The organism is Pseudomonas yangonensis, from assembly GCF_009932725.1.
Taxonomy (GTDB): Bacteria; Pseudomonadota; Gammaproteobacteria; order Pseudomonadales; family Pseudomonadaceae; genus Aquipseudomonas; species Aquipseudomonas yangonensis.
Map to the genome: position 1 here is coordinate 280375 of NZ_BLJU01000003.1, position 115343 is coordinate 395717.

Consider the following 115343-nt stretch of genomic DNA (forward strand, 5'->3'; position numbering starts at 1 on the left):
ATGCACACGTCCCATCTTCAGCGGGAAACAACGCGCCGCTTCTTCGCACAATGCGCGTGCTTTATCGAGGCTGCTGGCGTCGAAGTAGACGTGGGCGTGGTAGCCCCGGATCCTGGGTAGCGCGTGCTCTTCCATCACTCTGTCCTCAAGCCAGCAATTGACGGCGCAGTTCGGTCAGCACGGGTGCCGTATCCGGCCGCACAGCGCGCCACAGCTGAAACGCTTCGGCGGCCTGCTCGACCAGCATGCCCAGACCATCCAGGCAGCGTGCGGCGCCCTGTTCGGCAGCCCAGCGATTAAACGCCGTTGGCTCCTTAGCGTACATCATGTCGTAGCAGACCGTATGCCCGGGCTGGATCAGGCCCGGCGCAATCGGCGGCAACTCACCGCCAAGGCTGGCCGAGGTGCCGTTGACGATCAGATCCACCGGCGCGTCGATCCAGTCGAAACCGGCGGCCACCAGTGGGCCGAGATCGGCGAATTCGCGCACCAGTTGTTCGGCCTTGGCCACGGTGCGGTTGGCGATCACCAGCACGGCCGGCTTCTGCGCCAGGAAGGGTTCCAGCACGCCGCGCACGGCACCGCCGGCGCCGAGGACGAGAACGCGCTTGCCGGCCAGGCTGAAGCCGGCGTTGTCCTGCAGATCGCGGGTCAAGCCGGCGCCATCGGTGTTGTCGCCGAGCAGACGGCCGTCTGCCAGTTTTTTCAGGGTATTCACTGCACCGGCGCGGCGCGCGCGCTCGGTCAGCTCGTCGGCCAGGCGAAAGGCCTCTTCCTTGAACGGCACGGTCACGTTGCCGCCCAGGCCCTCGGTAAAGAAGGCGCGGGCATTGCCGGCGAAGTCATCCAGCGGCGCCAGGCGCGCCTCGTAGGTAAGCGCCTGACCGGTCTGCTCGGCGAACAGGCGATGGATCAGCGGCGATTTGCTGTGGCCGATGGGGTTGCCGAAGACGCAGTAGCGGTCCATGGAAAGTCCTGTTTGTGTAGGCGCCAATTCGTAGCCCGGATGACATCCGGGAGCGGTCGCTGATTTGCCCCGGATTGCATCCGGGCTACGCGAAAAAGCTCATGCCAGCCAATCTCGATCGGTGAGGAAGTATTCGGTCAGGCGAGCTTCCTCGCTACCCGGCTCCGGCTTCCAGTCGTAGCCCCAACGCACGTGCGGCGGCAGCGACATGAGAATCGACTCGGTACGCCCACCGGACTGCAGGCCGAACAGGGTGCCACGGTCGAATACCAGGTTGAACTCGACGTAGCGGCCGCGACGGAAGGCCTGGAACTCACGCTCACGCGCACCGAAGGGCATAGACTTGCGCCGCTGAACGATCGGCAGATAGGCCTGAATGTAGGCGTCGCCGATGGCGCGGATAAAGGCGAAGCAGGTGTCGAAATCCCAGTCGTTGAGATCGTCGAAGAACAGCCCGCCGATTCCACGCGGCTCACCGCGGTGCTTGAGGTGGAAATAGCGATCGCACCAGGCCTTGAACTTGGGATAGACCTCGGCACCGAAGGGCGCGCAGGCGTCATGCGCGACCTGGTGCCAGTGCACGCAGTCCTCTTCATTGGCGTAGTAGGGCGTCAGGTCGAAACCGCCGCCGAACCACCACACCGGTTCCTCGCCTTCCTTCTCGGCGCTGAAGAAGCGCACGTTGGCGTGCGAGGTCGGCACGTAGGGGTTTTCCGGGTGGATCACCAGCGATACGCCGAGCGCCTGAAAACCGCGTCCGGCCAACTCGGGACGATGGGCGCTGGCCGACGGCGGCAGACTGTCGCCGAATACATGGGAGAAATTCACCCCGCCCTTTTCGATCAGTGCGCCGTTCTCGATCACCCGCGTACGACCGCCACCGCCGGCCGGACGCTGCCAGGCGTCCTCGACGAAAACGGCCTGGCCGTCTTCGGCTTGCAGGGCGGAACAGATGCGATCTTGCAGGTCGAGCAGGTAGGCCTTCACGGCCTCGGTACGGTCAGTCACGGCGGCACCTTGAACAGAGAACAGGGCGGAATCGGCGGGCAGCATAGCATTCACCCAGGCACATCCGCAGTTGACGTCGGTCAATCGGGGCGATTGGATAGGCCCTTTCGCCGCGCGGCGATTCAAGCCAGACAAGGAATCCAAGATGGCCAAGCGTATTCAGTTCAGCCAGCACGGTGGCAGCGACGTGCTGGAATATCGTGACTATCAGCCGGCAACGCCAGGCCCACGCGAAGTACGGGTGGCCAACCGGGCCATCGGCCTGAACTTCATCGACACCTACTTTCGCAGCGGCCTGTACCAGCCGCCGGCGCTGCCTTCGAGCCTGGGCACCGAGGGTGCGGGGGTGGTCGAGGCAGTCGGCAGCGAGGTCGACGGCTTTGCCGTGGGTGATCGCGTGGCCTATGCCACCGGCCCGCTCGGCGCCTATAGCGAACTGCACGTGCTGCCAGCCGACAAGCTGGTGAAACTGCCGGACAGCATCAGCTTCGAGCAGGCCGCCGCGGTGATGCTCAAGGGCCTGACCGTGCAGTACCTGCTGCGCCAGACCTATGAACTCAAGGGCGGTGAGACCATCCTGTTCCACGCGGCCGCCGGCGGCGTCGGCTCCTTCGCCTGCCAGTGGGCGAGAGCGCTGGGCGTCAAGCTGATCGGCACCGTCAGCTCGGCGGAAAAAGCCGCACGCGCCAAGGAGCAGGGCGCCTGGGCAACCATCGATTACAGCCACGAGAACGTGGTGCAACGCGTGCTGGAGCTGACCGATGGGGCCAAGTGCCCGGTAGTCTATGACGGCGTCGGCAAGGACACCTGGGAAACCTCGCTGGACTGCGTGGCTCCGCGCGGTCTGCTGGTCAGTTTCGGCAATGCCTCCGGCGCGGTCACCGGGGTCAATCTGGGCATCCTCGCGCAGAAGGGTTCGCTGTTCGTCACCCGCCCGACCCTGGCCGGCTACGCCACCAGCGCGCAGCGCCTGCAGGCCATGGCCGACGAGCTGTTCGGCATGATCGCCAGCGGCCAGCTGCAGGTGGAAATCAGCAACCGCTATGCGCTGAAGGACGCCGCCGCCGCCCAGGACGCGCTGAGCTCGAGGCAGACCACCGGCTCGACCATCTTGCTGCCGTAAAACAGTCGCGGCTAAAGCCCCTCCCACAGCCGCCACGATCTTGGGAGGGGCTTAGCCGCGAGCTTTTAAGCGCCTCAGGACGGGCGAATCACATCGCCCGTACGCAGGTCGCGAATCAGACTGGGGTTCTTGCGCCCACCCAGCGCACCGCCCAGCACCTTGTCCAGCTCGCCGGGGAAATACTGCTCGACACGTAGACGCGAACGCGCCGAAGGACGTCCGGCCGGGTTGGCCGAGGTGGAGATCAGCGGGCCGGTGTAGCGGCATAGCGCGCGTACCAGCGGATGATCACTGACGCGCAGGGCAACGGTATCGTGCATGCCCGTGACCCACTCTGGCAGACGGTTCTGATGCGGCACCAGCCAGGTATTGGGGCCTGGCCAGCTGCCGACCAGGCGCTCCTGCCAGACCTGGGGCAGGTCATCGAGGAGGAAGTCGAACTGCTCGATGTCGTCGGCGACCACGATCAGCCCCTTGTGCATCGGGCGTTCCTTGAGCGCCAGCAGCCTGTCCACCGCCTCTTCGTTCCACGGGTCGCAGCCCAGGCCCCAGACCGCCTCGGTCGGATAGGCGATCACGCCCCCCTCACGTACCACACGCGCCGTTTGCTGTATCTGCCAGTTGCTGGCCATCGACTGTCTCCACTGAAGCGATGGCTGGAAGTCTATCCAAGACGGCGCTGCGACTGTAGCCCGGATGCGATTCGGGAAAATTACCGAGCCCGCCCCGGATTGCATCCGGGCTACGCAGCTGGGGTGAACATGATCCTGTGGGAAAGGCTAATGGCCTTGATGCGCCGAGCGGGTAGGAGCGGCGCCCCGCCGCGAACCGACATGACGCGGAATCCAAGCGCTTCGCCCCGGGGCGGGCCTCCTACGGAAAGCGGCTTGGGGCCTTATCTGATCAGCATTACGCAAAAGGCCCAGTTAAGGCCGGCGCGCCAGCCAGCGGCCGGCTTCATTGCACACCAGGCCATCGAGCTCCAACTCGGTCAGCGCCGCCAGCACCTGCGCCAGGGGCCAGCCGCTGGCCTGCACCAGCGCCTCGGTGTTGTGCGGTGCGGCATGCAGCAAGGCCAGCAGCGGGTGTTCGATGCTGGCGCTTGGCTGCGGTGATTGCGGCGCGTCGGCCGACGTCTGCCACCCACGCAGCGCTTCGAGAATATGTTCGATGCTTTCCACCAACGTGGCCCCATCGCGGATCAGTTGGTGACAGCCACGAGCGCCTGGGTGATGAATCGAACCGGGGATGGCGTAAACCTCACGCCCCTGCTCCGCGGCCAGTCGTGCAGTGATCAGTGAACCACTCGAAGGGCTCGCCTCGACCACCAGCACGCCCAGCGCAAGCCCACTGATGATCCTGTTGCGCCGGGGGAAGTTGCTCGCCTGCGGCGGACAGTCCAGCGGCAGCTCGGAGACCAGCGCGCCGCCCTGCTCGATGATCCGCGCGGCAAGCCGCTCATGTCGCCGCGGATACAGGCACTGCAGGCCAGTGCCCAGCACGGCTACCGTTTGGCCGTCACCTTCCAGCGCGCCCTGATGCGCGGCGCCATCGATACCCAACGCCAGTCCGCTGGTGATGACGAACCCACCGCCGGCCAGGCTGCGGGCGAAAGCCCGCGCATTATCCAGGCCGGGCTGCGAGGCACGCCGGCTGCCGACCATGGCCAGTTGTGGCGCCTCCAACACGCTCGGCTCACCCGCCACGAACAACAGCGGCGGCGCATCGGCCAGTTCGGCCAGCAACGCCGGGTAGCGCGGATCGTCCCACATCAGCACATGCTGATCAGGCTCCTGCAGCCACTGCAACGCAGCACGCGCCCGCTCGCGGATGTCCTCACTGCGCCGAGGCTCGGCGCAGGCGGCCGGCAGCCCCAACGCACGCCAGGCACTGGCAGGCGCACTCAGCGCAGCCGAGGCGCTGTCGAACGCACTCAACAGTTTGCGAAAACGTCGCGGTCCCAGTTCCGGCAACAGGTGCAGGCGCAGACGGGCTTCAAGCTCGGCAGGAGAAACGGCGGGGCAAAGCGAGGAGGATATAGACATGAGGTTCTTCCCTGATCAGTGACACCGCCATCCTGGCGATCAGAAAGCACGAGCCCCGCATTCGCGGGGCTCGTCGGGCATTACGGGTTGCGGACCTTGTCCATCACCGCTAGCTGGCGGCTGGCCTGCAGAATCAGACCGTAGCTGAGCTTGTCGTAGGTGCGGAACACCATCAGCAGGCCGGAGCGCTCGTCCGGGATCTTCACGCTCTCGCCAGTGACGCGGTCGCGCACGGTTTCGCCGGTCTTGTACACCGCCAGCACGTTGCCAATCTCCAGGCCGTCGCGGGCGCCCTTGTTCAGGGTGACCACGTCAAACTGGCCGATCTGGCTTACGCCACGCGGCACATCGAGGATCAGGCCCTTGATCTCGCCAGACGGCTCGCTGGGCATGAAGGTGGAGTTGATCGCACGCTCCTCGGTAGGAAACAGACGGTCACCCAGACGAACCTCCTGAGTCGAGCGGCTGAGCAACAGGGTACCGATATCGCCTTCCTCGGCGACGATCTCGCCGGTGCCGATATCGTCGGCGTTGATACCGAGGAACTCCTTGGTTTCAGGGTCGGTGTACGTCTTGCCCTGGCGGAATACGCCGTAGATCGGATGCTGCTCATCGAACTGGCCGCGGGCGTAGATGCGATCGCCGGCACCACTGACCACGCGCTCGGCGTTGCCGGCTACGACATAGGGCTTGCCGTTGAATTCTTCCGGGGTGTCGACGATACGGTTGCTCAGCAGGAAGCTATTGATCGCCTCCAGCGGGATGGTCGGGATCGCCTCGGCCATCGGCGTGCTGCGCACCTTAGGCGACAGCTTGATGGTGCCGCGTGACTCACCGCGGTTGAGCATCAGACGCGGCTGACCATCGACATAGACCAGATTGAGGGTGTCACCGGGGTAGATCAGGTGCGGGTTGGCCACCTGCGGGTTGGCGTGCCAGATCTCCGGCCATTTCCACGGCTGGCTGAGGAACTTACCGGAAATATCCCAGAGCGTATCGCCCTTGACCACGGTGTAACGGTCCGGATGACCGTCCTTGAGTTGCACTGCGGCCTGAGCCAAGCAGGTCAGGGCCAATCCGCCGGCTGCCAGGAGCAGGGCGAGTAGTGATTTCCTCATACGGTGAATCCCTTTATTATGTGTCTTCACGTGAAGCGCCCTAGCGCCGCGTGCCAAACCCGCTGAATACGCGGCGTGAAGCCGTTTTTCAATGCTGTTCATCATCTTAGCAGCGGATTTTGACTTTATTCCACAAGTGCATCACAAACGCATATGGCGATCCTGAATATCCTCGAATTTCCTGATCCACGCCTGCGTACCATCGCCAAACCGGTGGACGTCGTGGACGACTCCATCCGTCAGCTGGTCGACGACATGTTCGAGACCATGTATGACGCTCCGGGTATCGGCCTGGCCGCGACGCAGGTCAACGTGCACAAGCGCGTGGTGGTCATGGACCTGTCCGAGGACAAGTCCGAACCGCGGGTTTTCATCAACCCCGAGTTCGAACCGCTGACCGACGAGATGGACCAGTACCAGGAAGGCTGCCTGTCGGTGCCCGGCTTCTACGAGAACGTCGACCGCCCGCAGAAGGTCAAGATCAAGGCCCTGGATCGCGATGGCCAGCCTTATGAACTGATCGCCGAAGGCCTGCTCGCCGTGTGCATCCAGCACGAGTGCGATCACCTCAACGGCAAGCTGTTCGTCGACTATCTGTCCAACCTCAAGCGCGACCGCATCAAGAAGAAGCTGGAAAAACAGCATCGCCAGCGCGCCTGACCTCCGATTACCCGAAAGGCTTGCCACGGCAAGCCTTTTTCTTTGGTGACTGCCCCATGCGTATCGTCTTTGCCGGCACCCCGGAATTCGCCGCCGCACACCTCAAGGCCCTGCTGGACAGCCAGCACGAGATCGTGGCCGTCTACACCCAGCCGGATCGCCCGGCGGGACGTGGCCAGAAGCTGATGCCGAGCCCGGTCAAGCAGCTCGCCGTCGAGCACGCTATACCCGTCTACCAGCCGGCCAGCCTGCGCAATGAAGAGGCCCAGGCCGAACTGGCGGCGCTCAAGCCGGACCTGATGGTGGTGGTCGCCTACGGCCTGATCCTGCCGCAGGTGGTGCTCGACACGCCGCGCCTGGGCTGCATCAACAGCCACGCTTCCCTGCTGCCACGCTGGCGCGGCGCGGCGCCGATTCAGCGCGCGGTGCAGGCCGGCGACCTTGAGTCCGGCGTCACCGTGATGCAGATGGAAGCGGGCCTGGACACCGGACCGATGCTGCTCAAGGTCAGCACGCCCATCTCGGCAGAAGACACAGGTGGCAGTCTGCACGACCGCCTCGCCCAGCTCGGCCCGCAGGCAGTACTACAGGCCATCGCAGGCCTGGCTGCCGGCACGCTGAAGGGCGAGGTGCAGGACGACACCCTGGCCAATTACGCGCACAAGCTGAACAAGGAAGAAGCGCTTCTGGACTTCGGCCGCCCGGCCGTGGAGCTGGAACGCCTGATTCGCGCCTTTCACCCCTGGCCGATCTGCCACACCACGCTCAGCGGTGATGCGCTGAAAGTGCATGCCGCCGAGATCGGGGAGGGCAAGGGCGCTCCCGGCACCATCCTCGCCGCCGACAAGCATGGCCTGACCGTGGCCTGTGGCGAGGATGCGCTGCGCCTGACCCGCCTGCAGCTGCCCGGCGGCAAGCCGCTGGCCTTCGCCGACCTCTATAACAGCCGCCGCGAGCAGTTCGCGCCCGGCCTGGTGCTCGGTCAATGAACCCACGCCTGGCTGCTGCACGTGCCCTGACCGCCGTACTCTCCGGCAAGGCTTCGCTGGGCAGCAGCCTGCCGCCGCAGCTGGACAAGGTCGAACACCACGACCGCGCCCTGGCGCAGGACCTGGCCTTCGGCGCCGCCCGCTGGCAGCCACGCCTGCAACTATTAGCCGAGAAACTGCTGGAAAAGCCGTTCAAGGCCGCCGACAAGGATGTCGAGGCGCTGCTGCTGATCGGTCTCTATCAGTTGCTGCACAGCCGCATCCCCGAGCACGCCGCCATCGGCGAGACGGTCGGCTGCGCCGGCGCGCTGAAGAAGCCCTGGGCCAAGGGCCTGCTCAATGCCGTGTTGCGCCGCGCCCAGCGTGAGCACGAAACCCTTTTCGCTGAGCTGGACCGCGACCCGGTGCTGCACACCGCGCATCCACGCTGGCTACAGAAGGCGCTCAAGGCGCACTGGCCCGAGCACTGGCAAGCCATCTGCGCCGCCAATAACGCGCACCCACCGCTGATTCTGCGGGTCAGTCGCCGCCATGGCAGCCGCGACGCCTACCTTGAGGAACTGCGTGGTGCCGCCTTTGCCGCCGAACCCTGCCGCTTCAGCCACGACGGCGTGCGCCTGCTGCAGCCCTGCGACGTGACCGCGCTGCCCGGCTTCCGGGAAGGCCGCGTCAGCGTGCAGGACGAAGCCGCGCAACTGGCCGCCGACCTGCTCGAGCTGGCGCCCGGCCAACGCGTGCTGGATGCCTGCGCCGCACCGGGCGGCAAGACCTGTCACCTACTGGAGGTCGAGCCAGGCTTGAGTGAAGTGGTCGCCGTGGATCTGGAGGCCAAGCGCCTGGCACGCGTGCGCGAGAACCTCGAGCGCCTGCAGCTGGAGGCCACGCTGATCGCCGCCGACGGCCGCGATACCGGCGCCTGGTGGGACGGCCAGGCGTTCCAGCGCATCCTCCTCGACGCGCCCTGCTCGGCCACTGGCGTGATCCGCCGTCACCCGGACATCAAGTTGACCCGCAAAGCCGAGGACATTCCCGCCCTGGCGCAGCTTCAAGGCGAACTGCTCGATGCCCTGTGGCCGACCCTCGCGCCCGGCGGCATCCTGCTCTACGCCACCTGCTCGGTGCTGCCGACGGAGAACAGCGACACCATCGCCGCCTTCCTCTCTCGCACCCCGGACGCGCAGGAGGTCGCCATCGACGGCGACTTCGGCCTGCAACCGGCGCACGGTCGCCAGCTGCTGCCGCAGCTGGACGGCCATGACGGCTTCTACTATGCCAAGCTGATAAAGACCGCTGTGACCAGCCACAGCTAACGGAGCGATCAGTGAAAATCATCATTCTCGGCGCCGGCCAGGTGGGCGGCACTCTGGCGGAACACCTGGCCAGCGAGGCCAACGACATCACCGTGGTCGACACCGATGGTGATCGCCTGCGCGATCTGGGCGACCGCCTGGATATCCGCACCGTGCAGGGCAAGGGCTCCTTCCCCACCGTGCTGCGCCAGGCCGGCGCCGACGACGCCGACATGCTGGTGGCGGTGACCAACAGCGATGAAGTCAACATGATCGCCTGCCAGGTGGCTTACACCCTGTTCCACACGCCGACCAAGATCGCCCGTGTGCGCGAGGCGGCCTATCTGACCCGCGAGGCCTTGTTCGACAACGAAGCGATCCCGGTCGACGTGCTGATCAGCCCCGAGCAGGTGGTGACCAACTACATCAAGCGCCTGATCGAATATCCGGGCGCCCTGCAGGTGATCGACTTCGCCGAAGGCAAGGCCCAGTTGGTGGCGGTCAAGGCCTACTACGGCGGCCCGCTGGTGGGCCAGCAACTGCGCCAGCTGCGCCAGCACATGCCCAACGTCGACACCCGCGTGGCAGCCATCTTCCGCCGCAACCGGCCGATCATGCCCAAGGGCGATACCGTCATCGAGGCCGATGACGAAGTGTTCTTCATCGCCGCCAAGGCGCACATCCGCGCAGTGATGAGCGAGATGCGCCGCCTGGAAGACAGCTACAAGCGCGTGGTGATCGCCGGTGGCGGCAACATCGGCGAACGCCTGGCCGAGGCCATCGAAAGCCGCTATCAGGTGAAGATCATCGAGATGAACCCGGCGCGCTGCCGCTACCTCTCGGAAAGCCTCGACAGCACCATCGTGCTGCAGGGCAGCGCCTCCGACCGCGACCTGCTGGTGGAGGAGAACATCAACGACGCCGACATCTTCCTTGCCCTGACCAACGACGACGAGGCCAACATCATGTCGTCCTTGCTGGCCAAGCGTCTCGGCGCGCGCAAGGTGATGACCATCATCAACAACCCGGCCTACGTCGACCTGGTGCAGGGTGGCGAGATCGACATCGCCATCAGCCCGCAGCTGGCCACCATCGGCACCCTGCTGACCCACGTGCGCCGTGGCGATATCGAAAGCGTGCACAGCCTGCGCCGCGGCGCGGCCGAAGCACTGGAAGTGATCGCCCATGGCGACGCCAAATCGAGCAAGGTCATCGGCCGCGCCATCGAGGACATCGCCCTGCCGCCGAGCACCACCATCGGCGCCATCATCCGCGACGAACAGGTACTGATCGCCCACGACGACACGGTGATCGAGTCCGGCGACCACGTGATTCTGTTCCTGGTCGACAAGAAGTACATTCGCGACGTCGAGCGCCTGTTCCAGGCGGGTCTGACGTTCTTCTAAGCCGGAGAAGACAAATCTCGTAGGAGCGAGCTCTGCTCGCGAAGCTTTTCGCGCGTCTGAGATTCGCGAGCAGAGCTCGCTCCTACAATCGACACGAGCGTGGCGACGAAGGAGACCTCATGAGTACCGAGGCACTGGAAAAGATGCTGGCCAAGGGCATGGACAACGCCCTGCTGCGTTTCGGCCTGGGCAAGGCCCATCTGGATGGCGGCGACGCAGCACAGGCCGCCGAGCACCTGCAGCGCTGCGTCGAGTTCGACCCAGGCTACTCGGCGGCGTGGAAGCTGCTGGGCAAGGCGCTGCAGGCCGAAGGCGACACCGAGGCAGCACGCCGGGCCTGGCAGCAGGGGGTCTCAGCCGCCCAGGCCAAGGGCGACAAGCAGGCCGAAAAGGAAATGTCGGTGTTTCTGCGCAAGCTGGACAAGCAGGGGAGCAATCGCGGCTAAAGCCCCTCCCACAAGTTCAGTGGGAGGCGCTTCAGCGGCGAGCTTTGCGGCCGACTCAGGCGGTGGCAGTACGCTGCGGCAAGGCCCGCACGATGGCACTGAGCAGCATCCCGTACAGCGGCACGAAGAGGATCAGACTGATGGCCAGCTTGATCACGTAGTCCACTGTGGCGATCTCCACCCAGTTGGCCGCCATGAACGGGTCGTCGCTGTGCCAGAAGGCCACCGAGAAGAACAGGAAGGTATCGAGCAGGTTGCCGAAGATGGTCGAAGCCGTCGGCGCGACCCACCACTGACGCATCTTGCGCAGGCGGTCGAACACCTGGATATCCAGCAACTGGCCGAAGGCGTAGGCGAGGAAGCTGGCCACGGCGATGCGGAAGACGAACAGGTTGAAGTCACCCAGCGTCGCCAGACCGCCGAAAACCCCTTCATGGAACAGCACCGACACCACGTAGGAGGCCACCAGCGCCGGCAGCATGACCCGGGCAATGACCACGCGCGCGGCATGCTTGCCGATCAGACGCACGGTGAGGTCGGTGGCCAGGAAGATGAACGGGAAGCTGAACGCGCCCCAGGTGGTATGCCAGCCGAACAGGGTGATCGGCAGCTGCACCAGATAGTTGCTGGCGATGATGATGAGAATATGGAAGGCGATCAGGCCGGCCAGCACGGGCCGACTGACCGACGCGGGAATCAGGGTCATGTCTGTGTCCTTTTTCGTAGAGCGGGGTGAGGGAACCCACTGCCGCAGCCGACATGGCCGCGAGCGGCGCGCATTTTAGCCTGTTGTTGACTTGCGGGATAGGTTTTCCGACGAAGCTGATCCCTGGCCTGGACGAGCAAGGCAGACATCGCCGCGCAGATGATCGCCACAGCAACCTGGCCTAGCGCTCATTGCGCAGACGCCAGGCCCGCCGCAGGACCTGCACCGCCTCGACGATCTGCGCTTCTGGCACCGCAGCGAAGCCCAGCACCAGGCCGGCGCGGGCATCGCCAGGCTCGTTGCTGTCCTCCAGCCAGTAATCACTGAGCGCATTCATCTCCACCCCGGCAGCCCGCGCGGCACAGACCAGTTCGCGCTCGCGGGCCAGGCTGTCGACACGCACGCACAGGTGCAGCCCGGCTTCCACACACGGCAGCGGCGCGCAGCCTGGTATCGCCTGTGGCCAAGCCCGCACTAGGGCATCGCGACGCTGCCGCGCCGCCTGGCGCATGCGTCGTACATGACGCTGAAAATGTCCGGCAGCGATGAACTCGGCCATCACCGCCTGGTTGCCGATCTCCGAGTGGCGCATCTCCACCGCCTGGCGCTGGGCGAAAGCCTCCGCCAGGGCGGGCGGCAGCACCAGATAACCCAGGCGCAGTGCCGGGAAAGCGATCTTGCAGAAGGTGCCGACGTACAGCACGCGGCCCTGTCGATCCAGCGCGGCCAAAGGCGCCAGCGGCGTACCGCTGTAGCGATACTCGCCATCGTAGTCGTCCTCGACGATCCAGCCGTCCTGGCGCTCGGCCCATTCCAGCAGCTCCAGACGGCGCGCCAGCGACAGGGTCACGCCGGTCGGGTACTGGTGCGACGGCGTCACGTAGGCCAGGCGACAGCCCTCGATGGCAGACAGCGCTCTGGTATCCATGCCCTCGCCATCGAGCGCTACGCCACGCAGATCAGCCCCGGCGGCGGCAAAGGCATGGGCAGCGGCGCGATAGCCGGGGTTTTCCACCGCCACCCGCTCACCGGACCGCACCAGCAACTGCGCGCAGAGGCTGATGGCCTGTTGGGCGCCGCAGGTGATGACGATCTGCCGCGGGTCACAGGCCAGCCCCCGGCCATTACGCAGGTAGGCGGCGACCAGTTCGCGCAATGTGCGGTCGCCGGCCGGGTCACCATAGCCCAGCCGGGCCGGTGACGGCCGGCGCCAGAAGCGCGCCTGCAAGCGTGCCCAGGTCTCGAAGGGAAACAGATCGAAAGCCGGCACGCCGATGCGAAAGGCTCGCGGCGCACCCGCCACCGGCATGGGCAAAGCCTGTCGCGGCAGCGCTGCGCCCAGAGCCGGAGCGCAATGAGGTGCTGGCGTTGCCGGGCGCGCCAGCGCCAGGTCGGCCACGTAGGTGCCATCGCCCACGCGACCTTCGATATAGCCCTCGGCGTAGAGCTGGTCGAAGGCGCGGGTCACGGTATTGCGCGAGATCGCCAGCAGACTTGCCAGATCGCGGCTGGCCGGCAGACGCGTATTGCCTGGCAGGCGACCATCGAGAATACGCTCGCGCAGCGCCTGGTAGAGCTGGCGCGCCAGGCCGGCGGCAGGGTCGAGGCGAATGCCGGAAAGGTCGACTGGCAAAGGGGGCGTAGCGGGCATGATTGGCTCCATGAAACTGCCTGTAAATGGATCTTACAGGGAACCAATATCCTGCCTAGCATGAGCCCATCACGCCAGGAGACGCACCATGTACCGCCCCGCTGCCTTCCGCCAGGACGACCTGGCCACCCTGCATGCACAGATCGATGCCAGTGGCCTGGCCGTACTGACCAGCGCAGGCGAACAGGGCCTGCAAGCCAGCCACCTGCCACTGTTGCTGGAGCCGGGCGAAGGTGAATTCGGCACGCTGTACGGCCACTTCGCCCGTGCCAACCCGCACTGGCGCGACCTCGCCAGCGGCGCCGAGGCGCTGGTGGTGTTCAGCGGCCCGGACGCCTACATCCACCCGGGCTGGTACCCGGCCAAGGCCGAGCACGGCAAGGTGGTGCCAACCTGGAACTACATCGCCGTGCACGCCTGGGGCCAGGCCGAGGTGTTCGATGACCCCGAACGCCTGTTGCAACTGGTCAGCCGCCTCAGCGATCGCCATGAACGCCAGCAGGCGCGGCCCTGGGCGACAAGCGATGCTCCCGGCGAGTATCTCGAGGCCATGCTGCGTGCCATCGTCGGCTTCGCTCTGCCGATTCGCCGACTGGAAGGCAAATGGAAGCTCGGCCAGAACCGTTCGGCCGCCGATCAGGCTGGCGTACGCGCAGCGCTGAGCGCCTCGCCCGATGCACGCAATCAAGAACTGGCCGCCCGCATGCTCACCCTCGACTGACAGGAACACCGCCATGCTCGAAATCCGCCCGATCACCGCCGACGACCACGCCGCCTGGCTGCCGCTGTGGCACGGCTACCAGCGCTTCTACCAGGCCGAAATTGCCAACGCGACCAGCGTACTGACCTGGCAGCGTTTCCTCGACCCGACCGAACCCATGCATGCCGCGCTTGCCTGGGCCGATGGCGCAGCCGTCGGCCTGGTGCACTTCATCTACCACCGTAGTTGCTGGACCGAGGGCGACTACTGCTACCTGCAGGACCTGTACGTCGCCGAAAACATTCGTGGCACCGGCATCGGTCGGGCGTTGATCGAACATGTCTATGCACAGGCGCGGGCAGCCGGCGCCAGCCGCGTACACTGGCTCACTCAGGAAACCAACTACCGCGGTCGCCAGCTCTACGACCGCATCGCCGACCGCACCGGCTTCATCCAGTACAGGAAGCTGTTTTGATGACCCAGGATCTCAGCCACTGGCAATCTCGCCCGACCCCGGATCAGCGCACGCTGCCGGGCCGTTTCGTACGCCTGGAGGCGCTCGATGCCACACGCCACGGTGATGACCTGTGGGCCGCCCTGCAGGGACCGGACCCGGCACTGTGGGACTATCTGCCCTACGGCCCGTTCAACGAGCGCGGCGCATTCGATGCCTGGCTCACCGCTAATGCCGGCAGTCGCGATCCGCTGTTCTACAGCGTGCTGGAGCAGGGCTCGGGTCGCGCCCTGGGACTGTTCAGTTACCTGCGCATCACCCCGCAGGACGGTAGCATCGAGATCGGTCACGTGGTGTTCGGTGCGTCGATGCAGCGCACACCAGGCGCTACCGAGGCGGTGTACCTGCTGGCCCGCCACGCCTTCGACGATCTCGGCTATCGCCGCCTGGAATGGAAGTGCGACAACGCCAACGCGCGTTCCAGGCGCGCCGCCGAGCGCTTCGGCTTCGTCCACGAAGGGCTCTTTCGTCAGCACATGGTGCGCAAGGGCAGAAACCGCGACACCGCCTGGTTCGCCATCATCGACGGCGAATGGCCCGCGCGCCGGAAGGCCTTCGAGCGCTGGCTGGCAGCAGACAACTTCGCCGCAGACGGCCAGCAGAAACAGCGCCTGGAAGCCTTCAGAGCCTGATCAGGCGGTCGGCACCACGCGCTTGGCCGACTGGAAATGACGCTGCCAGTAGGCATTGTTGAGGCGGTCGATGCGCACCTTGGTGCCACGACGTGGCGCGTGGACGAAGCGACCTTCACCGATGTAGATGGCTACGTGATCCACCGAGCGGCTGCGGATACGGAAGAACAACAGATCGCCCGGCTGCAGATCGCTGCGTTTCACCGTGGGCGCATCCAGGCGCGACAGGTCTCGGGAAGTACGCGGCAGCTCGAGGTCATCCTGGGTCTTGAAGGCGTACTGCACCAGACCGCTGCAGTCAAAGCCGTGGCGCGGGCTGGTGCCTCCCCAGCGGTAGGGCGTACCCAGCGCACCGAGAGCGCGGTCGATCACTTCCCGAGCGGGTTTGGGCTTGGCCACTTGCTCAGTGGCGGGAACGGTGTAGACGCGAAAGGTGGCGGAGGCTTGGGTACAAATTCCCAGTAAAAGAGCGCCTCCCAGGCAAAATGACATGAAAAACTTATTCAAACCCAGAGACCCTGGTACCGGCCTTTGTGCGGAAGCCCTTCCGAATCAAGGCATTGCATCGGAAACGAGCCTCCTACCCGTCCCGGTGACGGACCGGCTGGAGAAGACTTTGGTTCATTTCGATGCACGACGAGTCGACGAACGGTTTGCCTCTGATCACAACGGACAGGCACCAGATAGCCTCCGCTTGCGCTCAGAACACTGCTCAGATAGCTCCTTGCGCCGGAGCCGCCCTCATACCTCGCCGCTCAACTGGCTGGCATGGCCTCCGCGTCCCGTTTCGTAGGAGCGGCTTTAGCCGCGATCTTTCGCGCATGAATCCGCTCCTACAGAATCGCGGCAATCCATTGGAATCGTCAGCGAGACTAACGCGGCTGCCGTGCCTTGATCGCCGCCAGCATCTTCTGCGCCAGCGCGGCGTAATCACCGTCGAAGTGATGACCACCCTCGATCATCAGGTGCTCCCCCGGGGCACCGGCTTCGGTGCAGCCGCTTTCGGCCGCCTCCTCGCTGCCGTAGATGCAGTACACCTTGGCCGCCGGCACCTTGCGCAGTTCCGGTCCGGTCGGCGCCTCCGCGCCATACTTGCCAAGCCAGCCACTGACGGCGATCTCGAAACTGCCGCTGCGGGCAAAGGCCAGCAGCAACATCGCATCGACCTGCTGCTGATCACTGGCCGGCAGGCGGTTGTAGATCGCCGGCAACACGTCGGCGCCGAAGGAGTAGCCGGCGAGCACGAAGCGTTTCACATGCCACGTCTCGCGGTACTGCTGCATCAGCCGCGACAGATCGGCGGCGCTCTGCTCCGGGCTCTTGTGCTGCCAGTAGTAGCGCAGGGTGTCGATGCCCACCACCGGATAGCCGGCAGCGGCCATGTGCTCGGCCGAGGCGCGGTCGAGATCGCGCCAACCGCCATCGCCGGAATAGAACAGCGTCAGGGTTTCGGCCGGTTGCGCCGAGGGATGTTCTATCACCGGCATCGCCGCACCCTGGCCGGCAAGCAGGTGCTGCAGCTGATCGGCCAGCAGCGTTGACAGCGGCGTGCCCAACGCACCGATGCGCGGCTCGCCGTTTTGCTGCTCACGCAGGAAGCGGGCGTTGTCGTCACCCGGGTTGTCGTTCCACAGGGCGATCCAGTGACCGTGCTCTGCCTTTTGCGGCAGGGGCTCGGCGCAGTCCGGTGTTGCCAGGTCGAAACCGACCGAAAGTGCCCGTGCCTGATCATCCTGCTGCGACGCCAGCCAGCGCCAGGCCGAGGTGGCTGCCGGGCCGATGCCGGCGACCAGGGTCGGCGCGCCGCCCAGCTTCTCGCGGGCCTGGCTGATCAGTTGCCGTTGCGCCTTGCAGTCGCCAGGCGAGAAGGGCAGTTGCAACAGGCGCAGATCGCCGGCTTCGGCGAGACGGTGCAGCGTGGCTTCATCCAGCGCCTGCTCGGTCGGTGCGATCAGCAGCACACGCTGACGCGCCTCGCCCTGGCTGAGCAACTGCGCCGATTTACCCTGGATCTGCACCCTCTGCAGATGCACGGCCGCGCGCATCGACCACCACCAGCCCGCCGCCCCCGCGGCCAGTGCCACGACCAGCAACAGCGCACCCAGCCGCCTTGTCATCCTGCTCATCTCAGCGCCTCACCAGTCCACCCAGGCCGCCGGCGATCAGCGCGGCGGTATCGGCCAATGCCACCCAGGGATCGAGCCCGGCCGGCACGGCCAGGTAGCGCGGCTCCCACTGCGGCAGGAACTTGTCCTTGAAGCGGCGCAGGCCCTGGAAGTTGTAGAAATTCTCGCCGCGGTCGAACACCAGTGCACCGAGGCGCAGGGGCAGAGGCGCCCCCTTGCGCGTCTGCAGACCGGCCAGGGGCACCATGCCGAGGCTGAAGCGCGCGTATCCCTCACCCTGGAACTGCTGAATCAGGCCGAGCATGAGGAACTCCATGGTCGACTTCGGCGCATCCGGCAGCACGCGCATCAGGTCGAGGCTGGCCACAGCGCGCGTCTCACATTCCAGCAGGTTGGCGAAGGCCACCGCACGACCTTCGAAACGCACCACCACGACGCGGAAGTGCGCCAGGTATTCAGGACTGAAACGGCCCAGGGAAAAGCCCTTCTCGCGTACGTTCTTGCCCTGCAGCCAGGCATCGGAAATCGCCTGCAGCTCTTCCATCGGCCCCTGGCCAGGGGCATGGAATTCCAGGCTCAGGCCGTCGCGCTGGCCACGATTCCAGGTGTAGCGCAGCGCCTTCATCTCCTTGCCGTTGCTGGCCAGGTCGAAGGTTTTCAGGTCCACCAGCGCCTCTTCGCCGAGCTTCAGCGCGGTCAGGCCGATGTCGATATAGCCGGGCAGATTCTCCGCGCGCACCTGATAGAACACCGGCCGCGCATGGTGGCGGTCGCACAGGTCGCGAAACTGCCAGATCAGCTCGACACGAGCAGTCGCCGGGCCGATGGGGTCGAACAGTGCCACCAGGCTGCGCCCGCGGCGGGCGTACATGAGGAAGGCTTCACCATCAGGGTGGAACAGCAGCGCCTTGTCGCCACTCAGCGCCAGGCCGCCCTCAGGCTGACGCGAGGCCAGGACGATGGCCCGCGCGCGCAGCAACGCGTCCTGGTCCGGCAGGCTGATGTTCGGCGGTGTGGCACGCAGCAGCCAGGTCAGGCCGACCGCCAGCAGCACCAGCGCGCTGCCCAGCGCCGCTCGCAGGCCACGCGGGGCGTTGGCGTCCAGTTCGAACTGCCACCACAGCTGATGGCTGTAGGCGACATCCTGATAGGCGAACAGCAGCAGCCACACCGATGCCGCGATCACACCCGCCGTGGCCGCCAGCACCAGCCCCGAGGCCGGTACGTCCATCAGCCGGCTACGTCGGTAGAACTCGCGGCGAAACAGCGCCAGCAAGCCGGCGATGGCTGCCAGGGCCAATGCCTCCGGCCAGTCGAAGCCTTTGAGCAGTGACAGCACCACCCCCAGGCAAAGCAGCACCAGAGTCAGTGCCCAGGCCGCCGACAGACGCCGGCGCAGCCCTTGCGCCAGCAGCAGACAGAGCGTGCCCACCAGGCTGGCCGCCAGGTGCGAGGCGGCGATCAGTTGCGGCGGCATGAGAAAGCCCAGGGCCTCGAGATGCTCATCCACAGTGGGGGTCACCCCGGAGAACAGCAGCACCGCGCCGGCGCAGAACACCAACAGCGCCAGCAGCGGCACCGCCATGCCGCTGGCCACGCGCGCCACCTGCCGTGGAAACCACAAGCGGCGCGCCTCGGCAGCCAGCAGCAGGAGCCCGGCCGCCACCAGCGGTAGCACCACATAGAGCAGCCGATAGAGCAGCATCGCCGCGACCAGCCCGGCCGGGTCGATACGCGTGGAAAAGGCCGCCAGCAACACCGCCTCGAACACCCCGACGCCACCCGGCACATGGCTCAGCACGCCAGCGGCCAGGGCCAGCATGTAGATCAGCACGAAGGAGGAGAAAGGCGGCGCCTCGGGCAGCAGCAGGTACAGCACGCTGGCGGCGATCAGCACGTCGAGGCTGCTGATCAGCAGTTGCGTCAGGCTCATGCGCAGGCCGGGCAGACGCAGGCAGAAGCGCCCCAGATCGACCTGCCAGCAGCCGGGCGCGGGGCGCTCGGCCAGACGCTTGCGGCTGACCAGCAGCGCCAGGGTCAGCGCCGTGGCCAACACGGCAACGGCCAGCCCTGCCAGCACGGGTTCGGACAAACGCAGCGCGGCCGAGGCATCTTCCAGATCGAACAGGGCTGCCAGGGCCGCGAGAATCGGCAGGCTGACGCCCAGCGACAGACTGGCGAACAGGCTCATGCGCGCCACATCGCCCGCACCTAGACCGTTGCGCCCATACAGCCGATAGCGCACCGAACCGCCGGACAGCGCCGACAGACCCACGGCATTGCCGATGGCGAACGCACAGAAGCCGCCCAGCGCCAGGGTCGGCGGCGGCAGCTGGACATTGGCGTAGCGACTGGCCGACCACTCGTAGGCGAGCATCACCGCAAAGCCCAGCACAGTGGCCAGCAGGGCGCCGAGCAGCGCCTGCGACGACACCGCCGCCAGGGATTCACGGACCTGATCCGGGTTGATCTCGCGCACCAGGTGCCAGCAGGCGACCAGCGCCAGGCCGAACAACAGCAGCGAAAGACCGAGGCCGATCAGGTGGCGATTGCGTTGCAGCCAGCCAGGTTGAGAGGAAGAAAGCAGATCAGGCGCATCAGCGCCCTTGGCGGGAAGTTCGGGTACCACTCGACTCATGTCGAAAACGCCTCTGACGGACGCCACCTCGGGGTGAGGTCATGATCAGAGTGCAGATGTAACAAAATGTTCCATGGACCCGAAACATTTATTGGCGGGGGCTAAACCGAGGCGAATCGCTCAGGCCTCGCCGAGAAACCGCAGACCAGCCCCTTCGGCGTCCACACGCATCACTTCCATCTTCAATACCGGCGCGGGGAAGGGCAGATCCTGTACCTGGCCGGTGACCTCGGTGCCGACCGCCAGGGCGGTCATGTCCGGGTGCTTCACATAGACGCCGCTATCGGACAGGTCACGGGTCTGCGCCAGCAGTTCACCGAAACTCGGATGACTGATCTTGATCCGGCACTTCATCGGGGTACGCACCTGCTGACGCTGGTTGGACATGACGGCTCCATGATTGGACGGGCGATGCCGCCTTTAATAGCGCATTAGCGCGCAGGCGCCCAGCAGGCGGCGGAAAAAAGGCGCCATCCAGGCGCCTTCCTTAATGATGCTCAGAGCGTCAGTACCACTTGGCCTCGCCGTCCGGGCGCTTCTTGAAGCGCTTCATGCTCCACATGTACTGGCTCGGGTAGTTGCGCACGTAGCGCGACACCACTGCGCTCATGGCCGCCACGCCTTCTTCGACGTTCTCGCTGTACATGCCTTCCGGCGCCGCCTCGAGGATCACCTTGTAGCCGCTGCCGTCCGGCAGACGCAGCGCATGCAGGAACACACCGACCGCCTTGCCACCGGAGAGCATGCCGGGGACGAATTTGCTGGTCAGCGCGGTGGTACCGAGGAAGGGAACGAACACACCTGATGAACGGCTCGGTTCCGGGTCGGCCGGAATACCCACCGCGCCGCCCTTGCGCACTTCCTTGATGACGCTGAGGATGCCTTCCTTGGTCGACGGCGCAACGCGGTTGCCCATCTGTACGCGCTGCTGCTGCAGCAGCTCGTCGACCGCCTTGAGCTTGGGCGGGCGGTAGAAAATGATCGGTTTGCACTGGTTGCAGTAGAAGTGGTTGAGCACTTCCCAGTTGCCCAGATGGCTGGTGATGCCGACCACACCCTTGCCCGAGGCCAGCGCCTGTTGCAGCACTTCCAGGCCTTCCACTTCGCGGACCAGAGCGAGCGACTTCTGCGCCGGCCAGATCCAGGCGCAGGCGCTTTCGGTGAGGGTCTTGCCGATGTCCTTGAGGCTCTGCCCGACGAGCCTGTCCAACTCGGCCTGGTTAAGTTCGGGGAAGCACTTGCTCAGGTTGATGCGCACCACCTCGCGCGAGCCGTTCGGCAGCTTCCACATCAGCCAGCCGATGGTATTGCCCACGGCCTGCACGGCGCGCCAGGGCAGCAATGCGAACAGGCGCAGGAAACCGACCACCAGGGCGCCCTTGAGTTTTTCCACGACAGACTCCGACCACTCACAAAAGCGCCAATTGTACCGTTGGGCGACCGTGCAGTCAGTAAAGGCTCGTCCGAAGCCGCTGCTGCAGGTCACGCTCGTAGGCTTCGACATCGAACTCGTCGTAGATGTGGCGAAAAATATCGCCGGCACTCGGCAGGCTGGCGCGTTCCACCTGACGCGAGACATCCCACAGCCCGGAGCGCACCGCCGCCTTGGAGCACTGGAAGTAGCAGGTCTCTATATGGATACGCAGCGCGCTGCGCGGCAGCTTGCCCTGGGCACGGCCCAGCTCCAGCAACTCGGGATCGAGGGTGATTTCCGCCCGGCCGTTGACTCGCAGGCTTTCGCCGACGCCCGGGATCAGGAACAGCAGCGCCACCTGCGGGTTCAGCACTATGTTGCGCAGGCTGTCGATGCGGTTGTTGCCGGGGCGATCCGGCAACAACAGGGTCTGGTCGTCGAGGATGTGCACGAAGCCCGGCGCATCGCCTCGCGGTGAACAATCCAGGCCATCCGGGCCGGCGCTGGCCAGTACCACGAAGGGCGAGGCCTGGATCAGCGCACGGTAGGGTTCGATCAGCCGCGGCAGTTCCTTGCGCCGCGAGCGCTCGTGGCTGTCGCCGTAAACAGCCTGCAGTTCGTCCAGGGTGGTGATGGTGGTCATGAGCCCTTCAGTTGCGCGTAGCGGTCGCAGTCGGTGGTGTGGTCCATCACCATACCTGTGGCCTGCATGAAGGCATAGCAGATGGTCGGCCCGACGAAGTTGAAGCCAGCCTTGCGCAACGCCTTGCTCATCGCCTCGGCCTCCGGCGTCACCGCCGGCATCTGGCTGCGGTCGCTGAAATGATTGATTTTCGGCGCGCCACCGACGAACGACCAGAGCCAGACTACCGGATCCTCCAGTTTCAGCCAGGCCTGGGCGTTCTGCCGCACGGCCTTGAGCTTGAGGCGGTTGCGGATGATGCCGGGGTCCTGCATCAGCACTTCGATCTCTTCGTCGGAGAGCCGCGCCAGGCGCTCGGGGTCAAAACCATGCAGCACCTGACGATAGCGCTCGCGCTTCTTCAGCACGGTGATCCATGACAGGCCGGCCTGAGCGCCTTCGAGCAGGAGCATTTCGAACAGCTGGCCGGCATCGCGCTGCGGCACGCCCCATTCCTCGTCATGGTAGGCCTGGTAAAGCGGATCATCGGTACACCAGAAGCAGCGGGGCATGGTTGAAAGCCTCGGTCAGGATGGAAGGGGGACTATAATCATAGCTGTATATAAATACAGCCCTAGCAAATATCGCTTTAATCCCTGCAGGCGCGAATTCATTCGCGATTCTGGACGGTGCGGCGCTATCCACCGCGAATAACCCGCTCCTGCCTCAGCCGCGCTCTGTGCCAGCCGTACCCTGCGGCTTGCGCCGAGTTTCGATATACTCCCCGGCTTTCCCTCGCAAGCCTCCACAGGTGATTTCTTCGTGAGCCAGAACAAGCCTGCCGTGCGCACCTTCCAGGACCTGATCCTGGCCCTGCAGAACTACTGGGCCGAACAGGGCTGCGTAGTGCTGCAACCCTACGACATGGAAGTGGGCGCCGGCACCTTCCACACCGCCACTTTCCTGCGCGCCGTCGGCCCGGAAACCTGGAACGCCGCCTACGTGCAGCCTTCACGTCGCCCGACCGATGGCCGTTACGGCGAAAACCCCAACCGCCTGCAGCACTATTACCAGTTCCAGGTGGTACTCAAGCCCAACCCGGAAAACTTCCAGGAGCTGTACCTGGGTTCGCTCAAGGCCATCGGCCTCGACCCGGAAGTGCATGATGTGCGCTTCGTCGAAGACAACTGGGAATCGCCGACCCTCGGCGCCTGGGGCCTGGGCTGGGAAATCTGGCTCAACGGCATGGAGGTCACCCAGTTCACCTACTTCCAGCAGGCCGGTGGCATCGAGTGCTACCCGGTGACCGGCGAGATCACCTATGGCCTGGAGCGCCTGGCCATGTACCTGCAGGGCGTCGACTCGGTCTACGACCTGATCTGGACCGACGGCCCGTTCGGCACCGTGACCTACGGCGACGTGTTCCACCAGAACGAGGTGGAACAGTCCACCTACAACTTCGAGCACGCCAACGTCGAGAAGCTGTTCGAGCTGTTCGATTTCTACGAGAGCGAGGCCAACCGCCTGATCGCCCTCGACCTGCCGCTACCGACCTACGAGATGGTGCTCAAGGCCTCGCACACCTTCAACCTGCTCGACGCGCGCCGCGCCATCTCGGTGACCGCTCGCCAGCAGTACATCCTGCGTGTGCGCACCCTGGCCCGCGACGTGGCGCATAGCTACCTGAAGGCGCGTGCGCGTCTTGGCTTCCCCATGGCCACGCCCGAGCTGCGTGACGAAGTGCTGACCAAGCTCAAGGAGTCGGGTCTGCTGCAAGACGATGGGCAAGGCAACAACGCGGAGGCACAAGCATGAGTGCGCACGACTTTCTGGTTGAACTGGGCACCGAAGAGCTGCCACCGAAAGCCCTGAAAACCCTTGGCGATGCCTTCCTCGCGGGCGTGGAAAAAGGTCTCAAGGCTGCCGGCCTGAACTACGCCAGCGCCCGCGCCTACGCTGCGCCACGCCGCCTGGCGGTGCTGGTCGAGCAGCTCGAAGCGCAGCAGGCCGACCGCAGCATGAACCTCGACGGTCCACCCATCCAGGCCGCCTTCGACGCTGACGGCAAGCCGACCCAGGCCGCTCTGGGCTTCGCCCGCAAATGCGGCGTGGATATCGCCGAGATCGACCGCAGCGGGCCGAAGCTGCGTTTCGCCCAGCACATTCCCGGCCAGCCGGCGGTGAACCTGCTGCCGACCATCGTGGCCGACTCGCTTAACGACCTGCCGATCCCCAAACGCATGCGCTGGGCCGCGCGCCGCGACGAATTCGTGCGTCCGACCCAATGGCTGGTAATGCTCTTCGGTGACGAAGTCATCGACTGCGAGATCCTCACCCAGAAAGCCGGTCGCGTGTCCCGCGGCCACCGCTTCCACGCCAACCGCGACGTGCGCATCAGCAGCCCCAAGGCTTACGCCGAAGACCTGCGCAGCGCCTACGTGCTGGCCGACTTCGCCGAGCGCCGCGAAATCATCAGCCGCCGCGTCGACGAGCTGGCTGCCGCCGAGCAGGGCACGGCCATCGTGCCGCCGGCGCTGCTGGATGAAGTCACCGCCCTGGTCGAATGGCCGGTGCCGCTGGTCTGCTCGTTTGAGGAGCGCTTCCTCGAGGTGCCGCAGGAAGCGCTGATCACCACCATGCAGGACAACCAGAAGTATTTCTGCCTGCTCGATGCGGGCGGCAAGCTGTTGCCGCGCTTCATCACCGTGGCCAATGTCGAGTCCAAGGACCCGGCGCAGATCGTCCTGGGCAACGAGAAAGTGGTGCGCCCGCGCCTCACCGACGCCGAGTTCTTCTTCAAGCAGGACAAGAAGCAGAAGCTGGAGAACTTCAACCAGCGCCTGGCCAATGTGGTGTTCCAGGCCCAGCTCGGTTCGGTATTCGACAAGGCTCAACGGGTATCGGCGCTCGCCGGCTTCATCGCCCGCGAAGTCGGTGGCGATGCCCAGCGCGCCGCCCGCGCCGGCCTGCTGTGCAAATGCGACCTGGCCACCGAGATGGTTGGCGAGTTCCCCGAGATGCAGGGCATCGCCGGTTACTACTACGCGCTCAACGATGGTGAGCCGGAAGACGTCGCCCTGGCCCTGAACGAGCAGTACATGCCGCGTGGTGCCGGCGCCGAACTGCCAAGCACCCTGACCGGTGCCGCCGTGGCCGTGGCCGACAAGCTCGACACCCTGGTTGGCATCTTCGGCATCGGCATGCTGCCGACCGGTTCCAAGGACCCCTACGCCCTGCGTCGCGCCGCCCTCGGCGTGCTGCGCATCCTGATCGAGAAGGGCCTGGATCTGGATCTGGCTGCTGCGGTGGACTTCGCCGTTGTCCAGTACGCCGGCAAGGTCAAGGCCGACGGCCTGGCCGCCCAGGTGCTGGAGTTCATCTTCGACCGCCTGCGCGCGCGCTACGAAGACGAAGGCATCGACGTGGCCGTGTACCAGGCGGTGCGCGCTGTCAATCCGACCTCGCCGCTGGACTTCGACCAACGTGTGCAGGCGGTACAGGCCTTCCGCAAGCTGCCGCAGGCCGAAGCCCTGGCCGCCGCCAACAAGCGCGTGTCGAACCTGCTGAGCAAGGCCGAAGGTGGCGTCGCTGCCCAGGTGGAGGCGCACTACTTCGACAACCCCAGCGAGTTCGCTCTGCACGCCGCCATCCAGCAGGCCGACCACGCGGTACAGCCGCTGGCCGCTGCCCGCCAGTACGACGAGGCGCTGGCCAAGCTGGCCAGCCTGCGCGAGCCGGTGGACGCCTTCTTCGAGGCGGTGCTGGTCAACGCCGAAGATGCGCGCGTGCGCGCCAACCGCTATGCCCTGCTGGCCCGCCTGCGCGGGCTGTTCCTCGGCGTGGCGGACATCTCGGTACTGGGCTGATGGAAAATAGGTAGGAGCGAGCTCTGCTCGCGAACCAAGCACATAAAAGCTTCGCGAGCAAAGCTCGCTCCTACCCCTAGTATCTGAAACGGCTCCCATGAATCTGATCATTCTCGACCGCGACGGTGTCATCAACGAAGACTCCGACGCCTATATCAAGACGCTCGACGAGTGGATTCCAATCCCGTCGTCGATTGCCGCCATCGCACGCCTGTCCAAGGCCGGCTGGACGGTGGCCGTGGCCACCAACCAGTCCGGCATCGCCCGTGGCTATTACGACCTGGCGACCCTGGAGTCGATGCACGCGCGTCTGCGCGAGCTGGTGGCGGAGCAGGGCGGCGAAGTCGGCCTGATCGTCCATTGCCCGCACGGGCCGGACGATGGCTGCGAGTGCCGCAAGCCGAAAGCGGGCATGCTCAAACAGATCGCTGCGCATTACGCCACGGATCTGACGGGAATCTGGTTCGTCGGCGACAGCAGCGGTGACCTGCAGGCTGCGCTGGCCGTCGATTGTCAGCCCGTGCTGGTGAAAACCGGCAAGGGCGAACGTACCCTGGCCAAACCTCTGCCGCCAGGGACCCTGGTATTCGACGATCTGGCGGCCGTCGCCGATCGACTGCTCTCATAAGGTGCGAAGCTTCATGGCGATCCTGCAGGCTTTCAGAGTCACGCTTTTCTACCTGCTGTTGTCGTCCAGTTCGTTCTTCTGGTGCCTGATCAGCCTGGTGGTCGCGCCTTTGCTGCCGTTCCGCCAACGCTACCGCTTCGTCGTCCAGGCCTGGTGCAGCTGCGCCGTGTGGCTGGCCAGGGTGATCGTCGGTATCCGCTATGAAGTGCGCGGGTTGGAGAACATCCCGCAGCGCCCCTGCGTGATCCTCGCTAACCACCAGAGCACCTGGGAGACCTTCTTCCTCTCCGCCTACTTCGAGCCGCTCAGCCAGGTGGTCAAGCGCGAGTTGCTGCGCGTGCCGTTCTTCGGCTGGGGCATGGCGCTGCTCAAGCCCATCGCCATCGACCGCAGCAACCCCAAGGCCGCACTCAAGCAGCTGGCCAAGCAGGGCGACGAACGTCTCAAGCAGGGCGCCTGGGTGCTGGTATTCCCCGAAGGCACGCGCATTCCGCCGGGGCAGATCGGCAAGTTCTCCCGTGGCGGCACCGCACTGGCGGTGAATGCCGGTCTGCCGGTATTGCCCATCGCACACAATGCCGGCGAGTTCTGGCCCAAGGCGGGCTGGGGCAAGCGCTCGGGCACCATTCAGGTGATCATCGGCGCGCCGATGTATGCCGAAGGTGAGGGCCCGCGCGCCATCGCCGAACTCAACGAACGCGCCTTCCAATGGGTCTGCCAGCAACAGACTGAGCTGCGCGGTGAAGAGCCGCAGCTGAGCCGCCTGGGCGAATCACTGTAACGGACGGATGCTGTCGAACGCCTGCCACAGCGCCCGCCGGGGGATGTATAGGTCAATCGCCGACGCTAGGAAATTCGGGGCACAGGGTATAACGTGCGGCAATGCCAACGCATGCCTCATAAGCCTCGACGGGCGCACAGTATCGCCCAAGCAGATGGCCGATCATTCGATCAGGAAAAGGACTTCACTGCCATGCCGTCGATCTACCAGCTCAAACCGGCCTTCCAGAACCTGCTGCGCCCCGGCGTCGAGCGTCTGTATGCACGCGGCGTGACCGCCAACCAGGTGACCCTGGCCGCCGCCGTCATCTCCGTGCTGCTCGGCGTTCTACTCGCAGCCTTCAGCCATGTCGTCTGGCTGTTCGCCCTGATCCCCCTGTGGATGCTGCTGCGCATGGCGCTCAATGCCGTCGACGGCATGCTTGCGCGCGAGTTCGGCCAGCAGTCGAAGCTCGGCGCCTACCTCAACGAGCTGTGCGACGTGATTGCCGACAGTGCCCTGTATCTGCCCTTCGCCCTGCTGCCCGGTGTCTCGCCGCTGCTGGTGATCCTGGCGGTGGTGATGGCGGTGATCAGCGAGTACGCCGGCGTGCTCGGCCCCATGGTCGGCGCCTCACGCCGCTATGACGGGCCGATGGGCAAGAGCGACCGCGCCTTCTGCTTCGGTGTGCTCGGTGCAGGCGTCGCCACCGGCCTGCTGCCTGCCTTGTGGATCAACCTGGCGCTGGCGCTGATTCTCGCCCTGCTGCTCTATACGCTCTATAACCGCGTTCGCCACGGGCTGGCCGAAGCGGCCTGACCCATTCCAGGAATAAGGAGATTCCATGCGCCCCGTCCAACTGCATACCTTTGCCACTCACGACGGCGTAGAGCTGAGCTATCGCCACTGGCCGGCGACTGTGCCCGCGGACGGCCCACGCCAGGCGGTGGTGCTGTTCCATCGCGGCCATGAGCATGGTGGACGCATGGGCCACCTGGTGGACGAGCTGGAACTGCCGCACTGCGACTTCTTCGCCTGGGATGCCCGCGGCCATGGGCTGTCACCCGGTGCGCGCGGCGACAGCCCGAGCTTCGCCACCAGCGTGCGCGACGTGCAGACCTTTATCGAGCATATCGGCAGCGCACACGGCATCGCCGAAGAGGACCTGGCGGTGGTGGCGCAAAGCGTCGGCGCGGTGATCGTCTCCACCTGGGCTCATGACTACGCGCCGAAGGTGCGCTGCCTGGTGCTCGCCTCGCCGGCCTTCAAGGTCAAGCTCTACGTGCCATTCGCCCGGCCCGGCCTGAAGCTGCTGCACGCCTGGCGCGGCAATTTCTTCGTCAACAGCTACGTGAAGGCGAGGTTCCTCAGCCACGATCCCGAGCGCATTGCCTCTTTCGAAAACGACTCGCTGATCGCCCGGCCAATCTCGGTGACCATGCTGCTCGGCCTGTACGAGGCGGCCGAGCGCGTCGTCGCCGACGCCCAGGCGATTCAGGTGCCGACCCAGCTGTTGATCTCCGGTGCCGACTTCGTCGTCCACCGCAAACCGCAGGAAGATTTCTTCGAGCGCCTCGGCAGCCTGCGCAAGGAAAAGCACCTGCTGCCCGGCTTCTTCCACGATACTCTGGGTGAGCGTGACCGCGCCCATGCCCTGAGCCGCGCGCGACGCTTTATCCTGCGCAACTTCGAGGAGCCGCTGGCGCGGCCCTCGTTGCTCGATGCCGATCGTCTGGGCGCCACCTGCGCCGAAGCCGAGGAACTGGCCGCGCCACTGCCGAGAAACTCGCTGCGCGACCTCTACTGGCGCGCCACCCGAGCCGGCATGCGCCTGGGCAGCACGCTGTCGGCCGGGGTGAAACTGGGCTTCGACACCGGCTTCGATTCCGGCAGCACCCTCGATTACGTCTACCGCAACCAGCCCACCGGCAAGGGCGCACTGGGCCGGCTGATCGATGCGAACTACCTGGATTCCATCGGCTGGCGTGGCATCCGCCAACGCAAGCTGCACGCCGAAGAGTTGTTGCGCCTGGCCATGGCCCGGCTGCGCGAGACGGGCAGGGCGGTGCGCATCGTCGATATCGCCGCCGGCCACGGCCGCTACATCCTCGAATCGCTGGAGGGCCAGCAGCAGCGCCCCGATTCGATCCTGCTGCGCGACTACAGCGACATCAACGTGCGTGACGGCAATGCCCTGATCGAGCAGAAGGGCCTGGGCGACATCGCCCGCTTCGTCAAAGGCGATGCCTTCGACCGTGACGATCTCGCTGCGCTCGAGCCGAAGCCGACCCTGGCAGTGGTCTCCGGCCTGTACGAGCTGTTCGGCAGCAACCAGATGGTCGGCGACTCGCTGGCCGGGCTGGCCGCAGCGGTCGAGGAGGGCGGTTACCTGGTCTACACCGGCCAGCCCTGGCACCCGCAGCTGGAGCTGATCGCCCGCGCCCTGACCAGCCACCGCGGCGGCCAGGCCTGGGTCATGCGCCGGCGCAGCCAGGCGGAGATGGATCAGCTGGTGGAAGCGGCGGGCTTTCGCAAGGTGGCGCAGCGCATCGACCAGTGGGGCATATTCAGCGTATCCCTGGCACAACGGGTGAAGTGATGGACCACACGCGCGAACAGGGATTGTGGAAGCGCGGCGTACTCTGGCTACTGTTGCTCGGCCCGCTGTTCTTCGCCAGCTACGGCTTCGCCAACTGGTTCACCGGGCAACGCGATGATGTCGGCAGCCTGATCTTCGCCTGGGAGCCGCAGATCCCGCTTTGGCCCTGGACCATCGTGCCGTACTGGTCGATCGACCTGCTCTACGGCTTGTCCTTCCTCCTGCCGGCCTGCCGCCGCGAGATGGATCGCCACGCCCTGCGCCTGCTCGCCGCGCAGGCGATCTGCGTCGCCTGCTTCCTGCTCTGGCCGCTGCGCTTCACTTTCGAGCGGCCGCCGCTGGACGGCACCTTCGGCCTGATGTTCGACGTGCTGATGGGCTTCGACAAACCCTTCAACCAGGCGCCGTCGCTGCATATCACCCTGCTGGTGATCATCTGGGCGATGTTCGCCAATCACACCCGCGGGCTGTTCTGGCGTGGCCTGCTGCACGGGTGGATGGCGCTGATCGGCATTTCCGTGCTGACCACCTGGCAGCATCACTTCATCGACCTGCCCACCGGGGCGCTGGCGGGCTTCTTCTGCCTGTGGCTGCTGCCGCTGCAGGGCGCTACGCCGCTTACGCAGATGCGCCTCACCAGCGATCCACGGCGTTGGCGCCTGGCGCTGCGCTATGGGCTTGGCGCAACGCTGTGCGCCGTGCTGGCCGTCAAGCTGGGCGGTGCCTGGCTATGGCTGTTCTGGCCAACCGTTGCCCTGGCCATGGTCGCGCACAACTACCTGTTGTTAGGCGCTGGCGGCTTCCAGAAGCAAGCCAACGGCCGCCTCAGCCCGGCCGCGACAGCGTTGCTCGCGCCCTATCTGCTCGGCGCCTGGATCAATTCGCGGTTGTGGACGTTTCGCCAGCCGGCGCCCAGCCAGGTGGCAGAGGGCATTTACCTCGGCCGCCTACCGGCCACGGGTGATCTCGATGGCTACGCCGCCGTGGTCGACCTGTGCGCCGAACTGCCGCTGCTGCGTACACCGGGCGCCTACTGCAGTCTGCCGTCACTGGACCTGGTGGCGCCGGATGCGCTGACCTGCCAACGCGCCGCCGAAGCCATCGAACGCCTGCGTCATAACGGCCCGCTGCTGGTGTGCTGCGCCCTGGGCTACTCGCGCAGTGCCACAGCCGTGGCGTCCTGGCTGCTGCACAGCGGCCGCTGCCAGAGCGTCGAGTCCGCCGTTGAGCTGATCCGCCAGGCCCGACCACAGGTCGTGCTCAAACCACAGCATCTGGCCGTGCTGCAGGGCATGCTCGTTGCCAGCCCGCCACTGGAGGTCGCTCATGCAGGCTGATCTGCTATTGGTTGCGGCCTTGTTGCGCCGTGGGCGTAGCCTCGACCATTTTTCCAGCGCGCTGAGCCTGGTCGCCGTGCTCTTCGGCCTGGCGCCATGGCTGGGTGCACCGCCAAGCCTGATGCTGGCGCTGCTCTGCGCAGCGCTGCTGGTCGCCGGCCTGGCCGAAAAATACTGGGCGCTGCGCGTGGCGCTGGATGCCGAACTGTTCAAGCGTCTGGCCGAGGCCGGCGAACAGCTCGACAGCCAGACTCATGCGCTGGATCAGGCGCTGCAGAAGCTGGGGCTGCAGAATGCGCAGCAGGCTGGCCGCGACTGGAGCCTGCGCGCTCAGGGTGCGCTCGGCCTGCTACGCAAACAGGCGCTGTGCCTGCTGCTACAGAGCGTCATCGTCGTACTCGGATTCTTCATCGTCTTCGCTTAAGGAGTCGCCATGCTCGCCGCATTGACCGCTTTCGCCATCACCTCGGCAGCTCGCCTGCTGACCGGTGCCCGAGCCTTGTGGCTCGGCAGCACCGCGCAGGCGACGCAGCGCCTGTACTACGCCAACCACAGCAGCCATGGCGACTTCGTCCTGCTCTGGGCGTCGCTGCCGCCGGAGCTGCGCAAACGCACCCGGCCGGTGGCCGGTGCCGACTACTGGCAGAAGCCAGGCGTGCGCAGCTTTCTGATCAATAACGTATTCAACGGCGTGCTGGTCGACCGCGAGCGCAAGGAGGCAGGCGCCAACCCACTGCAGGCGATGCTCGACGCGCTGGATGGCGGCGACTCGCTGATCATCTTTCCCGAGGGTACGCGCAATCTCGGCGACGAACCGCTGCTGCCGTTCAAGAGTGGTCTCTATCACCTGGCCCAGGCACGCCCCGACGTGGAGCTGGTGCCGGTGTGGATCGCCAACCTCAACCGGGTGATGCCCAAGGGCAGGGCGCTGCCGCTGCCGCTGCTGTGCACCCTGAGTTTCGGTGCGGCGCTGGAGCGCATCGAGGGCGAGAGCAAGGACGCCTTCCTGGAACGCGCACGTAACGCCCTGCTGGCACTGGCACCCGAGGAGGCCTGAGATGGATAACAACACTTTGCTGCTGTTCGCCGGTATCGGTGCCCTGCTCCTGCTGGCCAGCCTGGTCGGCTTCGTCCTCAAGCGGCGCAGTGGTGATCAACCCAACCCGGTGATCGACAACCTCAACGCACGGATCAACGCCTGGTGGGTGATGGTGCTGGTGATCGGCATCGCCTTCCTGTTCGGCAACATCGGCGTCGTGGTGCTGTTCTACTTCGTGTCCTTCTATGCCCTGCGCGAGTTCATGACGCTGACGCCGACCCGGCGCAGCGACTATCCGGCGCTGGTGGCAGCCTTCTATTTCGCCCTGCCGATGCAGTACCTGCTGATCGCCTTCGGCTGGTACGGCCTGTTCGCCATCTTCATCCCGGTCTATCTGTTCCTGCTGCTGCCGATCCTCGCCTCGCTGGGCGGTGATACCACGCGTTATCTCGAGCGCGCGGCCAAGGTGCAATGGGGCTTGATGATCGCCGTTTACTGCATTTCCTCGGTACCGGCGCTGCTGACCCTGGACATCCCCGGTTACGAGGGCCGCAACCTGCTGCTGATCGCCTGGCTGATCATCGTCGTGCAGCTCTCCGACGTGCTGCAGTACGTGTGCGGCAAGCTCTTCGGCAAACACAAGATCGCCCCCAATCTCTCGCCATCCAAGACCATCGAAGGATTTATCGGCGGCGTGGCACTGGCTACCCTGATCGGCGCCATGCTGTGCTGGATCACCCCCTTCGCCTTCTGGCAGGCCGGGCTGTTCGCCCTGCTGGTGTGCATGCTCGGTTTCGCCGGCGGCCTGGTGATGTCGGCGATCAAGCGTGATCGTGGCGTGAAGGACTGGGGTCATATGATCGAAGGCCACGGCGGCATGCTCGACCGCCTGGATTCGGTGTGCTTCGCTGCCCCCGTGTTCTTCCATATGGTGCGCTACTGGTGGGCCTGAGCCCGTGAGGGGAATTGCCCCAGAGTCAACGCAGATCAAAAAACAAGAAGGCTGACATGATCGCCCACACCCAGACACTGTTCGGAGCCGTCGCACTGGTCGCCGTGATCATGGGCAGCTGTCTGATCCTGGTCGGCCAGCTGCGTCATCGCGACGGCATGCTCACCACCGGGTTGGGCATGCTATCCCATGCACTGGCCTATATCGGCTTTACCCTGTTCGGGCTGGCTTCGATGTGGCTGACCTATGTACTGGCCAACACGCTGCTGTCCACGGCTCTGGCGTTCTACACCGTCAGCCTGCCGCTGATCCACGGCCGGCGCCCGCCCTGGCGGCTGGCCTTTGCCTTCCCGCTGCTGCTGGGCATGCTGCTCAGCCTGCTGATCGATACTCAGGAACCCCGCCAGTTAGTGGCCTGCCTGCTGCTGTTCAGCCAATGCCTGGTGATTCTGCATCTGAGCCGTCGCCATGCGGTGCCCGGTGGGCGCGCCCATCGCATCCTGATGATCGGCGCAGGTATCAGCCTGTTCGGCCTGGGTATTCGAGTGGTGGTCATCCTCAGCGGTGCGCCGGCGGAGATGCACTACGACGTTAGCAATCTGAAGCAAACGGTATCGGTCGCCCTCGGCGCCGCCACCATCATCATGTTCTCCTTCGGCCTGGTGCTGCTGTCGCGCGAGCGCATCGAATCGGAGCTACGCCAGACCGCCCTACGCGACACGCTTACCGGATTGCCCAATCGCCTGGCGATACTCGAACAACTCACCGACGAGTTGGAGCGCGCCCGCCGCCAGCACACCCCGCTGTCCATCGCCATGCTCGATCTGGATCACTTCAAGCTGATCAACGACAGCCACGGCCACCTGGTCGGCGACGCCGTGCTCAGGCACTGCGCGAACCATCTGCAGCAACGGCTGCGGCGTAACGACAGCATCGGCCGTTATGGTGGTGAGGAATTCCTGCTAGTCCTGCCTGGTACCGACGCCAATGGCGCGCTTGAACTGGTCGATCAGCTACGCCAATCCCTGACCCAGCACCCGGCGCAGATTGACAGCAAGACCATTGCCCTGAGCTTTAGCGCTGGTGTTTACGGCAGCAGCAACTCCATCGCCGAGGACATCACCGGCATGCTGCTGAAGGCCGACACCGCGCTCTATCGCGCCAAGCACGCCGGGCGTAATACACAGGTCCTGGCTACGGCGGACTGACAGGAGGGGCTCGGATTTACGGGCAGACCTGTGTCATGCCTGGCTACCAGCGTTCTGCAGGCAACAAAAAACCCGCCGAAGCGGGTTTTTTAAGACCTTCCGACATCCTGTCGTTTGCCGTCCTGGCGCGGTCTGTCTTCCGTGACTCGGGACATCCAGTTCCCGGTAGGTGTGAGTAGATTAACCAGCCCACGGAAGCGACGGGAGAAGTCCGTTGCGCTTCGGCGTGTAAGCCTTTTGCCATAGCGGCAATCGCAAAAAGACCATGACTTGAGCCTGACGCTAATCAGCCGGCAGCTTTACTCGTCCACAAACACGCCACACAGATCGATCACGAAGCGCGCAGGTTGCGCTTCGCCTGCAGCGACGATGATGAACACCGAGTGGTTGTCGTCTCGACCAGTAACGCGTTGCACGTACAGAGCAAGATTTCCTTGCTTATACGCGGGCGTATCGCCTGGAAAATCCATATGTTTTCTTGCGCCAGGAATCAGACCTACCAGCGCATCTGCCTGCAGTTCACCCAGTTCCCATAAATACTGGACCTGCCGGTTGTCGAAGAGCACTTGTCCAAAATCTGGCGTATCCAATATTGAGCTGAACACGTAGAAATCGCTTTCAGCACCATCGAATAGTCGTTTTTTATTTTTAATAAGGTTCTTCATGCCTTGAAATAAAGACAAATTTTCACTCCTAACTAATCTGCACTGGCCACTCAAGCCTACTCTTTAACATGCGAACCACCCTTTGGACTGCCTGCTGCCGAGGGCAATATAAGTGAAAAGTCTAGCCCTTATCGAAAGCCCTCGACGAGTGACAGATCTTTCTCGCCGCCCCATGGATCATCTAGCAAGTACTTGGGTTCGACTTTTGCGTCCACCGGGACCAAGGTTATCTTGTAGAAAATCTCGTCGCCTTCACAGACTTCAAAGTACAACGCGTAGTCACGTTTTACCAAATCCAGTTCGACTTTGAATTTTTCAGTTGCGGATGCAACTTCCACATGTGCAGGATTTGTGACGTGAAACGGCACAACGATACAACGCTGAGCAGTTTCATCTAGAGCAAAACTATTTGTTAGGCTCAAATACACGTTCGCACCGAAAGCGTCTTCAGGCAAAGGATCGAATACAACGTAGTCGCGATGCAGAACCGCCCCCTGCTCCAAGTTGACCTTACCCCATTGACTGGATGACTCATCGAAGGGGCGCGCACGAAACTGAATTTGGCTGTGGGATACCAGCAGATCTACAGTCTGAGCTTTACGCTCCATAAATAAATCTCGATCTAGACAGAGGCGGGAATAAATTTCAATTGCAAAGGGGCAGATTTATTTATTGATCCTGATTGCTGGCGGCAGAAAATAAATCTGTCCCCTTTTTGCCTGTCCCCTTTTTGCCAGCACCAGCGGTGGCCAAACCAAATCTGTCCCTTTTTCTCTATCTCTGCTTATGCGATAGCGGTAGTATCTGTAGCATCCACCAACAGTAAATTTTTAATTCCTGCATCTTGAATTCTTTTAGCGAGAGCGTTTGAGATAAATATATTACCCTCAGACTCATGCGCCCTAACTATATTTGCCCCGTCCAGCACTGTATCAGGATATGTCTTTATTGAGTAAAATCTGAGGCCTTCCTCAGGATAACCATCAAGAATAGGACGATAATCTGAAGCCTCAAGGTCAATGCATTGCTTCTTATTGAGCACATTCAGGGCAAAGAAGCCTGGCACAATCTCTCCGGCTATTACTATTTTGGCCTCAAAGATTTCTACATCCTCTGGGTAATCAACGAGGATGTCAGCCAGTCGCTTACTGACGAATGACATCATATCGCTCTCAATAATATCGAAAGACTGTATTTCCTGGACGCTAAGCTTTTTCTCGCTCTTTGCTATAAAAACCGGATTTTTTTCCTCAAGCGGCGTGCACATACTTAGTAATGAAGCCTTAGTGCTTGCCTCTTGGTCGTATGTAAGCCAGAAGCGCTCTGGGTAATTTTCAGCTGTTTCAAGAAGTAGCATGTTAGCCTCCGCAGCGTACTGCGCGTATAGAATTTTTATTTAGCATAGTTCGCCCATTTCTCAATCCGGCGCGCTCATTTCTTAGCACCCCTGATACCGCTTTTTTGTAGTCAGCTTCTACCCATCCATTTTTCTCGCCGACTCGCGCTATAATATCCAACTGCTGCCGGACACTCTTGTTGTACCCGGGGTGAGACCCTTTATGGATGGTCCTAGTGGGATGTGCAGTCTCATTAGTCGGCAAATAAATAATATTGCGATTACTATGCATTTTGAAATCTGCATTTTTCAACGCTGGATGATTCTCTAAGGACTGCGGGATGATGTGATGTTTCTGGAACCCCTCCAGACTTTTCATATTCTGGTAAGTCCACGTCTTCAGTCCCCACGGATCCACCCACCCAAACGGCTCCGGTGCGTACTGGAACAGGTTTATCCCACCCGCCAAGCCAATCGGGTCCGGACTGATAAACCTTCCGATATCCGGATCGTAGAACCTGAAGGTGTTGTAGTGCAGCCCGGTTTCGCGGTCCAGGTACTGGCCCTGGAAGCGCAGGTTCTGCTCTTCGACAAAGAAGCTTTCCTGCTGTTCGGCCAGGGTGTTGCCCCAGACCTGGTAGCGGGCCTGCCAGATGCAGCGGCCGTCGTCTTCGGTGAGTTGCTGCGGTAACCCGTTCGGATCGGTGTGGTAGTAGCGCAGGCGGGCGTGTTCGCCCTGGCCGTCGACGCGGGCCAGCGGGTCGTAGCTGCCTTCGTCGTAGAGGTAGAGGCTGTGCCGGCCGTTGCGGGTTTCGCTGAGCAGGCGCATGCCGTCCCAGGTGAAGTCGGTCTGGCCGAGCAGCACGCCGTGGGCATCGTAGTGGCTTTTGCCGATACGCCGACCAAGCGGATCGTAGTGCATGACCACGCGGCTGCCGTCATTGTTGGTGACTTCCCGCACGCGGTGTTCGGCGTCATAGCTCAGGCGCTGCACCTGGTGACGGCCGCTGCGCTTTTCCACCAAGCGGCCGAAGGCGTCGTAGCGGTAGCGCTTGTCCTGGTAAGTCAGCAGCTTGTTATGGCGCACCCAGCCGCTGCTGGCGGCGTCGCCACCGACCGGGTGCAGCAGGTTGGCAGCGGCGTCGTAGCTGTAGGTTTCCAGATTGCCGCGAATCAGGTCCTGGCTGGCGATAATGCGTCCGCTGGCATCGTAGTGCAGCTGCTGCTTCTGTTCGCGCTGGCTGGCCGGGTCGCGGTCGAGGCGGCCGATCAGGTTGTCGCTGGGATCAAAGGCATAGCGCCGCTCGGCTTCGGCCGGCAGCTGCACGGGTTGCTCCAGGCGCCGACGCAGGCGTGCGGTGAGGCGTCCGGTTCGGTCGTACTGGCTGCGGGTAACGAGCTGCCCCTGGGTGCGCAGCACCTCGCGATGCAGGCGGTCGCGCTCGAAGCGGCTGACCAGCTGATCATCCAGGTGGAGCAACTGCAAGTGGCCGCTGCCGTAGTACAGGCGGCGGATACGGCGCTGGTCAGGCAGTTGCGTTTCCAGCAGGTTGCCGAGCTCATCGTAGGCATGCTGCAGGGCGCCAGCGGCGCTCTGCTCGCTGAGCAACTGGCCAAGGGCGTCGTAGGCGAAGGCCAGTGACTGCACCTGACCGTCAGCCGCAGTGAAGTCGACCCCCGTCAGGCGATCGAGCGGGTCATAGCTGTATTCGGTGCGACCGTCATCGGTGTGCTTGGCGATCATCCGGCCAGCGGCATCGCGCTCGAAGCGGTGGATGATCGGCGCCGGCGGCGTCTCCGGGACGCTACCCAGGCCCGTGCCGTGTGGGGCTGGGGTATAGGCCAGGCCGATGAGGTTGCCCTGCGGGTCATAGCGATAATGGCGGGCACTGTCGTCTAGGTCATGCTGGGCGGTGAGACGGTCGAGCACGTCCCAGGTGAAGCGGTAGCGTTCGTCGTTCTCGTTGCTCAGGGCGAGCAGGCGACCATAGGCGTCGTATTCGAAGCCGACGCTGCGGCCCAGGGCATCGATGCGCTGACGTACCTGGCCACGGCGGTCATAGCGATAGCGCACGGGCTTGCCGGCAGGATCGAGGTAGGCGCTGAGCTGGCCGATGGCGTCGCGTTGAAACTCCTCGCAGCGGCCGTCGGCGAGTTGCGTCTGCAGCAGGCGTCCCTGGCTATCGTAGTGGTAACGGGTGATCTCGCCGAGGGCATCGGTGATCTGCACCAGGTTGCCGCGCTCGTCGTAGGCGAAGCGCGTCGGGTAGCCGGAACAGTCGACCTGCTCGGTGAGCTGGCCGAGGTCGTTCCAGCGCAGGGTCTTGCGCTTGCCGCTGGCGTCGATGATCTCCACCGGCAGTCCGCTGGTGTCGTAGCGGTAGCGGGTGACATGGCCTAGCGGGTCGATCTCGGCGATGCAGTTGCCGCGCTTGTCGTAGCGGTACTGCCAGGCATTGCCGGCGGCGTCGGTCTCGGCTTCCGGCAGCGACCAGTGGCCAAGCCACTGGGTGAAGTCGCGACGCCCCAGCGGGTCGAGGGTTTCGCAAAGGTTGCCGGATTCATCATAGGCGAATTGCCAACGCGCGCCGTCCGGAGCGACGGCGGCGAGCAGCTGGCGCTCGTCGTTCCATTCGAACAACCAGAGCTGGCCGAGGGCGTCGCGATAGCGGGTGATCTGGTACTGGCTGTTCCAGTGGCGTTCGCTGGTGCGACCAAGGCCGTCGATGACCCGGGTGATGCCCGCATCCAGATCGTAATGCAGATGGTATTCGTCGCCGTCGTCGGTCCAGTGCCGTGTCACCCGCCATTCGCGGCCATCGGCACCCTGAAACTCGCCCCACTCGTAAAAGCAGCGCAGACCGGTGGGACGCTGGTGCTCGATCAGACGACGGCCGCTGTCGTAGACGAAGCGACGCAGCAGTTGGCCCTTGTCGTCGCGGACTTCGCTGAGATCGCCCTGTGCGTCATAGGCGTAGGCGACCAGCACCTCGCGCCGCTGATCGGCGAACAGGCGCTCGACCCGGCCAAGGCGCTGCGGGTGGCGGGCGTCGGCAATCAGTTCGATGCACAGCTGGTAATAGCCATCGCGCACGGCACGCAGCCGGCCAGCGGCGTCGTATTCGAGCAGCAGGCGGTTGTCGTTGCGATCACCCAGCTTGCTCAGGCGCAGACGGTCAGGTGACTCGGGCAACGGCTCGAACAGGCGGTAGAGGCCATCGACGCTTTCCACCAGCAGCGCGCCGCCTTCATCGCGGCGGAAGTTCAGGCCTTCACCCGGGCTGTAGCAGGCATCGCCCGGTGGCAGGCTGCCGATCTCGATGGGGCGGCCCTGCTCGTCGATATAGGTCAGCGCTTCGCCGCCCTCCGGATGGACGTGCACCTGCACGGCGATCTCGAACGGCAGGCTCCAGCCAGCCCCCAGCAAACCGTCACGGCGCTCGTCACGGCTGCTGTAGAAGCGCTGCCACTCGATGGGCATCAGCCCCGGCAGGACGAAGTCGAGGTCGTCGTCTTCACCGAGCACCTTGGCCCCGGTGCTGGCGTGCACCGGATTGGGTGCACCGCTGCTGGCCGAGCCGAGAGCGTTGGCGATGGAGTTGGTGGCATAGGCGGTCGCACCGCCCATGGCCATGTTGCCGGCGAAACCGGCGACCAGGCAGGGCAGCTTGCTGCACAGCTTGCGCGGGTTGCCACGTAGCGCCATGAGCACAGTTAGGGCCAGGCCGATGCCGGGGGTCTTGCCGCTGCGAATCGGCTGCACCACCACGGCGTCACCACCGATGCGCACGTTCGGCGAAATGTTGCCGCTTTCCACCACCGTGGCTTCGCAGGTGCTGCGATCACCGCTGCGCACTGCCGGCTGGCCTTCGATGCTGACCTTGATCGAGCCTTCGGCCAGCAGCTGCACCGGCATCGGCGGGTGCTTCTTGCACTCGATGGAATCCAGCGGGCAGGGGATGACGCCAGGTGCCGGCTGGGCAACCGTCGGCTGCCACATCTCACTGAAGAAGCTCTTGGCCATGTCGAGGAAGCTCGGCTCAGGCTCCTCGGCGGATGGTGCCTGCTCCAGCTCGGTGCCTGCCGGCGCAGCGGCGCTGCCCAACTTGCCAGCGGCGCGCGCGGAAGGCAGGCCGTTGGTTTTGGTCTTGTTGGCGCCGGTGAGGATCTTGGCCTGGACATTGGGCGGGGAGATGGCGTTGCCCAGGCCTTCGCAGAGGGTCGTGAGACCCTTGTCCCAGCCGGTTTTGTTCATGCCGACCCCCACGGCGATCCCCACTACTGCGGCGAGAACAAATCCACCGAGACCAAAGGTGAGGACGGTCAGGCCGGTGGCGGCGACCACCGCAGCACAGGCCACGGCGGTGATGGCGGCATAGGCAGCCACTTCCAGCACGCCGCCGACGATGTCGGCGAGCAATGTGGTGTGCAGCAGATCGTCGCCGAGCCGGGCGGCCCAGAGCGCATCAGACATCGCAGGTCATCCGTTGAGGCTGAGGCTGTGCTTGATCTGCGCCCAGTGCGCGGCGTCGGCATCATCGAGCGGCGTCGGTTTGACGTAGCTGAGGGCGAGCAGGCGCCGACCATCGGCCAGCAACACGCCGAGCTGGAACTGGTAGACCTGCTCCGGCCCCTTGCTGAACTGGCTGCGCAGCTCGACGCCGACGATGGTCTGCGCCGGGCCAACCTGGACATCCTGCACGGCGCTGCAACGCAGATCCTTGACCTGTTTAGCGAGCTTGGCGACCTGGGCTTCGAAGTGGCTGCGCAGGGTTTCACCGTCGCCCAATGCACCACGGGTGATCACCAGTGAGGTACCGAGGTCATTGAGGCGCAGGATGTTGATGCTGCTGTCCTGCAGGTCCTTGCCGGGCAGTTTCAGGCTCAGTTCTTGAGTGGTGTAGCTCATCAGACGTTTCCTTTGTCTTGCCCGAACATAGATTTGACGGCTGCATCGATGCTGCCCTGATCACCCTGACCATCGGGGGTGGCGCCAGGGCCGCCGCCGATGTTCAGGTTGAGCACGCCGCCGGTGTTGAATTCAGCGTCGCCGCTGGCGTGGAAGTTGATCGCCACGCCGCTGAGGTTGATCTGGCCGCTGGCGTTGAGTTCGAGAATGCTCTTGCCGCAGACCAGGCGCAGGTTCTGGCCGACCTCGATGAGGTAGCTCTGGCTGATGCTGTCGGTCTTGGTCGAGCCCACCAGCAGCACGTCATCGAGCTTCACCGCACGCAGGCGGTTGTTGCCGATGGTGACGGTCTCGTTCATGCCGATGCTCTTGACCCGGTTGTTGCCCACCGAGAGGGTTTCATCCACCTCGACGACGATGTCCTGGTTGCGCTCGGCGTGGATGTACAGCTGCTCGGCGCCCTTCTTGTCCTCCATGCGGATTTCGTTGAAGTTGGCCGGCGTGCCGCCCTTGCTGGATCGGCTCTTGATGCCGCTCTGGGTAGCGTTGGCGGGCAGGTCGTAGGGCACGGTCTGTTCGGCGTTGTAGACGCGGCCGGTGATGATCGGCTGGTCCGGATCACCCTCCAGGAAGCTGACGATGACCTCCTGGCCGATGCGTGGAATCTGGATCGCGCCCCAGTTCTTGCCGGCCCAGTTCTGCGAGACGCGAATCCAGCAGGAGCTGTTCTCGTTGGACTGGTCGTGGCGATCCCAGTGGAAGTGCACCTTGACCCGGCCGTACTGGTCGGTCCAGATTTCCTCGCCGGCGGGGCCGACCACCACGGCGGTCTGCGGCCCCTGTACCATTGGTTTGGGCGTGCCGCACAGCGGGCGGAAAGTCTGCTGGGCGTCGGTGCAGGTGAGTTGGCACTCGAACTGGCCACCGCCGCCACTGCCACTCTCCAGGGACTCCTGCAGGACGTGATAACGCGCGCAGACCACCAGATATTCACGGTTCTGGTCGGCGCGACCGAAGCCGGTGAGGCTGAACAGGTTGCCCGAGGCGATGCCGCGCACGCTGCCGCCGAGCTCGACGCGCTCGTGCAGACTCTGCAGCGCCTCGATGCGATTGCGCGCGTACTGCTCGCCGTCACTGCTCTGCACGTAGGCGCCCGGGTAGTCGTACAGCGGATAGTCGCCGGCACTGTGCGGGCGCGGCATGACCGAGCGCACATCGATGCGCGCGCTGGGGCGCTGGAAGTCGTAGTCGTTGAGTTCCATCGAACCCGGCTGCACATGCTGGGCCAGCTGCCAGTCGTTGATGTGGTCGCGCTCGCGGTGCTGACCGTCCGGCGGGTAGTAGGGCACGCTGGCGTAACCGGGGGCTGGCACGTGGGCGCCGTAGGCATCGGCCAGCACCAGCACGTGGCGATCGGCCTCGTGGCGGAAGTAGTAGTAGATGCCCTCCTTCTCCATCAGCCGGCTGACGAAATCGAAGCTGGTTTCGCGGTACTGCACGCAGTACTCCCACTCGCGGTACGGGCGGCTCAGCGCGTCTTCGAAATCGGAGAACCCCAGGTCGCGGAACACCTGCTTGATGATCTGCGGCACGCTCATGTGCTGGAAGATGCGGCAGTCGGAAGTGCGGCTGAGCAGCCATAGCCAGGGCCGCAGGGTGACCCGATAAGCCGCGAACTGGCCGCGGTCGACGCTCTGCCCGCAGGCGGCGACGATGCCGTGGAAATGCCGGTCGCCGCCGCCATGCTGTTGCACGGAGAGCGTCAGCGGCTTGCCGAGCAACTGGTTGAGATCGAGGTTGGCATCGTGGGACACCAGTTGCAGCTCGTACTCGAACAGACGGCCCAGCTCGTCGCTGCCGTGCATCGAGCGCAACAGCAGAACGTCCGGCCCGAGCGGGCTGGTGATGCGGGCAAAGCGGGAAGATTGGGCGAAGAACATAGGTCGGGGTTCCGGCCTGCCATGGCGCGGGCCGGCGCTAGCCGACCTGCGCTCGGGCTCAGGCGTTGTCGGCGAAGCTGTAGTTCAGGTCGTTGTCGGCCACACTGACGCGCACACCAGCCAGCGGCTTGCCTTCCATCATGCGGGTAAGGAACTCGCGGCTCATGTCCGGCAGCATGCCGTTGGTGAGAATGGCGTCGATCTGCCGGCCGCCACTCTCGCTCTCGGTGCAGCGCGAAACCACCAGGTCGACCACCGCCTCGTCGTAGTCGAAAGGCACCTTGTGGGTGCTTTCGATGCGCTTCTTGATGCGCCCCAGCTGCAGGCGGGTGATGGCCTTGAGCATGGCGTCGCTGAGCGGGTAATAGGGGATGGTTACCAGACGGCCGAGCAGCGCCGGCGGGAAGATCTCCAGCAACGGCTGCCGCAGGTCGCGGGCGATGCTTTCCGGGTCGGGCAGCTTGTCCGGGTCCTGGCACAGGCGCGCCACCTGTTCGGTGCCGGCGTTGGTGGTGAGCAGGATCAGGGTGTTCTTGAAGTCGATCAGGCGCCCTTCGCCGTCTTCCATCACGCCCTTGTCGAACACCTGGAAGAAAATCTCGTGCACGTCCGGGTGGGCCTTTTCCACCTCGTCGAGCAGCACCACGCTGTACGGCCGGCGGCGAACCGCCTCGGTCAGCACGCCACCTTCGCCGTAGCCGACGTAGCCGGGCGGCGCACCCTTGAGGGTGGAGACGGTGTGCGCTTCCTGGAATTCGCTCATGTTGATGGTAATCAGGTTCTGCTCACCGCCATACAGCGCCTCGGCCAGCGCCAGCGCGGTTTCGGTCTTGCCGACGCCGGAGGTGCCGGCGAGCATGAACACGCCGATCGGCTTGTTGGGGTTGTCGAGGCCGGCGCGGGAGGTCTGGATGCGCTTGGCGATCATCTTCAGCGCGTGATCCTGGCCGATGATGCGCTTGCCCAGCAGGCTGTCGAGGTTGAGCACGGTCTCGACCTCGTTGCGCGCCATGCGCCCGACCGGGATGCCGGTCCAGTCCGCCACCACCGAGGCCACCGCCTGGTAGTCGACGGTCGGCAGGATCAGCGGGGCTTCGCCCTGCAGCTGGCTCAGGCGCTGCTGCAATTCGACCAGCCGCGCGCGCAGGGCCTGGTGATCGGTGCCGCTGTCCTGATCGACCACACCGGCGCTTTCGCGCAGGCTGGCGCGGGTGGCCAGCAGTTCGTCGACCAGCTGCTTCTCTTCGGCCCAGCGGCTTTCCAGCTCGGTCAGGCGCTCGCGTTCGGTGGCCAGCAGGCTCTCGCTGTTGGCCTGACGCAGGCTGACGTCGATGCCGATGGCGTGCTCGCGGGCGATGATCTGCAGCTCGGTTTCCAGCGCTTCGATGCGCCGGCGGCTGTCGTCCACCTCGGCCGGTACGGCATGCAGGCTGATGGCCACGCGGGCGCAGGCGGTGTCGAGCAGGCTGACTGACTTGTCCGGCAGCTGGCGCGCCGGGATGTAGCGGTGCGAGAGCTTGACTGCGGCGTCCAGGGCTTCGTCGAGAATCTGCACCTGATGGTGCTTCTCCATGGTCGAGGCCACGCCGCGCATCATCAGCAGCGCCTTGTCCTCGGACGGCTCGGGCACCTGCACCACCTGGAAGCGGCGGGTCAGCGCCGGGTCCTTCTCGATGTGCTTCTTGTACTCGGCCCAGGTGGTGGCGGCCACGGTACGCAGGCTGCCACGCGCCAGCGCCGGCTTGAGCAGGTTGGCCGCGTCGCCGGTACCGGCCGCGCCACCGGCGCCGACCAGGGTGTGGGCTTCGTCGATGAACAGGATGATCGGCTTGGGCGAGGCCTGCACATCTTCGATGACCTGGCGCAGGCGCTGCTCGAACTCGCCCTTCATGCTGGCGCCGGCCTGCAGCAGGCCAACATCCAGGCTGCGCAGCTCGACGTCCTTGAGCGAGGGCGGCACGTCACCGGCGGCGATGCGCAGGGCGAAGCCTTCGACCACGGCAGTCTTGCCGACACCGGCTTCACCGGTAAGGATCGGGTTGTTCTGCCGGCGACGCATGAGGATATCGACCAGTTGGCGGATCTCTTCGTCGCGGCCGACGATGGGGTCGAGCTCACCCTTGCGCGCCTGCTCGGTGAGATCGATGGTGAAGCGCTTGAGCGCCTCCTGCTTGCCCATCGCCGCCGGTGCCATGGCACCACTGGCCTCACCCGGTGCGGCAGCGGCGAAGCCGTCGCTGGCGGCCAGGTTGTTCTCCGGCGAATCGCCGACGTACTCGTCGAAACGCTCGCTGAGGGTTTCCACCTTGATCTTGGCGAACTCGCCCGACAGGCCCAGCAGCACCTGGCGCAGGCTCGGCGTCTTGAGGATGCCGATGATCAGGTAGCCGGTGCGCACCTGGTGCTCGCCGAACATCAGGCTGCCGTAGACCCAGCCACGCTCGACCGCTTCCTCGACGTGCGAGGACAGGTCGGTGATCGAGGTCGAGCCGCGTGGCAGGCGGTCGAGTGCGTCGGTCAGGTCTCGCGCCAGGCGTGCCGGCTCCAGGCTGAACTGGCGGATGATGCGGTGCAGGTCGGAGTCCTGCAGCTGCAGGAGCTGGTGAAACCAGTGCGCCAGCTCGACGTAGGGGTTGCCACGCAGCTTGCAGAACACGGTGGCGGCCTCGATGGCCTTGTAGCCGACGCTGTTGAGCTTGCCGAACAGCGCGGTACGACTGATTTCACCCATGTGAAGTTCTCCTTGATTGATCCGCCGGCGGGGTCGCTGTGGCGTGATGGCGGGCCAGCACCAGGTCCCTGGCGTCGTGCTGTGGCTGGCCGAGCCAGGTGGTGTAACCCAGGCGAGCCTGGCCATTGAGGCGCAGCGCGGGGACTTCCTCGCGCTGCAGTACGAGATTCAGTTGCCAGTCCAGTTCGTCGCCCTGGTATTCGGCGACCCAGGCCACCAGCGCGGCGAATGAGTCGCCGTCGGGCAGCATGGCGTTGTATTGCTCGAGCGTCAGCGGACCGAAGCAGATGCGGAAGCTGTGCTGGCGGTCCCAGACCTGGCTGCCCAGGCAGAAGTCCACGCCCAGCTGGCTGGACTCCACGCCCAGGCGCGTGCGCTCGGGCAGGCTGAGCCAGCTGCCGGCGTATTCCTCGATCTGCACCGGCACGCCGAAGTAATCGGCGAGGATCGCCTTGAGGCCATCGGGGTAACGCGTCTGCGCGGCCAGGTGACCGCTGTAGTGCAGCTTCGCCGCATCGTCCAGCAAGCCCCGCTGGCGCAGGCTGGGCATACCGCGACCGCTGAAGGCGGCCAGGCGAGCCGACCAGTAATCGTCGTCGGGGCGGTCATGGCTGACGGTCGGCCGGGCCTCGGCCCAGGCACGATAGAACAGGGTCAGCAGGCGATGATGGAACAGGTCGAGGAAGTGCTTGCTGGTGCTGTCGGCGTGGTTACGCTGGCGCTCGCGCACGTACTCGGTCAGGTGCAGTGGCAGCGGCCCGTTGGGCCCACCGAGGCCGAAGAAATACTGTTCCAGACGTGCCGGTCGCTCGTCGCTGGCTGGGGTCACAGCGGCCAGCGTAGCCGGGGCGAAGGTGCCCTCCTGGCGCTGCCCGAGGCGCAGCGGATCGTCTGCCAGGCGCCGGGAACGCCCCAGGCGCGGCAAATGCGGGTGCTCGTTCTCGATGCGTCGCAGAGCCTGGAAGAAGTCGTACTCCCAGGGCTGCGCCTGCATCTGTGCAAGCGTGTCTAGAGGTTCGGACGACGGCCGGGCCGGGCTTTCCATCGCATGATCTCGCCGCGCTCGGTGCTGCGCAGCACCGTCTCGGTAAAGCTGTTGAGGGATACGTAGCGCGCCAGGAAACGCTCGAACACTGCGCCGAGGAGAAACACCCCGGTACCGCGGAAGGCGTTCTCGTCGAACTCCAGGGTGATTTCCAGACCCCGGCCGAAGACGATCGGCCCGGGCATCGGCAGGCGCCGCGTGCAGGGTTTGGCGCTGACTTCGCGCAGGCCTTCGATCTGCAGCTGCAACGCCGGATTCTGCACATCGCCATACAGCCGCAGCATCTCGCGCAGGGCAGCGGCGCCCTGGCCCTGCTCGGCCAGTGACAGGTAGTTCAGTGACAGCTGGCTGATCAGCCGCCAGGCCTGGTTGTCGTGCGCCGGGCTGGGGCGCGGACGGCTCGGCCCGGCCACGCAGCGCACGCTCTGCACCGGCGCACTGTCGGCCAGGGTGAAGTCGCTCTTGCCGCTGCCGACGCTCATGAACAGCGGCAGGTCGCGGTTGGTGCACAGGGCGCTGAGACCGAGCTGGCGCAGGTCATGGCGATACGGCGCCTGGTGGCTGTCGACCAGGCTGATGAAGGTTTCGCTGCCCACATAGCTGGATCGCGTGCCGTTGCGGCGCTGCTGCGCCGACAGTACGCGCGGCTCGCGGCGCACGATGTAGTAGGCCTGATCGCGCCCATAGCGCGCGGGGTCACGCACGGCATAGAAGGGCAGGAAGGTCTGCTCCGGGCCACTGCCATGGCCGCTGACGCTGCGCAGCGAATGAATCTCGAAGTCCATGGGGCGCGTGCGGTCGGCAATGGCGTGGTGCTCGTGCACCTTGTCGCTCAGGTGGATGCGATCCAGGCGACGTGGGAACAGGTTGATCGCCGGGGTGCAGAACGGCAGGAACTGGCTGGCGTCGACCTGGTTCTGCAGGTGGCTGTCGAGGCGATCGAACAGCACGATCAACTCCAGCTCGTTGCCGCTGCACTGACGCACGGCGCGGCGCAGATTGCAGAAGTCGACGAACAGAAAACGCTGCGGCAGGGCGAAGTACTCCTGCAGCAGGCGATAGCCCTGGAAGGCCTGCGGTACTACCGGCAGCGCCGCCTCGGCATCATCGAAGCCGCACGGGCGCAAGGCGTCGGCCGGCAGCCGTTCGACCCAGTCGCGCCCCGGCTGACGGGCGAACACCGCGACGCGGTTGCCCAGCAGTTGCTCGTAGAGACGAAACGGCAACTCGTCGAGGCCGTTGAGGTACAGCGGCAGGTTGTCCAGATCCAGGCTGGCGAAGGGTATTTCGGCGCCGCTGCGCAGAGTGATGCGCAGGGCAGCCTTGGCGCGCGGCTCGCTGGCGGCCAGGCGGCCAAGCGTCGCGGCAGGATTGCTGATGTATTCGGCGTCCGCCACCTGCAGCGGCCACAGGGTCACCGGGTGTGCGGTGCGGTATTCGCAGGGGGTCTGGCTGTCCTTGCCGAGGGTGGCGCGCAGCACGCTGTCGCGCGGCAGGTTGAAGCTGCCGTTGAGCGCGCCATCGTTGGCATCGGTGTGCAGCTGCACCACGGTCATCGACGGTGTCGGCGCCAGGTAATGCGGGTAGGCGATTTCCAGCAGATTGTGGGTGAACACCGGGTACTCGGCGTCGAGCTTGAGCTGCACGCGTGCGGTCAGCCAGGCGAAGCCCTCCAGCAGGCGCTCGACGTAGGGGTCGGTGCACTCGATGCCGGACAGGCTGAGGCGGCTGGCGATCTTCGGGTATTCGCGGGCGAACTCGGCCGCGCCATCGCGAATGTGTTGCAGCTCCTGGTTGTACAGCTCCAGCAAACGCGGGTTCATGAGCGTCTCCGCTGCGTGGCGGGCAGCACCTGCACATGGCCGGACTCCAGATCCAGCTCGGTGCGCAACAGCAAGGGCAGGGGCGCCGGCTGGGCCCACAGGTCGCCCTGGATCTCGAAGCTCAGCGCGTTGTGGTTCATCTGTTCCTGACCGACATGCGCCCGCACCCGCACGCTATGGGCGAGGATGCGCGGCTCGAAAGTGACGATGGCGCGCTGGATCAGGCTCTCCAGGGCGGCGATGTCGATCCCGGACACACTGCTGCCGGCCAATGCCGGCAGGCCATAGTTGATCACCGAGGTGCCGGCTGGCGTGTGCCGCGTGGCATCGGCATCGAGCAGAGCGATGGTGTTGAACAGCCAGGTCAGATCACGCAGCACCGAGGCCTTGAGCTGGCTTAGCGACAGCACGCGACGATCCGCGCTTTCCTGCGCATTGCCGGGATCATCGTCGGTCAGGCGGTCGAGCAGCGATGGCTGCAGGCGCTCGCGCGGGGTCATGGGACTGGTCATTTGCAGGTTTACCAGTCGAACATCGCGGTGTAGCTCTTCTGATCGCCGACACCACGCAGGCAACTGGCACTCTGCGCCAGCACCGATGGCTCCAGCTGGCCCCTGATCAGTCGAATGGCCTTGTATTGCGAACGGCACTCCAGCTTGCTGTCCGCCACGGGGGCTACATGCAGCACCATGACGATCGGCACATCCTGAAAGGTCTCGACATGCGCCTGGCCATCCTTGCCGACGCTGAAATGACAGGGCGAGGCAATGTCCAGCGGCAGTACGCTCTGGTCTGGCTTGCGCAATACGCAGGCCTGGCCGGCGCTCTCCAGCCGATAAGTCTGCCCTGCCAGATCCACGTGCTGCGGATAGTCGGAATTGCCTGCGGCAGGCGGGGGAGTCGATTCGGCACAGGCACAAAGACTGGTCAGCATGCCGAGCAGCAGTATGGGTGTACGCAGGCGCTTGCTCATGCCAGCTCCCAGAACCAGACCTGCCGGGCCATGTGCCTCGGGTCATCGTAACGGCCTGCGGTAAAGCCGCGCTTCCACAGATCGATGTGGTCGCCCGTGCGCTCATCGACGGTCTGTCCGGCTTGCTGAAAGCAGTCCTTGAAGAAGATCAGTCCGCTCTTGTCGGCCAGCTTGAGACGATCCTGTGCACTGCCACCGATGATCAGCGGTCGGCCCAGGTGATGTTTCCACAACCAGTTGGCCAGTGATTCGGCGCCCCTGGCATGTGCATGAGCACATTTGGGTTCGGTGTAGGTGGCCTTGTTGACCTTGATGGTCTGCTCGGCATTGAGCGCGTAGCTCATGCGAATGGCGCATTGGTTCGCCCATGGGCCATCACATACCTTGCCGTCGGGATACTCGTCCCAGATCTTGAGATATTCGTTCCACAGATTGATAAACGATGGCTTGGCCATGAAACAGTCTCAGTACTGGATGAATCGGAGTCTTCCCAATTCCGGACGCCCCGGCGCAAGCGCCGGGGGCGGCAGCGCATCAGATCTTGACGTTGGAACGGATGTTCCAGCCGTACTTGATCGGGCCGCCTTCCTTGGTGCCGTCGGCTTTCTGCGGCTGGTAGTCGACCGTGACCTTGGCGAAGTTCAGGGTGATGTTCTCGATCAGGCGATCGTCGTTGCCCGAACCGCCGGTGCTCAGCGAGGAGATCAGCACTTCTTCGAGGTTGATGATCAGGTATTCGACCTGGGTATCACCGCCCGCCTTGCGCACGGTCAGGGTGACCTTGGGCACGTGCTTGCCGCTGGAGCAATGCATCATCAGGTTGGGGGTAGCCTTGTCGACGTACTTGGTCAGCGACAGATCCTGAATGCTCACCTTGCCCGCGCCACCACCGGTGCCGGTGTGCATGTTGCCGGACTGGGACATGCCCCAGCTCCAGTTGAGCACTTCGATTTCGTCCTTGTGGGTCTTGTCCTGAGACTCGCCCTTGATGTCACCGATCTTGATGAAGATATCGACAGCCATGTTTTCTCCTGAGGTGGCATGGGCCACTGCGTAAATTTAGGGATGACCCTGGTCATCTCACTCGCCTTGCAAATCCATCGACCTGTCCCGTACGACGTTGCGCTTCAGCCGCAAGCGGCTCGCGGCTGAAGCCGCTCCTACGGGTTGTCGGTCGAGTTATGCGCCCTTGGCCGACGGCAGCTTGGAAACCAGCCGCAGCGACACCGTTAGCCCTTCGAGCTGGTAGTGCGGGCGCAGGTAGAACTTCGAGTTGTAGTAACCCGGGTTGCCCTCCACTTCTTCCACCACCACTTCGGCGGCGGCCAGCGGGTGCTGCGCCTTGGTGGTTTCGGTGGAGTGCGCCGGGTCACCGTCGACGTACTTGAGGATCCAGTCCTGCAGCCACAGCTGCATCTCGTCGCGTTCCTTGAACGAGCCGATCTTGTCGCGAACGATGCACTTGAGGTAATGCGCGAAGCGGCAGGTGGCGAACAGGTACGGCAGGCGCGCGGCCAGGTTGGCGTTGGCGGTGGCGTCCGGATCGTCGTACTCGGCCGGCTTCTGCAGCGACTGCGCACCGATGAAGGCGGCGAAATCGGTGTTCTTCTTGTGCAGCAGCGGCATGAAACCGTTCTTCGCCAGCTCGGCCTCGCGGCGGTCGGAGATGGCGATCTCGGTCGGGCATTTCATGTCCACGCCACCGTCGTCGGTGGGGAAGGTGTGCGCCGGCAGGTTCGGCACTTCGCCGCCGGACTCGACGCCACGGATGCGCGAGCACCAGCCGTAGTGCTTGAAGGAACGGTTGATGTTCACCGCCATGGCGTAGGCGGCATTGGCCCAGGTGTACTTGCTGCTGTCGGCGCCGTCGGTGTTTTCCTCGAAGGCGAAGGCCTCCACCGGATCGGTCTTGGCGCCATACGGCAGACGGGCGAGGAAGCGCGGCATGGTCAGGCCGATGTAGCGCGAATCCTCGGACTCGCGCAGCGAGCGCCAGCCGGCGTATTCCGGGGTGGTGAAAATCTTGGTCAGGTCACGCGGGTTGGACAGCTCCTGCCAGGAGCCCATGCCCATCACCGTCGGCGAGGCGGCCGCGATGAAAGGCGCGTGCATCGCCGCGCAGACCTTGGACAGCTCGCCGAGCAGCTCGACATCGGGCGGCGACTGATCGAAGTAATAATCGCCTACCAGGCAGCCGTACGGCTCGCCACCGAACTGGCCGTATTCCTCTTCGTAGAGCTTCTTGAACACCGGGCTCTGGTCCCAGGCGGTACCCTTGAATTTCTTCAGGGTCTTGTGCAGCTCCGGCTTGGAGATGTTGAGCACGCGAATCTTCAGCTGCTCGTCGCTCTCGGTGTTGTTCACCAAGTAGTGCAGGCCACGCCAGGCGCTTTCCACCTGCTGGAAGTCGCTGTGGTGGATGATCTGGTTGACCTGTGCGGTGAGCTTGGCGTCGATGGCGGCGATGATCGACTCGATGGACTTGATCGCATCGTTGGAGATCAGATCGGTCTGCGCCAGAGCCTGTTCAGCCAGGGTACGCACGGCCGTTTCCACCGCTTCCTTGGCGCGCTCGGTCTTGGGTTTGAATTCCTGCATCAGCAGCGAGGCGAATTCGCTGGTCTGCTCGGTGCTGGCCAGTGCGGCCTGGTCGTGTTGCAACTGTTCGCTCATGGTGGTCTTCCGAATCAGGCCTGGGGCTCGTTGTCCTGGGGTTTCGGCGCGCTGGCCAGGGCCTGCAGCAATGCAGGGTCCTTGATCGCCTTCATGATCACGTCCTCGGCACCGGTCTTGCCGTCCATGTAGGTCAGCAGGTTGGCCAGCTGGGTACGGGCCTCCAGCAGCTGGTTGAGGGCGTCCACCTGGCGCGCCACGGCGGCCGGGCTGAAGTCGTCCATGCTCTGGAAGGTCATGTCGATGCTCAGGTTGCCTTCGCCGGTCAGCTCGTTGGGCACGTTGAACGCCACACGCGGCTTCATCGCCTTGAGGCGCGAGTCGAAGTTGTCGACATCGATTTCCAGGAACTTGCGATCGGCCACCGCCGGCAGCGGCTCGGCCGGCTTGCCGGTGAGGTCGGACATGACGCCCATGACGAAGGGCAGCTGGACCTTTTTCTCGGCGCCGTAGAGTTCGACGTCATATTCGATCTGCACACGGGGCGCGCGATTGCGCGCGATGAATTTCTGAGAACTGCTGTTCGCCATGCTTTCTCTCCTGGTCGCCTGACGCGACGCGGCGTGTCGGCCACCGGCCGTCTACGGTAAAGCGTGATCCCGCATACCTGGGCCAGTCGGCCTAGTACTCGTCGGGGCCGCGCAGGTTTTCGAACTGGCTCATGCCATCGGGTATGAGGTTGCGCACGATGGTCGCGAAGTCGGCATTGACCAGGCTGCGAGCCCGGTTGAGCAGCACCGGCAACGGGCTGGAAGGCTCGTGGCGGGCGTAGTAGGTGAGAATCCGCTCCAGGCTCCTGAGCACGTCATCGCGATTGGCGATTTCGCCGTTGGCATGTATCGCGGGTGCTGACGCGGTCTGCATCGGCGCCTCGCTGAAGACTTCGGTATGTGCCGAGTGGTCCTCTGCGCCTGCCGCGGCAGGGCTGTCGCCGAGTACCTGCAGGGCCAGCTTGAGCGGTTGCTGCAGCGCCGAGAGTTCCACGCCCTGAGCGGAACCGACCTGCTCGCTGACCAGACGCTCGATGGCGTCCAGGCTGTGCAGGGCTCGGTTCAGCGCTTCGTGAGTGAGCTGCAGGGCGTCGCTGTCGGCGTCCTGCAAGGCGCCGCCGAGCTCTTCGATGCTGAGGCTTTCATTGCTGGCAGGGTGCAGACCGGCGGCGTTCAGCGCCGCGCGCAGGGTGATATTGCCGAACACCCGCGAACGCACCAGCACGGCGTTGCGCAGCAAACCGAGGTTGGTTTCGCAGGTAAGGCCGGAGAGCGTGTTGATGCGAACGGTGGGATCATTGTCGTCGTCAGCGTCGAGCTGCGGGTGGATTTCAGGCCAGTAGCGCGTGAGCAGTTCGAGGATCAATTCCAGGCTGTCGGCCAGGCCTTCGACTCCGCGCAAAGCCAGGCGGCTCTGCAGCAGGTAATGGGTGATGCGCAAATCCTTGCTGCGCTGCAGAAGAGCGTAACAGGCCTGTTCAAGCTGGCGCCATTGCGGCGGTTCAGCGGCCTGGATGGCATCGCCCATGCTGCGCTCGGGACGCCCCAGCGCATCGCGCTCGAGCTGGAGAAAGTCGCTGTCGTATTCCAGATCTTCACCGCACGGCGAAGTATCCGAAACGGCGGCGAGCAACAACGAATTCTCCACGGATTCGATCTCCTTATCGATTTGAACTGCGTCACATAAGCGCCCTAACTTCATCCTGGCCGGCACTTTGCCAATTAACGTTTAATGTTAATTGGCCACTACGCATTGTCGATGGTGTCGCGCATTTTTTAACTTAAAAATATATAAAGTCAAGGTAGTATGATGACCGCTCAGAACCTTTGTGAACTTGGGCATAGTTTCGTCAAGTTGTGAGCTTGCGCACATACTTGAACCCCGGAACAATAGGTAAGATCGCGTGCTTTCGTGTTGTAGAGCACCGTTGACGGACGTTTCAGCAGGGCTCACATTTGCCTGAAAGCCTCGTGAATAAAGGCTTTCACGGCTTTTAAAGTGTCAAAAAGAGCCGGGCAGGGAGGCCACATGGCACTGCGCTTGACCATCACCAGCTATCACAAGATCACCCCCGGCCAATGTCCCGAGAAAACCTTGGAATATGGCGTGATGGCAATTGGCCGCGGTCCGGATAATGATTGGGTATTACCTGACCCGGCGCGCCTGGTGTCCTCGAAACATTGCCTTGTGCAAAACAAGGACGGTCGCTACTACATCACCGACAACAGCACCAACGGCGTCGAGCTGGTCAAGGCCGGCATTCGCATGCAACGCGGCAACAGCGAACTTCTGCAGCACGGCGAAGTTATTCGAATCGGTGAATACGAAATTGAAGTGACGCTGGAAAGTTCCATTGCAGAGGGCTCCGCGCCGTTCTCCGGTACCACGTTCGCAAACAGTTTCGAAGCCCTGATGGCCAACCAACAGGGCGCTCCAGGCAGCCCTTTCGATGCACCGGCCAACCCCTTCGATGCCTCGGCCAGCGCCCACTTGCAAAGCGTCGCTCCGCACGAGACGCTGCCCGATCTGTTCGACTTTCTTGGCCCGAGCACAGCCGCGCCGGCCCCCGTTGCCGACCATGTGCCCGCGCAGCAGCATGACTTCCGACCGCCGGAATTCAAGGCACCTGCCCCGCCCATCGAACCCAAACCCACCCCCAGTGCACCGGGCCTGATCCCCGATGACTGGAACCTGTTCGATGACATCGCGCCGGCAGCCACTCCAGCTGCACCCTTGCCGGAAAATGCTCCACCGCCGGAACCCTTCCAGCCGGCACCTGCGCCGGTGCCGAGTCCCGCACCTGCTGCCCCGGTTGCTGCGCCGGTCAGTCAGGCTCCAGCCATCCAGCCGCAGAGCGCTCAACCGGACGATGCACTGCTACAGGCTTTCCTGCGCGGTGCCGGGCTGGATCAGCTGCGTCTGGATGGCCAGCAGGCCGCCGCGCAGATGGAAAGCATCGGGCGCAGTTACCGCCTGATGGTCGAGGGCCTGATCGATGTATTGCGGGCGCGCAGCAGCCTCAAGGGCGAGTTCCGCCTGCAGCAGACCATGGTGCAGCCGGTGGAAAACAACCCGCTGAAGTTCGCGCCCAACGCCGAAGAAGCCCTGCTCCTGTTGCTGCGTGGCGGCAACTCGGCGTTCATGCCGGCCGACCAGGCCGTACAGGACGGTTTCGAGGACCTGCGCGCCCATCAACTGGCCGTCATGGCCGGAGTACAGGCCGCCATCCGTCACCTGCTGGCGCGTTTCGAACCGCAGACCCTGGAAGCACGCATGGGCAAGGGAGGCGGGCTGGCCAGCCTGCTGCCGGGCTCGCGCCAGGCACAGTGCTGGCAGCAGTTCGTGGAGCTCTACGCGACCTTGTCGCGCGAAGCCGAAGACGATTTTCAGGACCTGTTCGGCCGCGAGTTCGGCCGGGCCTATGAGCAACATATCGCCCGTCAACGACGCCCCTGACGGGCGTGGGCAAGGATGACAACGTGCGACAACGACTACTTCGGCCCGCTCTGCTGGGCCTGTTGCTGGCAGGCCTTGGCAGCGGCTGCAGCAAGGACACGATGGATGACAGCACTGCCGCACAACGGCCAACCAGCGTCGTGCTGCAACTGCAGGCCGGCGATGAACTGAACCCTACCGTCGAAGGTTACAGCGCCCCGGTGCGTGTGCGCCTGTTGGAGCTGCGCAGCGCCGCCGCATTCAGCCGGACCGATTACTTCAGCCTCGCCGAGCGCGCAGCAGCGACCCTGGGCGGCGAGCTGGTGGCCGAGGACGAATGGCTGGTCCATCCCGGCCAGACACGAGAACTGAAACGCACGCTCGACCCGGAAACGCGTCATCTGGGCCTGCTGGTCGGCTACCGCGAAATTGACCGGGCGCAGTGGCGCGTGGTCCTGGAGCCAAAGCAGGGCATCCGCAGCCATTACCGCATCGACCTCGGGACCCACGCCGCCAGCGCTGCTGAGCTCGCCGCGCCGTCCCGCCTCGACTCTCGCTAACAGGAGCCTGTATGTCCTGGAACAACCGTGTGATCTGGTCCGAAGGCATGTTCATCGGCACCCAGCATTTCCAGCAGCATGACCGCTACCTGGAGGCGCTGATCGACGCCCGCAGCCGCCCGCTGTCGGCCGCCGGCTGGGGCTTCGCCGAGCTGCAGCTGGATATCGGCCTGCTGGCACAGGGCAAGCTGGCCATCGTCAGCGCCCGCGGCCTGTTGCCCGACGGCACACCGTTCAACATCCCCCAGGATGACGTGGCGCCGGAGCCATTGGAAATCCCCGACGACCTGCGCGACGGCGTGATCTATCTGGCCCTGCCGCTGCGCCGGGCGGGTGTGCGAGACACCGTCGAAGCGGGTGAGGCGCTGGGCGGCGCGCGCTATCGCGGCCAGGTCCGCGAAGTGCGCGACGACAACGCGGCCTTCGAAAGCCGCGTGCCGGTGATGGTCGGCGAACGCGCCCTGCGCCTGCTGACCGCCGCCGATGGCCTGCAGGAATACGCCGTGCTGGGCGTAGCGCGCGTGCGCGAGAAACGCGCCGACCGCGCCCTGGTGCTGGACGAACAGTACATCCCGCCGCTGCTCGACGTGGCAGCCAGCGCGCCACTGGCTGCCTTTCGCGGCGAGCTGCTGGGCTTGCTGCATCAGCGTGGCGAAGCCCTGGCCGGGCGCGTGGTGGCCTCCAGCGCCGGCGGCGCTTCGGAAATTGCCGATTTCATGCTGCTGCAACTGGTCAACCGCGCGCAGCCACTTTTCGCCCACCTGGCGCAGCTGCAGCCCCTGCATCCAGAACGCCTGTACAGCGAATTGCTGGCTCTGGCCGGCGAATTCGCCACCTTCTCCAACGCCGGGCGCCGGCCGCTGGAGTTCCCGCCCTACATCCACGACGACCTGCAGGCCAGCTTCACCCCGGTGATGCAGGCACTGCGCGAAGCCCTGTCGATGCTGATCGACAGCAAGGCCGTAGCCATTCCCATCGTCGAGAAGGCCTACGGCGTGCACGTGGCCATGCTGGCCGACCGCAGCCTGCTGGACAGCGCCAGCTTCATCCTGGTGGTCCGCGCCGACATGCCCGCCGAGACCCTGCGCGGGCGCTTCGGCCAGCAGAGCAAGATCGGCTCGGTGGAGCACATTCGCGATCTGGTCAACCTGCAGTTGCCGGGTATCAACCTGCTGCCGCTGCCGGTGGCTCCAAGGCAGATTCCATTCCACGCCGGCTCGACCTACTACGAGCTCGACCGTGGCAGCGAACACTGGAAGCAGCTGGCGCATTCCGGCGGCTTCGCTTTCCACGTGGCGGGCGAATACCCCGGCCTGAACCTGGCCTTCTGGGCGATACGGGGCTAATCCATGACCGATCAAGACGACTGGCTGAACAAGCCGCCAGCACCTCAACCGGCGAACAACGATCGCACCCAGTTCATGCCGCGCCCCGGTGGCCGTGCTCCGCAGGCACCCGCCGAGGCCCCGGCAGCGCCGCTGCAGATGCCGGCAGCGCCACTACCGGCGGGCCAGGCCCGCGGCATGAACCCGCTGGAGCAGGCCGCCGGGCCGCTGCTCAGCATGCTCACCCGATTGCGCAGTACCCTGGCCCATCCCGCACCGGCCAGCCTGCGCGCGCAGCTGCTGGGCTACCTGCGCCAGTTCGAACAGCGCGCCGAGGCCGCCGGTGTGCCGCGCAACGACGTGTTGCTGGCGCGCTATGCGCTGTGCACCGCCCTCGACGAGGCGGTGCTGAGCACGCCCTGGGGCAGCACCAGCGAGTGGGGCAAGCAAAGCCTGCTGATCACCGTGCACAACGAGGCCTGGGGCGGCGAGAAGGTGTTCCAGCTACTCGAACACTGCCTGCAAAGCCCACACGAACGACTCGACCTGCTGGAGCTGCTGTACCTGTGCACCAGCCTCGGCTTCGAGGGCCGCTATCGGGTCATGCATGACGGTCGCAGCCAGCTGGAAGCGCTGCGCGAGCGCACCGCAGCGACCCTGCGCAGCGTGCGTGGCGAGCGCGAACACGAGCTGTCGCCGCACTGGCGCGGGGTCAGCGTGGCGCCGGACAGGCTGTCACGACTGCTGCCGCCCTGGGTCGGCCTGGCCGTGGCGCTGGCGTTGTTGCTGATGCTGCTGATGACGCTGAGGATGATGCTGGCGGCCGACGCCGAACCGGTATTCCGGCAGATCCACGCCCTGGGCGAAGTACCAGTGCAGAGCATCGAACCAGCCGTGGTCAAGCCGCGTGTAGTGGAGCGCCCGCGCCTGGCCACCTTCCTCGCCGACGACATCCGTGCCAACCGCGTAGCGGTCGAGGATGGCGTCGACCGCTCGGTGGTGACCATCCGTGGTGACGAGCTGTTCAGCTCCGGAAGCGCCAGCATCCGTGACGACTTCCAGCCGTTGCTGCTGCGCATCGCCGAGGCGGTTGCCAAGGTCAAGGGCCAGGTGCGCATCACCGGCCACAGCGACAACCAGCCGATCGCCACGCTGCGCTTCCCCTCCAACTGGGCACTGTCGCGTGCCCGTGCCGAAGAGGTGCTGCAGATCCTCGCTGCGCGCACCGGCCAGGCCGAGCGCTTCAGCGCCGAGGGCCTGAGCGACACCGAACCGCTGGCATCCAATGCCACGGCCGAAGGACGGGCGAAGAATCGCCGGGTAGAGATCACCGTACTGGCGGAGGGTGTGGAGTGAAGGCGCTGTTCGGATTCATCACCCGCTGGGTCATCCCGCTGCTCGGGCTGATCGCCCTGAGCCTGATCATCTGGTTCATCGGTCCGCTGCTCAATGCACTGCAGCCGGCCTGGACGCGCTGGACGCTGATCGTCCTGCTGTTCGCCCTGTGGCTCGGCTGGCGCCTGTTCTGGCTGCTGCGCGAACGCCAGCAGGAGCGCAAGGTACTCGACGGCCTGGCTGCACAGGCAGCACCGGATGCCGCCAGCGTGGCCACCGCCGAGGAGCTGGCGACCCTGCGCCAGCGCATGGACGAAGCCCTGGCGCTGCTGAAGAAGGCGCGCCTGGGCGGCGATGAGCGGCGCAACCTGTATCAGTTGCCGTGGTACGTGATCATCGGCCCACCCGGCTCCGGCAAGACCACCGCACTGGTCAACTCCGGGCTGAACTTCCCGCTCGCCGCCCAACTGGGCGCCGGTGCCGTGCGCGGCGTGGGCGGTACGCGCAACTGCGACTGGTGGTTCACCGACGAAGCGGTGTTGCTCGACACCGCCGGGCGCTATACCACCCAGGACAGCCACGCCCAGGTGGACAAGGCGGCCTGGCTCGGCTTTCTCGACCTGCTCAAGACCCAGCGTGCGCGCCGCCCGATCGATGGCGCCTTCATCGCCATCAGCCTGTCCGATTTGCTGCAAAGCAGCGACAGCGAGCGCGCCGCACACGTGGCGGCGATCCGCTCGCGGGTGCAGGAGCTGTATACCCAGCTCGGCGTGCGTTTCCCGGTCTACGTGATGCTGACCAAGTGCGACCTGGTGCCGGGCTTCATGGAGTTCTTCGACGACCTCAGCCGTGAGGAGCGTGCCCAGGTCTGGGGCTTTACCTTCGCCCTGGATGACGGCAAGAGCATCGGCGGCCCGCTGGAGCATTTCGACAGCGAGTTCGTCGCCCTCGAACAGCGCCTCAACGAGCGCCTGGTCGAACGTCTGCAGCGCGAACGCGATCCAGCACGACGCGACCTGATCTACGGCTTCCCGCAGCAATTCGCGGCGATCAAGAGCCTGCTCGGCGAGTTTCTCAACGGCGTGTTCAAACCCAATGCCTATGAGGAGCGCACCCTGCTGCGCGGTGTGTACTTCACCAGCGGCACTCAGGAAGGCAGCCCGATCGACCGCCTGATCGGCGCCATGGCGCAGAGCATGAACCTCGACCGCCAGCACCTGGCCAGGCAGAGCGGCAGTGGCCGCAGCTATTTCCTCCAGCACCTGTTCAGTCGCGTCGCCTTCGCCGAGCGCGGCCTGGTCGGCGTCGACCAGAAGGTCGAGCGCCGCCGCAGATGGCTGGCCATCGGCTCGCTGGCTGCCAGCGTGGCGCTGATACTGGTGGTGAGCACGCTGTGGCTGCTCAGCTTCAACGCCAACCGTGAACATATCGCTCAGGTCGGCGCGCGTACCGTGCCGCTGGAGCAGCAGGTGCGCAGCCTCAGCCCGGCGCAACGTGACGTGCTCGCCGTGCTGCCCCTGCTCGATGCCGTACGCAACCTGGCTGGCGACCCACCGGACTGGGCCAGGGGGCTGGGTCTGTATCAGGGCGACATGCTCGAGGAGCAGGCGGCCAGCGTCTATCGCCGTCTGCTGGTGGCCACCTTCGCCCCGCGCCTGCTCAGCCGCGTGGAGGAACAGCTGCGCTCCGGCGGTGGCACCGATTACCTCTACGAAGGGCTCAAGGCCTACCTGATGCTCGGTGGCGGCGAACATTACGACGCCGAGTTCATCAAGGCCTGGATCGCTCTGGACTGGGATCAGAGCCTGCCGCGCGATTTGCCGGGCGAGCAGCGCCAGGCCCTCGACGGACATCTGCAGGCGCTGTTCGAACGTCGCCCACCGGACGCGCGTCTGGATCAGCGCCTGATCGACGAATTACGCATGCAGCTGCAGCGTCTGCCTCTGGCGCAGCGTGTGTATGACCGGGTCAAGCAGCAAAAGCTGCCGGCCGGGGTCAGTGACTTTCGTATCAGCGAAGCCGCCGGGCGCGACGCCGCGCTGATCTTCACGCGCAAAAGTGGCAAGGCGCTGAGCGACCCGCTGAGTGGCTTCTACACCCGCCGCGGCTACCGCGAAGCCTTCCTCCGCGCCAGCGTCGGCCAGGCCAGCGTGGTGGCCGAGGAACAATGGGTGCTGGGCCGTCAGCTCGACAGCACTCAGGATGCCGTTAACCTGGCCGCCGACGTACGCCAGCTGTACCTGCGCGATTACGTGCAGCAGTGGGATGCGCTGCTGGCCGACCTGGACTTCGTGTCGATCACCAGCGTAGCCCAGGCCGCCGACGTACTGCGGATACTCTCGGGACCGTCCTCGCCGCTCAAGCAGTTGCTGATCGCGGTGGCGCGGGAAACCGATCTGCAGCAGGCGCCCGAAGCCGAAGGCGTGGCCAAGGCCACCGACGAAGGTGTCGACCAGCTCAAACAGAAGCTCGGCTCGCTGCTGGGCCAGACTCCGGCGGGCAATACCGTGGCGGCGGTGACCGAGATCGATCCGGTCAGCGCGCATTTCGCCGAACTCCACAGCCTGGTCAGCCAGGACCCATCGGCGCCGATGGCCATCGATGGCCTGCTGGCGGATCTCAACGAGCTTTATGTGCAACTCAGCAGCATGGTCGGAGCCAGCGGCGAGGCGCTGCTCGGCGAGGCGAAGAACCAGGCCAGTGCTGCAGCGGCGAGGGTCAACCTGACGGCCGCACGTCAGCCGAAGCTGGTTCAGGGCCTGGTAGGTTCGGTCGTCGCCGCCAGCACCAACAGCATGATGGGCGGGGTGCGCAACCAGCTCAACGCCGCCTGGCAAAGCGATGTGGTCAATGTCTGGCGGCAGTCGCTGGCCGGCCGTTATCCCATGGTGCCGGGTAGCCAGCGCGATGCCACCCTGGATGATTTCGGCCAGTTCTTCGGCGTCGGCGGGGTCATGGACAGCTACTTCCGCAAGTACCTACAGCCCTACGTCGATACCTCGGCACGCAACTGGCGCTGGCAGCCGGGCGCGGCGCAGAAGCTGGGCATCTCCGCCGGCGTGCTGCAGACCTTCCAGCGCGCGGCGCTGATCCGCGACGAATTCTTCCGCAGTGGCGGCCTGCAGCCCAGCGTACGCTTCGAACTCAAGCCGGTAAGCATGGACGCCACCATCAGCCAGTCACAGCTCGATCTCGATGGCCAGCTGATCGGCTTCGACCACGGTCCGAGCCGCCCGGTGGCGGTGCAATGGCCGAACCCGAGCAGCATCGGCGTGGTACGCCTGTCGGTATCGCCACCGGTGGAAGGCGGGCGCTCGGCCCTGACCCTGGAAGGGCCCTGGGCCTGGTTCCGTCTGCTCGATCAGTCCGAGCTGATTGGCGGCGCCTCGCCGGATCGCTTCAACCTGCGCGTACACCTGGATCGTTCCAGCGTTGCCTACGAACTGCGTGCCAGCAGTGCCTTCAATCCTTTCAAGAGTCGCGCAGTGGCCGGCTTCACCCTGCCGGAGCGGCTATGACGATAATGGGTTTCTACGGCAAGGTCGCCAGTCGCGGCGACTTCATCGAACGCAACCTGCCGAAGGACTTCCAGCGCAGCTGGGACACCTGGCTCTCCGCTGGCCTGCAGGCCAGCCGGCAACAGCTCGGCGAACACTGGCTGGACGCCTACCTCACCAGTCCACTGTGGCGCTTTGCCCTGGCGCCCGGCGTGTGCGGTAGCGAGGCCATGGCCGGGGTACTGATGCCGAGCATCGACCGCGTCGGCCGGTACTTCCCGCTCACCATCGCCTGCCACATCCCCGGCGGGCAACCGCTGCAGGCCTTGCAGGCAAGCGAATCGTGGTTCGAGCGCATCGAGAACCTGCTGCTGAGCACCCTGGAAGAGGGCGCCCGCTTCGAAGACTTCGAGAGCGAGGTGCAGCGCCTGGAACCCTTGCCGGACACAGTGACACCCGCGTACGACGAGGCGCATGGCCTGCAACACTGGCCGGTGGTCGATGCACCGGGACGCCTGGCAGCGCTGGCCGCCCAGGCCTGCAGCGGCGCCAGTCTGTGGTGGGGGCGTGGCTCGCAACGCATCGCGGCCGGCCTGCGCCGTTGCCAGGGACTGCCGCCGACCCAGTCCTTCGCGATTTACCTGCTGGGGCCGGAGGTAGTCGCGCAATGACTGCAGTGCATTACCGATCAGCAGCCTACAGTCATGTCGGCCTGGTTCGTCAGATCAATGAAGACGCTTATCTGGAGCGACCCGAAGCCGGCCTCTGGGTCGTCGCCGATGGCATGGGCGGACACGCCGCCGGCGATTACGTCAGCAGTCTGATCGTCGACAGTCTGCGCAACCTCAAGGCAAGCGACAGCCTGAACGACTACGAGCAGGTACTGCGGCATACCCTCAGCCAGGTCAATGCGGCGGTGCGCGAGCAGACCCAGCTGCGCGGCGTAAGCATGATGGGCAGCACCGTGGTGCTGATGGCGACGCGTGGCGACCGCGGCCTGTGCCTGTGGGCCGGCGACAGCCGCCTGTACCGGCTGCGGGCAGGCGAGCTGCAGGCGGTTTCGCGTGACCACAGCTACGTGCAGGACCTGCAGGACAGCGGCCTGCTCAGCGAGGCCGAGGCGCGCCTGCATCCTCGCGCCAACGTCGTCACTCGCGCCGTCGGCGTGCAGGACCAGCTGGAACTCGCAGGCAGCCAGTTCGAGGTTCTCCCCGGCGATACCTGGCTGCTGTGCAGCGACGGCCTCACCCGTACGGCCGAAGACCACGAGATCCGCGATGTACTGGCCCATGCCGACCCCTATCAGGTGGTACGCAGCCTGGTTCATCTGGGCCTGACCCGGGGCGCGCCGGACAACATCACCGCCATCGTCATCAAGACCAGCGAGCCCGCCTCATGGACCTGAACATTCCCGGTTTCGACATCGAAGGCGTGATTGGCGAAGGGGCCATGGCCACCGTCTACCTGGCGCTGCAACGTTCCCTCGAGCGCAAGGTGGCGTTGAAGATCATGGCTCCGGCGCTGGCGGCCGATGCCTCGTTCTGCGAGCGCTTCCTGCGCGAAGGCAAGACCCTGGCACGCCTGGCGCACCCGCACATCGTCACCGTGCACGACATCGGCAACGTCGGCGAGCACTACTACATGGCCATGGAGTACCTGCCCAACGGTACCCTGCGCGAGCGCATCGCCGCCGGCCTGAGCCCTGAGCAGGGCCTGCAGTACATCCGCCAGATCGCCTCGGCGCTGGGCTACGCCCACAGCCAGGGCCTGATCCACCGCGACGTGAAACCGGCCAACATTCTCTTTCGCGCCGACGGCACCGCGGTGCTGTCGGACTTCGGTATCGCCAAGTCGCTCGACGACCGTACCCAGTTCACCCAGGTCGGCTTCGCCGTCGGCACGCCCAACTACATGAGCCCCGAGCAGGCGCGCGGTCTGGATATCGACGGCCGCGCCGATCTCTATGCGTTGGGCGTGGTGCTCTACGAAATACTGGTCGGCGAACTGCCGTACATGGGCACCGACGCCCTGTCCACGGCGCTGGCGCACCTGACCCAACCATTGCCGGAGCTGCCGCTGCAGCACAGCCGCTATCAGACGCTGCTGCAGCGCCTGCTGGCGAAGAACCCGGATGAACGTTTCAGCAATGCCGGAGAATTGCTGGCCGCGCTCGATGCCCAGCCGGCACCCGACTCGGATGCGACCGTGATCCGCCCCGCGTTCACCCCGCAGGCCACGCTGGGCGCGCCCTCGACTAGCGAGCTCGGCGATCTGCAACCGGTCTCCATCGAGATTCCACGCAGCGCACCGACCCCGGCGCCGACCGTGGCACCCGTGCCGACAGCCACTGCAGGCAGCGTAGCAGCGCGGCCGTCCAGTGTTGGTAGCAAGGGTCCACGCATGGCGCTGCTGGCGGTGGCCGTAGCCGCCGCGCTGGGTCTGGGTGGCGGCGCCTACTGGTGGCTCGCCCAGCCGTCTCCGGTGGTGGCGTCGGACAACCCGCCGCAGCGCGACGAACAGCCAGTCGCAGACACACAGCAAGTGGTCGACACGGGCGAAGCCGGCGAGCATCCGCTGCTCATGCCGGGCAAGAAGACCCTCTACCAACGCATTCTGGCCAAACCCGGCGCGCAACTGCTGAACGCTCCCGGCGCCGCCAGCGGCGAAGCGCTGCCGCCCTTCTCGGTGCTCTACGTGTACGCCAAGCGCAGCCAGGACGGCCAGACCTGGCTGCAGGTCGGTGCGGCCAGCGATGGCCGGGTGCAGGGCTGGATCGCCGCCGACCAGGCTGCCGACTGGAAGCAGAGCCTGGTACTGAAGTTCACCGAGCGCTCCGGTCGGGCACCTGTGCTGTTCATGCAACAGGCGGCGGACGTGGAGCGCCTGATCGATCGCACCAGCCAGGCTCGCGAACTGCTGCTCAAGGCGCAGAACGACCCCGAGCAGGTACCGCAGGTGGTGGCGCTGGAGCCCACCGCCAGCGCGGTGCCTCAGGATCAGTTCTACCTGATGCCGATCTTCGACTTCCGTGAGGCCTTCGATACCGAGGGCCGGCCGGTGCAGCTGCTCAACATCGCCTCCATCGATCCCGGCAACGCTGCGCAGTCCCAGTCGGCTGCCGGCAAACCGGCGGTAGCCGCCGATTCAGGCTTCCGCACCGGCATCGTGCTGGTGGTCGACACCTCGGTGTCGATGCAGCCCTACATCGACCGCGTGCGCCAGGTGGTCAGCGAGCTGCAGAGCCAGCTACAGGCACGTGGCGAACTGGACAACGTCAGCTTCGGCCTGGTCGGCTATCGCAACAGCACCGAGCGCACTCCGGGTTTGCAATACCTGAGCAAGACCCTGGTCAGCCTGCAGGAGGGCAGCGACCCGCAGCGGTTCCTGCGCGCCGCCGAACAGGTGCAGGCGACCAGCGTGTCCAGCCATTCCTTCAACGAGGATGCCTTCGCCGGCATCATGCAGGCCGTCGAGGGCATGGACTGGTCGAGTTATGGCGGGCGTCTGATCCTGCTGGTCAGCGATGCCGGCGCACTGCGCAAGAACGACCCGTACAGCAGCACCCGGATGAACGAAGCCGAGGTGCGCCAGGCCGCACTGAGCAAGCAGATCAAGATCTTCGCCCTGCACCTGCGCACGCCGGCCGGCAAGGCCAACCACGCCTCGGCCGAGCAGCAGTATCGGGTGCTGACGGCCGACAGCAACCCGCAGATCGGCGACCTCTACGTCTCGGTACCAGGCGGTGACGTCGAAGCCTTCGGCGAGCGCGTACGCGAGATCGGCTCGACCTTCGCCGAACTGGCGCAGCAGATCCGCGCACAGCAGGCGCCCGTGACGCCACAACTGGCCGGCGGCGCCAACCTGGCGGCCAAGTCGCAGGCCATCGGCTACGCCATGCACATGGATTTTCTCGGCCGCCGCAGCGCCAGTCAGGCGCCACAACTGGTCAGCGCCTGGACCGCCGACCGCGATCTGAGCAATCCGAACCTGCCGACACTGCAGGTCTGCGTGATGCTGACCAAACTGCAGCTCAACGACCTGCAGCAGTCGCTCAAACTGATCGTCGACGCCGCGCGCAAGACCAAGACCTCGCCGGCCGACTTCTTCAGCGAGATCGCCAGCGCCAGCGCCTACATGAGTCGTGACCCCGCTGCACTGCGCCAGGGCGCCAATCTGGCGCAGAGCGGCGTGCTCGGTGAATACCTCGACGGCCTGCCGTATCGCAGCAAGGCGCTGAGCATGACCCAGGATCTCTGGCTGTCGCTGTCGGTGGCCGAGCAGGAGGACTTCATCGACGAGCTGGAGTCGAAGATTCGCCTCTACGAAACCTTCCACAACGACATGGCCAACTGGGTGCGCTTCGGCAACGCCGAGCCGGGCGACGCCCTGTACCGTGTACCGCTGTCGACGCTGCCATGATGATTCGCCTGCAGCAGGTCCTCAAGCAACGCGGCCAGGGCGCACAGCGCTACAGCCTGGCCATCGAGCGGTTGCAGCTGCAGGCAGGCGCGCAGGTGGCGCTGGTCGGACCCAGCGGCTGCGGCAAGAGCACGCTGCTCGATCTGCTGGCCTTGGTGCTGGCTCCGGATTCCGCCGAGGCTTTCGATCTGGAGCTGGCCGGCACTGTCAGCGATATCTCCGAGCTGTGGCGGCGGCGCCGGCAAAGCCAGCTGGCGCAACTACGCAGCCGGCATCTGGGTTACGTGCTGCAGGCCGGCGGGCTGCTCGGCTTTCTCGACGTACGCGGCAACATCGCACTGCCCCGGCAACTGCTCGGCATGCCGGACAACGACCAGGTACAGCGTCTGGCACAGGCGCTGGATGTGCAGGAGCAGCTGGCCAAGTATCCGGCGCAGTTGTCGATCGGCCAACGGCAACGAGTCAGCTGCGCACGGGCGCTGGCACACGGGCCGCAGTTGTTGCTGGCTGACGAACCCACTGCGGCGCTGGACCCGCTCAACGCCGAACGCGTCATGCAGCTGTTGCTCACTCAGGCCGCAGAGACCGGTGCGACCTGCGTGGTGGCGACGCACGACGAAGCGCTGGCACAGCGCGCCGGCCTGCACATCCTGCGCATGAGTTGCCGGCGTGACGCCGACGGCGGTGTCAGCGCCCATCTGGAGCAGGCTGCCTGATGCGCCCGCTGCTGATCGCCAGCCTGGCCTGGCAGGACTACCGCCGCGAAGCACGCCTGTCGGCCTGCGCCGTGCTGGCTCTGGTGGCGGTGATCGCACCGCTGCTGGTGCTGTTCGGCCTGAAGTACGGCCTGGTCGGCAGCCTTACCGAGCGCTTGCAACGCGATCCTGCGGTGCGCGAGATCATCCCGCTGGGCGGTACGCGCCTGCGGGCAGAGTTCATCGAGGCGCTGAGCCAACGCGAGGACGTCGCCTTCGCCATTGCACGTACCCGCCAGATCGCGGCCACCAGCGAATTGCAGGTTGCGCCAGGGGAGGCCAGGGTCAGCGTGGAGATGCTGCCGACGGCGCCCGGCGATCCGCTGCTGCAAGGCCTGCCGGTGCCGCACACACTGCAACAGGTGGTGCTCAGCCACACCGCTGCCGAAAAGCTCGGTGTCACACCCGGCAGCCAGCTGCAGGCCCGCTTCGGACGGCAGCGCGGCAACGACCTGCAGTGGCAGCAGACCACCCTGCAGGTGCTGGCGGTACTGCCATTGTCCGCCTTCGAACGCGATGCGCTGTTCGCGCCGATGGTCCTGCTTGAGGCTGTCGAGGATTACCGCGACGGTCTGGCTGTACCTGTATTGAACTGGCCCGGCGCGGCAGCGACCCAGGCGCCACGTATCTACCCGGGGTTTCGTCTGTATGCACGCACGCTCGAGGACGTCGAGCCGCTGCGCCAGTACCTCGCCGCACAGGATATACAGGTAGTCACTCAGGCAGCGCAGATCGCCCAGGTTCAGGCCCTGAGCCGCAACCTCGATCTGTTGTTCTGGCTGATCACCGCCCTGGCGCTGGGTGGCGCCGTAGCGGCAACCAGTGCCGGCGCCCTGGCCGCGGTCGAGCGCAAACAGCGTGAACTGGCGGTGCTGCGCCTGCTGGGCTTCGGCAGCGGCGCGCTGCTGCTGTTTCTGATCATTCAGGCGCTGTACAGCGGCCTGTTCGCCAGTGTCCTGTCAGCCCTGCTGTACCGACTGGCAGAGGGCGGTATCAACCATCTTTTCATGCAGGCGCCTGGCGATCACGCCAGTCGTCTGCTGCCCGTGCACTATCTGTTGGCCCTCGGTGCCGTCCTGCTGGCCAGCGCCCTCGCCGCTGCGCTGGGCGGCCGGCGGGTGGCCCGCATCGACGCCTCTCAAGGAATTCGCGATGTCTGACTGTCGTTTCGCTGCTTCCGCCCTGATGTTCGCCACACTGGCCCTGGCGGCCTGTTCGCCGGGCGACGAGCCACCAGCGGCGAATAAAGCTGCCACACCTGCACCGGCAAAAACCGAGGCGCCACGCGAGCTCGATGCGGAGCAGCTGGCCAAGCTGGACAACCCCAAACCTTTGCCGGGTGACGTCAGCCTGCCGCTGCCTTGTGGCGGAGAGATGGTCTTCCGCCACGTTTATGTTCTGACCCAGGGCAGCCTGGATGATCGCGAAGTCAGTCTGGGCTATCCATTCAGCGAAGGAGAGGCAGGCTACAAGCAGTCCTTCATTTCCGGCTATCGCCGCGACTTCATCAATGGCCAGTTCAGCCTGCAGGATCTGGCGCCGCAGTGGCAGCAACAGATTGCCGATCGTTTACCCAGGATCGACGCCGGCAGCCCGCTCAAGCCGATGATGTACTTCATCGGCAAGTACGAAGTCACCGCTCGCCAGTACGCCCAGGTCATGGCCCAGGCTCAATCGCTGGCCGGCGGCGAGCCTGCCCCCGCTTGCGCACCGGTCACCGATATGAACGCACGGCTGCCACAGGTGAAGCTGTCGCGATTCGAAGCCGAACGCTTTGCAGCGGTCTATAGCGCCTGGCTGCTGGCCAATCACCGTGACCTGCTGCCTGTCAGCGGGCGGGGCAGCAAGGCCGAGGAGGGCGGTGCTGCGTTCGTTCGCCTGCCTACGGAGGTCGAATGGGAATTCGCCGCCCGCGGCGGCTCGGAAGTCAGCCGCCAGGAGCTGGAGGCGCGGCTATTCCCGCGTCCGGTCGAAGGCAGCGACGACGATGGCCCGCTGGGCGAATGGGCCGTGTTCAACCAGGTCGCAGGTGGTACCGGCCAGGCACCTCGACTGATGCCCATCGGCACCAGGAAAGCCAACCCTTTGGGTTTGTTCGACGTGATCGGCAATGCCGCCGAGATGGTTCAGGAGTCCTTCCAGCTGGTCAGTGCCGGGCGCCGCCAGGGCACCTATGGCGGCTTCGTGGTCAAGGGCGGCAACTATCTGGAAGGCGAGGGCACGCTGTTCACCGGCATGCGCCGCGAGTACCCGCTGTTCGGTGCTGACGGCAGCGAGCAACGCAACGAGACGACCGGCTTTCGTGTCGCCATCGGCGCCTTGTCTGCGCCGCGCTCGCGCTACGACGAGCTGTTCGCCCAGTGGCAGAAGCAGGGCCGCCTGGCCGGCCTGACCGATGACATCAATGCTGACGATGACCCGACCCAACGCCTGGACAGCATCATCGCCAGCGCCACCGACCCGCGCCTGCAGGCCGAGCTTGGGCTGGTCAACGAAGAGCTCAAGCGCAACGTCTCGTTGATCGCCCGTCAGCGCGAAGAGGCGGCCGGCAACCTGATCCAGTCCGCAGCTCTGGTGGCCGAGACCATCAACAACTACAACATCCGCCTGACCAACCTGCGGCAGAGCCAGCGCCAGGCGCAACAGAACAATGACGCCGCCTCGGCACAGATATTCGCGGGTGCCATCGAGAACGGCACCAAGGCGCTAAACGGCGCGGTGGCCATCTACATCGACAACATGGCCAGCGGAACCCGTTACACCAACGCGGTGATCCAGGCGCAGTTCCAGCGTATCAAGGAAGAGCTCGCGCGCAAGCCGGTGATCGGCAACAGCCTGGTCAACCGCGCCACCCTGTTCGTCAACCACGTGGCGCTGTATCGCGCCCAACAGCGGGCCGAACCGGCCGAGATCCTCAAGCAATTGCTGGCAACGCAAGCGGTGCAGCAGCCGTGAACGTGGCCAGCCGTTCCACAACCATCAACTCAACACCAGCAGAGAACCTAGCTATGCGTCCATCCAAACCGCACCACACCTTGCAACCTCGCAGCCGCATCCTGACCCTCGCTGCCATCGGTTTCACCTCGATGACCGTACTGATCAGCGGCTGCTCCACCTCCGCAGTCAACCGCGTCGGTAAATCCACCGAGGTGACCTATTACCCGAGCTGCTACCAACCGGTACAGCACCTGCGTGACACCGACTCGAACCTCACACGTTCGGTCGCCACTGGCGCCGTGCTTGGCGCAGTCGGCGGCGCGCTGACGGGTGCCTTGACTGCCGACAAGGAAGACCGCAAACGCAACGCCGCCATTGGCGCTGCCGGTGGTGCCCTGGTTGGTGGCGCAGCGGCCTATTACACCTCCAAGCAGCAACAGATCAGCGACGACCGCCAGCGCATCAGTGCTTATTCCACCGACATCAATACCAGCGCCAGCACCTTCGACCGCAGCATCGCCTACGCCGAAGCCTCGCAGAGTTGCTACCAGAAGGAGTTCACCAACCTGCTGGCGCAACGCAAATCCGGTGCTGTGAACGAAACCGAGGGTCGCAAGCGTCTGGCCGAAATCATTGCCGGACTGAACGAATCCAACAACCTGATCACCGCCGTCAACGGCAAGGCTGGCGAGAACCTGGACAACTACACCCAGGCTTACGAGGCGGATCTGAAGAACGTTGGCGTCGAGCGTGCAGAAGTGATCAAGGTTGCCAAGGCCCCCGCCAAAAAAGCGACCAAGGTGCCCAGCGAAGCGATCAAGACGGAGCAGGTTCTGCAACAGGCCGAGGCCAAACAGGCCAAAAGCAAGCAGGTGGCCATGGCAGGTAACTCTCAGGTCAACAGCATGTGCAATAACCCCGACATGGGTGACTGGGCGCCGATTCCCTGCCCGAACGTCTGAGTCGACGTGACTCGATGAAACGAAGCTCCGCTGGTTCCCCTTTCGTGGTGGAACCGGCGGCTATCGGATTTTTTACCAAGGAGGGCCAATGTCCGACTACCTGATCGGGTTGCAAAATACCCCATCGCAGATGATGGCAAGACGGCGCATCGAAGCCATGATCGACCTGCGCAGGCTCTATGCCGCTATCGACGCCGACCCCGCCATCGCCGGTGCAGGCGTGGTGTATATCGATGCCAGATTCAACTCGGTGACCCTTCGCGAGTTCACGCCGATCTGCAGTATCAGACCCAAGCGCATCATCATTCGTGAAGCTCAGCGCAACGTGTCACCACAGCAATTCGTTCAACAGGTGCAATCCAATCCGCGCGAGTCGCGGCTGGTGGCAGAAAGCGTCAATACCACGCTGGCATGCGCAGGTGCAGTGCTGGGCTGGATCGCGATCATCGGCGGCACGGCCATCGTGCCGTTCACTGGTGGAGCGAGTCTGGTGATCACGACATTGGGCGTAGCGGCGGCATCGGCGAGCTCCGTGCAGTGTGTGGCAGGTGCTGCTCGCGTCTATACCGAAGTGAACAACCCGGAAGCACTCGATAGGCTGGATAGCCAGCAATGGTACCAGGACGTATCCAGAGCGCTGGATATCATCTCTCTCGGTGGCGTCGCTGGGGCTGGGGCCACGATCCTGCGCGTTATGAACATGCGCAAGGCTATGACGGGACGAAGCTGGTACCAAAGCCTGAATGGCCTGAGCCGCCAGGAACGGCGTCGGTTGACCAACGAAATCCTGGAGAACCGCAACCCGGCCCTGACTCCCGCGCTGCGCAAGGCACTGCAGAGCAGCGGCGAACTACCTAAACGCTTCAGCACCAGTGAGATCTCGTCAACATTGGCGATCAATATCAGAGATGCGCTGGGTGCCGGGATCGGCTTGCTCGGCAGCAGCATGGTACAGACTTACGCCATCGGTCTTTACGAGGAGCTGGAGTGAAGCAAGGACTCGATTTTCTCTCGATACTGCGCCGGCACTTCCCGGTCTTTATCGCCGCTTTCTTTCTGGCGCTTTTTTCCCTGGCGATCTGTCAGATTCTGCTGCTGGAAGTCTATCCACCGAGCCTGGATGACTATGGCATTTACATGATGCTAGGCAGCGGCGGCATTTCCTTATACCTGTGCGCGGCAAACCTTCTGGTGATTCGCGGTCGCCCCTGGGCGGTATGGCTGATTGTGACGGCCATGGCTGCGTGCATGCTGGTGATCGTCGGGCACTGGGGCAGGCGAGCGCCAGGCCTGCTGTATTCCATCGGTCTGCTGCTGCCTTTGAGTACCCTGCTGACCCTAAACAGCAAGCGCTACCGTGCCATGCTGGCGGCCATGGTGGAAGTACGAGGGCAGCGCGCTGCGTGGCGTAAGCGCTACAAATAAGAGCACCAAACCTTAGCTCTATAGCCCGCTCAAATTAAAAAGCCCCTGCCGATTTGCTTCGGCAGGGGCTTTTTATTCCACACCAACTGGCGACTGGCTAGCAGTTCGTTCGTCAGAAGTCCAGGTTCGACACCGCCAGGGCGTTGGATTCGATGAAGTCGCGGCGCGGCTCCACGGCATCGCCCATCAGGGTGTTGAAGATCTGGTCGGCAGCGATGGCGTCCTCGATGGTGACCTTGAGCATGCGGCGCACTTCCGGGTCCATAGTGGTTTCCCACAGTTGATCCGGGTTCATCTCGCCAAGACCTTTGTATCGCTGCACGCTGTGGCGCTTGGTGCTTTCGTGCATCAGCCAGTCCAGCGCTTCCTTGAAGGTGCTGACCGGTTTCTTGCGCTCACCACGCTGTACGTATGCGCCTTCTTCCAACAGGTTGTTCAACTGATCGCCCAGAGTCGTGACGGTCTTGTAGTCATTACTGGCGAAGAAGTCGCGGTTGAAGGTGGTGTAGCTGGAAAGGCCATGCGCCTTGACCTCCACTTCGGGCAGCCAGACATGACGCTCGCGGTCTTCGCGCAGGCTTGCAGTGTAGGTCTGACCGGACTTCTCCATGCCTTTGAGACGGGCGCTGAAGCGCTCCAGCCATGCCTGCATGCCGGCATGGTCAGCAAGCTGCTCCAGACCAATGCTCGGCAGATAGACGAAGTGTTCGGTGATGTCCTTGGGATAAACGCGCGACAGGCGATCCAGGGTCCTCATCACGCGGCGGTATTCGCCAACCAGCTTCTCCAGAGCACCACCGGACAGGCCCGGGGCATTCTCATTGACGTGCAGGCTGGCATCCTCCAGAGCCGACTGGGTCATGTATTCGTCCATGGCCTCATCGTCCTTGATGTACTGCTCCTGCTTGCCTTTCTTCACCTTGTATAGCGGCGGCTGGGCGATGTAGACGTAGCCACGCTCGATCAGCTCCGGCAACTGACGGAAGAAGAAGGTCAGCAGCAGGGTGCGGATGTGCGAGCCGTCGACGTCAGCATCGGTCATGATGATGATGTTGTGGTAACGCAGCTTGTCGATGTTGTACTCCTCACGCCCGATGCCACAGCCCAACGCGGTGATCAGCGTGCCAACTTCGGCAGAGGAGAGCATCTTGTCGAAGCGCGCCTTCTCGACGTTGAGGATCTTGCCCTTGAGCGGCAGGATCGCCTGGGTCTTGCGGTTACGGCCCTGCTTGGCAGAACCGCCCGCGGAGTCACCCTCCACTATGTAGAGTTCGGACAGCGCCGGATCTTTCTCCTGGCAGTCGGCCAGTTTGCCGGGCAGGCCTGCGATGTCCAGAGCGCCCTTGCGGCGAGTCATCTCACGCGCCTTGCGCGCTGCTTCACGGGCACGGGCAGCGTCGATCATCTTGCCGACCACGGCCTTGGCTTCGTTCGGATTCTCCAGCAGGAAGTCGGCGAAGTACTTGCCCATTTCCTGTTCGACAGCGGTTTTCACCTCGCTGGAGACCAGTTTGTCCTTGGTCTGCGAGCTGAATTTCGGGTCCGGCACCTTGACCGAGATGATCGCAGTCAGACCTTCACGAGCGTCATCACCGGTGGTGGCGACCTTGAACTTCTTGGCCAGGCCTTCCTGCTCGATGTAGTTGTTCAGGTGACGGGTGAGGGCGGAGCGGAAGCCCGCCAGGTGGGTACCACCGTCACGCTGCGGAATATTGTTGGTGAAGCAGAGGATGTTTTCGTTGAAGCTGTCGTTCCACTGCAGGGCCACTTCCACGCCAACGCCGTCTTCCTCGCGCTGGATATTGAAGTGGAACACCTGATTCACCACGGTCTTGTTGGTGTTGAGGAACTCGACGAAGGCCTTCAGGCCACCCTCGTACTTGAACAGTTCTTCCTTGCCGGTACGCTCGTCGCGCAGCAGGATGCCCACGCCGGAGTTGAGGAATGACAACTCGCGCAGACGCTTGGCCAGGATGTCCCAGCTGAAATGGATGTTGGCGAAGGTTTCTTCGGACGGCTTGAAGTGGATCTGCGTGCCGGTGCCATCGGTGTCGCCAACAGCAGCCAGGGGTGCTTGCGGGACGCCATGCACGTAGGTCTGTTCCCAGATCTTGCCGCTACGGCGAATGGTCAGCACCAGCTCCTTGGAGAGTGCGTTCACCACCGAGACACCCACGCCGTGCAGGCCGCCGGATACCTTGTAGCTGTTGTCGTCGAACTTACCGCCGGCATGCAGCACGGTCATGATGACTTCGGCTGCCGAGACGCCTTCTTCTTTATGCATGTCGACCGGGATACCGCGGCCGTTATCACGTACGCTGATCGACTCATCCGGGTGGATGGTGATGGTGATTTCGCTGCAGTAGCCCGCCAGCGCTTCGTCGATCGAGTTGTCGACCACCTCGAACACCATGTGGTGCAGACCACTGCCATCGTCCGTGTCACCGATGTACATCCCGGGACGTTTGCGTACGGCGTCCAGTCCTTTCAGCACTTTGATGCTGGAGGAGTCGTACGTTTGGTTCTCGCTCATGCCTTCACTCCCGATGGTCTTGGGTCTGGGTGATACGGCCATGTTCCACGTGGAACATGGCAACCGGCGTATCCGTCTGCCAGCCTTCCCTCAACAATTCATGATCCACACAGGTGATGAACACCTGGCAGCGCAAATCTTCCAGCAACCGGCATAACGCCTGACGATGCTGCTCATCCAGTTCCGACGGTAGGTCGTCCACCAGATAGATACATTGACCACGCTTGGCGTCATTCACCAAGTGGCCCTGGGCGATGCGTAACGCACACACCACCAGCTTCTGTTGTCCTCGCGACAGGATCTCTGCCGCGTTGTGCCCTGCAAGCCGAAGGCGTAAATCAGCACGCTGCGGACCTGCCTGCGTATGCCCGAGCTGCTGATCGCGGAAGAGGGAGGCGGCGAGCACTTCGCTCAGCTCACGATCCTTGTCCCATCCGCGGTAATAACTCAGGGTCAAGCCTTCCAACTGCAGCAATTCGCCAAGAGTGCGCTCGAATACCGGCTTCAGTGCCTGGATGTAAGCGCGCCGATAGGTATCGATCTCTTCGCTTGCGCTGCACAATTCGCGGTCCCACGCGGCCTGCGAAGCACCGTCAAGTGTACCATGGCGTAGCCATGAGTTCCGCTGCCGCAGGGCTTTCTGCAGGCGTTGCCAGGCACCAAGAAAACGATGTTCCACGTGGAACACACCCCAATCGAGGAACTGCCGACGAATCTTCGGCGCGCCTTCCAGGAGACGAAAGCTGTCGGGGTTGATCAGTTGCAACGGCAACAGGTCGGCCAGCTGTGCAGCGCTGCGAGCATTCTGCCCGTCGATACGTATTTGCAGCTCGCCCTGGCGATCCCGCGAAATACCCAGATTGCTCGAACCGCCCTGGGCCAACTGCACCTGACCAAATACAGTACAGGCAGGTTGCTCGTAATGAATAACAGGCTGCAGGCGGGTGCTGCGGAAGGAACGGGCCAGGCCGAGCAAATGGATGGCCTCCAGCACGCTGGTCTTGCCGCTGCCGTTGGCGCCATGAAGGATGTTGATGCGGGAGGAGGGGGAGAGGGTCACCGGGTGCAGATTGCGCACCGCGGTGACCGTGATACGGCTTAGGGACATTAAAGGCTTAGAGCCTCATCGGCATGACGACATAAGAGGAGTCGTCGTTGTCAGCTTCCTGCAGCAGGGCGCTGCTGTTGGAGTCGGAGAGAATCAGGCGAACCTGCTCGGTGCCCATGACGCCCAACACGTCCAGCAGGTAGCTGACGTTGAAACCGATTTCCAGACCGCCGCTGTTGTAGTCGACCACGATCTCTTCCTCTGCCTCTTCCTGCTCCGGGTTATTGGCCTGAATCTTCAACAGACCAGACGCCAAGGTGAGGCGGATACCGCGATACTTTTCGTTGGAGAGGATCGCGGTACGGCTGAAGGCTTCACGCAGCCCCTGACGATCGGCCAGCACCAGCTTGTCACCGCCGCGCGGCAATACGCGTTCGTAATCCGGGAATTTGCCGTCCACCAGCTTGGAGGTGAAGGTGAACTCGCCGGTGTTGGCGCGAATGTGGTGTTGACCCAGGACGATGGCGACTTCCGCATCCTGCTCGGTGAGCAGGCGGGCCAGTTCAAGAATACCTTTGCGTGGCACGATGACCTGATGCTTGCCTTCCTGCTGGATGGCGGCCTCCATGGAGCACATGGCCAGGCGATGGCCGTCAGTGGCCACGGCACGCAGCATGCCGCTCTGTACTTCCAGCAACATGCCGTTGAGGTAATAACGCACGTCCTGCTGAGCCATGGCGAAACTGGTGCGCTCGATCAAGCGACGCAGCTTGGCTTGCGGCAGGTTGAAGGTCAGCGAGCCCGGGCCTTCTTCCACGGTGGGGAAGTCGTTGGCCGGCAGCGTCGACAGGGTGAAACGGCTACGACCGGCCTTGACCAGCAGCTTCTGATCATCGACGCGGATGTCGATCAGCGCATCGGACGGCAGGCTCTTGCAGATATCCATCAGCTTGCGCGCTGGTACGGTGATCTCGCCTGGCTCGGCAGCATCTTCCAGCGTGACACGACCAACCAGCTCGACCTCGAGGTCGGTACCGGTCAATGACAACTGCTGGCCTTCGACCACCAGCAACACGTTGGACAATACCGGCAGCGTCTGGCGTCGTTCCACGACACCGGCGACCAGTTGCAGAGGTTTCAACAGGGCTTCGCGTTGAATGGTGAAATGCATGGTCTAGTCCCTTGCCTCGTGGAGCTGCGAATCAGGTTGTAAGCGTACGCAGCAGGTTCTTGTAGTCCTCGCGGATATCCGCGTCGGATCCCCTAAGTTCAGCAATCTTACGGCAAGCGTGCAACACCGTGGTGTGATCACGACCGCCGAAGGCCACACCGATTTCCGGCAGGCTGTGATTGGTCAGTTCCTTCGACAGCGCCATGGCCACTTGGCGCGGTCGGGCGATCGAGCGTGAGCGACGCTTGGAGAGCAGATCGGTAATCTTGATCTTGTAGTACTCGGCCGTGGTGCGCTGGATATTGTCGATGCTGACCAGTTTGTCCTGCAGGGCCAGCAGATCCTTGAGCGACTCCCGGATCAGTTCGATGGTGATGTCGCGGCCCATGAAGTGCGAGTGGGCGATCACCCGCTTCAGCGCACCTTCCAGCTCACGTACGTTGGAGCGAATGCGCTGGGCGATGAAGAACGCGGCATCGTGCGGCAGATCAACCTTGGCCTGATCGGCCTTCTTCATCAGGATCGCCACGCGCGTTTCCAGTTCGGGCGGCTCGACCGCGACGGTCAGGCCCCAGCCGAAGCGCGATTTCAGTCGCTCCTCCAGCCCTTCGATCTCTTTGGGGTAGCGGTCGCTGGTGAGAATCACCTGCTGGCCACCTTCGAGCAGTGCATTGAAGGTGTGGAAGAACTCCTCCTGGGAGCGCTCCTTCTTGGCGAAGAACTGGATGTCATCGATCAGCAGCGCATCCACCGAACGGTAGAAACGCTTGAATTCGTTGATGGCGTTGAGCTGCAACGCCTTGACCATGTCAGCGACGAAACGCTCCGAGTGCAGGTACACCACCTTCGCATTGGGATTCTTCGCCAGCAGGTGGTTACCCACGGCATGCATCAGGTGAGTCTTGCCCAGACCCACACCGCCATAAAGGAACAGCGGGTTGTAGCCATGCTTGGGATTGTCCGCTACCTGCCAGGCCGCGGCGCGAGCCAACTGGTTCGACTTGCCCTCGACGAAGTTGTCGAAGGTAAAGGTGCGATTGAGGTAACTGGTGTGCTTGAGGCCGCCTTCGACCTGCACGGTACGCTCGGTGCGAGGCGCCACCGCAGGGGTCGGAGGTTGCGGCGCCGAACCGGCCATGGAATCGAAGCTGGCTCGCGAGGGTTCTTCCTGAGCGGGTGGAGGAACCGGCTTGCTGACCGCAGCAGCAGCCTGAACCTGAGCAGCGCGCGCGGCGGCAGGAAGTGGCGCAGTGGGCGCTACCCTGGCAGTGGCAGCGCGTTTACTGCCTATTAATAAGGAAAGCGCAGGGACCAGGCCACCAGCACGCTCGCCGAGCAGCTCGAGCAAACGACTGAGGTATTTCTCGTTGACCCAGTCGAGCACGAAACGATTGGGCGCATACACACGCAGCTCGTCGCCTTCGGCCTCGACCTGCAGAGGACGGATCCAGGTGTTGAATTGCTGGGCCGGCAACTCATCGCGCAGAAGCTCGACGCATTGCTGCCATAGTTCCACTGACACTGACTATCCCCTATCCAGGCGGCGGTGCAAAAACAGCCGCCATTGTACCGACCCACGGCTGAGTTATCCACACAACATGAGCTAGATGGCCAAGTAAAATCAAAGCCTTAGTCACATTCACGAGACTTATCAGCAAGCCCCTGAACCTTGTGGATAAGCACCCAAAAAGCCTTTGCAAAACCATGTGGATCAGCATGCGGATAACCAGGCTGTGGGTAAAGCGTCAATCCATCCTCAGGTTGTAGGCAGCCAGCGCACAGATCAAACACCTGTTCTGGACAGGCTTATCCTTTGCGCCCAGGCACGGAGCGTGCCGCCTTCAGAGGCTTGTCCACAAGCCAGGACAAGACTAATCAACATAAACATAGAAAAAGAGCTTTAAACCCTTTTCCTTCTTTCTATTTCTATCTGGAGAATAAGGTTGGTTGGAAATTGACCTACTGCGCGGCTTTCTCTAGAATTGCCGGTCTCTTTAAACCAGGGTCATTCCGACCCTAGTCGATCACCCAGGTAACGCACCATGAAACGCACTTTCCAACCTAGCACCATCAAGCGCGCTCGCACCCACGGTTTCCGTGCCCGCATGGCCACCAAGAACGGCCGTGCCGTCCTGTCGCGTCGTCGCGCCAAGGGCCGCAAGCGTCTGACTGTCTAATTCATCCGGACAGGTGGTGAGTCGAGGCTTCGGCCGGGAAAAGCGACTGCTGACTCCCCGGCAATTCAAGGCAGTCTTCGACTCCCCAAGCGGCAAAGCTCCGGGCAAAAGTGTCCTGCTGCTAGCGCGCGATAACCAGCTTGATCATCCCCGCCTAGGTCTGGTGATCGGCAAGAAGAGCGTCAAGCTCGCCGTCGAGCGCAACCGCATCAAGCGTCAAATCCGCGAGTCCTTTCGCCTCAATCAGGACAACCTGACAGGCTGGGACATCGTGGTGGTCGCCCGCAAAGGGCTAGGTGATCTGGAGAACGGCGAACTCGCTCAGCAGTTCGGCAAACTCTGGAAACGCTTGGCCCGAAGCCGGCCCAGTCGCGACGCAGAATTATCCTTCGGGACAAGCGACAATCCCCATGCGTAAAGCGGCTCTAGCCTGCATTCAGGTTTATCGCTACGCCATCAGTCCGCTGATGGCCAGTCACTGTCGCTTCTACCCCAGCTGCTCCTGCTACGCCTACGAAGCCATCGAGCAACATGGCTTGCTGCGTGGTGGCTGGCTGGCAGCTCGCCGTCTCGGTCGCTGCCACCCCTGGAATGCCGGCGGTTTCGATCCGGTTCCTCCCGTAAAAACATCCCGTTCCCCTTCGATGGCCGAATAATCATGGATATCCAACGTTCGATCCTGATCGTCGCCCTGGCAGTCGTGTCCTACCTCATGGTCCTGCAATGGAACGAGGACTATGGCCAGGCTGCCCTGCCAGCCGAGGTTAGTACCTCGACCGCTGCGACGCCTGCCCTGCCCGATACGCCTGCGGCTACCGCCAGCACTGGCAGCGACGACATCCCCACTGCAGTGGCCGAGCCTAGCGCAGCTGCCGTTGCCCCCACCGCAGTTGCCAGCGACGAGCTGATCCGCGTCAAGACCGATGTGCTCGACCTGGCCATCGACCCACGCGGTGGCGATATCGTGCAGCTGCGTCTGCCGCAGTACCCGCGTCGTCAAGACCGCCCGGACGTACCGTTCCAGCTGTTCGACAACGGCAGCGAGCGCACCTACCTGGCGCAAAGTGGCCTGATCGGCCAGAACGCTCCGGACAAATCCAGCGGCCGTGCCCTGTGGTCCAGTGAGAAGCAGAGCTACGAAATGGCCGAAGGCCAGGACAGCCTGGTGGTCGATCTCACCTACAGCGAGAACGGCGTCAGCTACATCAAGCGCTACAGCTTCAAGCGCGGCCTCAACCCGCAGTGCTCGGCGCGTGAGCAGGAGCTGAAGAAGCCTGGTTGCATCGATCCGTCCGCCTACCAGGTCGACGTGCGTTACCTGATCGACAACCAGAGCGATCAGGCCTGGAGCGGCAACCTGTTCGCTCAACTCAAGCGTGACAACAGCGGTGACCCTTCCTCGACCACCGCCACCGGCACTGCCACCTACCTGGGTGCCGCGCTGTGGACCAGCGAAGAGCCTTACAAAAAGGTGTCGATGAAAGACATCGACAAGCAGTCCTTCAAGGAAACCGTGCAAGGCGGCTGGGTCGCCTGGCTGCAGCACTACTTCGTCACCGCCTGGGTGCCGAACAAGGACAGCACCAACCTGGTACAGACCCGCAAGGACAGCCAGGGCAACTACATCGTAGGCTTCACCGGCCCGTCCGTGCAGGTTGCTGCCGGCGCGCAGGGCGAAACCGGCGCGATCCTCTATGCCGGTCCCAAGCTGCAGGAGCACCTGGGCACCCTGTCCCCGGGTCTGGAGCTGACCGTCGACTACGGCTTCCTGTGGTTCCTGGCACAGCCGATCTTCTGGCTGCTGGAAGTGATTCACGGCGTACTCGGCAACTGGGGCTGGTCGATCATCGTCCTGACCATCATCATCAAGCTGATCTTCTTCCCACTGTCGGCTGCCAGCTACCGTTCGATGGCGCGCATGCGTGCCGTATCGCCGAAACTACAGGCGCTGAAGGAGCAGTACGGTGACGATCGCCAGAAGATGTCCCAGGCGATGATGGAGCTGTACAAGAAAGAGAAGATCAACCCGCTGGGCGGCTGCCTGCCGATCCTGGTGCAGATGCCGGTATTCCTCGCCCTGTACTGGGTGTTGCTGGAATCGGTCGAAATGCGTCAGGCCCCATGGATGTTCTGGATCACCGACCTGTCGATCAAGGATCCGTTCTTCATCCTGCCGATCATCATGGGCGCTACCATGTTCATCCAGCAGCAGCTCAACCCGACGCCGCCGGACCCCATGCAGGCCCGCGTGCTGAAGCTGATGCCGATCATCTTCACCTTCTTCTTCCTGTGGTTCCCGGCTGGTCTGGTGCTGTACTGGGTGGTCAACAACTGCCTGTCCATCGCCCAGCAGTGGTACATTACCCGCAGGATCGAAGCGGCAGCGAAACCGGCCAACGCCTGATTCGCCAGAGCTTCCAAGCATCAAGCAAACGCCCCATGATTGGGGCGTTTTGCTATCCAAGCATTTGTCGTAGGAGCGAGCTCTGCTCGCGAATCGCTGTTATTCACAGCTATCCACCCTCGTTCCTTCAGCCACCCGTACACATCGAGTAAGCCACCATGAACCACGCCCGAGACACCATCGCCGCCGTCGCCACTGCACAGGGCCGTGGCGGAGTAGGCATCGTGCGTGTGTCCGGACCGCTGGCCGGGCAGCTGGCCCAGGCCATCTGCCGACGCGAGCTGAAACCGCGTTTCGCTCATCACGGCCCGTTCTATGGCGAGCAGGAACTGCCCTTGGACGAAGGCCTGGCGATCTACTTCCCCGGTCCGAATTCCTTCACTGGTGAGGACGTGCTCGAGCTGCAGGGGCATGGCGGTCCGGTGGTGCTCGATCTGCTGCTGCGCCGCTGCCTGGAACTGGGGGCGCGTCTGGCTCGGCCCGGCGAGTTCAGCGAGCGCGCCTTTCTTAACGACAAACTCGACCTGGCCCAGGCCGAAGCGATCGCCGACCTGATCGAAGCCAGCTCCGAACAGGCCGCACGCAACGCGCTGCGTTCGTTGCAGGGCGAATTCTCCAGACGCGTGCATGCGCTGACCGAATCCCTGATCCGGCTGCGTATCTACGTCGAAGCTGCCATTGATTTTCCCGAGGAAGAAATCGACTTTCTCGCCGATGGCCACGTACTCAGCCAGCTCGACGGTGTTCGCGCCGACTTATCCACAGTGCTGCGCGAAGCCGGCCAGGGCGCCCTGCTGCGCGACGGCATGAACGTGGTCATCGCCGGACGCCCGAATGCCGGCAAGTCCAGCCTGCTCAACGCACTGGCCGGCCGTGAGGCGGCCATCGTCACCGATATCGCCGGTACCACCCGCGATGTGCTGCGTGAACATATCCACATCGACGGTATGCCACTGCACGTGGTCGACACCGCCGGCCTGCGCGACACCGACGACCAGGTGGAAAGAATAGGCGTGGAGCGCGCGCTCAAGGCCATTGGCGAAGCCGACCGTGTGCTGCTGGTAGTGGACTCCACCGCACCGGAAGCGGCCGATCCCTTTGCCCTGTGGCCGGAGTTCCTCGAACAGCGCCCGGACCCGGCGCGGGTAACCCTGATCCGCAACAAGGCTGACCTGTCCGGCGAGGCAGTGACACTGCAAACCAGCGCTGACGGTCACGTTACCCTCAGTCTCTCGGCCAAGTCCGCTGACGGCCTGGAACTGCTGCGCGAGCATCTGAAAGCCTGCATGGGTTATCAACAGACTGCAGAGAGCGGCTTCAGCGCCCGCCGCCGCCACCTTGAAGCGCTGCACCAGGCCGAGCAGCACCTCGAACACGGCCGCAACCAGCTCACCCTGATGGGCGCCGGCGAGCTGCTGGCCGAGGACCTGCGCATGGCCCAGCAGGCCCTGGGCGAGATCACCGGCGCCTTCAGCAGCGACGACCTGCTGGGCCGGATCTTCTCCAGCTTCTGCATCGGCAAGTAAAACGCTCCCCGTGCACTTGTCCACAGCGCTTATGTAGGAGCGGATTCATCCGCGAAGAGAGCATGGGTTCCCGCCGCTAACCTTCCCTCGCCATTCCCGAATTTCATCAAGCTGCGAATTGCGGGCCTGGCTCAGGATACGCTCTCCTCCTGGCGCCAATCCTAATCATGGGCTCGCCCAACCCTCCTTCCCTGTGCTTAAAGCCCTTTAACGCCGACACATTGCCGAAGCGAATATCTTATAGCTCGATCCCTCGGACTACGGTTATCCATCACGAAATAAACCCTGTGGAAAACCACCCCTGAACCCTGCCCATAAGCCTATAACAAAGCTGGGTGTAACTACGGCTGTGGGTAACTGGCCATTCCATCCACAGTGGTTCAGCAGCTTTCTCAAGGGAACCGAGCAGGAACGACACAGCTTTATCATTCTCTGTACAGCAGATATGACAAGGCTTGTAGCATCTTATCCACAGAAACGCCTGGCTCTATACATAAACATAAAGAACAAGCTTTATAAAAATTCTCTCTTTCTATTTTTTATAAGCCTGAGCGCATTTCTTCCAGGCCCAGGGGTAATCAGGTCGAGGAGCCGGCTGATAGAAACGTGACCAACCAGTTGGCTATTTTTTGTGCAGAAGGCTTCATTCAGCAGGCTTAAGTCCCTATACTTGCCGCCTTTCTTTCAGACCCCTTCTCAACAGGCACGAGGTGCGTGGTGGATTTCCCTTCCCGTTTTGACGTGATCGTGATCGGCGGCGGTCATGCCGGTACCGAGGCAGCCCTGGCTGCAGCACGCATGGGCGTGAAGACCCTGCTGCTTACCCACAATGTCGAGACCCTCGGGCAGATGAGCTGCAACCCGGCCATCGGCGGTATCGGCAAGAGCCACCTGGTCAAGGAAATCGATGCCCTCGGCGGTGCCATGGCCACCGCTACCGACAAAGGCGGCATCCAGTTCCGCATTCTCAACAGCCGCAAGGGTCCGGCGGTACGCGCAACTCGCGCTCAAGCTGACCGTGTCCTGTACAAGGCCGCCGTACGCGAGATTCTGGAAAACCAGGCCAATCTGTGGATTTTTCAACAGGCGGCCGATGACCTGATTGTGGAAAACGCCGAGGTCAAGGGCGTCGTCACCCAGATGGGCCTGAGATTCCACGCGGATTCCGTGGTGTTGACCACAGGCACCTTCCTTGGCGGACTTATCCACATCGGCATGCAGAACTACTCCGGCGGCCGTGCCGGTGATCCGCCCTCCATCGCGCTGGCGCATCGACTGCGTGAACTGCCACTGCGTGTCGGCCGCCTCAAGACCGGTACGCCGCCGCGCATCGATGGCCGCTCCGTGGATTTCTCGGTAATGACCGAGCAACCCGGAGATACGCCTACGCCGCTGATGTCCTTCCTCGGCAAACGTGAGCATCAGCCCAAGCAGATCAGTTGCTGGATCACCCACACCAACGCGCGTACCCACGAGATCATCGCCGCCAACCTAGACCGATCGCCGATGTACTCGGGGATGATCGAAGGCGTCGGCCCGCGCTATTGCCCCTCGATCGAAGACAAGATCCATCGCTTCGCCGACAAGGACAGCCACCAGGTGTTCATCGAGCCGGAAGGCCTGACCACCCACGAGCTGTACCCCAACGGGATTTCCACCTCGCTGCCGTTCGACGTGCAGCTGCAGGTGGTGCGCAGCATTCGTGGCATGGAGAACGCGCACATCATGCGTCCGGGCTACGCCATCGAGTACGACTACTTCGACCCGCGCGACCTCAAGTACAGCCTGGAGACCAAGGTCATCGGCGGCCTGTTCTTCGCGGGCCAGATCAACGGCACCACCGGCTACGAAGAGGCCGGTGCCCAGGGCCTGCTCGCCGGCTGCAACGCTGCCCTGCGCGCGCAGGGCAAAGAAGCCTGGTGCCCGCGCCGCGACGAGGCTTACATCGGTGTTCTGGTCGACGACCTGATCACCCTCGGCACCCAGGAGCCGTACCGCATGTTCACTTCGCGCGCCGAATACCGGCTGATCCTGCGCGAGGACAATGCCGACCTGCGTCTGACCGAGAAAGGCCGAGAGCTGGGCCTGGTGGATGACGAGCGCTGGGCGGCATTCGAAGCCAAGCGTGAAGGCATTGCCCAGGAAGAACAGCGCCTGAAGAGCACCTGGGTGCGCCCGGGCACGCCGCAGGGCGACGCCATCGCTGCGCGTTTCGGCACGCCGCTGGCTCACGAGTACAACCTGCTCAACCTGCTGGCCCGTCCGGAAATCGACTACGCGGCCCTGGCAGAGATCACCGAATCGCCGGCTGTGGATAACCAGGTGGCCGAGCAGGTCGAGATCAAGACCAAGTACGCCGGCTACATCGACCGTCAGCAGGACGAGATCGCCAGACTGCGTGCCAGCGAGGACACCAAGCTGCCGGAAGACCTGGACTACAGCGCCATTTCCGGGCTGTCCAAGGAAATCCAGTTCAAACTCGGCAATACCCGCCCCGCCACGCTCGGCCAGGCCGGGCGCATCCCCGGGGTCACCCCGGCTGCGATTTCCCTGTTGCTGATTCACCTGAAGAAGCGCAGCGCCGGCCAGAAACTGGAGCAGAGCGCCTGATGTCGGTCACTCAGCGTCACGCCGAAGAACTGCTGCAGGGCGCCCGCGAACTGGGCATCGAACTCAGCGAGCGGCAGCAGGAACAGCTGCTCGCCTACCTGAGCCTGCTGATCAAGTGGAACAAGGCCTACAACCTCACCGCCGTGCGCGACCCCGACGAGATGGTCTCGCGCCATCTGCTCGACAGCCTGTCGGTGGTGCCGTTCGTGGCCGAGCGTGGGGATAACTGGCTGGACGTCGGCAGCGGTGGCGGCATGCCCGGTATTCCGCTGGCGATCATGTTCCCCGAGCGCCGTTTCACCCTGCTCGACTCCAACGGCAAGAAGACCCGTTTTCTGGTCCAGGTGAAGCTGGAGCTGAAACTCGCCAACCTCGAGGTTGTCCACAACCGCGTCGAAGCCTATCGACCCGAGCAGGCATTCGACGGCATCAGCTCGCGGGCTTTCAGCAGCCTCGAAGACTTCAGCAACTGGACACGCCACCTGGGTAACGCCGACACCCAATGGCTGGCGATGAAGGGTGTGCATCCGGATGACGAGCTGCAGGCCCTGCCGGCGGACTTCCGTCTCAGTGCAACCCACGTGCTGCGGGTTCCCGGTTGCCAAGGCCAGCGCCATCTGTTGATACTGCGTCGCTCGGTCTAAGGGGGAAGGAAGATGGCCAAGGTATTCGCGATCGCCAATCAGAAAGGCGGCGTGGGCAAGACCACGACGTGCATCAACCTGGCCGCTTCTCTGGTGGCGACCAAGCGCCGCGTGCTGCTGATCGACCTCGACCCGCAGGGCAACGCGACCATGGGCAGCGGTGTGGACAAGCACGGTCTCGAGCACTCGATCTACGACGTACTGATCGGCGAGTGCGACCTTAGCCAGGCCATGCAGTTCTCCGAACACGGTGGCTACCAGCTGCTGCCGGCCAACCGCGACCTCACCGCCGCGGAAGTCGCCCTGCTCGAGATGAAGATGAAGGAAAGCCGCCTGCGTTACGCCTTGGCGCCGATCCGCGAGAATTACGACTACATCCTTATCGACTGCCCGCCCTCGCTGAGCATGCTGACCATCAACGCCCTGGTCGCCGCCGATGGCGTGATCATCCCCATGCAGTGCGAGTATTACGCGCTCGAGGGGCTTTCCGATCTGGTCAACAGCATCCAGCGCATCGCTCAGCTGCTCAACCCCAAGCTGCAGATCGAAGGTCTGCTGCGCACCATGTACGACCCGCGCATCAGCCTGACCAACGACGTCAGCGCCCAGCTCAAGCAGCACTTCGGCGACAAGCTGTACGATGCCGTGATCCCGCGCAACGTGCGCCTGGCCGAGGCGCCGAGCTTCGGCATGCCGGCGCTGGTCTACGACAAACAATCCCGTGGTGCCATTGCCTATCTGGCATTGGCCGGCGAGCTGGTGCGCCGTCAGCGCGCCGCCGCGAAAATCGCTACCGCTTAAGGAACATCCGCATGGCTGCGAAGAAACGAGGTCTGGGTCGAGGTCTGGACGCCCTGCTCGGTGGCAACACCGTCAGCGCACTGCAGGAAGAGGCCGCCCAGGTCGACACACGCGAACTGCAATACGTGCCGCTGGAACTGATCCAGCGCGGCAAGTACCAGCCGCGTCGTGACATGGACCAGACTGCCCTGGAGGAACTCGCCGCTTCGATCCGTGCCCAGGGCGTGATGCAACCCATCGTGCTGCGTCCCATCGGCGACGGCCGTTTCGAGATCGTAGCCGGTGAACGTCGCTGGCGTGCCAGCCAGCTGGCCGGTCAGGACAAGATTCCGGCCATGGTCCGTGAACTGCCCGATGAAGCCGCCATCGCCATGGCGCTGATCGAGAACATCCAGCGCGAGGATCTCAATCCGATCGAAGAAGCCGTGGCCCTGCAGCGCCTGCAGCAGGAATTCGAGCTGACCCAGCAACAGGTCGCCGATGCGGTCGGCAAGTCGCGCGTCACCATCACCAACCTGCTGCGTCTGATCGCCCTGCCCGAGGAGATCAAGACCCTGCTCGCCCATGGTGATCTGGAGATGGGCCACGCCCGTGCGCTGCTCGGTTTACCCCCCGAACAGCAGGTCGAAGCGGCGCGACACGTTGTCGCACGTGGGCTGACCGTTCGTCAGACCGAGGCGCTGGTGCGCCAGTGGCTGAGCGCCAAACCCGCCCCGGCAAAGGCCAAGGCCGACCCGGACATCAGCCGCCTGGAACAGAAGCTGGCAGAGCGTCTGGGCTCGCCTGTGCAGATCAAGCACGGCAGCAAGGGAAAGGGACAGCTGGTGATTCGCTACAGCTCCCTCGACGAATTGCAGGGTGTACTGGCGCACATTCGTTGAAACAATTCAGTCTGTAGTCCTACTTCGCTCCTACTACAGCACGGTTGATCGGGCGCAGGCTGGCCCATATACTCCCCGCGCAATTTTGTCGGCCACGGGCCGAGGTTCGGCGGCTTTTCGGGAGAGGTCGATGGGCATCGCCAGTAAGGCCCCGTTTCATCGTCAGCCAGGGTTTCCGATCCTGATTTTTCAGGCCATCGTGACGGCTGTGATCACAGTGTTTTTTGCCGTCAGTGGCGGATGGGTCGCGGCCTATTCGGCATTGCTGGGAGGGCTGATAGCCCTGCTGGCCAACGCGTATTTTGCATTCAAGGCCTTTCGTTACTTTGGCGCGCGTTCGGCCAAGGCCATCGTCCAGTCGATCTGGGCCGGGGCCATGGGTAAATGGATTATCACGGCAGTGCTGTTTGCGCTGGCGTTCGTAGGGGTTGAACCACTGGACCCGATGACGCTGTTCATCGGGTATCTGCTTGCCCTTCTGGCAGCAGCCTGTGCGCCCCTGCTCATGAAAGTTTTCTGAAGCATTGGACCGTTTGAGGCGTTTATGGCTGATACCCCAGCAGAATATATCCAGCATCACCTGCAGAACCTGGTCTACGGCGCTCATCCGGACAAGGGCTGGATCATTGCCCAGACCCCGGAAGAAGTGAAAGCGATGGGCTTCTGGGCCGTCCATGTGGACACCCTGGGCTGGTCGCTGTTCATGGGCCTGATCTTCATCACCCTGTTCCGCATGGCTGCCAAGCGCGCCGTGACCGGTGTACCGACCGGCCTGCAGAACATGGCCGAGATGTGCATCGAATTCGTTCAGGGCATCGTCAAGGACACCTTCCACGGCAAGAACCCGCTGGTTGCGCCGCTGGCCCTGACCATCTTCGTCTGGGTGTTCCTGATGAACAGCCTGAAGTGGATCCCGGTCGACTACATTCCGGGTCTGGCGCACGCCATGGGCCTGCCGTACTTCAAGATCGTCCCCACCGCCGACCCCAACGGTACCTTCGGTATCTCGCTGGGCGTGTTCCTGCTGATCATCTTCTACAGCATCAAGGTCAAGGGCATCGGTGGCTTTACCAAGGAACTGTCGTTCACCCCGTTCAACCACTGGGCGCTGATTCCTTTCAACCTGTTCCTGGAAATCATCGGCCTGCTGACCAAGCCGCTGAGCCTGGCCCTGCGTCTGTTCGGCAACATGTATGCCGGTGAAGTGGTGTTTATCCTGATCGCGCTGCTGCCCTTCTACGTTCAGTGGGGTCTCAACGTGCCATGGGCTATCTTCCACATCCTGGTCATCCCGCTGCAGGCGTTCATTTTCATGGTGCTGACCGTGGTTTATCTGAGTGCTGCGCACGAAGATCACCACTGATCGACATCGAAAAACCCGAAAACCCCTAACTCGTAACCTTAACCTCTAAAAACTCTGGAGCTAACTATGGAACTCGTCTACATCGCCGCTGCCATCATGATCGGTCTGGGTGCCCTGGGTACCGGTATCGGCTTCGCCCTGCTGGGCGGCAAGCTGCTGGAATCCACCGCTCGCCAGCCTGAGCTGGGCCCGCAGCTGCAAACCAAGACCTTCCTGATGGCCGGTCTGCTCGACGCCGTTCCGATGATCGGTGTTGGTATCGCGATGTACCTGATCTTCGTTGTCGCGGGTTAAGAGTTCCTGAGTTCGAGGCAGCATGATGTGTGCTGCCTCTTCAGGCTTTTCTTCCCCGGAACACGAGATAGCACGAGGTAAATCGCTGTGAACATTAACCTGACCCTGTTCGGTCAAACGATTGCCTTCGCTATTTTCGTCTGGTTCTGCATGAAGTTCGTATGGCCGCCGCTGACGCAGGCCATGCAGGAACGCCAGAAGAAAATCGCAGAAGGTCTGGATGCTGCCGGGCGCGCCGAGCGCGATCTGCAGTTGGCCCAGGAACGCGCTGCCCAGATGCTTCGTGAAACCAAAGAGCAAGCTGCCGAAATTCTCGATCGGGCGAACAAGACCGCCAACGCAATCGTCGAGGAAGCCAAGGCCCAGGCCCGCTCCGAAGGTGAAAAGCTGATCGCTGGCGCCAAAGCCGAAATCGATCTGGAAGTGAACCGTGCCAAGGATCAACTGCGTTCGCAGGTAGCAGCTCTGGCTGTCACCGGCGCCGAGCAGATCCTGCAGTCCTCCGTGGACGGCGCTGCGCACAACGATCTGGTCGCAAAACTGGCCTCTCAACTCTAAGCGAGGCTCGCGATGATCAATACCAACACGCTCGCTCGGCCCTACGCGAAAGCCGCGTTTGAGTTTGCCAGTGCTGCACAGCAGGCCGATGCCTGGCTGAACATGCTGTCGCTGTCCGCGGCTGCGGTTCAAACGCCGGCCATGGCTCAGCAGTTGGTCAACCCGGCGTTGACCGATGAGCAGAAAGTCAATGTTCTGGCGCAGATCTGTGCCGGTCACATCGACGCTTCGTTCAGCAACTTCCTGCGCTCGCTGGGCAGCAACGACCGACTGTCGCTGCTGCCGGTAGTACGCGAACAGTTCGCCGTGCTGAAGGCTGAAGCCGAACGCGCCCTCGATGTCGAGGTCGAGTCGGCTTTCGAGCTCAATACCGAGCAATTGCAAACTCTGGCTGCCGCCCTTTCCAAGCGGCTCGATCGCACCGTCCAGCCCAAGCCCGTGGTCAATCCCGCCCTGATCGGCGGCGTTGTCATTCGTGCAGGTGACCTGGTCATCGACGGTTCGGTCCGCGGCAAGCTGAACAAGCTGGCCGAAGCGTTGAAATCCTGATTTGAGGGAACTGGCATGCAGCAATTGAATCCTTCCGAAATTAGCGAAATCATCAAGCAGCGCATTGAGTCGCTTGATGTAACCGCTCAAGCCCGTAATGAAGGCACCATCGTCAGCGTTTCCGACGGTATCGTGCGCATCTACGGCCTCGCCGACGTCATGTACGGCGAGATGATCGAATTCCCTGGTGGCGTGTACGGCATGGCCCTGAACCTGGAGCAGGACTCCGTGGGTGCCGTGGTACTGGGTAACTACCTGACCCTCGCCGAAGGCATGAGCGCCAAGTGCACCGGCCGCATCCTGGAAGTCCCGGTTGGTCCGGAACTGCTGGGCCGCGTCGTCGACGCACTGGGCAACCCGATCGATGGCAAGGGCCCGATCAACGCTCAAGCTACCGACGCTGTCGAGAAAGTGGCTCCGGGCGTGATCTGGCGTAAGTCGGTCGACCAGCCGGTGCAGACCGGTTACAAGTCGGTCGATGCCATGATCCCGGTCGGCCGTGGCCAGCGCGAGCTGATCATCGGTGACCGTCAGATCGGTAAGACCGCTCTGGCCGTCGACGCCATCATCAACCAGAAAGACAGCGGCATCCGCTGCGTCTACGTGGCCATCGGTCAGAAGCAATCGACCATCGCCAACGTGGTACGCAAGCTGGAAGAAGCTGGCGCCCTGGCCAACACCATCGTGGTTGCAGCTTCGGCTTCCGAATCCGCTGCGCTGCAGTTCCTGGCTCCGTACGCCGGCTGCACCATGGGTGAATACTTCCGTGACCGCGGTGAAGATGCCCTGATCGTGTACGACGACCTGTCCAAGCAGGCCGTTGCCTACCGTCAGATCTCCCTGCTGCTGCGCCGTCCGCCAGGCCGTGAAGCCTACCCGGGCGACGTGTTCTATCTCCACAGCCGTCTGCTGGAGCGCGCTTCCCGCGTTTCCGAAGAGTACGTCGAGAAGTTCACCAATGGCGCCGTAACCGGCAAGACTGGCTCGCTGACCGCTCTGCCGATCATCGAAACCCAGGCCGGTGACGTTTCCGCGTTCGTTCCGACCAACGTGATCTCCATCACCGACGGTCAGATCTTCCTGGAATCGGCCATGTTCAACTCGGGTATCCGTCCAGCCGTCAACGCCGGTATCTCGGTATCCCGTGTCGGTGGCGCGGCCCAGACCAAGATCATCAAGAAGCTCTCCGGTGGTATCCGTACCGCTCTGGCTCAGTACCGTGAACTGGCGGCATTCGCCCAGTTCGCTTCTGACCTGGACGAAGCCACCCGCAAGCAGCTCGAGCATGGTCAGCGCGTAACCGAGCTGATGAAGCAGAAGCAGTATGCGCCGATGTCCATTGCCGAAATGTCGGTGTCCCTGTACGCAGCCGAGCGTGGCTTCCTGCAGGACATCGAAGTCGCCAAGGTCATCAGCTTCGAGCAGGCCCTGATCGCCTTCTTCAAGCGTGATCACGCCGACCTGATGGCGAAGATCAACGAGAAAGGTGACTTCAACGACGAGATCGACGCTGGCCTGAAAGCCGGTATCGAGAAGTTCAAGGCCACCCAAACCTGGTAACCGCAGCGGGGGCTTCGGCCCCCGCCTGCTTGAACCAAAAGGTGTGAAATGGCAGGCGCAAAAGAGATTCGCAGCAAGATTGCGAGCATCAAAAGCACGCAAAAGATCACCAGCGCCATGGAAAAAGTGGCGGTCAGCAAAATGCGCAAGGCTCAACAGCGCATGGCTGCCGGTCGCCCCTACGCCGAGCGTATTCGTCAGGTGATCGGTCACCTGGCCAAGGCGAACCCGGAATACCGCCACTCGTTCATGGTGGAGCGTGATGTACAGCGCGTCGGTTATATCGTGGTGACCTCGGATCGTGGTCTGTGCGGTGGCTTGAACATCAACCTGTTCAAGGCGCTGTTGAAAAGCCTGAAGGGATGGCGCGACCAGAAGGTCGACGCCGATTTCTGCGTGGTGGGCAGCAAGGGCGCGAGCTTCTTCCGCAGCAACGGGGGCAACGTGGTTGCCGCCATCAGCAAGCTGGGTGAAGAGCCGTCCATCAACGACCTGATCGGTAGCGTCAAGGTCGTGCTGGATGCCTACGCCGAAGGCCGTATCGACCGCCTCTACCTGGTCTCGAACAAGTTCGTGAACACCATGGTGCAGAAGCCGGAAGTGCAGCAGCTGCTGCCGCTGGCCGCGAGCGAAGAGCAGGGTGTACAGAAAGGTCTGTGGGACTACGTTTACGAGCCGGACGCCCAGCAACTGCTGGATGCGCTGCTGGTGCGCTACGTTGAATCGCAGGTCTATCAGGCCGTGGTCGAGAACAGCGCGTGCGAACAGGCTGCGCGGATGATCGCGATGAAGAACGCAACCGACAATGCCGGTGAACTCATCAAGGACCTGCAGCTGGTTTACAACAAGGCTCGTCAGGCAGCGATCACCCAGGAAATTTCGGAAATCGTCGGCGGCGCTGCCGCGGTTTAAGAACGGTTCAACTGTTTAGAACGGTTGAAAAAAGTCAGAGGAACCAAAGATGAGTAGCGGACGTATCGTTCAAATCATCGGCGCCGTTATCGACGTGGAATTCCCGCGCGATCAGGTACCGAACGTATACGAAGCCCTGAAGGTACAGGGCGCTGAAACCACCCTGGAAGTCCAGCAGCAGCTGGGCGACGGCGTGGTACGTACCATTGCCATGGGTTCGACCGAAGGCCTCAAGCGTGGCCTGGACGTCAACAGCACCGGCAAGGCCATCTCCGTACCGGTCGGTAAAGCGACCCTGGGCCGGATCATGGACGTGCTGGGCAACCCGATCGACGAAGCCGGCCCCATCGGTGAAGAAGAGCAGTGGGAAATCCACCGTGCTGCGCCGAGCTACGCCGAGCAAGCCGGCGGCAACGATCTGCTGGAAACCGGTATCAAGGTAATCGACCTGGTCTGCCCGTTCGCCAAGGGCGGTAAGGTCGGCCTGTTCGGTGGTGCCGGTGTGGGCAAGACCGTAAACATGATGGAGCTGATCCGTAACATCGCCATCGAGCACAGCGGTTATTCCGTGTTCGCCGGTGTGGGTGAGCGTACTCGTGAGGGTAACGACTTCTACCACGAGATGAAGGACTCCAACGTTCTCGACAAGGTAGCCCTGGTCTACGGTCAGATGAACGAGCCACCAGGCAACCGTCTGCGCGTCGCGCTGACCGGCCTGACCATGGCCGAGAAGTTCCGTGACGAAGGCCGTGACGTTCTGCTGTTCGTCGACAACATCTACCGTTACACCCTCGCCGGTACCGAAGTATCCGCACTGCTCGGCCGTATGCCGTCGGCAGTAGGTTACCAGCCGACTCTGGCCGAGGAGATGGGCGTTCTGCAGGAGCGTATTACCTCCACCAAGAAAGGCTCGATCACCTCGATCCAGGCCGTATACGTACCTGCGGACGACCTGACCGACCCGAGCCCGGCGACCACCTTCGCCCACTTGGACGCCACCGTCGTACTGAGCCGTGACATCGCTTCCCTGGGTATCTACCCGGCCGTTGACCCGCTGGACTCCACCAGCCGTCAGCTGGACCCGAACGTGATCGGCCAGGAGCACTACGAGACCGCTCGTGGCGTTCAGTATGTTCTGCAGCGCTACAAGGAGCTGAAGGACATCATCGCGATCCTGGGTATGGACGAACTGTCCGAAGACGACAAGCTGCTGGTAGCGCGCGCTCGTAAGATCCAGCGCTTCCTGTCCCAGCCGTTCTTCGTGGCTGAAGTCTTCACCGGTGCCCCGGGCAAGTACGTGTCCCTGAAGGACACCATTGCCGGCTTCAGCGGCATTCTCAAAGGCGACTACGACCACCTGCCGGAACAAGCGTTCTACATGGTAGGCGGCATCGACGAAGCCATCGAGAAAGCCAAGAAACTGTAAGTAACGGGTGCGCCCTCTAGAGGGCGTCCGGGCCGGATAGGGCTGCTGCCCGATCCGGCCTCTCAACCGAGGCATTGTTATGGCTATGTCAGTCCACTGCGATATCGTCAGTGCGGAAGAAGAGCTGTTCTCGGGGCTGGTGGAAATGGTCATCGCCCACGGTCACCTTGGTGACCTGGGTATCCTGCCGGGCCACACCCCGCTGCTGACCGATCTCAAACCGGGTCCGGTGCGAGTGATCAAGCAGGGTGGCACCGAGGAGGTGTTCTACATCTCCGGTGGCTTCCTGGAAGTTCAGCCGAGCATGGTGAAGGTTCTTGCCGACACCGCTGTTCGTGCCGGCGACCTGGATGAAGCCGCAGCCATCGAGGCGCGCAAGGCGGCCGAGAAGGCGCTGAGCGAGAAGGGCACCGAGTTCGACTACGGCAGTGCTTCGGCACGCCTGGCCGAGGCTGCTGCCCAGCTGCGCACCATCGAAGAGATGCGCAAGAAGTTCGGCGGCCGCAGCCGCTGATCGCGTATCGCGGTATCACGCAAAGGGGCGACTTAGGTCGCCCCTTTGCGTTTCTGGCAAAATAGCGCTCTTTTCGCGCGGCGCTTTCTCGCCGCGGACCTATCCTGCCCAGCAAGGAGCTTTCTATGAGTCTGGATATCGTCATTCTTGCCGCCGGCCAGGGCACGCGCATGCGTTCCGCTTTGCCCAAGGTACTGCACCCGGTCGCCGACAAGCCCATGCTGGGGCACGTCATCGACACCGCACGCAGCCTGCAGCCCGACAGCATTCAGGTGGTGATCGGCCACGGCGCCGACAAGGTGCGCGAGCGCCTGGCCGCCGACGACCTGAATTTCGTCATCCAGGCCGAGCAGCTCGGCACCGGCCACGCCGTGGCCCAGGCCCTGCCACAACTCAGCGCCGAACGTGTGCTGATCCTCTACGGCGATGTGCCGCTGATCGAGACCGCGACCCTCGAGCGTCTGTTGGCCCTGGTCAGCGACAACCAGCTGGGCCTGCTCACCGTCGAACTGGCCGACCCGACCGGCTACGGCCGCATCGTGCGCAACGAGCAAGGCGTGGTGCAGGCCATCGTCGAGCACAAGGACGCCAGCGAAGCGCAGCGGCAGATCCGCGAGGGCAACACCGGCATCCTCGCCGTGCCCGGCAAGCGCCTGGCCGACTGGCTGGGCCGGCTGTCCAACAGCAACGCCCAGGGCGAGTACTACCTGACCGACGTGATCGCCATGGCCGTGGCCGACGGCCTGACCGTGGCTACCGAGCGTGCCAGCGACGAGATGGAAGTGCTGGGCGCCAATGACCGCATCCAGCTTGCTCAGCTCGAATGCCATTACCAGCAGCGCATGGCCCGCCGCCTGATGGCCCAGGGCGTTACCCTGCGCGATCCGCATCGTTTCGACGTGCGCGGTGAGGTGAGCGTCGGCCGCGACGTGACCATCGACATCAACGTGATCCTCGAAGGCAAGGTGGTGATCGAAGACGATGTGCAGGTCGGCCCCAACTGCGTGATCAAGGACTCGGTGCTGCGCAAGGGCGCCATCGTCAAGGCCAACAGCCACCTGGACGGTGCCGAGATGGGCGAGGGCGCCGACTGCGGTCCGTTCGCGCGTCTGCGCCCGGGCACCAAACTGGGCGCCAAGGCCCATGTGGGTAACTTCGTCGAACTGAAGAACGCTGTCATGGGCGAGGGCGCCAAGGCCGGTCACCTGAGCTACCTGGGCGATGCCGAGATCGGCGCGCGCACTAACATCGGTGCCGGCACCATCACCTGCAATTACGACGGTGCCAACAAATTCCGCACCGTCATGGGCGAGGACGTCTTCATCGGCTCCAACAGCGCGCTGGTGGCACCGGTAACGTTGGGCGACCGCGCGACCACGGGTGCCGGTTCGGTGGTGACCAGCGATGTGCCGGCGGACACGCTGGCAGTCGGCCGGGCCAAGCAGCGCAACATCGAAGGCTGGAAGCGGCCGACCAAGAAGTGAGTGCGGGCGATCAGGCCTGTGGATAACCTGCCGGAGGCAGTCCTGTATGTTCGGTGTGACGGATTACGCCGCCTTCGTGGTGGCCTTCATCATCCTGCTGGCCATTCCAGGGCCGGGTAACCTGGCGCTGATCCTGTCCACCGGCAAGGGCGGGATTCGCGGCGGGCTGGCTTCGACCTTCGGCATCATCTTCGGCGACCAGGTGCTGCTATGGCTGGCGGTGGCCGGGGTCGCCGCGCTGCTCAAGGCCTATCCGGCGGCCTTCCATGTCGTCCAGTGGCTCGGTGCGGCCTACCTGATCTACCTTGGCCTGCGCATGATCCTGGCCAAGCCAGGCGCGGCGCCGACGCTGGACATCAAGCCGCGCCAATACCTGTGGCAAACCTTGGTGATTACCGTCTTCAACCCCAAGGCCATCATCTTCTACATGGCCTTCTTCCCGCTGTTCATCGACCCGCAGCGCCATCAGGGGCTGATGACTTTCGGTTTCATGGCCGTGACCATCATGGTGCTGACCTTTCTCTACGGCCTGCTAATCGTGCTGCTGACCCATTTTCTCGCCGAGCGCATGCGCGCCAACCCACGTATCGCGAGGGCTCTGGAAAAACTGGCAGGGCTGTGTCTGGTCGGCTTCGGGGTCAAACTGACGTTGAACTGACCGACGGACGCTTGCGGGCCTTTCGATCATATGTTTTGATTCGCGCCATTATCTTTCGAATCGAAACTTAAGCATGTCGAAGCGCAACACGCCGCAACGTCGTCACACTATCCTTGCCTTGCTCGCCGAGCAGGGCGAGGTGAGCGTGGACGCTCTGGCCCAGCACTTTGCCACCAGCGAAGTGACCATTCGCAAGGATCTTGCTGCCCTGGAAAAGAACGGCCTGCTGCTGCGTCGCTATGGCGGCGCCGTGCCGGTGCCGCAAGAGCTGATCAGCGAGCCGACGCAGCCCATTTCCCCCTACAAGCAGGAGATTGCCCGTGCCGGCGTGGCACGTATTCGCGAGCACGCGCGCATCATCATCGACAGCGGCACCACCACGGCGGCCATGATTCCGCAGCTTGGCTACAAGCCTGGTCTGGTGGTGATGACCAACTCGCTCAACGTGGCCAACGCCCTGCGCGATATCGAACACGAGCCGGTGCTGCTGATGACCGGCGGTACCTGGGATCCGCATTCGGAGTCCTTCCAGGGCCAGGTGGCCGAGCAGGTGCTGCGCTCCTACGACTTCGACCAGCTGTTCATCGGCGCCGATGGCATCGACCTGGAGCGTGGCACCACCACCTTCAACGAACTGCTCGGGCTTTCGCGGGTGATGGCCGAGGTGGCCCGTGAAGTCATCGTCATGGTCGAGAGCGACAAGATCGGCCGGCGCATTCCCAATCTGGAGCTGCCCTGGGGCAGCGTCCATACCCTGATCACCGACGAGCGCCTGGATGCCCAGGCGGCCGAACAGATACGCGCGCGCGGCATTCAGCTGATCCTCGCGGCGCTGGAAAACTAAAAAGGAGAGTCCCATGTGTGGAATCGTTGGCGCCATTGCTGAGCGCAACATCACCCCGGTCCTGGTCGAAGGCCTCAAGCGCCTGGAGTATCGCGGCTATGACAGCGCCGGTGTGGCGCTGCTGACCGAGCAGGGCGCACTGGATCGCCGCCGCCGCGTCGGCAAGGTCAGCGAGCTGCAGGCCGCGCTGCAGGCCGAGCCGCTGGCCGGGCGTCTGGGCATCGCCCACACCCGCTGGGCCACCCACGGTGCGCCCAGCGAGCGCAATGCCCACCCGCACTTTTCCGGGCACGAGCTGGCCGTGGTGCACAACGGCATCATCGAGAATCACGAAGAACTGCGCGAGCGCCTCAAGGGCCTGGGCTACGTCTTCACCTCCGATACCGACACGGAAACCATCGTCCACCTGCTCGATCACAAGCTGCAGCAGCTCGGTGACCTCAGTGCTGCGCTCAAGGCCGCGATTCCGGAGCTGCATGGCGCCTATGGCCTGGCGGTGATCTCGGCCCGCCAGCCGGATCGTCTGCTCGCCGCGCGCAGCGGCAGCCCGCTGGTGATCGGTCTGGGCCTGGGCGAGAACTTCCTCGCCTCCGACCAGTTGGCCCTGCGCCAGGTCACCGACCGCTTCATGTACCTGGAAGAAGGCGATATCGCCGAGATCCGTCGCGACGGCGTGCAGATCTGGGACGCCGCCGGCCAGCCGGTGCAGCGCGAAGCCGTGCAGTACCACGAAGGCGCCGAGGCCGCCGACAAGGGTGAATACCGCCACTTCATGCTCAAGGAAATCCACGAGCAGCCCAAGGTGGTGCAACGCACCCTGGAAGGCCGCCTGGGTAGCGACCACGTGCTGGTGCAGGCCTTCGGTCCGCAAGCGGCCGAGCTGTTCGCCAAGGTGAAGAACGTACAGATCGTCGCCTGCGGCACCAGCTACCACGCCGGCATGGTCGCCCGTTACTGGCTGGAAGAGCTGGCCGGCATTCCCTGCCAGGTCGAGGTGGCCAGCGAGTTCCGCTACCGCAAGGTGGTGGTGCAGCCGGACACCTTGTTCGTCAGCGTGTCGCAGTCCGGCGAGACCGCCGACACCCTGGCCGCGCTGCGCAACGCCAAGGAGAAGGCGCCGGGACTGGGCGGCTACCTGGCCAGCCTGGTGATCTGCAACGTCGGCACCAGCTCGCTGGTGCGCGAATCCGACCTGTGCCTGTTGACCCAGGCCGGCCCGGAAATCGGCGTGGCCTCGACCAAGGCCTTCACCACCCAGCTGGTCGGCCTGATGCTGCTGACCCTGGCCTTGGGCCAGGTGCACGGCAACCTGGATAAGACGCTGGCCGCCGAGCTGGTGGAAGAACTGCGTCGCCTGCCGACCCGCCTGGGCGAAGCGCTGGCCATGGACAAGACCGTGGAAAAAATTTCCGAGCTGTTCGCCGAGAAGCACCACAGCCTGTTCCTCGGCCGTGGCGCGCAATATCCGGTGGCCATGGAAGGCGCGCTCAAGCTCAAGGAAATTTCCTACATCCACGCCGAGGCCTACCCGGCCGGCGAGCTCAAGCACGGCCCGCTGGCCCTGGTGGACGCCGACATGCCGGTGGTCACCGTAGCGCCGAACAACGAGCTGCTGGAAAAGCTCAAGTCCAATCTGCAGGAAGTGCGTGCCCGTGGTGGCGAGCTGATCGTCTTCGCCGACCAGCAGGCCGGCATGAGCAACGGCGAGGGCACCCATGTGGTGGCCATGCCGCATATCCACGACCTGCTCGCGCCGATCCTCTACACCGTGCCGCTGCAGCTGCTGTCCTACTACGTGGCCGTGCTCAAGGGCACCGACGTCGACCAGCCGCGCAATCTGGCGAAAAGCGTCACGGTCGAATAAGGCCGCCCAGAAAGAAAAAGCCCGTTGGCTTCACGGAATAAAGATTGACACAAAATAATAAAGTCTGACACAAGCTATTATAGTTTGACACTAACCGTAAGCCCCTGTATCTACAGGGGTTTTCTGTTTTTATGCTAGGCCGTTTGTCAGGAGCCGCTGCCTCAATTTTCAGCAGGAGTATTCTGGAAAGCCCTACGACATGGCAGCTTGTTAGCTCATGTTTTCCTATAACTACTCTCTTGCCGAACGAGGGGAGCGGTCCGGACGGACTTAGGAGGGCGGGTGCGAGGTCGTAGGTTTGCTTCAAATCAGGATATCGAACGGCACATCGCCAATGGGTTTGGAGCTGGCGCCGGAGCTGAGTATGTGCCTTGGTTACGTGTTCAGGATGTCCCTTCGATGGGGCGTTCCTGGAAAATCCAAGGTGTTAAGATTGATCGAATTCATCACCTCTTATCCGACCTTGAACGGGCGTACTTTTTACTCTGTGAGTTTTCAGAGGACGTCGTAGATATCCGCGAGCAGTATCCCCTACTGCCGGTGGAGAGCACCCAGGCGATCGCCAGGGCTATCGGTGTACGGTATCCAAAATACAAAACGACCTCTGTTCCTATGGTAATGACCACTGACTTTTTGCTGTCTGTAAAGCAGCCAAATGGAGACGTAAAGTCCGTTGCCAGGACGATCAAATACGCGAAAGACCTTCAAGGAAAAGGTTGTGCTCGTACGTTAGAAAAACTCGAAGTCGAGAGACGGTTCTGGGTGAACCAAGGTGTAGACTGGAGCATCGTAACGGAGGAGTTGTTTACGCCCGATTTGATCCTGAATCTCGTATTTCTTCGCAAATTTGCCAAATTGCCTCGTGCCTTGATGGATGTCCCGCTGCATTTGCAATTCATCGAGATACTTGAATCAATAAAGGGTTGCCCTTGGTCAACGTCGGAGAGCTTGCGGAAGATTGGACACCGATTATCCATACCGTATACCGATGCTCGCGACATTTTCTTTAATTTGATCTGGCGGAAAACTATTAGGATTGAATTAAGTGGTGCGCCGTTACAGCTCAAGTCACCTTTGCCAGACTTCAGTGTTTTTTATCCCACTGAAATATCCACACTGAGCGAGAAGTCGTCATGAAAATTTCAGTTAATGACGTCTTTGAGCCTGTCACGGAACTCTCCTTGCTCTCTACTATGGCGAGAGCAATTCACCTCGACGAGAAGCACGACGCACTGATTGTTATGGATCTAACGGATCCTCCCAGGAAGCCGTATTCGATTGGTCTTGAGGAATTCAGGGTGTCATTGGTATCAGGCGATACAAAGCCTGTGGTGATGGCAGTGCCAGAATTTCTACTGGTTTTGGAAGAAGATCTCGACGAGCGCGCGAGGCGTGATAGAGACCAAAAATGGGCTCTGATTGCGCCACTTTTGGACCCGGCCTATCCAGGGCAAATATTTGTTCATGGCGAGATGGGCCGATTGGTAAGTGATCGCGCCGCTGAGGCGGGTGTGCAGCGTAAAACGCTATATCGTTTGTTGTATCGATACTGGTTTTACGGGCAAGTAAGAAATGCGCTTCTTAACAACTATTCTGCTGTAGGTGTTGGGAGTCGTAATTACTCCGCTGATAAGCCGCCGGGACGAAAGCCAAGGTTTCAAGGGGTGTTAGTGTCGCCTGCCAAATTACTAAGCGATATCGACAAGAAGTGTATCCGAGTTTGTTACGCGCTTTACGTAAAGAACAAGAAGTCGACGATTGATAGCGCGTACAACAAAATGCTCAATAAATATTATTCGGAGAAGCGGCTTTCTAAAAATCCCGAAAACGAGGTCGTATTGCTTCCTCAATCTGAAATTCCGACGTTTAACCAGTTTAATTATTGGGGAAAGCAGTTCTTTGATGATACCGAGACTGATCGTGGACGCATGGGGTTGACGAAGTGGCTGAAGGATTGCCGTCCATTATCCGGTACCGTCCGCGACTGGCTTAGAGGTCCTTGTCATCAATTCGAGATCGACGCGACCATCGCTGACATTTACTTGGTCAACAGCTACTCCCGACGAATGCTTATCGGCCGCCCCGTGGTGTACATCGTAGTCGACAGTTTCTCAGGGATGATCGTTGGCCTTTATGTAGGCCTTGAGGGGCCTAGCTGGAACGGAGCTCGACAGGCGCTGTTCAACGCGTTCACCTCCAAGGTGGAGTTCTGCGCGCAAAACGGTGTTGATATCACTCCTGAGGATTGGGACTGTCGTCATCTGCCACATCAAATCTACGCCGATAGAGGTGAAATGTTGGGGGCTGCTGCTGAGGGGCTCGCGTCTGGCCTGGGTATCGATATGGGGACGGCCCCGCCATACCGACCGGATTGGAAACCGATGGTCGAGAGCCGCTTCGGCATCCTGAACGACTTAACCGGTATTAGGTGGCTCCCCGGCGGAGTAGCAGCCCGAGAGAAGGAACGCGGTGAGCGTGATTATCGGCTCGACGCGACGCTGAATTTGAAGGAGTTCACCCAAGTCCTCATCGAGTGCATTCTTCACTACAACCGTTTCCACCGACAGCCGGATCGTCTTACCCAGGCGATGATGAACGATGGCGTGGAGCCCACTCCGATGGGGATCTGGAGGTGGGCGTTAGAGAACGACCTTATCCAGCCTAACAAGCGACCTGACGAGCTGATTTATCTCAATCTGCTGCCTCGGGAAAGGGCCACCGTCCAAAAAGGTGGCGTGTTGTTTCGCGGCATGCATTATCTCTGCGAGATGGCTATCGAAAAAAACTGGTTCGCAAAAGCGCGTCGCAATGGCGTCTGGGCGATTGATTGCTGGTTTGATCCGAACTCTGCGGCGCACATCTGGATCCAGGACGAGAACAAGGAGTTCCTGCGTTGCGACCTGCGGAGGTCGGATGCGAAGTATGCGGATTATCGCTCGGACGAGATCTACGACCTCCTGGAGGCCTACAGGCAAGTGCCACCAGCTCACAGACGAGCTGAACGGGAAAGCCAAGTTGGCCTGGTCGATAAAGTTGAGCAAATTGTCGGCAATGCAATGGCCGAGAAAAAGCTTGAACCCGCAGCCGCCTCTAAGGCTGAAGCAGTGGCGAATATCCGCGAGAATCGTACGGAAGAGCGGTTATTGGAGAGAGAGCAGGCGACTGTACCTGACGGTATACGTGCGGATCCCGTTCAACCTGATGCTCAGAGCCCTTCCATTTTCAGAGAGTCGTACGCTGGGCCGCGCACCGCGCAGGTTATCGATTTACTCAAAAGAGTTCGCCCGGGGCAGCCCAAATGAGAGGTGCTAAAGCTCTTGCGAGCTATACGAAGCAGGCCATCACTGAGTACGCGGGAAACCCTCTGATCGAAGCGCTGCCACCAATTCTTGACGAAGCGGCGGCTGCCGAGCTGATATCAAATTTTCCCAAGCCGGTAGCACCTGAGGAGCTAGAGCTCGACGGGGCAATGCGGATTCACTGTATTGATCGCTTGAGGACGGTTGTGCAGCCGTTTCTGCTGCACCTAGAGCTAGAGTCCCTGTTATCTCTGCTGATCCGTCGTGGATATGTTGGCCGTAATCCAACTAGCGCCTCCACAGTCAGGCACCTGCATTCTTTGTCAGGGGCTCAGCGCTATCACGATGCTTTCAAATCAACAGCTGACACTTTCAGCGTTGTGGGACTGAGTGGTATTGGGAAGTCCACCGCACTGCATGCCATTTTAAGCTTGTACCCTCAGACGATCCGACATGAGCGTTATGAGGGTCAGCAATTCGTCCACACCCAGATCACCTGGCTCAAGCTTGATTGTCCACGAGATGGCTCGTTGGCTGGATTTTGTCAGCAGTTCTTCCACGCGGTTGGCCAGGCACTCGGCGATCAGGACTACCACAAGCGCCACCGGCATCGAAATATCAATGATGCGCTTCAGCAGATGGAACAGGTAGCCAGCACGTTTTTTATCGGCGCCTTGCTCATTGATGAGCTGCAGAACCTTCACCTGGCCAAGACCGGGGGTAAGGAAAGCATGCTGAATTTCTTCCTTCACCTGGTGAACAATATCGGTATCCCGGTCGTGTTCATCGGGACGAATTCGATGGTCAGTCTGTTCTCGGACGTAATGCGTGTCGCCAGGCGCAGTTGCGGTGGGGGGATGATCGAGTTCAAGCGCTTCGAGAAGGAGGATGACGAGTGGCGTTTTCTGGTCGAGAACCTTTGGAGCTATCAGTGGTGCAAGCAGGCGGCTGAACTGACTCCTGAGATTTTTGACGCGCTGTACGAGCACACCCAGGGTGTGACTGACTTCCTGGTTAAGTTATTGGTGCTGAGCCAGCGCTATGCAATTCAGAGTGGCTCCGAGTGTCTGACTGCCGAGACGATCGTCAAAGTAAGCAATTCCAAGATGCAAATACTCAGGCCAGCGCTATCGGCTCTGCGTAGTCGCGACCCTAGTCGCATGCGCAAGTTCGACGACCTGCTTCCCATAGAGGAGCAGTTGATGGAAATGATGGCGTTCAACGGACTTGGGCGAGCAGACCGTCTCGCTTTGCTTCGAGGCGTAACTCCAGCTGCACGGGCAAATACTGCGTTACCGGAAGCTACTGTGAGCAAGCCTAATGCGCCTTCAGCAGTTGCCGTGGAAGCTTCTGAAGCGAAGGTGTTCAGCGAGCATCCCGACACCCTTGCAGAACTGAAGTCAGCTGGCTGGATAACCAGGGATCTCTTCGAGTTCTCGCCCGCCTACCGCCGACCATGATTCGAGGGTCGTGTAATGGAGCTGAAATTCCATTTCTTCCCTGCTGCGTTCCCCGACGAGACGCTTCACAGTGTCCTATCCCGCTATGCCCGGCTTTGTGGCGGGCATAGCCGAAAAGCCGCTTTCGCTGGCGATAGGGCTGCAATCTCATACACACAGAACGTAGCGTTTCCCTGTCGATTGGGTGACTTAGCCGAGTCACTTCCACCTGCCACGGATCTCTCGGTATCCAAAATAATTACATGCCATACCGTTCTGCCCTATTACGCGCCCTTTCTCACCGACGATCAGGTGCAGCATGCTCGTACCTCAATGGCCGGGGCCGGCAAGTGGCTGATGCTGAAATTAGGAGTCAACGCCAGTCGGATCGAGGTCGCTTCGAGAGTACGATTCTGTCCTGCTTGCCTCAATGAGGATATCGTTCGGGTTGGCGCAGCGTACTGGCACCGTGTTCACCAGCTTCCCGGTGTATTGGTATGTCCCCACCACGGCCATTCGCTCAAGGTGGTGGATCCCAGTTGGTATAGCCGCAACTCATGGCAGCTCCACCTGCCTGACGAAGACGATGTACAAGCTCATTCATATCAGGTCGATGCTGACCTGGAGGCTTATCCAGCGCTGCGTCAAATAGCGCTCCGATCAATGCAATTGCTTGCGCTAGACCTCAAACCTCTTTCACCCACTGCAGTGCGCTCTTGCCTTGTTCAAAGAGCTGCAGAGTTAGGCCTGACCCATGGCGCATCGCACCGGCTGGATCTATGCCGTTTGGCCGCACATATGGCCGGCGTTTTCAACGCTCTGCCTGCAGCTTGGGAATACTCGATTCTGGGAGAGTCACCCGCAGATCTACCCGCGACTTGGGTCACCAAGCTGCTACGGAGGCCTAGGCATACGCACCACCCACTCAAATACATTGTGCTGGCCACCGCCTTTGGGGTTGATCTGGCTCATCTCCAGTGCAGCGACAAACCATCAACGCCAGCTGTTAATCGATCATCGCCAACTGGTGTGGGCTACCCAAAAACGAAACTTTCTAAGGCCCTGCTAGGGGGGCTAGAAGGCTTACCTGCTGCTGTTTGGGAACTAGCACTTGCAGGGTGCGAGGCTCGGCAGATCGCCTCTGTGCTTGGAATCTCCCAAGTGTATGTGTATCGAACCATTCGTACCGTCGATGGCGGCTCACAGGTCTGGAAAGAAGCAAAATTTCAAAGCGAGCGCCTCAGGCGCCGAGTAACTTTCGAGGTTGAATATCGGGGCCTGCAAGCTCACCAATGCAAAGATTACATGTGGCTGTATCGCCATGATCGAAACTGGCTCTCAGGCTGCATCGCCAAACATGCAGGTGCTCATACAAGCCGCGCTGATAACACCGATACATTCGCTACTCTCGACGCGAATCTTGCTGAACAGATCAGGTGCTGTGCGCAGCGCCTTCGAGCAGGATCGGGAAAGCCTATTTTGATCTCGCGCGCTAGGATAGGGCGAGAGCTGCATGTCCTTTCACGCCTTGAGAAGCAACTCTCCAAGCTACCCCTTTGCGCCAGAGCACTGGAGCAGACTTGCGAGTCTATTGAGGAGTTTCACGTTCGTCGCCTGCAGTGGGCCAAGCAGAAGCTGGCAGACGAGCAGCGAAGCGTAACCCGGTCAGCGTTGTATCGGACTGCTTGCATCAGACCGTAGTCACGTGCACCACAGCGCGCCACTGTTCCACTTTTCTTCGTACATATTTTTAAGAAAGTGTGAGCCTTCGTAAGACCCTCATTATGGTGTGGCCCGTGATATGGCTGGTGCAAACCTGATTTATATTAGTTAACTGCTTTTCGCAAAAAAGTGTGATAGTACAAAATCGGTGTGGCTCCCGTTCGCCATATTATCGTGTGCTTTTAATATCCCTCCTCTGTAAAACTATATTTTATGTGTTAAAAATACGCCGCATCGTAGGATGCGTGTACTTCCAAGCCTTATCTCGCTAGTTAATTATCGATGTCTGATCTGCTATTTTTCCCCATGTCCATGCCGGACGAGATGTTGCATTCTCGTATCACGCGCTACCACTTCCTGTCAGGTAACAGGACTGCAGCTGAAACCTTCCAAGACCTGTTCGGCTCGGCACCCTTCAGCGTAGGGCTTCTGCCAAAGCAGATTGAAGTGCTTGCTGCCAGACTACCTGGAGATCCAGAAAGCAATCTCGACGAGCTGGTCTGTACTAATACGCTGTTTCCAGCGTACAGGCCCTTTCTAGGGGTCAGCCAAGGGGTGGCGAATGCCCCAGCAGGCTCCAGTTTATTTGGGGTTGCTCGTATTCCACGCCGAGAGGGTGCGGTCCACGGGAAGGCTAAGCTCTGCTCCACCTGTGTGCAGCAGGATCTGCTTGAAACGGGATACGCATACTGGCATCGCTCACACCATTTGCCTGGTGTGTCCGTCTGCTGGCGCCATGGTGAGCCGCTGATGCACGCGTGCCCCAAATGCTCTCACCCGTTCTTCCGTAAGCTTAGGCTGCTTCCAAATCCGACTGATCCGTGTGTATGCGGCTGGAGTGCTCTCGATCCTGCGACAGTTAGGCAGGGCACTGTGCTGGAAAAGAATTTTGCGCAGTTCGCCTACGAAGTACTGCAGCGTAAGTTTCCGCTAATGAGTTGTGAAACGTTAGGTGCAAGTTATGTACGACAATGCAGAAAGCGAGGTTTCGTACACGGAAACCTTGTTGGCACTGCGAAACTATTTGACAGTATCCGCACGAAATATGGAGATGAAGCTCTGTCTCGAATGGACAAAGCTTATGAAGCAGGTAAACACGATCAATGGATACGGTTTAGATTTTACAATGGCCAGATGGATATGCCCCTCGCCCGGCATATGATCATTGCGCAGCATTTATTTGGGAGCGCGGATGACTTTGAGTCCGCCTTGCAGAAAGAACTCATTCTTCAGCACGCGGCAGGTGCAAAATTACGTTTAAAGTTGGAAAAGCCTCAGCTTGGTAGGAAGGCGCAGCATCGTCAGAAAATAGACACGATCTTGGCTGTACGAGCGAATGTCGATTTGGGGTATCTCTGGGATAACGCTTACCAAGCCACCCGCTGGCTTACGGAGCACGACAACGCATGGTTGATGGAAAAGCTCAGTATGCCAAAGCACGTACCTGAAGTAGTCGAGGAGGTTAGCGATCCCCGAGACAGCGCATTTGCTGCCGTTCTTCTAGCAGGTGCTGAGGATCTTTATCGAATTTCCAAAGGACAGAAGCGGGTTAATCTCAGTAATCTGCAGAAACTCCTACCCGTGCGTTTACCTCCCTGCCCAAAATTACGTAAACGTAGATTCCCCTTGGCTTCTCAGCAGGCTGAACTCCTCATGGAGTCTGTTTGGCACTTTCGATTGAGAAGGCTAATTTTTGCCCTTGCCGATATGAAGAGGCTAGACCTTCCGATGAACACTGGGAGCCTGGGTCTGGTTTCCAGCGTGTCGAACACTATTTTTCAAACCCTCGTCAGTTTTTTTGAGTGGGACTTGGAGGCGTTTTTAAGAAACGGCGTGGACTCAGAAAACCTGCTTAAGTCCACTGGTGTACCAAGGGATTGGCAGGGACCTCCTGGCTTCAACCGGGTTTTGGGGGGCACTGCATACTATCGGAATAAGGTTGTAGCTGAGCAACTGGAAAAAAGCAGCAGTGAGTGAGGTGCCTGTGGTGCTGCCTCTGGTTTGGATCAAAGTGACATGCACTATTATGCATCCGCTCGGCACGCTGTCGAATGGCCGGTATTCGGCTGCCGCACACCCGTGAGGTTGAATAGGCCTACCAGCCCCCGTAGGTGCACCATTAGCGCAAGGAATTTTCCGGCTTCGCAATGAAGGGGCTAGGACGCTCTAGAATCGGCTTTATAGGCTTTTATAGTCAATTATAGAGTGATTATAGAATCCGTTCTGGGCGCCTGATTTACGCTGCCCGCTTCCGCCCAATTGAAGTCGTTCGAGCCGCCGTGGCCAACGCCTGCCATGCAGCGAGGCGGTTCTTCACGTTGCTAACTCGACGCCCGAAAGCGCGCCATAACGTTTGAAGTTAGGAACTGGCCGTAGGCAGATCTACCGAGGGCATCTCGGGCCTGTAAACTCCGTTAAAAAGGCGGATGCAGGGAGTGCAGATAATATGGCGAAACAAGGCTCTGTAGGCCCCTCCAGAAGCGGCGACCAGTTCCACTATCAATGGGCCGCCCGGCAATGCCTCGGGCTGCTTGCCGTGGCGGGTGGCCTGGTCGCGGTGACGATCGAAGGAGCGTCACTGGACGAGGGGGATGCGTCTACGAGCGCTGGCGACGAGGTCATTGACGTCGGCCTGTACTACGGGAGCGAGGACGTTATAGCGGCAAAGTCCATCCGCTATGTGCAGCTCAAACACTCGTCCAGGCAAGCGCAAGTTCCTTGGACGGCAAGCGGCCTCAAAGGAACCATCGAGGGTTTTGCAGCGCGTTTCGAGAAGTTGGAGGCGTCGCTTGGCCTGGACGCCCTGGTGAGTAAGGTTCAGTTCATTTTTCTGACGAACAGGCCCATGGATGGAACTGTTCTGGAGGCGTTGGCCGATATCGCTGCGGGGGCGACAGCGCCGCGGCACCGTGAAATTGACGAGCTGCTGAAACGTTACGCGGCGTTAGCTGGCAGTAACGTACAGAGCTTCTTCTCCGCGTTCTCAGTTGAAGCTGGTGAACCGGATCTATGGGAACAGCGCAATCTCCTAAGTCAGGACCTGAGCGCATACCTGTCCGAACCGGACACCGAGGCAGCGCTCCAGTTGAAGGAACTGGTCACCCGCCGGGCAACCGATGAGGGAGTGAAGGACCGCTCCGTCCGACTCTACGACGTACTCCGCTCAATGCGGGTGACCGAAATCGATCTCCTGCCGGCGCCCTCGTTGATCTCGGAGCCGAGGCAGGTACTTCCACGAGCGCAGCAGGCAGACATCCTGGCGACGCTGCTCACCGCACAACGCCCTGTTGTCATCCACGCAGACGGTGGCGTGGGCAAGTCGACTCTTTCTGCTTACCTGGCCCGTGCCATGCCTGCTGGTTCGGTGGCGGTTCTGTACGACTGCTTCGGTGACGGGACTTATCGCCAAGCCTTGAAGTATCGCCATCGGTACCGCGATGCCCTCGTCCAAATTGCGAACGAGCTCTCAGGACAGCAGCTTTGCCTGCCATTGATTCCGTCCGGCGGCACGGACCCCAAGCAGTTCATGCGGGCCTTCGTATCTCGGCTCAAGCAGGCCATTGATCTTCTTAGAGCCCGCACACCTCAGGCGAGTCTTTGCATCATCGTCGATGCGGCCGACAACGCGTACATGGCGGCACATGAGATCGGTGAGCGTGCCTTTGTTCATGACTTGATCAACACGGACATGCCCGACGGGGTGCGTTTGGCATTCACATGCAGATCACACCGGCAGAGCCACCTGGGAGCTCCCCTCGACGCCATCGTGATTAAGCTGGAGTCGTTCTCCAAGGCTGAGACTGCCACACACTTACGGCTGAGCTATCCAGAGGCGACGGACGCGGAGGCTGCGGAATTCGCCTTTCTCAGCAGTGATAACCCCCGCGTTCAAGCACTGGCGATGGATGGCACCCCACCCATCGGTGACATGCTCAGGGCCCTGGGGCCAACACCCACAACGGTCCAGCACGCGATCGGAGGTCTGCTGACGAAAGCCATCGACAGGCTGAAAGCCGAGTGGGGCCCGACAGAAGCGAATCAGATAGATCTCATCTGCAAGGGCCTCGCGGTGCTCCGCCCCCTGGTGCCTATCTCAATCTTGGCCCAAATCGCCGGTGTTCCCGAGAGCGCCGTCCGTACGTTTGCCACAGAGTTCGGGCGGCCACTCTTCGTCAAAGACTCAGGTCTGCACTTCACTGACGAACCTGCAGAGACTTGGTTCAATGAAACGTATAAGCCCGATGCGGCCTCACTCGATGCGTTTCTTTCAAAGCTGAAACCGCTCGCGGCGACCAGCTCTTATGTGGCGGCGGCGCTGCCGCAGTTGCTGCTGTCGGCTGGCCGAATGGACGAGTTGATCGCCCTGGCGCTCTCGAATGAGAGCTTGCCCGAGCTCAATCCTCTCGAGCGAAGAGACGTCGAGCTGCAGCGATTGATGTTCGCGCTCAGAGCATGCTTGCAGCAGGGGCGATATGTTGCTGCCGCCAAGCTCGCGCTGAAGGTTGGCGGCGAGGTGGCCGGCGAGGCCCGCCAGAACACGCTTATCCAGAATAACACTGACATTGCCTGCGTTCTGCTTGCGCCAGATCGCATCGAAGAAATGGTCTCCAGGCGCACGTTCGGCGGCGGATTCCTCGGCTCTCATCACGCGTACGAGGCGGCGCTGCTCGCCGGATACGATGACCTCATCCCAGAGGCGAGAAGCAGGTTACGCATGGCATGGGAGTCGTTGATCGCTTGGAGCAAGCTGCCACCCAAGCGCCGCAAGGAGGACGAGATTGACGACGCCGATATCGCCGAACTTGCTATCGGAGTCCTGAGATTGCAGGGCCCAGCTAAGGCTGCACAATTCCTGAAAGCATGGAATCCCAAGTCCACCGTACTGAGAACCACGAAACGCGTGGCCGCCCGACTTGCGGACGTCGGGGACTTCAAGGGAATCGATGAGCTCGCCGAGCACGCCAAGGGGGATGCTTGGATGATGCTGGGCCTAGCAACCGAATCGGCCCGGAACGCACATCTGTTGCCGGCTGAGCCGCTGCGCCATCTGATGGGCATCTTGGTCGACCCTAAGGTCAAGTTACCCGAGGAAGATCACTCATGGAGGTCCAGGGGAAACGTACTAGACGGAGTCCGGTCTGCAATTACTCTGGCCCTCAGATGCCTCCCGCGCGACGATGCGACTTGGGCAGAGACGATACGCCGGTATTTGCCAGAAGATCCGCCTCACCAGCTCCATGACTTCGATGACGAGCGAGCGGACTTCATTCGGGCCTACGCTTTGGAAGCCGCTCTGCGCGGAAAACGAATTGAGTTGATTGATCTGGCGCCCAAAGATGTTCGCCCTGAATTTGAGACGAAGGGATCTCCTGTTAAGAGCCAACAAGCGTCCCAGTTGCAGCAAATGACTGGGGGCGTCCTCCCCTGGTTCATCTTGGCCGCTGAAATCGCCTGTGGCCGCCAGCCTCTCAACCTTGATCACGAAGTCGAGCTTGCGCTTGGACAGACAAAATCTGCGTCGTCGCGTGACTATCAGCGGAACTTCAATTGGGAGAAGGCGGTTGCCATCGAATGGGTACAGATCCTTCGCGATGCGGGCTCCGTTAAGCCTGCTCAGATCGACGCACTGCTGAAGTGGGTCGACAATAACGACCGCATCTACTCAAGCACCCTCACGAGGATGTGCCATATCGCCGCGCGAACAGCAGGGATGGGCGACCTCTCACTGCGACTCAGCTCTAAGGCGTTCGATCAGCTTACCGCGTCGCGCAGCGATGCGGAGACACAGGTTGACGATCTTCAGGAGCTAGCGCGCGCCATCTTTTGCGTGAGCAGGCCGGAAGCGACTGCCTTTTTCAACAAGGCGATCGATATCGCCAGCAAGATCGGAGAGGAGCACCTCTCTCGATGGACAACGTTCTTGGACCTCACGGATGCTGCGCATTGCCCGGACCAGGCCAGGCCTCGGACCGCCTATCGACTGGCCAGGATTGCCGAGCTTAGCTACGAGCACATGGCCCGAGACAAATACATGGACTGGGACCGGTTAGTCGAAGGCTTGGTCGGCCTTTGTCCTTCATCCAGTCTCGCAATTTTGAGCCGCTGGCGGGACCGAGAGTTTGGTTTTGCTGGCGAGCTATTTCCCGTCGCAATCTACAGTCTGATCGACCGAGGACTCCTTCCCCAAAAGGCCGCGGTAGCCCTGAGTGGCACCGGGGCGGGATGGAAGCGCATCAGTGACATCAAAGCCGCCATCGGAGTGGAATCCGACAACAATCGGAAAAGATCAATCCTGCGGATCGCCCACCGATTCCTCCGTATTCAGCCCCACGAAACGCCTTCCTGTCGAGAACTTAAGGCTCTGGCCGACTCCGTGGCGATGTCGCTTCCAGATTTGGAAAGGCTGCTTCAGGCCTCTGCGGCCAAAGGAGCCGGCGAGTCGGTGACTGCTGCTCGCGCGTCCTGGTCGGGGCGCCGCAATGAGGCGCAGGAGCCTGACTGGGATGCCATCTTCAACGACGTCGATCTCTGCGACGCAGCTGCGGTTCTCGCGGCACGGCAATCGCTCAAGAAAGTTGACGGTCGTTCGTACATTCGCGAGTTCTATGAGCAAGGCTGTCGGCGCGCGAAACTGTCGGAGATCGACGGATACCTCCGTGCGATCCAGTTGGACGACGAGTTCAGTGTGTTCAGCTTCATGGACGTCATCAGGCACCTCTCCGAGCCGAGCAAGAGGCTCCTGTCTGTCCGCAGCGAACTCAGAAAGGCAGCCCTTTTGCTGGCTACAAGCGAGCCCAACCGAGTGGGGCGCCGCGGTTGGGGTTCTAAGGGCCCATTTGATGGTCTCTATGCAGAGGGCATCATCTTGGAGAAGGACGTCGCGTCAGCTCGGATCAAGGGATACCTGTCGCAGCTCGACACACTTGATGCGAACGACTTGTTCCATCTGGTGGAGCCTCTCTCGCGGCACTTGACCAGCGACGAGGCCGATGAAGTGTTGAGCTTCGGCTTTGATCTGCTTGAAGGAATTCTCGACGGCGAGGACGGCGATGGCCCTTGGAACAAATCGCTCGCACCGTCATCCTCTTGCGAGGAAGCCTTAGCCGGCTACTTATGGGCGGGTCTGGCGCGCCCGTCCACTTCGGAACGCTGGGAACACGCCCACTGCGTCCGCAACTGTCTTGAGCTCGACTGGCAATCGCTGTTGTCCGTGCTGGCCACTCGCGCATCGAGCGCCGCCCCGCAGCCATTCGTTGACGGCGGCCTGTTTTTTTATGAGTGGCATGCCCGCCAATGGCTCTGCATTGCCTTGGCACGGGGCGCCATAGACGCACCTCATGCCGTTGCTCCTTTTCTAGGGTTTCTTGACTCAGCCGTAAGGGAGCGGCACGTTGTCATCCGGCACTTTGCCTCGGATACATTGAGGCGCCTGAACGAAGTTACTCCGCTGCCCTCGGATCTGCTTGCCATCGCGAACGGCGCAAACCGCTCTGCGCTTGCCATGGAAGTCTATGCTCATGGCGAGTATGAGATCGTTGATGACGAGGACTCGGATGACGAAGCCTCAGACGACGAGAGGTACTTCTTCGGTATCGACATCGGCCCCCATTGGTTCGCACCATTGGGCCGCGTCTTCGGTTTGAATCAACAGTCGATCGAACAACGAGCACGGGCAGTCTTGCGTGGTCGTATGTCGTTAGGGCCTCGCCTTCGCATAGATGATCAACGCCATAAACGCGGACTAATTCGATGGCAAGAGACAAACCACTCGCATGGAAGTATGCCCAGAGTTGAGGACTTAGTCGTCTACCAGTCCTATCACTCCATGATGTTCGTCGCTGGTCAGCTCTTGGAGACCAAGCCTGTACGCCGTCGCGCTGATG

Annotated in this window: 97 protein-coding genes (2 of these 97 only partly in view); 62 read left to right on the top strand and 35 right to left on the bottom strand. The window is 62.7% G+C overall.

What is annotated here, in order from left to right; genetic code table 11:
* The 3 genes from GYB81_RS06935 to hemF all read right to left on the bottom strand — a co-directional run.
* Positions 1-135, bottom strand: partial view of a DOPA 4,5-dioxygenase family protein gene (locus GYB81_RS06935; RefSeq protein ID WP_161864201.1) — the 5' end (the start) only. 216 nt of this gene lie to the left of the window's left edge; 135 of the gene's 351 nt are visible here — the first part of the coding sequence; its start codon is at positions 133-135; its stop codon lies off the left edge, out of view.
* A 10-nt stretch (positions 136-145) separates the two neighbouring features.
* A complete protein-coding gene (gene aroE, locus GYB81_RS06940; RefSeq protein ID WP_161864202.1) occupies positions 146-967 on the bottom strand; it encodes a shikimate dehydrogenase in 822 nt (273 codons plus the stop codon).
* A 99-nt stretch (positions 968-1066) separates the two neighbouring features.
* Positions 1067-1975 carry an oxygen-dependent coproporphyrinogen oxidase gene (gene hemF / locus GYB81_RS06945; RefSeq protein WP_161864203.1) on the bottom strand — a complete coding sequence of 303 codons (909 nt, stop codon included), beginning with the start codon at positions 1973-1975 and terminating at the stop codon, positions 1067-1069.
* A 145-nt stretch (positions 1976-2120) separates the two neighbouring features.
* On the opposite strand from hemF, the gene GYB81_RS06950 reads away from it, so the two are divergent.
* Positions 2121-3098 carry an NADPH:quinone reductase gene (locus tag GYB81_RS06950; protein WP_161864204.1) on the top strand — a complete coding sequence of 326 codons (978 nt, stop codon included), beginning with the start codon at positions 2121-2123 and terminating at the stop codon, positions 3096-3098.
* A gap of 74 nt (positions 3099-3172) precedes the next feature.
* Here GYB81_RS06950 and tsaC read toward each other — a convergent pair whose 3' ends face one another.
* The 3 genes from tsaC to GYB81_RS06965 all read right to left on the bottom strand — a co-directional run bounded on the left by tsaC (position 3173) and on the right by GYB81_RS06965 (position 6261).
* The gene (gene tsaC, locus GYB81_RS06955) at positions 3173-3730 is read right to left on the bottom strand and encodes an L-threonylcarbamoyladenylate synthase type 1 TsaC (protein WP_161864205.1); all 558 of its coding nucleotides are present in this window, start codon (positions 3728-3730) and stop codon (positions 3173-3175) included.
* Between the two features lie 294 nt (positions 3731-4024).
* Positions 4025-5143, bottom strand: coding sequence for a DNA-processing protein DprA (gene dprA / locus GYB81_RS06960; protein ID WP_161864206.1), 1119 nt, complete (start codon positions 5141-5143; stop codon positions 4025-4027).
* Positions 5144-5223: 80 nt separating this feature from the next.
* The gene (locus GYB81_RS06965; RefSeq protein WP_161864207.1) at positions 5224-6261 is read right to left on the bottom strand and encodes a LysM peptidoglycan-binding domain-containing protein; all 1038 of its coding nucleotides are present in this window, start codon (positions 6259-6261) and stop codon (positions 5224-5226) included.
* Between the two features lie 153 nt (positions 6262-6414).
* On the opposite strand from GYB81_RS06965, the gene def reads away from it, so the two are divergent.
* The 5 genes from def to GYB81_RS06990 all read left to right on the top strand — a co-directional run bounded on the left by def (position 6415) and on the right by GYB81_RS06990 (position 11051).
* Positions 6415-6921 (top strand): peptide deformylase, encoded by a 507-nt coding sequence (gene def / locus GYB81_RS06970; protein ID WP_004422862.1) that lies wholly within the window; start codon positions 6415-6417, stop codon positions 6919-6921.
* A gap of 56 nt (positions 6922-6977) precedes the next feature.
* Positions 6978-7910, top strand: a complete 933-nt coding sequence (gene fmt / locus GYB81_RS06975) for a methionyl-tRNA formyltransferase (RefSeq protein WP_161864208.1) — start codon at positions 6978-6980, stop codon at positions 7908-7910.
* Entirely contained in the window at positions 7907-9220 is a 1314-nt protein-coding gene (rsmB, locus tag GYB81_RS06980; protein ID WP_161864209.1) for a 16S rRNA (cytosine(967)-C(5))-methyltransferase RsmB, read from the top strand. The genes fmt and rsmB overlap by 4 nt, the downstream gene beginning before the upstream one ends.
* Before the next feature lie 11 nt (positions 9221-9231).
* On the top strand, positions 9232-10605 hold the full coding sequence (gene trkA / locus GYB81_RS06985) for a Trk system potassium transporter TrkA (RefSeq protein ID WP_161864210.1): 1374 nt from the start codon (positions 9232-9234) through the stop codon (positions 10603-10605).
* Positions 10606-10724: 119 nt separating this feature from the next.
* Entirely contained in the window at positions 10725-11051 is a 327-nt protein-coding gene (locus tag GYB81_RS06990; protein WP_161864211.1) for a tetratricopeptide repeat protein, read from the top strand.
* Between the two features lie 55 nt (positions 11052-11106).
* Here the strand turns inward: GYB81_RS06990 and GYB81_RS06995 are convergent, their stop codons facing one another.
* Complete coding sequence (locus GYB81_RS06995) at positions 11107-11757, bottom strand: 7-cyano-7-deazaguanine/7-aminomethyl-7-deazaguanine transporter (RefSeq protein WP_161864212.1); 651 nt, start codon at positions 11755-11757, stop codon at positions 11107-11109.
* A 181-nt stretch (positions 11758-11938) separates the two neighbouring features.
* Positions 11939-13408, bottom strand: a complete 1470-nt coding sequence (pdxR, locus tag GYB81_RS07000; RefSeq protein ID WP_161864213.1) for a MocR-like pyridoxine biosynthesis transcription factor PdxR — start codon at positions 13406-13408, stop codon at positions 11939-11941.
* 88 nt (positions 13409-13496) lie between these two features.
* Between pdxR and GYB81_RS07005 the strand changes: the two genes are divergently transcribed.
* Genes GYB81_RS07005 through GYB81_RS07015 form a run of 3 tightly spaced genes read left to right on the top strand, consistent with a single transcriptional unit; the run spans position 13497 to position 15254 of the window.
* On the top strand, positions 13497-14129 hold the full coding sequence (locus GYB81_RS07005) for an FMN-binding negative transcriptional regulator (RefSeq protein WP_161864214.1): 633 nt from the start codon (positions 13497-13499) through the stop codon (positions 14127-14129).
* 13 nt (positions 14130-14142) lie between these two features.
* Positions 14143-14583, top strand: a complete 441-nt coding sequence (locus tag GYB81_RS07010; protein ID WP_161864215.1) for a GNAT family N-acetyltransferase — start codon at positions 14143-14145, stop codon at positions 14581-14583.
* Positions 14583-15254 carry a GNAT family N-acetyltransferase gene (locus tag GYB81_RS07015; protein ID WP_161864216.1) on the top strand — a complete coding sequence of 224 codons (672 nt, stop codon included), beginning with the start codon at positions 14583-14585 and terminating at the stop codon, positions 15252-15254. Before GYB81_RS07010 ends, GYB81_RS07015 begins: the two co-directional genes overlap by 1 nt.
* Here GYB81_RS07015 and GYB81_RS07020 read toward each other — a convergent pair whose 3' ends face one another.
* The 7 genes from GYB81_RS07020 to GYB81_RS07050 all read right to left on the bottom strand — a co-directional run bounded on the left by GYB81_RS07020 (position 15255) and on the right by GYB81_RS07050 (position 22626).
* Positions 15255-15653 carry a C40 family peptidase gene (locus GYB81_RS07020; protein ID WP_438810701.1) on the bottom strand — a complete coding sequence of 133 codons (399 nt, stop codon included), beginning with the start codon at positions 15651-15653 and terminating at the stop codon, positions 15255-15257. It lies immediately after the preceding gene.
* A gap of 473 nt (positions 15654-16126) precedes the next feature.
* On the bottom strand, positions 16127-17371 hold the full coding sequence (locus GYB81_RS07025; RefSeq protein WP_438810703.1) for a virulence factor family protein: 1245 nt from the start codon (positions 17369-17371) through the stop codon (positions 16127-16129).
* Positions 17372-17381: 10 nt separating this feature from the next.
* Positions 17382-20018, bottom strand: a complete 2637-nt coding sequence (mprF, locus tag GYB81_RS07030; protein WP_161864217.1) for a bifunctional lysylphosphatidylglycerol flippase/synthetase MprF — start codon at positions 20016-20018, stop codon at positions 17382-17384.
* A gap of 120 nt (positions 20019-20138) precedes the next feature.
* Complete coding sequence (locus GYB81_RS07035; RefSeq protein ID WP_161864218.1) at positions 20139-20405, bottom strand: PilZ domain-containing protein; 267 nt, start codon at positions 20403-20405, stop codon at positions 20139-20141.
* A 118-nt stretch (positions 20406-20523) separates the two neighbouring features.
* Positions 20524-21411 carry a lysophospholipid acyltransferase gene (locus GYB81_RS07040; RefSeq protein WP_161864219.1) on the bottom strand — a complete coding sequence of 296 codons (888 nt, stop codon included), beginning with the start codon at positions 21409-21411 and terminating at the stop codon, positions 20524-20526.
* Positions 21412-21466: 55 nt separating this feature from the next.
* On the bottom strand, positions 21467-22075 hold the full coding sequence (locus GYB81_RS07045; protein ID WP_161864220.1) for a pyridoxamine 5'-phosphate oxidase family protein: 609 nt from the start codon (positions 22073-22075) through the stop codon (positions 21467-21469).
* A complete protein-coding gene (locus GYB81_RS07050) occupies positions 22072-22626 on the bottom strand; it encodes a DNA-3-methyladenine glycosylase I (protein WP_161864221.1) in 555 nt (184 codons plus the stop codon). Before GYB81_RS07050 ends, GYB81_RS07045 begins: the two co-directional genes overlap by 4 nt.
* 250 nt (positions 22627-22876) lie before the next feature.
* Between GYB81_RS07050 and glyQ the strand changes: the two genes are divergently transcribed.
* The 11 genes from glyQ (at position 22877) to GYB81_RS07105 (ending at position 34443) form a co-directional block, all read left to right on the top strand.
* Complete coding sequence (glyQ, locus tag GYB81_RS07055) at positions 22877-23869, top strand: glycine--tRNA ligase subunit alpha (RefSeq protein ID WP_161864222.1); 993 nt, start codon at positions 22877-22879, stop codon at positions 23867-23869.
* A complete protein-coding gene (gene glyS, locus GYB81_RS07060) occupies positions 23866-25920 on the top strand; it encodes a glycine--tRNA ligase subunit beta (RefSeq protein ID WP_161864223.1) in 2055 nt (684 codons plus the stop codon). The genes glyQ and glyS overlap by 4 nt, the downstream gene beginning before the upstream one ends.
* 97 nt (positions 25921-26017) lie before the next feature.
* Positions 26018-26548: a D-glycero-beta-D-manno-heptose 1,7-bisphosphate 7-phosphatase gene (gene gmhB, locus GYB81_RS07065; protein ID WP_161864224.1), complete on the top strand. Its 531-nt coding sequence runs from the start codon at positions 26018-26020 to the stop codon at positions 26546-26548.
* Positions 26549-26561: 13 nt separating this feature from the next.
* Entirely contained in the window at positions 26562-27329 is a 768-nt protein-coding gene (locus GYB81_RS07070; protein WP_161864225.1) for a lysophospholipid acyltransferase family protein, read from the top strand.
* 192 nt (positions 27330-27521) lie between these two features.
* A complete protein-coding gene (locus GYB81_RS07075) occupies positions 27522-28127 on the top strand; it encodes a CDP-alcohol phosphatidyltransferase family protein (protein WP_161864226.1) in 606 nt (201 codons plus the stop codon).
* A gap of 25 nt (positions 28128-28152) precedes the next feature.
* Positions 28153-29907 carry a bifunctional alpha/beta hydrolase/class I SAM-dependent methyltransferase gene (locus tag GYB81_RS07080; RefSeq protein WP_161864227.1) on the top strand — a complete coding sequence of 585 codons (1755 nt, stop codon included), beginning with the start codon at positions 28153-28155 and terminating at the stop codon, positions 29905-29907.
* Positions 29907-31244 carry a phosphatase PAP2/dual specificity phosphatase family protein gene (locus GYB81_RS07085; protein WP_178101747.1) on the top strand — a complete coding sequence of 446 codons (1338 nt, stop codon included), beginning with the start codon at positions 29907-29909 and terminating at the stop codon, positions 31242-31244. The genes GYB81_RS07080 and GYB81_RS07085 overlap by 1 nt, the downstream gene beginning before the upstream one ends.
* Positions 31234-31668 (top strand): hypothetical protein, encoded by a 435-nt coding sequence (locus GYB81_RS07090; protein ID WP_161864228.1) that lies wholly within the window; start codon positions 31234-31236, stop codon positions 31666-31668. Before GYB81_RS07085 ends, GYB81_RS07090 begins: the two co-directional genes overlap by 11 nt.
* A 9-nt stretch (positions 31669-31677) precedes the next feature.
* Positions 31678-32301, top strand: coding sequence for a lysophospholipid acyltransferase family protein (locus GYB81_RS07095; protein ID WP_161864229.1), 624 nt, complete (start codon positions 31678-31680; stop codon positions 32299-32301).
* Between the two features lies 1 nt (position 32302).
* Positions 32303-33235 carry a phosphatidate cytidylyltransferase gene (locus GYB81_RS07100; protein ID WP_079785073.1) on the top strand — a complete coding sequence of 311 codons (933 nt, stop codon included), beginning with the start codon at positions 32303-32305 and terminating at the stop codon, positions 33233-33235.
* 56 nt (positions 33236-33291) lie between these two features.
* On the top strand, positions 33292-34443 hold the full coding sequence (locus GYB81_RS07105) for a GGDEF domain-containing protein (protein WP_115298769.1): 1152 nt from the start codon (positions 33292-33294) through the stop codon (positions 34441-34443).
* A 299-nt stretch (positions 34444-34742) separates the two neighbouring features.
* On the opposite strand, the gene GYB81_RS07110 is transcribed toward GYB81_RS07105, so the two are convergent.
* From GYB81_RS07110 to tssA, 16 genes are all read right to left on the bottom strand, one after another.
* Positions 34743-35126: a hypothetical protein gene (locus GYB81_RS07110; protein WP_161864230.1), complete on the bottom strand. Its 384-nt coding sequence runs from the start codon at positions 35124-35126 to the stop codon at positions 34743-34745.
* Between the two features lie 110 nt (positions 35127-35236).
* On the bottom strand, positions 35237-35716 hold the full coding sequence (gene comJ, locus GYB81_RS07115) for a competence protein ComJ (protein ID WP_161864231.1): 480 nt from the start codon (positions 35714-35716) through the stop codon (positions 35237-35239).
* Positions 35717-35892: 176 nt separating this feature from the next.
* Positions 35893-36465 (bottom strand): imm11 family protein, encoded by a 573-nt coding sequence (locus tag GYB81_RS07120; protein WP_161864232.1) that lies wholly within the window; start codon positions 36463-36465, stop codon positions 35893-35895.
* A 1-nt stretch (position 36466) separates the two neighbouring features.
* Positions 36467-40918: an RHS repeat-associated core domain-containing protein gene (locus tag GYB81_RS07125; RefSeq protein WP_161864233.1), complete on the bottom strand. Its 4452-nt coding sequence runs from the start codon at positions 40916-40918 to the stop codon at positions 36467-36469.
* 6 nt (positions 40919-40924) lie between these two features.
* Positions 40925-41353, bottom strand: coding sequence for a DcrB-related protein (locus GYB81_RS07130; RefSeq protein WP_161864234.1), 429 nt, complete (start codon positions 41351-41353; stop codon positions 40925-40927).
* Positions 41353-43293 (bottom strand): type VI secretion system Vgr family protein, encoded by a 1941-nt coding sequence (locus GYB81_RS07135; protein WP_161864235.1) that lies wholly within the window; start codon positions 43291-43293, stop codon positions 41353-41355. The genes GYB81_RS07130 and GYB81_RS07135 overlap by 1 nt, the downstream gene beginning before the upstream one ends.
* Positions 43294-43351: 58 nt before the next feature.
* Positions 43352-46024: a type VI secretion system ATPase TssH gene (gene tssH / locus GYB81_RS07140; protein ID WP_161864236.1), complete on the bottom strand. Its 2673-nt coding sequence runs from the start codon at positions 46022-46024 to the stop codon at positions 43352-43354.
* The gene (tssG, locus tag GYB81_RS07145; RefSeq protein WP_161864237.1) at positions 46017-47069 is read right to left on the bottom strand and encodes a type VI secretion system baseplate subunit TssG; all 1053 of its coding nucleotides are present in this window, start codon (positions 47067-47069) and stop codon (positions 46017-46019) included. Before tssG ends, tssH begins: the two co-directional genes overlap by 8 nt.
* Entirely contained in the window at positions 47033-48892 is a 1860-nt protein-coding gene (tssF, locus tag GYB81_RS07150; RefSeq protein WP_161864238.1) for a type VI secretion system baseplate subunit TssF, read from the bottom strand. Before tssF ends, tssG begins: the two co-directional genes overlap by 37 nt.
* A complete protein-coding gene (tssE, locus tag GYB81_RS07155; RefSeq protein WP_161864239.1) occupies positions 48889-49404 on the bottom strand; it encodes a type VI secretion system baseplate subunit TssE in 516 nt (171 codons plus the stop codon). The genes tssF and tssE overlap by 4 nt, the downstream gene beginning before the upstream one ends.
* Before the next feature lie 8 nt (positions 49405-49412).
* The gene (locus tag GYB81_RS07160; RefSeq protein ID WP_161864240.1) at positions 49413-49865 is read right to left on the bottom strand and encodes a hypothetical protein; all 453 of its coding nucleotides are present in this window, start codon (positions 49863-49865) and stop codon (positions 49413-49415) included.
* Entirely contained in the window at positions 49862-50320 is a 459-nt protein-coding gene (locus GYB81_RS07165; RefSeq protein WP_161864241.1) for a T6SS effector amidase Tae4 family protein, read from the bottom strand. Before GYB81_RS07165 ends, GYB81_RS07160 begins: the two co-directional genes overlap by 4 nt.
* A 79-nt stretch (positions 50321-50399) precedes the next feature.
* Positions 50400-50888, bottom strand: a complete 489-nt coding sequence (locus GYB81_RS07170; RefSeq protein WP_024306158.1) for an Hcp family type VI secretion system effector — start codon at positions 50886-50888, stop codon at positions 50400-50402.
* Positions 50889-51044: 156 nt separating this feature from the next.
* Positions 51045-52538, bottom strand: coding sequence for a type VI secretion system contractile sheath large subunit (gene tssC / locus GYB81_RS07175; RefSeq protein ID WP_161864242.1), 1494 nt, complete (start codon positions 52536-52538; stop codon positions 51045-51047).
* Between the two features lie 14 nt (positions 52539-52552).
* The gene (gene tssB, locus GYB81_RS07180) at positions 52553-53068 is read right to left on the bottom strand and encodes a type VI secretion system contractile sheath small subunit (RefSeq protein ID WP_013713177.1); all 516 of its coding nucleotides are present in this window, start codon (positions 53066-53068) and stop codon (positions 52553-52555) included.
* A 91-nt stretch (positions 53069-53159) separates the two neighbouring features.
* Positions 53160-54176, bottom strand: a complete 1017-nt coding sequence (gene tssA, locus GYB81_RS07185) for a type VI secretion system protein TssA (RefSeq protein ID WP_161864243.1) — start codon at positions 54174-54176, stop codon at positions 53160-53162.
* A 381-nt stretch (positions 54177-54557) separates the two neighbouring features.
* Between tssA and tagH the strand changes: the two genes are divergently transcribed.
* From tagH to GYB81_RS07255, 14 genes are all read left to right on the top strand, one after another.
* Positions 54558-55985, top strand: coding sequence for a type VI secretion system-associated FHA domain protein TagH (gene tagH, locus GYB81_RS07190; protein WP_161864244.1), 1428 nt, complete (start codon positions 54558-54560; stop codon positions 55983-55985).
* 23 nt (positions 55986-56008) lie between these two features.
* On the top strand, positions 56009-56524 hold the full coding sequence (gene tssJ / locus GYB81_RS07195) for a type VI secretion system lipoprotein TssJ (protein ID WP_178101748.1): 516 nt from the start codon (positions 56009-56011) through the stop codon (positions 56522-56524).
* Positions 56525-56535: 11 nt separating this feature from the next.
* On the top strand, positions 56536-57870 hold the full coding sequence (tssK, locus tag GYB81_RS07200) for a type VI secretion system baseplate subunit TssK (protein ID WP_161864246.1): 1335 nt from the start codon (positions 56536-56538) through the stop codon (positions 57868-57870).
* A 3-nt stretch (positions 57871-57873) separates the two neighbouring features.
* Complete coding sequence (locus GYB81_RS07205; RefSeq protein ID WP_161864247.1) at positions 57874-59205, top strand: DotU family type VI secretion system protein; 1332 nt, start codon at positions 57874-57876, stop codon at positions 59203-59205.
* Positions 59202-62702 carry a type VI secretion system membrane subunit TssM gene (gene tssM / locus GYB81_RS07210; RefSeq protein WP_161864248.1) on the top strand — a complete coding sequence of 1167 codons (3501 nt, stop codon included), beginning with the start codon at positions 59202-59204 and terminating at the stop codon, positions 62700-62702. Before GYB81_RS07205 ends, tssM begins: the two co-directional genes overlap by 4 nt.
* Positions 62699-63352 carry a type VI secretion system-associated protein TagF gene (gene tagF, locus GYB81_RS07215; RefSeq protein WP_161864249.1) on the top strand — a complete coding sequence of 218 codons (654 nt, stop codon included), beginning with the start codon at positions 62699-62701 and terminating at the stop codon, positions 63350-63352. Before tssM ends, tagF begins: the two co-directional genes overlap by 4 nt.
* Positions 63349-64086 carry a PP2C family protein-serine/threonine phosphatase gene (locus tag GYB81_RS07220; RefSeq protein WP_161864250.1) on the top strand — a complete coding sequence of 246 codons (738 nt, stop codon included), beginning with the start codon at positions 63349-63351 and terminating at the stop codon, positions 64084-64086. Before tagF ends, GYB81_RS07220 begins: the two co-directional genes overlap by 4 nt.
* The gene (locus tag GYB81_RS07225) at positions 64077-67100 is read left to right on the top strand and encodes a serine/threonine-protein kinase (RefSeq protein ID WP_161864251.1); all 3024 of its coding nucleotides are present in this window, start codon (positions 64077-64079) and stop codon (positions 67098-67100) included. The genes GYB81_RS07220 and GYB81_RS07225 overlap by 10 nt, the downstream gene beginning before the upstream one ends.
* Positions 67100-67816 carry an ABC transporter ATP-binding protein gene (locus GYB81_RS07230; protein WP_161864370.1) on the top strand — a complete coding sequence of 239 codons (717 nt, stop codon included), beginning with the start codon at positions 67100-67102 and terminating at the stop codon, positions 67814-67816. Before GYB81_RS07225 ends, GYB81_RS07230 begins: the two co-directional genes overlap by 1 nt.
* Positions 67816-69015: an FtsX-like permease family protein gene (locus tag GYB81_RS07235; protein WP_161864252.1), complete on the top strand. Its 1200-nt coding sequence runs from the start codon at positions 67816-67818 to the stop codon at positions 69013-69015. Before GYB81_RS07230 ends, GYB81_RS07235 begins: the two co-directional genes overlap by 1 nt.
* Positions 69008-70810, top strand: a complete 1803-nt coding sequence (locus GYB81_RS07240; RefSeq protein WP_161864253.1) for a formylglycine-generating enzyme family protein — start codon at positions 69008-69010, stop codon at positions 70808-70810. The genes GYB81_RS07235 and GYB81_RS07240 overlap by 8 nt, the downstream gene beginning before the upstream one ends.
* Before the next feature lie 53 nt (positions 70811-70863).
* Positions 70864-71754, top strand: a complete 891-nt coding sequence (gene tagQ / locus GYB81_RS07245; RefSeq protein ID WP_161864254.1) for a type VI secretion system-associated lipoprotein TagQ — start codon at positions 70864-70866, stop codon at positions 71752-71754.
* A gap of 88 nt (positions 71755-71842) precedes the next feature.
* Positions 71843-72745 carry an Ssp4 family T6SS effector gene (gene ssp4, locus GYB81_RS07250; RefSeq protein WP_161864255.1) on the top strand — a complete coding sequence of 301 codons (903 nt, stop codon included), beginning with the start codon at positions 71843-71845 and terminating at the stop codon, positions 72743-72745.
* Positions 72742-73179 (top strand): hypothetical protein, encoded by a 438-nt coding sequence (locus GYB81_RS07255; protein WP_161864256.1) that lies wholly within the window; start codon positions 72742-72744, stop codon positions 73177-73179. Before ssp4 ends, GYB81_RS07255 begins: the two co-directional genes overlap by 4 nt.
* A 112-nt stretch (positions 73180-73291) precedes the next feature.
* Here the strand turns inward: GYB81_RS07255 and gyrB are convergent, their stop codons facing one another.
* The 4 genes from gyrB to dnaA are packed head-to-tail and all read right to left on the bottom strand — an operon-like array spanning position 73292 to position 79453.
* Complete coding sequence (gene gyrB / locus GYB81_RS07260; protein ID WP_161864257.1) at positions 73292-75712, bottom strand: DNA topoisomerase (ATP-hydrolyzing) subunit B; 2421 nt, start codon at positions 75710-75712, stop codon at positions 73292-73294.
* Positions 75713-75716: 4 nt separating this feature from the next.
* Positions 75717-76820, bottom strand: coding sequence for a DNA replication/repair protein RecF (recF, locus tag GYB81_RS07265; RefSeq protein WP_161864258.1), 1104 nt, complete (start codon positions 76818-76820; stop codon positions 75717-75719).
* A gap of 7 nt (positions 76821-76827) precedes the next feature.
* Positions 76828-77931 carry a DNA polymerase III subunit beta gene (gene dnaN / locus GYB81_RS07270; protein ID WP_161864259.1) on the bottom strand — a complete coding sequence of 368 codons (1104 nt, stop codon included), beginning with the start codon at positions 77929-77931 and terminating at the stop codon, positions 76828-76830.
* A 31-nt stretch (positions 77932-77962) separates the two neighbouring features.
* Complete coding sequence (gene dnaA / locus GYB81_RS07275; RefSeq protein ID WP_161864260.1) at positions 77963-79453, bottom strand: chromosomal replication initiator protein DnaA; 1491 nt, start codon at positions 79451-79453, stop codon at positions 77963-77965.
* A 520-nt stretch (positions 79454-79973) separates the two neighbouring features.
* Here dnaA and rpmH point away from each other — a divergent pair.
* From rpmH to avs3a, 28 genes are all read left to right on the top strand, one after another.
* Positions 79974-80108, top strand: coding sequence for a 50S ribosomal protein L34 (gene rpmH, locus GYB81_RS07280; protein ID WP_003246698.1), 135 nt, complete (start codon positions 79974-79976; stop codon positions 80106-80108).
* Between the two features lie 13 nt (positions 80109-80121).
* Positions 80122-80526 carry a ribonuclease P protein component gene (rnpA, locus tag GYB81_RS07285; protein WP_161864261.1) on the top strand — a complete coding sequence of 135 codons (405 nt, stop codon included), beginning with the start codon at positions 80122-80124 and terminating at the stop codon, positions 80524-80526.
* The gene (gene yidD, locus GYB81_RS07290) at positions 80519-80764 is read left to right on the top strand and encodes a membrane protein insertion efficiency factor YidD (protein WP_161864262.1); all 246 of its coding nucleotides are present in this window, start codon (positions 80519-80521) and stop codon (positions 80762-80764) included. Before rnpA ends, yidD begins: the two co-directional genes overlap by 8 nt.
* A gap of 2 nt (positions 80765-80766) precedes the next feature.
* Positions 80767-82512 (top strand): membrane protein insertase YidC, encoded by a 1746-nt coding sequence (gene yidC / locus GYB81_RS07295; protein WP_161864263.1) that lies wholly within the window; start codon positions 80767-80769, stop codon positions 82510-82512.
* Positions 82513-82670: 158 nt separating this feature from the next.
* Positions 82671-84038 carry a tRNA uridine-5-carboxymethylaminomethyl(34) synthesis GTPase MnmE gene (mnmE, locus tag GYB81_RS07300; protein WP_161864264.1) on the top strand — a complete coding sequence of 456 codons (1368 nt, stop codon included), beginning with the start codon at positions 82671-82673 and terminating at the stop codon, positions 84036-84038.
* A 717-nt stretch (positions 84039-84755) separates the two neighbouring features.
* Positions 84756-86648: a tRNA uridine-5-carboxymethylaminomethyl(34) synthesis enzyme MnmG gene (gene mnmG / locus GYB81_RS07305; protein ID WP_161864265.1), complete on the top strand. Its 1893-nt coding sequence runs from the start codon at positions 84756-84758 to the stop codon at positions 86646-86648.
* Positions 86645-87292 (top strand): 16S rRNA (guanine(527)-N(7))-methyltransferase RsmG, encoded by a 648-nt coding sequence (rsmG, locus tag GYB81_RS07310; RefSeq protein WP_178101752.1) that lies wholly within the window; start codon positions 86645-86647, stop codon positions 87290-87292. The genes mnmG and rsmG overlap by 4 nt, the downstream gene beginning before the upstream one ends.
* Before the next feature lie 12 nt (positions 87293-87304).
* Entirely contained in the window at positions 87305-88093 is a 789-nt protein-coding gene (locus GYB81_RS07315) for a ParA family protein (protein WP_161864267.1), read from the top strand.
* An 11-nt stretch (positions 88094-88104) separates the two neighbouring features.
* A complete protein-coding gene (locus GYB81_RS07320; RefSeq protein ID WP_161864268.1) occupies positions 88105-88974 on the top strand; it encodes a ParB/RepB/Spo0J family partition protein in 870 nt (289 codons plus the stop codon).
* A 130-nt stretch (positions 88975-89104) separates the two neighbouring features.
* Positions 89105-89494 carry a F0F1 ATP synthase subunit I gene (locus tag GYB81_RS07325; RefSeq protein ID WP_161864269.1) on the top strand — a complete coding sequence of 130 codons (390 nt, stop codon included), beginning with the start codon at positions 89105-89107 and terminating at the stop codon, positions 89492-89494.
* 24 nt (positions 89495-89518) lie between these two features.
* On the top strand, positions 89519-90337 hold the full coding sequence (gene atpB / locus GYB81_RS07330; RefSeq protein WP_090431634.1) for a F0F1 ATP synthase subunit A: 819 nt from the start codon (positions 89519-89521) through the stop codon (positions 90335-90337).
* Positions 90338-90403: 66 nt separating this feature from the next.
* Complete coding sequence (gene atpE / locus GYB81_RS07335) at positions 90404-90631, top strand: F0F1 ATP synthase subunit C (RefSeq protein ID WP_003241387.1); 228 nt, start codon at positions 90404-90406, stop codon at positions 90629-90631.
* Positions 90632-90718: 87 nt separating this feature from the next.
* Positions 90719-91189 carry a F0F1 ATP synthase subunit B gene (locus tag GYB81_RS07340; RefSeq protein ID WP_024306123.1) on the top strand — a complete coding sequence of 157 codons (471 nt, stop codon included), beginning with the start codon at positions 90719-90721 and terminating at the stop codon, positions 91187-91189.
* Between the two features lie 12 nt (positions 91190-91201).
* Positions 91202-91738 (top strand): F0F1 ATP synthase subunit delta, encoded by a 537-nt coding sequence (locus GYB81_RS07345; RefSeq protein WP_024306122.1) that lies wholly within the window; start codon positions 91202-91204, stop codon positions 91736-91738.
* A gap of 15 nt (positions 91739-91753) precedes the next feature.
* Complete coding sequence (gene atpA, locus GYB81_RS07350) at positions 91754-93298, top strand: F0F1 ATP synthase subunit alpha (RefSeq protein ID WP_161864270.1); 1545 nt, start codon at positions 91754-91756, stop codon at positions 93296-93298.
* 48 nt (positions 93299-93346) lie between these two features.
* Positions 93347-94210 carry a F0F1 ATP synthase subunit gamma gene (gene atpG / locus GYB81_RS07355; protein WP_161864271.1) on the top strand — a complete coding sequence of 288 codons (864 nt, stop codon included), beginning with the start codon at positions 93347-93349 and terminating at the stop codon, positions 94208-94210.
* 49 nt (positions 94211-94259) lie between these two features.
* A complete protein-coding gene (atpD, locus tag GYB81_RS07360; RefSeq protein ID WP_012020331.1) occupies positions 94260-95636 on the top strand; it encodes a F0F1 ATP synthase subunit beta in 1377 nt (458 codons plus the stop codon).
* Positions 95637-95715: 79 nt separating this feature from the next.
* Entirely contained in the window at positions 95716-96150 is a 435-nt protein-coding gene (locus GYB81_RS07365; RefSeq protein ID WP_017676260.1) for a F0F1 ATP synthase subunit epsilon, read from the top strand.
* A 125-nt stretch (positions 96151-96275) separates the two neighbouring features.
* Positions 96276-97634 carry a bifunctional UDP-N-acetylglucosamine diphosphorylase/glucosamine-1-phosphate N-acetyltransferase GlmU gene (gene glmU / locus GYB81_RS07370; protein ID WP_161864272.1) on the top strand — a complete coding sequence of 453 codons (1359 nt, stop codon included), beginning with the start codon at positions 96276-96278 and terminating at the stop codon, positions 97632-97634.
* Positions 97635-97680: 46 nt separating this feature from the next.
* Positions 97681-98292 (top strand): LysE family transporter, encoded by a 612-nt coding sequence (locus tag GYB81_RS07375; protein ID WP_161864273.1) that lies wholly within the window; start codon positions 97681-97683, stop codon positions 98290-98292.
* A 73-nt stretch (positions 98293-98365) separates the two neighbouring features.
* On the top strand, positions 98366-99136 hold the full coding sequence (locus tag GYB81_RS07380) for a DeoR/GlpR family DNA-binding transcription regulator (protein WP_161864274.1): 771 nt from the start codon (positions 98366-98368) through the stop codon (positions 99134-99136).
* A 13-nt stretch (positions 99137-99149) separates the two neighbouring features.
* The gene (gene glmS / locus GYB81_RS07385; protein ID WP_161864275.1) at positions 99150-101000 is read left to right on the top strand and encodes a glutamine--fructose-6-phosphate transaminase (isomerizing); all 1851 of its coding nucleotides are present in this window, start codon (positions 99150-99152) and stop codon (positions 100998-101000) included.
* A gap of 282 nt (positions 101001-101282) precedes the next feature.
* Positions 101283-102137: a TnsA endonuclease N-terminal domain-containing protein gene (locus tag GYB81_RS07390; protein ID WP_039965485.1), complete on the top strand. Its 855-nt coding sequence runs from the start codon at positions 101283-101285 to the stop codon at positions 102135-102137.
* Positions 102134-104302: a TnsB C-terminal domain-containing protein gene (locus tag GYB81_RS07395; RefSeq protein ID WP_039965484.1), complete on the top strand. Its 2169-nt coding sequence runs from the start codon at positions 102134-102136 to the stop codon at positions 104300-104302. Before GYB81_RS07390 ends, GYB81_RS07395 begins: the two co-directional genes overlap by 4 nt.
* Positions 104299-105759 carry an AAA family ATPase gene (locus GYB81_RS07400; RefSeq protein WP_115290330.1) on the top strand — a complete coding sequence of 487 codons (1461 nt, stop codon included), beginning with the start codon at positions 104299-104301 and terminating at the stop codon, positions 105757-105759. Before GYB81_RS07395 ends, GYB81_RS07400 begins: the two co-directional genes overlap by 4 nt.
* 15 nt (positions 105760-105774) lie before the next feature.
* The gene (locus tag GYB81_RS07405) at positions 105775-107439 is read left to right on the top strand and encodes a TnsD family Tn7-like transposition protein (protein WP_003464924.1); all 1665 of its coding nucleotides are present in this window, start codon (positions 105775-105777) and stop codon (positions 107437-107439) included.
* A 303-nt stretch (positions 107440-107742) separates the two neighbouring features.
* Entirely contained in the window at positions 107743-109437 is a 1695-nt protein-coding gene (locus GYB81_RS07410; RefSeq protein WP_003464922.1) for a TniQ family protein, read from the top strand.
* 469 nt (positions 109438-109906) lie between these two features.
* A protein-coding gene (gene avs3a, locus GYB81_RS07415; RefSeq protein ID WP_161864276.1) for an AVAST type 3 anti-phage nuclease/ATPase Avs3a crosses the window boundary here: on the top strand, positions 109907-115343 show its 5' portion. It continues 821 nt past the right edge of the window; only the first 5437 of its 6258 coding nucleotides appear in the window; it begins with the start codon at positions 109907-109909; its stop codon lies beyond the right edge, outside the window.

Bases quoted from the DNA above. Each gene is read 5' to 3' on its own strand.
- GYB81_RS07105 (WP_115298769.1), top strand. From the start codon at position 33,292: ATGATCGCCCACACCCAGACACTGTTCGGAGCCGTCGCACTGGTCGCC.
- tssH (WP_161864236.1), bottom strand. From the start codon at position 46,024: ATGGGTGAAATCAGTCGTACCGCGCTGTTCGGCAAGCTCAACAGCGTC.
- GYB81_RS07395 (WP_039965484.1), top strand. From the start codon at position 102,134: ATGAAAATTTCAGTTAATGACGTCTTTGAGCCTGTCACGGAACTCTCC.
- glyS (WP_161864223.1), top strand. From the start codon at position 23,866: ATGAGTGCGCACGACTTTCTGGTTGAACTGGGCACCGAAGAGCTGCCA.
- GYB81_RS07095 (WP_161864229.1), top strand. From the start codon at position 31,678: ATGCTCGCCGCATTGACCGCTTTCGCCATCACCTCGGCAGCTCGCCTG.
- tssE (WP_161864239.1), bottom strand. From the start codon at position 49,404: ATGACCAGTCCCATGACCCCGCGCGAGCGCCTGCAGCCATCGCTGCTC.
- atpG (WP_161864271.1), top strand. From the start codon at position 93,347: ATGGCAGGCGCAAAAGAGATTCGCAGCAAGATTGCGAGCATCAAAAGC.
- GYB81_RS07015 (WP_161864216.1), top strand. From the start codon at position 14,583: ATGACCCAGGATCTCAGCCACTGGCAATCTCGCCCGACCCCGGATCAG.
- GYB81_RS07165 (WP_161864241.1), bottom strand. From the start codon at position 50,320: ATGGCCAAGCCATCGTTTATCAATCTGTGGAACGAATATCTCAAGATC.
- dnaN (WP_161864259.1), bottom strand. From the start codon at position 77,931: ATGCATTTCACCATTCAACGCGAAGCCCTGTTGAAACCTCTGCAACTG.
- GYB81_RS07005 (WP_161864214.1), top strand. From the start codon at position 13,497: ATGTACCGCCCCGCTGCCTTCCGCCAGGACGACCTGGCCACCCTGCAT.
- GYB81_RS07010 (WP_161864215.1), top strand. From the start codon at position 14,143: ATGCTCGAAATCCGCCCGATCACCGCCGACGACCACGCCGCCTGGCTG.
- def (WP_004422862.1), top strand. From the start codon at position 6,415: ATGGCGATCCTGAATATCCTCGAATTTCCTGATCCACGCCTGCGTACC.
- tssF (WP_161864238.1), bottom strand. From the start codon at position 48,892: ATGAACCCGCGTTTGCTGGAGCTGTACAACCAGGAGCTGCAACACATT.
- yidD (WP_161864262.1), top strand. From the start codon at position 80,519: ATGCGTAAAGCGGCTCTAGCCTGCATTCAGGTTTATCGCTACGCCATC.
- GYB81_RS07320 (WP_161864268.1), top strand. From the start codon at position 88,105: ATGGCTGCGAAGAAACGAGGTCTGGGTCGAGGTCTGGACGCCCTGCTC.
- atpE (WP_003241387.1), top strand. From the start codon at position 90,404: ATGGAACTCGTCTACATCGCCGCTGCCATCATGATCGGTCTGGGTGCC.
- tssC (WP_161864242.1), bottom strand. From the start codon at position 52,538: ATGAGCGAACAGTTGCAACACGACCAGGCCGCACTGGCCAGCACCGAG.
- glmS (WP_161864275.1), top strand. From the start codon at position 99,150: ATGTGTGGAATCGTTGGCGCCATTGCTGAGCGCAACATCACCCCGGTC.
- mprF (WP_161864217.1), bottom strand. From the start codon at position 20,018: ATGAGTCGAGTGGTACCCGAACTTCCCGCCAAGGGCGCTGATGCGCCT.
- GYB81_RS06995 (WP_161864212.1), bottom strand. From the start codon at position 11,757: ATGACCCTGATTCCCGCGTCGGTCAGTCGGCCCGTGCTGGCCGGCCTG.
- dprA (WP_161864206.1), bottom strand. From the start codon at position 5,143: ATGTCTATATCCTCCTCGCTTTGCCCCGCCGTTTCTCCTGCCGAGCTT.
- tssG (WP_161864237.1), bottom strand. From the start codon at position 47,069: ATGGAAAGCCCGGCCCGGCCGTCGTCCGAACCTCTAGACACGCTTGCA.
- GYB81_RS07170 (WP_024306158.1), bottom strand. From the start codon at position 50,888: ATGGCTGTCGATATCTTCATCAAGATCGGTGACATCAAGGGCGAGTCT.
- GYB81_RS07050 (WP_161864221.1), bottom strand. From the start codon at position 22,626: ATGCCCCGCTGCTTCTGGTGTACCGATGATCCGCTTTACCAGGCCTAC.
- GYB81_RS06950 (WP_161864204.1), top strand. From the start codon at position 2,121: ATGGCCAAGCGTATTCAGTTCAGCCAGCACGGTGGCAGCGACGTGCTG.
- ssp4 (WP_161864255.1), top strand. From the start codon at position 71,843: ATGTCCGACTACCTGATCGGGTTGCAAAATACCCCATCGCAGATGATG.
- tssB (WP_013713177.1), bottom strand. From the start codon at position 53,068: ATGGCGAACAGCAGTTCTCAGAAATTCATCGCGCGCAATCGCGCGCCC.
- gmhB (WP_161864224.1), top strand. From the start codon at position 26,018: ATGAATCTGATCATTCTCGACCGCGACGGTGTCATCAACGAAGACTCC.
- GYB81_RS07240 (WP_161864253.1), top strand. From the start codon at position 69,008: ATGTCTGACTGTCGTTTCGCTGCTTCCGCCCTGATGTTCGCCACACTG.
- GYB81_RS07160 (WP_161864240.1), bottom strand. From the start codon at position 49,865: ATGAGCAAGCGCCTGCGTACACCCATACTGCTGCTCGGCATGCTGACC.
- pdxR (WP_161864213.1), bottom strand. From the start codon at position 13,408: ATGCCCGCTACGCCCCCTTTGCCAGTCGACCTTTCCGGCATTCGCCTC.
- GYB81_RS07380 (WP_161864274.1), top strand. From the start codon at position 98,366: ATGTCGAAGCGCAACACGCCGCAACGTCGTCACACTATCCTTGCCTTG.
- mnmE (WP_161864264.1), top strand. From the start codon at position 82,671: ATGAACCACGCCCGAGACACCATCGCCGCCGTCGCCACTGCACAGGGC.
- glmU (WP_161864272.1), top strand. From the start codon at position 96,276: ATGAGTCTGGATATCGTCATTCTTGCCGCCGGCCAGGGCACGCGCATG.
- GYB81_RS07085 (WP_178101747.1), top strand. From the start codon at position 29,907: ATGGACCACACGCGCGAACAGGGATTGTGGAAGCGCGGCGTACTCTGG.
- gyrB (WP_161864257.1), bottom strand. From the start codon at position 75,712: ATGAGCGAGAACCAAACGTACGACTCCTCCAGCATCAAAGTGCTGAAA.
- GYB81_RS07375 (WP_161864273.1), top strand. From the start codon at position 97,681: ATGTTCGGTGTGACGGATTACGCCGCCTTCGTGGTGGCCTTCATCATC.
- GYB81_RS07220 (WP_161864250.1), top strand. From the start codon at position 63,349: ATGACTGCAGTGCATTACCGATCAGCAGCCTACAGTCATGTCGGCCTG.
- comJ (WP_161864231.1), bottom strand. From the start codon at position 35,716: ATGGAGCGTAAAGCTCAGACTGTAGATCTGCTGGTATCCCACAGCCAA.
- GYB81_RS07345 (WP_024306122.1), top strand. From the start codon at position 91,202: ATGATCAATACCAACACGCTCGCTCGGCCCTACGCGAAAGCCGCGTTT.
- tsaC (WP_161864205.1), bottom strand. From the start codon at position 3,730: ATGGCCAGCAACTGGCAGATACAGCAAACGGCGCGTGTGGTACGTGAG.
- tagH (WP_161864244.1), top strand. From the start codon at position 54,558: ATGGCACTGCGCTTGACCATCACCAGCTATCACAAGATCACCCCCGGC.
- GYB81_RS07365 (WP_017676260.1), top strand. From the start codon at position 95,716: ATGGCTATGTCAGTCCACTGCGATATCGTCAGTGCGGAAGAAGAGCTG.
- GYB81_RS07235 (WP_161864252.1), top strand. From the start codon at position 67,816: ATGCGCCCGCTGCTGATCGCCAGCCTGGCCTGGCAGGACTACCGCCGC.
- rsmB (WP_161864209.1), top strand. From the start codon at position 7,907: ATGAACCCACGCCTGGCTGCTGCACGTGCCCTGACCGCCGTACTCTCC.
- recF (WP_161864258.1), bottom strand. From the start codon at position 76,820: ATGTCCCTAAGCCGTATCACGGTCACCGCGGTGCGCAATCTGCACCCG.
- GYB81_RS07025 (WP_438810703.1), bottom strand. From the start codon at position 17,371: ATGACAAGGCGGCTGGGTGCGCTGTTGCTGGTCGTGGCACTGGCCGCG.
- GYB81_RS07135 (WP_161864235.1), bottom strand. From the start codon at position 43,293: ATGTTCTTCGCCCAATCTTCCCGCTTTGCCCGCATCACCAGCCCGCTC.
- aroE (WP_161864202.1), bottom strand. From the start codon at position 967: ATGGACCGCTACTGCGTCTTCGGCAACCCCATCGGCCACAGCAAATCG.
- GYB81_RS07075 (WP_161864226.1), top strand. From the start codon at position 27,522: ATGCCGTCGATCTACCAGCTCAAACCGGCCTTCCAGAACCTGCTGCGC.
- GYB81_RS07100 (WP_079785073.1), top strand. From the start codon at position 32,303: ATGGATAACAACACTTTGCTGCTGTTCGCCGGTATCGGTGCCCTGCTC.
- GYB81_RS07080 (WP_161864227.1), top strand. From the start codon at position 28,153: ATGCGCCCCGTCCAACTGCATACCTTTGCCACTCACGACGGCGTAGAG.
- tagF (WP_161864249.1), top strand. From the start codon at position 62,699: ATGACGATAATGGGTTTCTACGGCAAGGTCGCCAGTCGCGGCGACTTC.
- GYB81_RS07090 (WP_161864228.1), top strand. From the start codon at position 31,234: ATGCAGGCTGATCTGCTATTGGTTGCGGCCTTGTTGCGCCGTGGGCGT.
- rpmH (WP_003246698.1), top strand. From the start codon at position 79,974: ATGAAACGCACTTTCCAACCTAGCACCATCAAGCGCGCTCGCACCCAC.
- GYB81_RS07070 (WP_161864225.1), top strand. From the start codon at position 26,562: ATGGCGATCCTGCAGGCTTTCAGAGTCACGCTTTTCTACCTGCTGTTG.
- atpB (WP_090431634.1), top strand. From the start codon at position 89,519: ATGGCTGATACCCCAGCAGAATATATCCAGCATCACCTGCAGAACCTG.
- GYB81_RS07225 (WP_161864251.1), top strand. From the start codon at position 64,077: ATGGACCTGAACATTCCCGGTTTCGACATCGAAGGCGTGATTGGCGAA.
- atpD (WP_012020331.1), top strand. From the start codon at position 94,260: ATGAGTAGCGGACGTATCGTTCAAATCATCGGCGCCGTTATCGACGTG.
- GYB81_RS07125 (WP_161864233.1), bottom strand. From the start codon at position 40,918: ATGTCTGATGCGCTCTGGGCCGCCCGGCTCGGCGACGATCTGCTGCAC.
- GYB81_RS06965 (WP_161864207.1), bottom strand. From the start codon at position 6,261: ATGAGGAAATCACTACTCGCCCTGCTCCTGGCAGCCGGCGGATTGGCC.
- yidC (WP_161864263.1), top strand. From the start codon at position 80,767: ATGGATATCCAACGTTCGATCCTGATCGTCGCCCTGGCAGTCGTGTCC.
- GYB81_RS07120 (WP_161864232.1), bottom strand. From the start codon at position 36,465: ATGCTACTTCTTGAAACAGCTGAAAATTACCCAGAGCGCTTCTGGCTT.
- GYB81_RS07205 (WP_161864247.1), top strand. From the start codon at position 57,874: ATGACCGATCAAGACGACTGGCTGAACAAGCCGCCAGCACCTCAACCG.
- GYB81_RS07405 (WP_003464924.1), top strand. From the start codon at position 105,775: ATGGAGCTGAAATTCCATTTCTTCCCTGCTGCGTTCCCCGACGAGACG.
- GYB81_RS07325 (WP_161864269.1), top strand. From the start codon at position 89,105: ATGGGCATCGCCAGTAAGGCCCCGTTTCATCGTCAGCCAGGGTTTCCG.
- GYB81_RS07400 (WP_115290330.1), top strand. From the start codon at position 104,299: ATGAGAGGTGCTAAAGCTCTTGCGAGCTATACGAAGCAGGCCATCACT.
- tagQ (WP_161864254.1), top strand. From the start codon at position 70,864: ATGCGTCCATCCAAACCGCACCACACCTTGCAACCTCGCAGCCGCATC.
- tssK (WP_161864246.1), top strand. From the start codon at position 56,536: ATGTCCTGGAACAACCGTGTGATCTGGTCCGAAGGCATGTTCATCGGC.
- GYB81_RS07130 (WP_161864234.1), bottom strand. From the start codon at position 41,353: ATGAGCTACACCACTCAAGAACTGAGCCTGAAACTGCCCGGCAAGGAC.
- fmt (WP_161864208.1), top strand. From the start codon at position 6,978: ATGCGTATCGTCTTTGCCGGCACCCCGGAATTCGCCGCCGCACACCTC.
- GYB81_RS07035 (WP_161864218.1), bottom strand. From the start codon at position 20,405: ATGTCCAACCAGCGTCAGCAGGTGCGTACCCCGATGAAGTGCCGGATC.
- GYB81_RS07230 (WP_161864370.1), top strand. From the start codon at position 67,100: ATGATTCGCCTGCAGCAGGTCCTCAAGCAACGCGGCCAGGGCGCACAG.
- GYB81_RS07410 (WP_003464922.1), top strand. From the start codon at position 107,743: ATGTCTGATCTGCTATTTTTCCCCATGTCCATGCCGGACGAGATGTTG.
- GYB81_RS07315 (WP_161864267.1), top strand. From the start codon at position 87,305: ATGGCCAAGGTATTCGCGATCGCCAATCAGAAAGGCGGCGTGGGCAAG.
- GYB81_RS07045 (WP_161864220.1), bottom strand. From the start codon at position 22,075: ATGACCACCATCACCACCCTGGACGAACTGCAGGCTGTTTACGGCGAC.
- GYB81_RS06990 (WP_161864211.1), top strand. From the start codon at position 10,725: ATGAGTACCGAGGCACTGGAAAAGATGCTGGCCAAGGGCATGGACAAC.
- atpA (WP_161864270.1), top strand. From the start codon at position 91,754: ATGCAGCAATTGAATCCTTCCGAAATTAGCGAAATCATCAAGCAGCGC.